Annotated in this window: 98 protein-coding genes and 2 pseudogenes (1 of these 100 running past the window's edge); 43 read left to right on the forward strand and 57 right to left on the reverse strand. The window is 63.5% G+C overall.

The features are described from left to right. Nucleotides 1-260: 260 nt before the first annotated feature. The 11 genes from NKJ78_RS23890 to NKJ78_RS23940 all read left to right on the forward strand — a co-directional run bounded on the left by NKJ78_RS23890 (nt 261) and on the right by NKJ78_RS23940 (nt 10,161). The gene (locus tag NKJ78_RS23890; RefSeq protein ID WP_023668776.1) at nt 261-464 is read left to right on the forward strand and encodes a hypothetical protein; all 204 of its coding nucleotides are present in this window, start codon (nt 261-263) and stop codon (nt 462-464) included. Between the two features lie 2 nt (nt 465-466). Beyond that, the gene (locus tag NKJ78_RS23895) at nt 467-1,579 is read left to right on the forward strand and encodes an ABC transporter ATP-binding protein (protein WP_352459265.1); all 1,113 of its coding nucleotides are present in this window, start codon (nt 467-469) and stop codon (nt 1,577-1,579) included. Continuing rightward, the gene (locus NKJ78_RS23900; RefSeq protein WP_023738110.1) at nt 1,572-2,585 is read left to right on the forward strand and encodes an ABC transporter ATP-binding protein; all 1,014 of its coding nucleotides are present in this window, start codon (nt 1,572-1,574) and stop codon (nt 2,583-2,585) included. The genes NKJ78_RS23895 and NKJ78_RS23900 overlap by 8 nt, the downstream gene beginning before the upstream one ends. 60 nt (nt 2,586-2,645) lie before the next feature. Next, on the forward strand, nt 2,646-4,289 hold the full coding sequence (locus tag NKJ78_RS23905; protein WP_352459266.1) for a dihydroxyacetone kinase subunit DhaK: 1,644 nt from the start codon (nt 2,646-2,648) through the stop codon (nt 4,287-4,289). A 70-nt stretch (nt 4,290-4,359) separates the two neighbouring features. Next, nucleotides 4,360-4,962: a dihydroxyacetone kinase subunit DhaL gene (gene dhaL, locus NKJ78_RS23910; RefSeq protein ID WP_352459267.1), complete on the forward strand. Its 603-nt coding sequence runs from the start codon at nt 4,360-4,362 to the stop codon at nt 4,960-4,962. Further along, nucleotides 4,959-5,348, forward strand: a complete 390-nt coding sequence (dhaM, locus tag NKJ78_RS23915) for a dihydroxyacetone kinase phosphoryl donor subunit DhaM (RefSeq protein ID WP_023690004.1) — start codon at nt 4,959-4,961, stop codon at nt 5,346-5,348. Before dhaL ends, dhaM begins: the two co-directional genes overlap by 4 nt. Before the next feature lie 21 nt (nt 5,349-5,369). Continuing rightward, nucleotides 5,370-5,672: an HPr family phosphocarrier protein gene (locus tag NKJ78_RS23920; RefSeq protein WP_023738107.1), complete on the forward strand. Its 303-nt coding sequence runs from the start codon at nt 5,370-5,372 to the stop codon at nt 5,670-5,672. Continuing rightward, on the forward strand, nt 5,656-7,242 hold the full coding sequence (ptsP, locus tag NKJ78_RS23925; RefSeq protein ID WP_352562650.1) for a phosphoenolpyruvate--protein phosphotransferase: 1,587 nt from the start codon (nt 5,656-5,658) through the stop codon (nt 7,240-7,242). Before NKJ78_RS23920 ends, ptsP begins: the two co-directional genes overlap by 17 nt. Nucleotides 7,243-7,252: 10 nt before the next feature. Then, nucleotides 7,253-7,678, forward strand: a complete 426-nt coding sequence (locus tag NKJ78_RS23930; protein ID WP_352459268.1) for a hypothetical protein — start codon at nt 7,253-7,255, stop codon at nt 7,676-7,678. A 22-nt stretch (nt 7,679-7,700) separates the two neighbouring features. Then, a complete protein-coding gene (gene dhaK / locus NKJ78_RS23935; protein ID WP_352459269.1) occupies nt 7,701-8,687 on the forward strand; it encodes a dihydroxyacetone kinase subunit DhaK in 987 nt (328 codons plus the stop codon). Between the two features lie 448 nt (nt 8,688-9,135). Beyond that, nucleotides 9,136-10,161, forward strand: coding sequence for a nucleotidyltransferase family protein (locus NKJ78_RS23940; RefSeq protein WP_352562658.1), 1,026 nt, complete (start codon nt 9,136-9,138; stop codon nt 10,159-10,161). Between the two features lie 8 nt (nt 10,162-10,169). Here the strand turns inward: NKJ78_RS23940 and NKJ78_RS23945 are convergent, their stop codons facing one another. The 4 genes from NKJ78_RS23945 to NKJ78_RS23960 all read right to left on the reverse strand — a co-directional run bounded on the left by NKJ78_RS23945 (nt 10,170) and on the right by NKJ78_RS23960 (nt 13,227). Next, nucleotides 10,170-11,165, reverse strand: coding sequence for a phosphoenolpyruvate carboxykinase (ATP) (locus NKJ78_RS23945; protein ID WP_023738104.1), 996 nt, complete (start codon nt 11,163-11,165; stop codon nt 10,170-10,172). Then, the gene (locus NKJ78_RS23950) at nt 11,162-11,596 is read right to left on the reverse strand and encodes a lasso peptide biosynthesis B2 protein (RefSeq protein WP_023668789.1); all 435 of its coding nucleotides are present in this window, start codon (nt 11,594-11,596) and stop codon (nt 11,162-11,164) included. The genes NKJ78_RS23945 and NKJ78_RS23950 overlap by 4 nt, the downstream gene beginning before the upstream one ends. Beyond that, nucleotides 11,596-11,883, reverse strand: a complete 288-nt coding sequence (locus tag NKJ78_RS23955) for a PqqD family protein (protein WP_023684213.1) — start codon at nt 11,881-11,883, stop codon at nt 11,596-11,598. Before NKJ78_RS23955 ends, NKJ78_RS23950 begins: the two co-directional genes overlap by 1 nt. A gap of 546 nt (nt 11,884-12,429) precedes the next feature. Beyond that, nucleotides 12,430-13,227: a DUF2259 domain-containing protein gene (locus tag NKJ78_RS23960; protein ID WP_245260383.1), complete on the reverse strand. Its 798-nt coding sequence runs from the start codon at nt 13,225-13,227 to the stop codon at nt 12,430-12,432. A gap of 218 nt (nt 13,228-13,445) precedes the next feature. Here NKJ78_RS23960 and NKJ78_RS23965 point away from each other — a divergent pair, with 218 nt between their 5' ends. After that, on the forward strand, nt 13,446-15,353 hold the full coding sequence (locus NKJ78_RS23965) for a propionyl-CoA synthetase (protein ID WP_352459270.1): 1,908 nt from the start codon (nt 13,446-13,448) through the stop codon (nt 15,351-15,353). A gap of 71 nt (nt 15,354-15,424) precedes the next feature. Further along, the gene (locus NKJ78_RS23970) at nt 15,425-16,126 is read left to right on the forward strand and encodes a metallophosphoesterase family protein (RefSeq protein WP_352459271.1); all 702 of its coding nucleotides are present in this window, start codon (nt 15,425-15,427) and stop codon (nt 16,124-16,126) included. Between the two features lie 89 nt (nt 16,127-16,215). Here NKJ78_RS23970 and NKJ78_RS23975 read toward each other — a convergent pair whose 3' ends face one another. From NKJ78_RS23975 to NKJ78_RS24000, 6 genes are all read right to left on the reverse strand, one after another. Further along, nucleotides 16,216-18,594, reverse strand: coding sequence for a polysaccharide biosynthesis tyrosine autokinase (locus NKJ78_RS23975; RefSeq protein ID WP_352562651.1), 2,379 nt, complete (start codon nt 18,592-18,594; stop codon nt 16,216-16,218). 190 nt (nt 18,595-18,784) lie between these two features. After that, nucleotides 18,785-19,681 (reverse strand): UTP--glucose-1-phosphate uridylyltransferase GalU, encoded by an 897-nt coding sequence (gene galU, locus NKJ78_RS23980; protein WP_023696974.1) that lies wholly within the window; start codon nt 19,679-19,681, stop codon nt 18,785-18,787. A 75-nt stretch (nt 19,682-19,756) separates the two neighbouring features. Then, on the reverse strand, nt 19,757-20,707 hold the full coding sequence (locus tag NKJ78_RS23985; protein ID WP_352459273.1) for a glycosyltransferase family 2 protein: 951 nt from the start codon (nt 20,705-20,707) through the stop codon (nt 19,757-19,759). Next, on the reverse strand, nt 20,697-21,644 hold the full coding sequence (locus tag NKJ78_RS23990) for a glycosyltransferase family 2 protein (protein WP_352459274.1): 948 nt from the start codon (nt 21,642-21,644) through the stop codon (nt 20,697-20,699). Before NKJ78_RS23990 ends, NKJ78_RS23985 begins: the two co-directional genes overlap by 11 nt. Then, nucleotides 21,641-22,636, reverse strand: a complete 996-nt coding sequence (locus NKJ78_RS23995) for a glycosyltransferase family 2 protein (RefSeq protein WP_023806157.1) — start codon at nt 22,634-22,636, stop codon at nt 21,641-21,643. Before NKJ78_RS23995 ends, NKJ78_RS23990 begins: the two co-directional genes overlap by 4 nt. A gap of 42 nt (nt 22,637-22,678) precedes the next feature. After that, nucleotides 22,679-23,851 (reverse strand): glycosyltransferase, encoded by a 1,173-nt coding sequence (locus NKJ78_RS24000; RefSeq protein ID WP_352459275.1) that lies wholly within the window; start codon nt 23,849-23,851, stop codon nt 22,679-22,681. A 294-nt stretch (nt 23,852-24,145) separates the two neighbouring features. Here NKJ78_RS24000 and NKJ78_RS24005 point away from each other — a divergent pair. Then, a pseudogene (locus NKJ78_RS24005) lies at nt 24,146-25,195 on the forward strand (polysaccharide pyruvyl transferase family protein); the annotation flags it as partial. A gap of 225 nt (nt 25,196-25,420) precedes the next feature. Here the strand turns inward: NKJ78_RS24005 and NKJ78_RS24010 are convergent. The 9 genes from NKJ78_RS24010 to NKJ78_RS24050 form a co-directional block, all read right to left on the reverse strand. Beyond that, a complete protein-coding gene (locus tag NKJ78_RS24010) occupies nt 25,421-26,884 on the reverse strand; it encodes a lipopolysaccharide biosynthesis protein (protein WP_023684224.1) in 1,464 nt (487 codons plus the stop codon). Beyond that, entirely contained in the window at nt 26,881-28,050 is a 1,170-nt protein-coding gene (locus tag NKJ78_RS24015; protein ID WP_023736209.1) for a glycosyltransferase, read from the reverse strand. The genes NKJ78_RS24010 and NKJ78_RS24015 overlap by 4 nt, the downstream gene beginning before the upstream one ends. Before the next feature lie 221 nt (nt 28,051-28,271). After that, complete coding sequence (locus tag NKJ78_RS24020) at nt 28,272-29,513, reverse strand: glycosyltransferase (RefSeq protein ID WP_352459276.1); 1,242 nt, start codon at nt 29,511-29,513, stop codon at nt 28,272-28,274. A 223-nt stretch (nt 29,514-29,736) separates the two neighbouring features. After that, on the reverse strand, nt 29,737-30,816 hold the full coding sequence (locus tag NKJ78_RS24025; RefSeq protein WP_023668804.1) for a glycosyltransferase: 1,080 nt from the start codon (nt 30,814-30,816) through the stop codon (nt 29,737-29,739). Between the two features lie 31 nt (nt 30,817-30,847). Beyond that, nucleotides 30,848-32,179 (reverse strand): UDP-glucose dehydrogenase family protein, encoded by a 1,332-nt coding sequence (locus NKJ78_RS24030; protein WP_352562652.1) that lies wholly within the window; start codon nt 32,177-32,179, stop codon nt 30,848-30,850. Between the two features lie 55 nt (nt 32,180-32,234). Then, a complete protein-coding gene (gene exoK, locus NKJ78_RS24035; RefSeq protein ID WP_023668806.1) occupies nt 32,235-33,134 on the reverse strand; it encodes an endo-1,3-1,4-beta-glycanase ExoK in 900 nt (299 codons plus the stop codon). Nucleotides 33,135-33,255: 121 nt separating this feature from the next. Then, the gene (locus NKJ78_RS24040) at nt 33,256-33,564 is read right to left on the reverse strand and encodes a hypothetical protein (protein WP_488500351.1); all 309 of its coding nucleotides are present in this window, start codon (nt 33,562-33,564) and stop codon (nt 33,256-33,258) included. Between the two features lie 214 nt (nt 33,565-33,778). Continuing rightward, nucleotides 33,779-34,801 carry a glycosyltransferase family 2 protein gene (locus NKJ78_RS24045; RefSeq protein ID WP_023703574.1) on the reverse strand — a complete coding sequence of 341 codons (1,023 nt, stop codon included), beginning with the start codon at nt 34,799-34,801 and terminating at the stop codon, nt 33,779-33,781. A gap of 142 nt (nt 34,802-34,943) precedes the next feature. Beyond that, a complete protein-coding gene (locus tag NKJ78_RS24050) occupies nt 34,944-36,068 on the reverse strand; it encodes a nucleotidyltransferase family protein (protein WP_023703575.1) in 1,125 nt (374 codons plus the stop codon). A gap of 485 nt (nt 36,069-36,553) precedes the next feature. Here NKJ78_RS24050 and NKJ78_RS24055 point away from each other — a divergent pair, with 485 nt between their 5' ends. The 6 genes from NKJ78_RS24055 to NKJ78_RS24080 all read left to right on the forward strand — a co-directional run bounded on the left by NKJ78_RS24055 (nt 36,554) and on the right by NKJ78_RS24080 (nt 42,267). Then, complete coding sequence (locus NKJ78_RS24055) at nt 36,554-36,706, forward strand: lasso RiPP family leader peptide-containing protein (protein WP_023684233.1); 153 nt, start codon at nt 36,554-36,556, stop codon at nt 36,704-36,706. Between the two features lie 162 nt (nt 36,707-36,868). After that, on the forward strand, nt 36,869-37,138 hold the full coding sequence (locus NKJ78_RS24060) for a PqqD family protein (RefSeq protein ID WP_245261370.1): 270 nt from the start codon (nt 36,869-36,871) through the stop codon (nt 37,136-37,138). 25 nt (nt 37,139-37,163) lie between these two features. Further along, nucleotides 37,164-37,538: a lasso peptide biosynthesis B2 protein gene (locus NKJ78_RS24065; protein WP_245263585.1), complete on the forward strand. Its 375-nt coding sequence runs from the start codon at nt 37,164-37,166 to the stop codon at nt 37,536-37,538. A gap of 3 nt (nt 37,539-37,541) precedes the next feature. Further along, on the forward strand, nt 37,542-39,458 hold the full coding sequence (locus NKJ78_RS24070; RefSeq protein ID WP_352459277.1) for a lasso peptide isopeptide bond-forming cyclase: 1,917 nt from the start codon (nt 37,542-37,544) through the stop codon (nt 39,456-39,458). Beyond that, nucleotides 39,458-40,426, forward strand: a complete 969-nt coding sequence (locus NKJ78_RS24075) for a phosphoenolpyruvate carboxykinase (ATP) (RefSeq protein ID WP_352459278.1) — start codon at nt 39,458-39,460, stop codon at nt 40,424-40,426. Before NKJ78_RS24070 ends, NKJ78_RS24075 begins: the two co-directional genes overlap by 1 nt. A 5-nt stretch (nt 40,427-40,431) precedes the next feature. Further along, nucleotides 40,432-42,267 carry an ABC transporter ATP-binding protein gene (locus tag NKJ78_RS24080; protein ID WP_023738087.1) on the forward strand — a complete coding sequence of 612 codons (1,836 nt, stop codon included), beginning with the start codon at nt 40,432-40,434 and terminating at the stop codon, nt 42,265-42,267. A gap of 47 nt (nt 42,268-42,314) precedes the next feature. Here the strand turns inward: NKJ78_RS24080 and NKJ78_RS24085 are convergent, their stop codons facing one another. Further along, nucleotides 42,315-42,587: an exopolysaccharide production repressor protein gene (locus NKJ78_RS24085; protein ID WP_352562653.1), complete on the reverse strand. Its 273-nt coding sequence runs from the start codon at nt 42,585-42,587 to the stop codon at nt 42,315-42,317. A gap of 607 nt (nt 42,588-43,194) precedes the next feature. On the opposite strand from NKJ78_RS24085, the gene NKJ78_RS24090 reads away from it, so the two are divergent. The 3 genes from NKJ78_RS24090 (at nt 43,195) to NKJ78_RS24100 (ending at nt 46,583) form a co-directional block, all read left to right on the forward strand. Continuing rightward, complete coding sequence (locus NKJ78_RS24090; protein ID WP_023668816.1) at nt 43,195-43,872, forward strand: sugar transferase; 678 nt, start codon at nt 43,195-43,197, stop codon at nt 43,870-43,872. A 218-nt stretch (nt 43,873-44,090) separates the two neighbouring features. Then, nucleotides 44,091-45,314 carry a polysaccharide biosynthesis/export family protein gene (locus NKJ78_RS24095; protein ID WP_352459313.1) on the forward strand — a complete coding sequence of 408 codons (1,224 nt, stop codon included), beginning with the start codon at nt 44,091-44,093 and terminating at the stop codon, nt 45,312-45,314. Between the two features lie 177 nt (nt 45,315-45,491). Continuing rightward, entirely contained in the window at nt 45,492-46,583 is a 1,092-nt protein-coding gene (locus NKJ78_RS24100) for an acyltransferase family protein (RefSeq protein WP_023738085.1), read from the forward strand. Nucleotides 46,584-46,593: 10 nt separating this feature from the next. Here NKJ78_RS24100 and NKJ78_RS24105 read toward each other — a convergent pair whose 3' ends face one another. The 5 genes from NKJ78_RS24105 to NKJ78_RS24125 form a co-directional block, all read right to left on the reverse strand. Then, on the reverse strand, nt 46,594-47,877 hold the full coding sequence (locus NKJ78_RS24105; RefSeq protein ID WP_023725867.1) for an O-antigen ligase family protein: 1,284 nt from the start codon (nt 47,875-47,877) through the stop codon (nt 46,594-46,596). A 275-nt stretch (nt 47,878-48,152) separates the two neighbouring features. Then, nucleotides 48,153-48,980 carry an SDR family NAD(P)-dependent oxidoreductase gene (locus NKJ78_RS24110; protein ID WP_352459279.1) on the reverse strand — a complete coding sequence of 276 codons (828 nt, stop codon included), beginning with the start codon at nt 48,978-48,980 and terminating at the stop codon, nt 48,153-48,155. A 96-nt stretch (nt 48,981-49,076) separates the two neighbouring features. After that, nucleotides 49,077-49,562 (reverse strand): acetone carboxylase subunit gamma, encoded by a 486-nt coding sequence (locus NKJ78_RS24115; RefSeq protein WP_023729650.1) that lies wholly within the window; start codon nt 49,560-49,562, stop codon nt 49,077-49,079. Beyond that, on the reverse strand, nt 49,559-51,763 hold the full coding sequence (locus NKJ78_RS24120) for a hydantoinase B/oxoprolinase family protein (RefSeq protein ID WP_023738083.1): 2,205 nt from the start codon (nt 51,761-51,763) through the stop codon (nt 49,559-49,561). Before NKJ78_RS24120 ends, NKJ78_RS24115 begins: the two co-directional genes overlap by 4 nt. 12 nt (nt 51,764-51,775) lie before the next feature. Next, a complete protein-coding gene (locus tag NKJ78_RS24125) occupies nt 51,776-53,935 on the reverse strand; it encodes a hydantoinase/oxoprolinase family protein (protein ID WP_352459280.1) in 2,160 nt (719 codons plus the stop codon). Between the two features lie 110 nt (nt 53,936-54,045). Here NKJ78_RS24125 and NKJ78_RS24130 point away from each other — a divergent pair, with 110 nt between their 5' ends. Then, entirely contained in the window at nt 54,046-54,825 is a 780-nt protein-coding gene (locus NKJ78_RS24130) for a helix-turn-helix transcriptional regulator (RefSeq protein ID WP_023834390.1), read from the forward strand. 19 nt (nt 54,826-54,844) lie between these two features. Here the strand turns inward: NKJ78_RS24130 and NKJ78_RS24135 are convergent, their stop codons facing one another. The 8 genes from NKJ78_RS24135 to NKJ78_RS24170 form a co-directional block, all read right to left on the reverse strand. Further along, nucleotides 54,845-55,426 carry a DUF1349 domain-containing protein gene (locus tag NKJ78_RS24135; RefSeq protein WP_023738080.1) on the reverse strand — a complete coding sequence of 194 codons (582 nt, stop codon included), beginning with the start codon at nt 55,424-55,426 and terminating at the stop codon, nt 54,845-54,847. A gap of 15 nt (nt 55,427-55,441) precedes the next feature. Continuing rightward, nucleotides 55,442-56,881 (reverse strand): aldehyde dehydrogenase family protein, encoded by a 1,440-nt coding sequence (locus NKJ78_RS24140; protein ID WP_023738079.1) that lies wholly within the window; start codon nt 56,879-56,881, stop codon nt 55,442-55,444. A 165-nt stretch (nt 56,882-57,046) separates the two neighbouring features. Then, the gene (locus NKJ78_RS24145) at nt 57,047-57,532 is read right to left on the reverse strand and encodes a hypothetical protein (protein ID WP_023694218.1); all 486 of its coding nucleotides are present in this window, start codon (nt 57,530-57,532) and stop codon (nt 57,047-57,049) included. A 100-nt stretch (nt 57,533-57,632) separates the two neighbouring features. After that, nucleotides 57,633-58,514, reverse strand: coding sequence for an ABC transporter permease (locus NKJ78_RS24150; RefSeq protein WP_352562654.1), 882 nt, complete (start codon nt 58,512-58,514; stop codon nt 57,633-57,635). Further along, the gene (locus tag NKJ78_RS24155) at nt 58,511-59,470 is read right to left on the reverse strand and encodes an ABC transporter permease (RefSeq protein ID WP_352459281.1); all 960 of its coding nucleotides are present in this window, start codon (nt 59,468-59,470) and stop codon (nt 58,511-58,513) included. Before NKJ78_RS24155 ends, NKJ78_RS24150 begins: the two co-directional genes overlap by 4 nt. 37 nt (nt 59,471-59,507) lie before the next feature. Next, on the reverse strand, nt 59,508-61,151 hold the full coding sequence (locus tag NKJ78_RS24160) for an ABC transporter substrate-binding protein (protein ID WP_023738076.1): 1,644 nt from the start codon (nt 61,149-61,151) through the stop codon (nt 59,508-59,510). A gap of 35 nt (nt 61,152-61,186) precedes the next feature. Beyond that, nucleotides 61,187-61,963 carry a DUF427 domain-containing protein gene (locus tag NKJ78_RS24165; RefSeq protein WP_023738075.1) on the reverse strand — a complete coding sequence of 259 codons (777 nt, stop codon included), beginning with the start codon at nt 61,961-61,963 and terminating at the stop codon, nt 61,187-61,189. Between the two features lie 15 nt (nt 61,964-61,978). Further along, nucleotides 61,979-63,337 (reverse strand): LLM class flavin-dependent oxidoreductase, encoded by a 1,359-nt coding sequence (locus NKJ78_RS24170; protein WP_023738074.1) that lies wholly within the window; start codon nt 63,335-63,337, stop codon nt 61,979-61,981. Between the two features lie 191 nt (nt 63,338-63,528). On the opposite strand from NKJ78_RS24170, the gene NKJ78_RS24175 reads away from it, so the two are divergent. Then, nucleotides 63,529-65,331: a dipeptide ABC transporter ATP-binding protein gene (locus NKJ78_RS24175; protein WP_352459282.1), complete on the forward strand. Its 1,803-nt coding sequence runs from the start codon at nt 63,529-63,531 to the stop codon at nt 65,329-65,331. Between the two features lie 77 nt (nt 65,332-65,408). On the opposite strand, the pseudogene NKJ78_RS24180 reads toward NKJ78_RS24175, so the two are convergent. Further along, nucleotides 65,409-65,588 (reverse strand): annotated as a pseudogene (locus NKJ78_RS24180) (ATP-binding cassette domain-containing protein); the annotation flags it as partial. 138 nt (nt 65,589-65,726) lie between these two features. Between NKJ78_RS24180 and NKJ78_RS24185 the strand changes: the two are divergent. Genes NKJ78_RS24185 through NKJ78_RS24205 form a run of 5 tightly spaced genes read left to right on the forward strand, consistent with a single transcriptional unit; the run spans nt 65,727 to nt 70,579 of the window. Beyond that, the gene (locus NKJ78_RS24185) at nt 65,727-66,962 is read left to right on the forward strand and encodes an ROK family transcriptional regulator (protein WP_050593107.1); all 1,236 of its coding nucleotides are present in this window, start codon (nt 65,727-65,729) and stop codon (nt 66,960-66,962) included. Nucleotides 66,963-66,976: 14 nt separating this feature from the next. Beyond that, nucleotides 66,977-68,056: a Gfo/Idh/MocA family protein gene (locus NKJ78_RS24190; RefSeq protein WP_023738070.1), complete on the forward strand. Its 1,080-nt coding sequence runs from the start codon at nt 66,977-66,979 to the stop codon at nt 68,054-68,056. Continuing rightward, nucleotides 68,056-68,892 carry a sugar phosphate isomerase/epimerase family protein gene (locus NKJ78_RS24195; protein ID WP_023738069.1) on the forward strand — a complete coding sequence of 279 codons (837 nt, stop codon included), beginning with the start codon at nt 68,056-68,058 and terminating at the stop codon, nt 68,890-68,892. The genes NKJ78_RS24190 and NKJ78_RS24195 overlap by 1 nt, the downstream gene beginning before the upstream one ends. Beyond that, complete coding sequence (locus NKJ78_RS24200) at nt 68,889-69,689, forward strand: alpha/beta fold hydrolase (protein WP_023738068.1); 801 nt, start codon at nt 68,889-68,891, stop codon at nt 69,687-69,689. The genes NKJ78_RS24195 and NKJ78_RS24200 overlap by 4 nt, the downstream gene beginning before the upstream one ends. After that, complete coding sequence (locus tag NKJ78_RS24205) at nt 69,686-70,579, forward strand: ROK family protein (protein WP_023738067.1); 894 nt, start codon at nt 69,686-69,688, stop codon at nt 70,577-70,579. Before NKJ78_RS24200 ends, NKJ78_RS24205 begins: the two co-directional genes overlap by 4 nt. 26 nt (nt 70,580-70,605) lie before the next feature. On the opposite strand, the gene NKJ78_RS24210 is transcribed toward NKJ78_RS24205, so the two are convergent. The 6 genes from NKJ78_RS24210 to NKJ78_RS24235 all read right to left on the reverse strand — a co-directional run bounded on the left by NKJ78_RS24210 (nt 70,606) and on the right by NKJ78_RS24235 (nt 77,401). Further along, the gene (locus NKJ78_RS24210) at nt 70,606-71,604 is read right to left on the reverse strand and encodes an ABC transporter ATP-binding protein (RefSeq protein WP_023738066.1); all 999 of its coding nucleotides are present in this window, start codon (nt 71,602-71,604) and stop codon (nt 70,606-70,608) included. 30 nt (nt 71,605-71,634) lie between these two features. Then, nucleotides 71,635-72,696 carry a Gfo/Idh/MocA family protein gene (locus NKJ78_RS24215; protein WP_352459283.1) on the reverse strand — a complete coding sequence of 354 codons (1,062 nt, stop codon included), beginning with the start codon at nt 72,694-72,696 and terminating at the stop codon, nt 71,635-71,637. A gap of 250 nt (nt 72,697-72,946) precedes the next feature. Next, complete coding sequence (locus tag NKJ78_RS24220; RefSeq protein WP_023738064.1) at nt 72,947-73,786, reverse strand: carbohydrate ABC transporter permease; 840 nt, start codon at nt 73,784-73,786, stop codon at nt 72,947-72,949. 226 nt (nt 73,787-74,012) lie between these two features. Beyond that, complete coding sequence (locus NKJ78_RS24225) at nt 74,013-74,942, reverse strand: carbohydrate ABC transporter permease (RefSeq protein WP_023696936.1); 930 nt, start codon at nt 74,940-74,942, stop codon at nt 74,013-74,015. A 241-nt stretch (nt 74,943-75,183) separates the two neighbouring features. Further along, nucleotides 75,184-76,443, reverse strand: coding sequence for an ABC transporter substrate-binding protein (locus NKJ78_RS24230; protein ID WP_352459284.1), 1,260 nt, complete (start codon nt 76,441-76,443; stop codon nt 75,184-75,186). Between the two features lies 1 nt (nt 76,444). Then, a complete protein-coding gene (locus tag NKJ78_RS24235; protein ID WP_352459285.1) occupies nt 76,445-77,401 on the reverse strand; it encodes an N-acetylmuramic acid 6-phosphate etherase in 957 nt (318 codons plus the stop codon). 199 nt (nt 77,402-77,600) lie between these two features. Between NKJ78_RS24235 and NKJ78_RS24240 the strand changes: the two genes are divergently transcribed. From NKJ78_RS24240 to NKJ78_RS24265, 6 genes are all read left to right on the forward strand, one after another. Next, complete coding sequence (locus NKJ78_RS24240) at nt 77,601-78,479, forward strand: glucosamine kinase nucleotide-binding domain-containing protein (protein ID WP_023668846.1); 879 nt, start codon at nt 77,601-77,603, stop codon at nt 78,477-78,479. After that, nucleotides 78,476-79,258 carry a GntR family transcriptional regulator gene (locus tag NKJ78_RS24245; RefSeq protein WP_023732576.1) on the forward strand — a complete coding sequence of 261 codons (783 nt, stop codon included), beginning with the start codon at nt 78,476-78,478 and terminating at the stop codon, nt 79,256-79,258. The genes NKJ78_RS24240 and NKJ78_RS24245 overlap by 4 nt, the downstream gene beginning before the upstream one ends. Continuing rightward, the gene (locus NKJ78_RS24250; RefSeq protein WP_023684262.1) at nt 79,255-80,286 is read left to right on the forward strand and encodes an SIS domain-containing protein; all 1,032 of its coding nucleotides are present in this window, start codon (nt 79,255-79,257) and stop codon (nt 80,284-80,286) included. Before NKJ78_RS24245 ends, NKJ78_RS24250 begins: the two co-directional genes overlap by 4 nt. Beyond that, nucleotides 80,283-81,458, forward strand: coding sequence for an N-acetylglucosamine-6-phosphate deacetylase (nagA, locus tag NKJ78_RS24255; protein ID WP_352459286.1), 1,176 nt, complete (start codon nt 80,283-80,285; stop codon nt 81,456-81,458). The genes NKJ78_RS24250 and nagA overlap by 4 nt, the downstream gene beginning before the upstream one ends. A 9-nt stretch (nt 81,459-81,467) precedes the next feature. Continuing rightward, complete coding sequence (locus NKJ78_RS24260; RefSeq protein ID WP_352459287.1) at nt 81,468-82,580, forward strand: NAD(P)/FAD-dependent oxidoreductase; 1,113 nt, start codon at nt 81,468-81,470, stop codon at nt 82,578-82,580. A gap of 71 nt (nt 82,581-82,651) precedes the next feature. Then, nucleotides 82,652-84,703, forward strand: a complete 2,052-nt coding sequence (locus tag NKJ78_RS24265) for an ABC transporter ATP-binding protein/permease (RefSeq protein WP_352459288.1) — start codon at nt 82,652-82,654, stop codon at nt 84,701-84,703. A 72-nt stretch (nt 84,704-84,775) separates the two neighbouring features. On the opposite strand, the gene NKJ78_RS24270 is transcribed toward NKJ78_RS24265, so the two are convergent. The 5 genes from NKJ78_RS24270 to NKJ78_RS24290 all read right to left on the reverse strand — a co-directional run bounded on the left by NKJ78_RS24270 (nt 84,776) and on the right by NKJ78_RS24290 (nt 94,565). Further along, nucleotides 84,776-86,287 (reverse strand): malonate--CoA ligase, encoded by a 1,512-nt coding sequence (locus tag NKJ78_RS24270; RefSeq protein WP_352459289.1) that lies wholly within the window; start codon nt 86,285-86,287, stop codon nt 84,776-84,778. Between the two features lie 229 nt (nt 86,288-86,516). After that, nucleotides 86,517-87,254 carry a GntR family transcriptional regulator gene (locus NKJ78_RS24275; protein WP_352459314.1) on the reverse strand — a complete coding sequence of 246 codons (738 nt, stop codon included), beginning with the start codon at nt 87,252-87,254 and terminating at the stop codon, nt 86,517-86,519. Nucleotides 87,255-87,748: 494 nt separating this feature from the next. Continuing rightward, complete coding sequence (gene rpe, locus NKJ78_RS24280) at nt 87,749-88,426, reverse strand: ribulose-phosphate 3-epimerase (RefSeq protein ID WP_352459290.1); 678 nt, start codon at nt 88,424-88,426, stop codon at nt 87,749-87,751. A 303-nt stretch (nt 88,427-88,729) separates the two neighbouring features. Then, nucleotides 88,730-92,602, reverse strand: a complete 3,873-nt coding sequence (locus NKJ78_RS24285; RefSeq protein WP_352562655.1) for a DUF7929 domain-containing protein — start codon at nt 92,600-92,602, stop codon at nt 88,730-88,732. A gap of 10 nt (nt 92,603-92,612) precedes the next feature. Next, entirely contained in the window at nt 92,613-94,565 is a 1,953-nt protein-coding gene (locus NKJ78_RS24290; protein ID WP_352459315.1) for an NHL repeat-containing protein, read from the reverse strand. Between the two features lie 499 nt (nt 94,566-95,064). Here NKJ78_RS24290 and NKJ78_RS24295 point away from each other — a divergent pair, with 499 nt between their 5' ends. Continuing rightward, complete coding sequence (locus tag NKJ78_RS24295; protein ID WP_502896847.1) at nt 95,065-96,660, forward strand: ABC transporter substrate-binding protein; 1,596 nt, start codon at nt 95,065-95,067, stop codon at nt 96,658-96,660. A 6-nt stretch (nt 96,661-96,666) separates the two neighbouring features. After that, the gene (locus tag NKJ78_RS24300) at nt 96,667-97,530 is read left to right on the forward strand and encodes a hypothetical protein (protein ID WP_352562656.1); all 864 of its coding nucleotides are present in this window, start codon (nt 96,667-96,669) and stop codon (nt 97,528-97,530) included. Between the two features lie 5 nt (nt 97,531-97,535). Here NKJ78_RS24300 and NKJ78_RS24305 read toward each other — a convergent pair whose 3' ends face one another. The 7 genes from NKJ78_RS24305 to bcoG form a co-directional block, all read right to left on the reverse strand. Then, complete coding sequence (locus NKJ78_RS24305; RefSeq protein ID WP_352459293.1) at nt 97,536-98,471, reverse strand: alpha/beta hydrolase; 936 nt, start codon at nt 98,469-98,471, stop codon at nt 97,536-97,538. A gap of 191 nt (nt 98,472-98,662) precedes the next feature. Next, nucleotides 98,663-99,445 carry a carnitinyl-CoA dehydratase gene (locus NKJ78_RS24310; RefSeq protein ID WP_352459294.1) on the reverse strand — a complete coding sequence of 261 codons (783 nt, stop codon included), beginning with the start codon at nt 99,443-99,445 and terminating at the stop codon, nt 98,663-98,665. Beyond that, nucleotides 99,438-101,516: an acetate--CoA ligase family protein gene (locus NKJ78_RS24315; protein ID WP_352459295.1), complete on the reverse strand. Its 2,079-nt coding sequence runs from the start codon at nt 101,514-101,516 to the stop codon at nt 99,438-99,440. Before NKJ78_RS24315 ends, NKJ78_RS24310 begins: the two co-directional genes overlap by 8 nt. Before the next feature lie 18 nt (nt 101,517-101,534). Next, nucleotides 101,535-102,698 (reverse strand): acyl-CoA dehydrogenase family protein, encoded by a 1,164-nt coding sequence (locus NKJ78_RS24320; protein ID WP_023668860.1) that lies wholly within the window; start codon nt 102,696-102,698, stop codon nt 101,535-101,537. A gap of 5 nt (nt 102,699-102,703) precedes the next feature. Beyond that, on the reverse strand, nt 102,704-103,798 hold the full coding sequence (locus tag NKJ78_RS24325; protein WP_023696920.1) for a carnitine 3-dehydrogenase: 1,095 nt from the start codon (nt 103,796-103,798) through the stop codon (nt 102,704-102,706). Nucleotides 103,799-103,800: 2 nt separating this feature from the next. Further along, nucleotides 103,801-104,424, reverse strand: coding sequence for an HD domain-containing protein (locus NKJ78_RS24330; protein ID WP_352459296.1), 624 nt, complete (start codon nt 104,422-104,424; stop codon nt 103,801-103,803). A 14-nt stretch (nt 104,425-104,438) separates the two neighbouring features. After that, a complete protein-coding gene (bcoG, locus tag NKJ78_RS24335; protein ID WP_023668863.1) occupies nt 104,439-105,362 on the reverse strand; it encodes a 3-dehydrocarnitine:acetyl-CoA trimethylamine transferase BcoG in 924 nt (307 codons plus the stop codon). Nucleotides 105,363-105,440: 78 nt separating this feature from the next. Here bcoG and NKJ78_RS24340 point away from each other — a divergent pair, with 78 nt between their 5' ends. Then, the gene (locus tag NKJ78_RS24340; protein ID WP_023668864.1) at nt 105,441-106,421 is read left to right on the forward strand and encodes a GlxA family transcriptional regulator; all 981 of its coding nucleotides are present in this window, start codon (nt 105,441-105,443) and stop codon (nt 106,419-106,421) included. Between the two features lie 61 nt (nt 106,422-106,482). On the opposite strand, the gene NKJ78_RS24345 is transcribed toward NKJ78_RS24340, so the two are convergent. After that, on the reverse strand, nt 106,483-106,686 hold the full coding sequence (locus NKJ78_RS24345; protein WP_023668865.1) for a hypothetical protein: 204 nt from the start codon (nt 106,684-106,686) through the stop codon (nt 106,483-106,485). 205 nt (nt 106,687-106,891) lie between these two features. Next, nucleotides 106,892-108,217, reverse strand: a complete 1,326-nt coding sequence (xylA, locus tag NKJ78_RS24350) for a xylose isomerase (RefSeq protein WP_023684279.1) — start codon at nt 108,215-108,217, stop codon at nt 106,892-106,894. Nucleotides 108,218-108,330: 113 nt separating this feature from the next. Here xylA and NKJ78_RS24355 point away from each other — a divergent pair, with 113 nt between their 5' ends. Continuing rightward, nucleotides 108,331-108,693 carry a nuclear transport factor 2 family protein gene (locus NKJ78_RS24355; RefSeq protein WP_023689938.1) on the forward strand — a complete coding sequence of 121 codons (363 nt, stop codon included), beginning with the start codon at nt 108,331-108,333 and terminating at the stop codon, nt 108,691-108,693. A 191-nt stretch (nt 108,694-108,884) separates the two neighbouring features. Here NKJ78_RS24355 and xylB read toward each other — a convergent pair whose 3' ends face one another. The 3 genes from xylB to NKJ78_RS24370 form a co-directional block, all read right to left on the reverse strand. Then, a complete protein-coding gene (gene xylB, locus NKJ78_RS24360; RefSeq protein ID WP_023738054.1) occupies nt 108,885-110,339 on the reverse strand; it encodes a xylulokinase in 1,455 nt (484 codons plus the stop codon). Between the two features lie 81 nt (nt 110,340-110,420). Continuing rightward, a complete protein-coding gene (locus NKJ78_RS24365) occupies nt 110,421-111,746 on the reverse strand; it encodes a tetratricopeptide repeat protein (RefSeq protein WP_352459297.1) in 1,326 nt (441 codons plus the stop codon). Between the two features lie 24 nt (nt 111,747-111,770). After that, nucleotides 111,771-112,394, reverse strand: coding sequence for a LysE family translocator (locus NKJ78_RS24370; protein WP_023738052.1), 624 nt, complete (start codon nt 112,392-112,394; stop codon nt 111,771-111,773). 227 nt (nt 112,395-112,621) lie between these two features. On the opposite strand from NKJ78_RS24370, the gene NKJ78_RS24375 reads away from it, so the two are divergent. The 3 genes from NKJ78_RS24375 to NKJ78_RS24385 form a co-directional block, all read left to right on the forward strand. Continuing rightward, a complete protein-coding gene (locus NKJ78_RS24375) occupies nt 112,622-113,389 on the forward strand; it encodes a L,D-transpeptidase (RefSeq protein ID WP_023738051.1) in 768 nt (255 codons plus the stop codon). Nucleotides 113,390-113,488: 99 nt separating this feature from the next. After that, a complete protein-coding gene (locus NKJ78_RS24380) occupies nt 113,489-114,655 on the forward strand; it encodes a diphosphate--fructose-6-phosphate 1-phosphotransferase (protein ID WP_023738050.1) in 1,167 nt (388 codons plus the stop codon). Next, on the forward strand, nt 114,655-115,343 hold the 5' portion of the coding sequence (locus NKJ78_RS24385; protein ID WP_050593106.1) for an MBL fold metallo-hydrolase. Its footprint extends 76 nt past the window's final position; only the first 689 of its 765 coding nucleotides appear in the window; it begins with the start codon at nt 114,655-114,657; its stop codon lies off the right edge, out of view. Before NKJ78_RS24380 ends, NKJ78_RS24385 begins: the two co-directional genes overlap by 1 nt.

The raw sequence follows: 115,343 nt of genomic DNA on the forward strand, positions 1-115,343 counted from the left end.
ATTGCTGGTTGGGCGTGTCTGTATTTTGGGGGGGGTCGCTATTGGTGTGGGGGCTACCGTCCCCCCCCCCGCGGCGCCGGCGCGCCCCCCACCTCTCCCCCGATCGACGGGGTAGAGGAAGGACGCGAACTTCATTCAGGCAGGCTGCCTTCCTCTCCCTCCGGAGGGGGGAGAGGTGGCGCTGCGAAGCAGCGACGGAGTGGGGGAACCACCTGGCAACCGTCTCGCCCCGTTGCCGGGCAGAAGGAAGGCAGCTACGCATGACGCGCCCAGCCATCTCCAAAAAGTCATCCTGGCCTCGCTGGGCTCGCCGCGGCCTGATGGAAAACATCGCCACGACGCTGATCGCCATTGGATTCCTGATGCTGTTCCAGCCCTTCGCGCTGGCGCTCTACACCTACTCCTTCATCACCATGCTCGCCGGCACAGTGATGTTCATCATCGTCTCGAAATTCCCGGAATAATCATGGCCGAAATCCGCGTCCAACATTTGAGAAAGGCCTTCGGCGATTTCGTCGCCGTGCAGGATTCCAGCTTCGTCGTCGAGGATGGCGAGTTCTTCGTCATGCTTGGCCCGTCGGGCTGCGGCAAGACGACGACGCTGCGCATGATCGCCGGGCTGGAACTGCCGACGGGCGGCCAGATCCTGCTCGGCGGCGAGGATGTCACCATGCGCCGGGCGCGCGAACGCGACATCGCCTTCGTCTTCCAGCTTTTCGCGCTCTATCCGCATATGAATGTGCGCAAGAACATCGGCTTCCCGCTTCTCGCGCAAGGAATGCCGTCGGCCGAAATCCGCCAACGGGTCGACGAGACGGCCAAGCTTTTGCGCATCGACCACCTGCTCAACAAATCGGTCTCAGGGCTTGCCGGCGGCGACCGCCAGCGGGTCGCGCTCGGCCGTGCCATCGTGCGGCGGCCAAAGTGTTTTCTGATGGACGAGCCGCTCGGCACGCTCGACACCGAATTCCGCGATCTGATGGTGCATGAGCTGCGCGAGCTGCACAACCGCATCCACGCCACCACCGTCTATGTCACGCACGACCAGATGGAAGCGATGTCGATGGCCGACAAGATCGCCGTCATGAACCATGGCGTCATCGAACAGTTCGGCAGCCCGCGCGAAATCTACGACCGCCCGGCAACCATGTTCGTCGCCGACTTCATCGGCTCGCCGCCGATGAATTTCCTGGGCTTCGGTGGCGGGCTGGCGAAGGGGGCGAAGGAAATCGTCGTCCAGGGCGCCAAGGTGGCGGTGCCGGAAGTGCGCGAGGAAATTGCGCCCGCCGACATGGCACTCGGCATCCGTCCCGAGCACATCCGTTTCGACGATGCGTCGAAACTGCGCGGCACCATCTACGGCACCGAATATCTCGGCACGACGCAGATCGTGGCGGTGGAGACGGCGGACGGCATCATCAAGGCGCGGGTGCCGGCCGAAATCCGGCTCGCTGCCGGCGATCATGTCGGGCTGACGTTGAACAGCGCGCGGCTGTCGCTGTTCGACAAGGGCTCGGGTCGGGCGGTGCGCACCGCGATCCACGATACCGCCTCTCAAGGGAGAGCGCAGCATGGCTGACGTGCACATCAAGGGCGTGACCAAAAGCTTCGGCGACCATGTCGCCGTCGATGGCCTCGACCTTAACATCGCCGATGGCGAATTCGTCGTGCTGCTCGGCCCGACCGGCGCCGGCAAGACGACGACGCTGAGATTGATCGCCGGACTGGAGCGGCCGGATGGCGGCACGATCCATATTGGCGGCCACGATGCGACGACGCTGTCGCCGGCCGAGCGCGACACCGCCTTCGTGTTCCAGCAATATTCGCTCTACCCGCATCTGTCGGTCTACGACAACCTCGCCTTCCCGCTGCGTTCGCCAGCGCGGAAAGTACCGGAGGACCAGATTCGCCGCCGCGTCGAAGAGGTGGCGAAGATGGTGCGCATCCACCACAAGCTGAACAACCGCTCGACCAAGCTTTCGGGTGGCGAAATGCAGCGCGTCGCCATTGGGCGCGCGCTGGTGCGCAAGCCGTCGATCTATTTGATGGACGAGCCGCTGTCGTCGCTCGACGCCAAATTGCGCGCCGATCTCAGGCTCGAACTCAAGCGCATCCAAGCCGAGCTCGGCGCCACCATGCTCTATGTCACGCACGACCAGATCGAGGCGATGACCATGGCGGACCGCATCGGCATCCTCAACAATGGCGTGCTGGTGCAGATCGGCACGCCGCGCACCATCTATTCGGAGCCGGCCAACCTTCATGTCGCGGCCCGCCTCGGCCAGCCGGCGATCAACCTGCTGCCGGCCGGGCTGCTGCCTGATGGTGGGGCGCCGACCGGAACCAAGACCATCGGCGCGCGCACCGAGCATCTGTCGATCGAGAAAACCGCAAACGGCCATGCCGACGGCGTCGTCGACTGGGTCGAACATCTCGGGGACCAGAACCATCTGCATGTTACGGTCGGCCCAAAGAAACTGGTGACGCTCACCGACCCCGATACGGATCTGGCCGAGGGCGACAAAGTGGTGATCCGCTACCGCTCGCCGCTGTATTTCGGCGCCGACGGACAAAGGCTGATGTGAAGATTTCGGCGGTCTAGACGCCGGCTTCTGACTGACGATTGCGAATACGGGACGAACTCGATGAAGCACTTTTTCAACCGCAGGGAAACGATCGTCACCGAGGCGCTGGATGGCCTGTTGCGGACCATCGGTTCCGGCGATCTCGCGCGCCTCGACGGTTACCCCGAGATCAAGGTCGTGCTGCGCGCCGACTGGGACAAGGCGAAAGTTGCCGTCGTCTCCGGTGGCGGCGCCGGACACGAACCGTCCCATGCCGGCTTTGTGGGCAAGGGCATGCTGACGGCGGCGGTTTCGGGCGAGATCTTTGCCTCGCCCAGCGTCGAGGCGGTGCTGGCGGCCATCCGCGCGGTGACCGGCCCCGCCGGCTGCCTGCTGATCGTCAAGAACTACACCGGCGACCGGCTCAATTTCGGCCTGGCGGCCGAGAAAGCGCGCGCCGAAGGGTTTCGCGTCGAGATGGCGATCGTTGCCGACGACATCGCCCTGCCGGGTATCAACCAGCCGCGCGGCGTCGCCGGCACCTTGTTCGTGCACAAGATCGCCGGCCATCTGGCGGAGACCGGAAGCGACCTGTCAGCGATCGCGACAGCGGCTCGCGCGGTGGCAAAGGACATCATCTCGCTCGGCATGTCGCTGTCGTCCTGCTCTATCCCCGGCCAGCCACATGAAGAGCGGTTCGGCGAAAATGACGGCGAACTCGGCCTCGGCATCCATGGTGAGCCGGGCGTAGAGCGCATCGCAGTGCAAAGCGCCGACAAGCTTGTGGCGATCATGGCGGAGCGGCTTGCCGCGCGGCTTGACCCGAAAGCCAGCCATGCGCTGCTGATCAACAATCTCGGTTCGGTGCCGCCGCTCGAAATGTCGCTCATCGCCAATGCCGTGCTGGCCTCGCCGCTGGCCAAAACCGTCAAACTTGCGATCGGCCCCGGACCGCTGATGACGGCGCTCAACATGAACGGCTTTTCGCTGTCGCTGATCAAGCTCGACGCGGCGCGCGAGGCAGCCTTGCTGGCGCCTGTCGGCCCACATGCCTGGATGCCGGCCAAAACCGTCGTCGCGCCGGCTATCGTGCCTATGGCGAAAGCGGCTGGAAACAGCGCAGCCCAAAAGGCCAGTCAGGATCCCGGTACCAGGCGTTTGATCGTCACGGTCTGCGAACGGCTGATCGAGCTCGAAGAGACACTGAACGGGCTCGACGCCAAGGCGGGCGACGGCGATACCGGTTCGACGGTGGCGACCGGCGCGCGCAGCGTGCTGGAGAAGCTCGATACACTGCCGCTGGCCGACCCTGCCGCCACGCTCGCGGCTATAGGCGATAGTCTGGGCGTCGCAATGGGCGGCTCCTCAGGCGTCTTGCTGTCGATCTTCTTCACGGCAGCGGCTCAGGCTTCGAACGGCGGAGCAACCCTGTCCAAGGCGCTGCTTGCCGGGCTTGACCGCATGACTTTTTACGGTGGCGCCAAGGTCGGCGACCGCACCATGGTCGATGCCTTGGAGCCGGCGCTGAAGGCGCTCGATGCCAAGGGGCTGGATGCCGCGGCTACAGCGGCACGGCACGGCGCCGAGGCGACCGCTGCCATGGAGAAGGCGAAGGCCGGACGCTCCGCCTATGTTGGCACCAAATTGCAGGGCGTAGTCGACCCTGGCGCCCATGCCGTGGCCGAAGTGTTCGCGGCCGCCGCCGCGCTGCATGCAACGGCCTGACGGCATGCTTCGATTGTCGAATGAAAACTCTTGCGATACTGCCGGCAGGATCGAAACCGGGAATCTGGACATGGCAGCGTTCGACCTTGCCAGGCTGATCACCGCCGCCGCGGACACGATCGCCGCTCACTCGGAAGAGTTGACCGCGCTCGACCAGGCGATCGGCGATGGTGACCATGGGCTGAACATGAAGCGCGGCTTCGAGGCTATGCGCGCCGATGCCGGGGCGTTCGCTGCAAAGCCGCTGCCCGAGGCGCTGAAGGCGATCGGCACCAAGCTGGTGATGACGGTTGGCGGTGCGTCCGGGCCGCTGTTCGGTACATTGTTCCTGGCGCTGGGCAAGGAGATTTCAGGAGAGCCGGATCGCCCCAAGCTGACGGCTGCTTTCGGCAAGGCAATCGAGGCGGTGGCCGCTAGAGGCAAATCCCAGGTTGGTCAAAAGACCATGCTCGATGTGCTGCAACCCGTGCATGACGCATTGGTCAAAGGAAAGACGGCCATGGAAATCGCAGATGTCGCCGACGCGGCTGCCGAAGCGACCGTGCCGATGAAGGCAACACGCGGTCGCGCTTCATTCCTCGGCGACCGTTCTATCGGCCACATGGATGCCGGCGGACGCTCGGTCGCGCTGCTGGTGCGGACCGTCGCCGAAACCGTCGAGGTCGAAGCATGAGCAATGTCGGCATCGTCATCGTCTCGCATTCGCCGCTGGTTGCCGAAGGCACGGCCGACATGGTGCGGCAGATGGTGGGCGACGAAGTGCCGCTTGCATGGTGCGGCGGAAACGGCCATGGCGGGCTCGGCACCAGCGTCGAAGCGATCATGGGCGCCATCGACAAGGCGTGGTCGGAGGCGGGCGTCGCCATACTGGTCGATCTCGGCGGCGCCGAGACCAATTCGGAAATGGCGGTGGAAATGATCGGCGAGCCGCGGGCGCAGAAGATCGTCGTCTGCAACGCGCCGATCGTCGAAGGCGCGGTGATGGCTGCGACGGAGGCGTCCGGCGGGGCCTCACTGAAGGAAGTGGTGGCGACGGCGCATGAATTGTCGCCGTCGTGAGCGAACGGGAATTTTGAGCGCATGTCCGCATTTGCCGAGGCCGCCGTCCTGATCACCCACGAGGTAGGTCTGCACGCGCGCCCTTCGGTGAAGTTCACCAAGCTTGCCAAGAGCTTTGCCGCCGAGGTGGAGATTGCGCTTGCCGCCAACGGCCCATGGTTCGACGCCAAGAGCATCGTCAAGGTGATGGCGGCCAGGGCGCCGAAAGGCACCATGCTGCACATCCGGGCCACAGGCGACGGCGCCGATGATGCCGTGAGAGCGCTGGCCGAGCTGGTGCGACGCGGTTTCGACGAGGATGCGGGCCATGCCCGAACCGCTTAGGCTGCAAGGCATTTCGGCGTCGGCCGGCTATGCCGAGGGGCCGTTGTTCAACCTCGACAACGGCACCGCGCACTACACGGGCAAGGCGAGCGCCGCGGACGAGAAGGCCGCATTGGAAGCAGCTATCGCCAGCGCGACGGACCGGCTCGCGACCCTGATCGAAACCGCCGATGACGAGGCCGCCGGAATTCTCGAATTCCAGCTCGCCATGCTTGGGGACGAGGCACTGACCGGCCCGGCTTTTGCCGCGATCGCGTCCGGCATGCCGGCTGACATGGCCTGGCGACAGGCGCTGGACGCCGAGATCTCCGGCTACGAAACGTCAGACCAGGACTATTTCCGGGCTCGCGCCGCCGATATCAGCGATATCCGCGACCGCGTGCTGCGCGCCCTTACCGAGGAGCAGGAGAGGGCTCCACCAGCGGGCGCCATTCTCTATGGCGAGGACATCGCGCCGACGCGCTTTCTCGAGACCGACTGGAGCACCGGCGGCGGCATCGCGCTGAGGGCCGGCAGCGCCGCCAGCCACGTCGCCATGCTGGCGCGCTCGCGCGGTGTGCCGATGGTGGTGGGGCTTGGCGCTTCGCCGGCTAATCCCGTCGGTCTGGCTCTGCTCGATGCGGAGCATGGCGGTATCGTGGTTTCGCCGACGACGACCGAGATCGAAGCGTTCCACCGGTCCTCGTCCTCGTTTGTGGCACATCTAGACACGGCCGGAGCCTATCTCGCGAAACCGGCGGTAACCCGGGCCGGCACGACGGTGCGCGTGCAGGTCAACATCGCCGATCCGTCCGAGGTCGATGGCATCGACATCTCGACCTGTGATGGCGTCGGGCTGATGCGCACCGAATTCCTGTTCGGCAAGGCGCCGCCGGACGAGGAGACGCAATACCAGGCCTATCGCAAGGTGCTGGAATGGGCAGGCGACAAGCCGGTGACCATCCGCACCGTCGATGCCGGCGGCGACAAGCCGGTGCCGGGCTTCACCGTCGAGGAGAGCAACCCGTTCCTCGGCCTGCGCGGCATCAGGCTGTCGCTGGCAAGGCCGGAGGTGTTTCGCGTACAGATCAGGGCGCTGCTGCGCGCGGCGGTGCACGGCAATCTGAAGGTGATGTTTCCGATGATCGCCGTCGCGGAGGAGTACCAACGCGCCGCCGCTCTGTTCGTGGAGGAGCAGGCCGGGCTTGCCGCGCGCGGCGTAGCGTACAAAATGCCGCCGCTCGGGATCATGGTCGAGGTGCCGTCGGTGGCGATCGCGCCGGAAGCGTTCGCCGATGTCGCCTTCTTCTCGATCGGTTCGAACGATCTGACCCAATATGTTATGGCCGCCGCCCGCGACAACGCTGCCGTGGCACACCTCAATTCGGTGCGTCATCCTGCCGTGCTGCGGTTGATCGCGGGGGTGACCGCGTTCGGCCTGCGCGCGAAAATCCCAGTCAGCCTGTGCGGCGATGCCGGCGGCGATCCGGCATCGATCCCGGCACTGCTCGAGGCCGGCCTGCGGGATCTCTCGGTGGCTCCCGCCCAACTCGCCATGGCCAAGGCGGCCATCTCAGATGTTTCGGTCTAGGGTGACTGAGATGGCCGACAAGACACCAGAAGCCGGCTCCGAAGAGTCGATCCGCGCCTACAAGACGATCCTGTCGCAGGTCATCGACCAGCGTCCGTCGGGCATGCGCCAGCGCCTTGCCGATGCGCTTGGCAAGCACCGCAGCTTCGTCACCCAGATTTCCAGCGCGGCCTATTCGACCCCGATCCCATCAAAACATCTGCCGGCTATTTTTTCGGTCTGCCATTTCAGTCCGGCCGAGCGCGATCAGTTTCTGGCTGCCTATCATCTGGCGCATCCCGGCAAGATGTCGGTTGCGGCAGGCATGCGCAAGACCCGGCATGTCTCGCTGATCGTGCCCGATTTCGGCGACGACAAGCAGAACGCAGCGCTCGACAGGGCGATCAACGAATTCATCCAGAAGATCACCAGCATCACCGGCAGGAGTGGTGGCTGATCGTGTTGTGTCGGGAGGACACATGAAGAAGTTTATGAATTCCGTCGACACGGTGCTGACCGAAAGCCTCAACGGCTTCGTTGCAGCCCATGCCGACATCCTGGTGCTGGGCGAGGAGCACAAATTCATTCGCCGCAAGGTGCTGAAGCCGGGGAAAGTGGCGCTGATCTCGGGCGGCGGTTCCGGCCACGAGCCGTTGCATGCCGGCTTTGTCGGTCAGGGCATGTTGGACGCCGCCTGCCCCGGCCAGGTCTTCACCTCGCCAACGCCGGACCAGATACTGGCGGCGGCCGCCGCCGTCGATACCGGCGCCGGCTGCCTGTTCATCGTCAAGAACTATGAAGGCGACGTGATGAATTTCGACATGGCCGGCGAAATGGCCGACGGCGTCCTGCAGGTGGTGATCAATGATGACGTCGCCGTCGAGAATTCGTCCTTTACGACCGGCCGGCGCGGCGTCGCCGGCACGCTGGTGGTGGAGAAGATCGTCGGCGCCGCCGCCGAGCAAGGCATGGCGCTGGCGGATCTCAAGGCGCTCGGCGGTCGCATCAACAGCGCGACGCGTTCGATGGGCGTGGCGCTGACCAGTTGCACGGTGCCGGCGGCCGGCAGGCCGACCTTCGAGATTGGTGATGGCGAGATGGAATTCGGCGTCGGCATTCATGGCGAGCCCGGCCGGCGTCGCGACACGTTGAAAAGCGCCGATGCGATCGCCGAAGAGATTTGCGCCGCGATCCTGGGCGATCTCGGCGACAGGGCGAAAGGCCCGGCACTGTTGTTCATCAACGGCTTTGGCGGCACGCCGCTGATGGAGCTCTATCTGATGTACAACAGCGCCCGAAACATCTTCGAAAAACAGGGCGTGACGGTGACCCGCTCGCTGGTCGGGTCCTACGTGACATCGCTCGACATGGCCGGCTGCTCGATCACGCTGACCATGCTGGATGACGAGGCAACGTCAATGTGGGACGCGCCGGTGCAAACAGCCGCGCTGCGCTGGGGACTGTAACGGAGGGGCCTTGCCCATATCCCGAACAGGCGGCTTATGAACTTGCCTTAGCCTGCGGGACCGGACGGACCGTTACCCGCAGTCACGCCGACAGATTGCCCGCCTGCAGCGCGGCTTGCCTTGCGGCCGACCGCTCCGGCTTCATCCAAACCGAAGCCGTAGAAGTCTTATCGCGGTATCGGCAGCGACGGCCCGGCCACCACGCTGGACAACTTTCCTGCCTTGCGCAGCACGGGCGCTTCATACTTTTTCTTGGCCATTCCAAACACCCTTTTCAGTCCAGTGCAAAAGAATGGACCGAAACCGTGGAAAGTCAATTCATGAGCTGGTTCTGCCACCACACGCTGGCTTCATGCATGCTTTTCTGCAACATACGCTCCTCTGAGTTGGTTGTTTGACGCAATTCCGGACGGGAATTGCTGATGTGGGCGAACGCAATCCGGGTTTGATGCTGCCATCTCTTGCGCCTGCCGATGAAAAACTGCTGCTGACCTTCGCCGACCCGGAGGCGACGGTTGCCATTGGCCGTGACGTTGCTGCCGAAAGCTTGCTGGCACTGCTCGCCAATGCCGAGTTCCACGGCGTGCTGCCGATCATGCTGCGCAAGCTCAGCGAGATCGGCGACGCCCAACTGCCTGCGGACGCAGCCTTGCGGCAAAAGCTGTCGGAACTGCGTGATCGCTCGACGCTGGCGACCGGCCAATCGATGCTGCTGCAATATCATGGCGACCGCATCATGAAGGCATTGGCGGCGAAAAATGTTCCGGCCCGCATCGTCAAGGGTCCGGTCTTCGCACGCAAACTTTACCGCCACGCCGCTGACCGGCCGTTCACCGACATCGACATTCTGGTCAAGCCGGCCAGCATCATTGAAGCCAACACGGTGATTGCCGGATGCGGCTTCGAGCTCTGGAGCGGCGAGGCGCAGTCGCAGGATCTGCAGGAGTTCAAGTGGCTGGAGAAGGAGAATACCAGCCTGCTGATCGAACTGCACGGCAACCTGGTGCATGATTCCGGCATGCGGCGGCGGCTGTCGCTGGGCTTTCGCGAATTGCAGATCATCGACGGCAGCGAGGCCGACACGCCGGCCGCGCTGCTGACCATCGCCATTGTCCACGCCGCCGGCGGGCACAAGTTCCACCGGCTGCAGCTTTGCGTCGATGTGCTGCAGGGCGTGCGCGCGCTGCGGTCGCCCGCGGATGAAGACCGGCTTTTCGAGGCGGCGCGCATCAGCGGCATCGAGCTCGAACTGGCGACGGTTCTCAATGTGACGGGGCGGCTGTTTGATGCACCGCGCGCGATCGAACTGGCCGACCGCATCAAGCCCGACCTCTCGATATTTTTGGCCAAATGGCTGATCACCGGCGATACGCTGCTCGGCGTCAATTCCAGGGACAAGATGCATTCGCGCCTGCGCCGCGACGCCTTCCGCTGGATCCAGCGCCTCGCCAGGCCAAAGCCGCATTCTGCCTGAAGTGTGCTTTAGTCCCGCGCCGCCAGCGCCGAGCGGATCAGCGGGGCCGCCTCGGCCGGGTTCGCGCCGACTTCCAGGGTAAATGTCGGGACGGCTTTGACCAGCGTTGCGATGGTTGCCATGCGGCGCTTCTGCGCCGGCAAAAGGCCGGTCATGCCGGTCCTGACATTGTCGGTGGCAAGCGCCACCATGGCGTCTGTCCTGGTCATGGGCACGAGCCGGGTTTGCGCGTCCGCCGAGCGGGCGAGATGAAACAGTGCCGCAACCGGTCTGCCGACAGTTTCCTCGATGCGGATGATCTCGGCGAGACGTTCCAGCGAGACGGCCTGCTCGCCATTGGCGTCCCATTTGTCGCCAAGGCAAGGCGCCACGAAGGGCAGCATTGCCGCGGTGTGGCGGTGGACCTTCACCTTGCGCGGCAAGCCCCAGGCCGTGATGCCGCCACCGGCCAAAACCTTGAGGATCATGGCGTCATCCGAGCACAGGCCGAAACCTTGCGACGCCAGCGCCAGCGACGTCGTCGACTTGCCGGTGCCGCTCGGCGCATGGATCAGCACGAGCGCCTCGCGGCCGGGCAATGTCAGGCCGGCGGTGTGCAGCATGTGCTGGTCGCCGGCATCAAGTGCTGCATCCAGCACCATCATCAGCACCGTCCATTTGACCTTGGCATCGGGATGGACTCGTATCTCGGCCCAGCCTCCATCGGCATTGATCGAGACGGTCTGCAGGCCGGGAAAGACCAGATGAACGGTGCCGCCACCGTCGATCAGCCGGCAATGGCCGTCCTCCGGCACCTCGCCGTCGAAAGCGAGTTTTCCGGCAGGCGATTCCGGTAACTCCCGCGTCTCGACGATGTCGACGCGGAAATCGGGCTCGACCGGCCCGCTCACGCGCAACGTGCCGAGCAAGAGGTCGAAGCTCGGCCAGAGATCGGCCCGCGGGGCCGATATGCTGATGACCTGGCCCTGGAGATCATAGCAGAAGGTGGTCGCCGGACCGGTCAAGCAGCGTGCGCCTTTCCGGCATCGGCGTGATGGCGATAGATCTGCACCATGCCGGGGAGGCTGTCCGAGACCACCGGGCGGCCATCGAGACAGACCCAGCAATGGGCAGACATACGCGGCGCCTGCATCGACTTCGGATCGACGCCGAAGCGCAGATCCGGATCGAAGCCGGCAAAGCGCAGGAAGCGGTGGGCGAGCAGGCCCTCGCGCAGGCATCTGCGGTCGCGCATCAGCCAGGGGTGCCGGACGGTCCGGTTGACGGCAGCGACGATGTAGGCTGACGACAGGCCGCGATAAGGGGTGGGTGCGCTGAGCGGCGCCCATTTCAGCACCGATTCGAAGCTGCGGCGGCCGATCAGGGTCGGCATCAGCCGCGCGCTTGCCCATAAATGGACACGAAACAAAGCGCGCAGGAGAACGCCGTCCACCATCAGGGAGCCGGGTCGGCGAGAATGCCTTCGCTCACCAGTTCGGCGGCCAGCGCCGCCATGTCCTGGTCGAGCGTGCCCTTGTCGACCTCGAACTCGTCAGACAACAGGACGACGATCTGGTCAAGGCTGCGGGCGCCGTCCACCTTGTCGAGAAAGGCTTCGGTGGTGCCGTTGCAGGTGTAAAGCTGGCCGCTGCGCGCCAAGAGCACGACGGCGCCATCGCCGACATGCTGGACCGAGGCGTCGTCCGCCAGCCGCAGAACCATTTCAGAACCGATTTGGGCCATGGAGCCCCTCCACCATTTTCCTGGAGAGCAGATAGCGCGGCGATGCGGGTCTGTCCATTGCGCGGGCGAGAGGGAGAACAGGCCGGCCTGACCGTTCTGTGGCAATCCGGCAACGCCACCATCCTCACGACACAGGCGACCGAAGCCTAATGGAGACATCCAATTTCAGATTGTGGTAACTTCCACATCATTCAGAGCCTGAGAACAGGGAAGCACCCCAGAAATCGTCGGTGATTGCAGCTGGTAATCACCGCCGCAAACCGTCAAGCCGGCTATCTCGCAGGGTCAAGGTCTTGCTTTTCTTACCTAAAGTAAGCTATGCAGTCGCGGGGTTTTGGGAGAGCATTGGGTATGCGTTACAATTGGGAGCGGGCGCCGACCGCGTTCGAACGTCATCGAAAAGCGTTGGCAGCCGCCATATTGATTGCGGGTGGCGTCGGGCTGATGCTGGCGGCCTTGCCGCTTTAAGAGCTGATATCCGACACGAACGCCCTGCTTTCTCCGGGCGCATGAGCTTTTTCTGCCTGCCACAAGGGGGGCCGCGGCTTAGCGTGCCTGGCCGGTTACGGCGATGAAGCGGCGGTCCCGTCCTTCGAAGCCCTGGCTGAAGCGCTGCACCAGCACGGCCAGTACCGCCGGCTTGTCGGGCGGGGCGTATTCGTAGGATTCCGACAGGCTGTAGGAGGTCGGGCAGTTGCGCGAGCCCGGCACGGCCTTGTCCTCGTGCAGCACCTTGAACGGCTTGCCGTCCTGCCCCTGCAGCGACAGGCGGAAGCCGCGCGCCTTGCCCGTCTTGTCCCCTTGAAGTGTCTTGTCGCCTTGAAGTGTCTTGTGCCCCTGAAGAGGCTGGTCGCCTTCCTTGGCGTCATCAAAGCTTGCCGAGCAATCCTCCTTGCTGTCGGCCAAAATCTCATCGAGCTGGATGGTCGAAATCTGTGTTTCGCCATAGAACGGCGACAGCCATTTCTGCGCGGCCTGCTCGAGGCGGGGGATGTCGTTGTACTCGACCGTGTCGTCCGGGAAGGTGAACCTGTCGGAGGCCGTGCGCGTGCCGCGCTCGGCGATGCCGTATTTGGCCAGGATTGGCGCGGCCTGCTTTGCGGCCTGCGCCCGTGCCTGCTCCACCGTCGTGGTCGCCTCTTCCGATTCATCGAGGACAAGGATCGGCTTGCCGCCGACGAACTCGTCTGTGCTTGTGTCGATGATGTCGATCTGCGACCAGCCGGAAAGGGCAGCGTCGACCTCGCCATATTGCTCGAAGGCGAAATATTTGCCGTCGGGGGAAAAGCCGATGATGCGCCGCGCGGCGGCATCGCCGGCCTGGGCGGCGGAAACGATCGTCAACAGCAGCGCTGCTCCAACGGCAGATCCAACCCCGTATCGTACCGTCATTGCGCGCCCTGCCCCGATTTCAAACCCGGCCATGGTGCCTGCAATTTATGGCCAAGGCGAGATCGGCCAAGCCCCAAATTTCGGGAAAGACATGGCATTTGGGGAAAGACGTGGCCGGGAAAACCCGCATAGGCTATTGCAACATAGAGAGTTTTCCCGAGGAGGGATGAATGGCGTCACGCTACCACGAGGTCTATGACGGCTGGAAACGCGACCCGGAACAATTCTGGGCCGCTGCCGCCGAGGCGATCGACTGGTATTCGCCGTGGACCAGCGTCTTCGATGCCAAGGCGGGCGTTTACGGGCGCTGGTTCAACGGCGCCACCTGCAACACCTGCTTCAACGCTCTCGATCGCCATGTCGCAGGCGGCCGCGCCGACCAGATCGCACTTATCTACGACAGCGCGATCACCGGCACGGTCAAGAAATTCACCTATGCCGAATTGAAGCGCGAAGTGGTAGCGCTGACTTCGGTGCTCAAGAACCGCGGCATTCGCAAAGGCGACCGCGTCATCATCTACATGCCGATGGTGGCCGAAGCGACGATCGCGATGCTTGCCTGTGCCCGCATCGGCGCGGTGCATTCGGTGGTGTTCGGCGGCTTTGCCTCGCACGAGCTCGCCACCCGCATCGACGACGCTAAGCCGAAGCTGGTCATCTCCGCGTCCTGCGGCCTGGAGCCTGGACGTGTCGTGGCCTACAAGCCGCTGCTCGACAAGGCGATCGAAATGTCCCGCCACAAGCCGGACGCCTGCCTGATCCTGCAGCGCGACCAGCTGCGCTGCGATCTGAGGGAGCATTACGATGTCGATTTTGCCGACGCCGTTGCCCGCGAGCGGGCGGCGGGCGCCAACGTCGATTGCGTTCCGGTACTGGCTACAGACCCGCTCTACATCATCTATACCTCCGGCACGACCGGCCAGCCGAAGGGCATCGTGCGCGACAATGGCGGCCACATGGTCGCGCTCAAATGGACGATGGAAAACGAGTTCGGCGTCAGACCGGGCGAAGTATTCTGGGCGGCCTCCGATGTCGGCTGGGTGGTCGGCCATTCCTACATCGTTTACGGACCGCTGCTGCATGGTGCGACAAGCGTGCTGTTCGAGGGCAAGCCGATCGGCACACCCGACGCCGGCACCTATTGGCGGGTGATCGCCGAACACGGCGTTGTCGCGCTGTTCACCGCGCCGACAGCCTTTCGCGCCATCAAGGGGCAGGACCCCAAGGGCGAATTCGTGCCGAAATACGATCTGTCGAAATTCCGCACTCTGTTCCTGGCCGGCGAACGCGCAGACCCGGAAACCATCAAATGGGCGGAGCAGAAACTCAACGTGCCGGTGGTCGATCATTGGTGGCAGACCGAGACCGGCTCGCCGATGACCATCAACCCGGCAGGCCTCGGCCTGCTGCCGGTGAAATACGGCTCGCCCGGCGTGCCGATGCCGGGCTACGACATTCGCGTGCTCGACGATGCCGGCCATGAAGTGCCGCGCGGCACGCTTGGCAATGTGGTGGTGAAACTGCCGCTGCCGGCCGGCTGCCTGCCGACGCTGTGGAATGCCGACGAGCGTTTCCGGCAGGCCTATCTCGAGGAGTTTCCCGGCTTCTACAAGACGGCCGATGCCGGCATGATCGACGAAGACGGCTACCTCTATGTCATGGCGCGCACAGACGACATCATCAATGTCGCCGGACACCGGCTGTCGACCGGGGCCATGGAGGAGGTGCTTTCAGCGCATTCCGATGTTGCCGAATGCGCCGTCATCGGCGTCGCTGACGCTATGAAGGGCCAGGTCCCGCTCGGCTTCGTCGTGCTCAATGCCGGTGTGTCGCGCGATACCGCTGCCATCGAACGCGAAGTGGTGGGGCTGGTGCGCGAACGGATCGGCCCGGTCGCCGCCTTCAAGACGGTGGTGACGATCAAGCGCCTGCCGAAGACGCGCTCCGGCAAGATCCTGCGCGGCACCATGCAGAAGATTGCCGACAAGGAAGAATGGACGATGCCGGCGACAATCGACGATCCCGCCATTCTTGACGAGATCACCGCGGCGCTCAAAGCCCGCGGCATCGGGGTCTGACGGCCCCAGTGGCGTTGTTTCAGCGGTCCAGACCTCCCCGGCCGGCGCCGCGCGAGCGCCTGGAAATGGATATGGACGACACCGTCGTCTACGCGATCGGCGACGTGCATGGCTGCTACAAGGAATTGCTGTCGCTGGAGCAGAAGATCCAGCTCGACGCGCTGCAATTTCGCGGCCGCAAGATTATCGTCATGCTCGGCGACTATATCGATCGCGGGCCGCAATCGGCGCGCGTGCTCGACCATCTCTTGGCGCTGCCGCCAACAGAGTTCCTGCGCGTCTGCTTGGCGGGAAACCACGAGGTGGCGATGCTGAACTATCTCGACGGCTATCTGTCGCGGGACCGCTGGCTGGCGGTCGGCGGCCGCGAGACGCTGTTTTCCTATGGCGTCGATCCGGCGCGGCTTGCCAGCCTCTATGCATCAAGCGACGCGGTCGACCGGCGCGTGAAGGAAGTCATCCCGGCCAGCCATATCGATTTCCTGCGCGGCCTGCCGGTCTTGCTCTGTTCGGATAAATTCGTCTTCGTCCATGCCGGTATCAGGCCGGGTATCGACCTGGTCGCACAGGATGAGCAGGATCTGCTCAACATCCGCGACGAGTTCTTCAACGCCGCCCATCTGCTCGACCGCTTTGTAGTGCATGGGCACACGCCGGTCGATATCCCCAGGCTTGACGGGCGAAGGCTCGGCATCGACACCGGCGCCTTTCAAAGCGGCCGGCTGACAGCGCTCAGGATCGCGGGTAAATTCGGCAAGCTGATCTTTTCCTGACCTGCCGTGCTTCTTCGTTTGAGCGTGATCCTTTCCGAAAACCGGATCCGCTTTTCCGGATCACGCTCCTTTTCAGGATCGCGCTCCGTTCAGGCGGCGGTCTTGGCCCGCACGTCCGATTTCTCCAGATAGTAGGTCGAATAGCGGTCGAAGAACTTTTCCGAGCCGCCGAGCGAGCCGTATTTCGGCAGCTTCTTCAGATCGACCTTGTTGAGCACGGCGCCGACGACCTTGCTTGCGACGTAGGGTTCCTGCTCCAGCAGCGAGCGCACCATGGCCCGCGGCGTGCGGCCCCATTCGGCAACTAGCACGAAGCCGTCGACCAGCGGCGCAAACGCCTTGGCGTCGACCACGGGGCCGAGCGGCGGCAGGTCGACGATGATGTACTCGAACGTCTCCTTGGCGTTGTCGATGAAGCGCCGCATGCCGGCCGACGACAGCAGCTCGCTGGTGTGCGAGAACTGGCCGCGCAGCACGGCCGGGATGATCGCCAGCTTGGTCTGGCGGTCGACCTTGCCGACCGACTGCCAGGTCTGGCCGTTGACCACGGCCTCCATCAGCCCCTGCTCGGCCTCCATGCCGAGGTTGCGGCTGAGACCAGGATTGCGCAGATCGGCGTCGATCAAAAGCGTCTTCGAGCCGTTGGCGGCCAGCAATCCGGCGAGATTGGCGGCGACCGTAGACTTGCCCTCCCCGGGCAGGACCGAGACCACGCCTATGACCCGGCTGCCCTGCCTTTCCATGACGACGTCGAAGGCGATCTTGGCGTTGCGCAGCGTTTCGGAGAACATCGATGCCGGTGCATCGACGCTGACCCGCATGCGCGCCCGTTTCTCGGCCGCCGACAATGTGTTGGCGGCTTTGGCATCCGTCGCACCGTCGTCGGCGTCCTTGCCGAGCCTGCCGCCGATCATCGGCAAATAGCCGAGGAATTTGAGGCCGACGCGATCGCGAATGTCCTCGCCGGTCCTGAAGAAGCGCTCGTTGAACTCATTCAGGCCACCAAAGCCGGCGCCAAGCAGCACCCCAAGCACCAGCGACAGCGCCAGCACCCTGGAGGTGCGCGGGCTTGAGGCGGAAAGCGGCGTTGAGGCATCCGAGATGATGCGGACCTTGCCGACCGGGAAGGATTGCTGCTGCGAGGCCTCCTCGTAGCGGCTAAGGAAGGTCTGGTAGAGCGTGGTCAGCGCCTGCGCCTGCTGGTCGAGCTCGCGCAGTTTGACCTGGCTCTGGTTGTCGATGGAGCTCTTGCCGGCCGCGTCGGCGATCTTCTGCCTCAGTGAGGTCTCGCGTGAAAGCGCGACTTCATATTCATTGCGATAGCTTTCGGTCAGCTGCTTCAACTCGCCGAAAATCTGGGTCGACAGGTCGGCCTTCTCCTTGGCCAGCGCCACCGCCTGCGGATGGTCGGCGCCGAAATTGGCCGTCACGTCCTGCAGCCGCTTGGCGACTGTGAGATAGCGGGTCTTGAGCGTTGCAATGACCGAGCTTGCCGGCTGATCGCTTGAGATGGCGGAATCGTTGAAGGCATTGTCCGAGCCGCTTTCGACGATGGTCTTGTATTGCTGGTAGCGGGCGCTGGCGCGCGCCGTATCGGCCTGCGCGACGATCAGTTGCGCGGTGAGATCGGCAATCTGTTTGTCGCTGATCAGCTGGCCGTCGCTGTTGGCGGCCAGACCATGTTCGGCCCTGAATTTCTCGACCGCCATAGCGGCCGCCTGTGAGTTCTGACGAAGCTCGGTCAGCCGGCCCTGCAGCCAGACCGCAGCGCGTTCGGTGGCGTCGAAGCTGGCGTTGAGCTGGTCGGCGAGATAGGCGTCGGCATAGGCCTTGGTGATGGCGGTGGCGAGCGCCGGATTGGTCGACTGGTAACCGATGGCGAGCACATAGGAGCGGCCGTTGCGCTGCGCCAGCACCTCGCTCTGCAGCTTCAGCACGGCATAGTCGTGGCGCGCCGTCTGCATCATGGCCTGGCGTGTCGCCTCATCGACGTTTTCCATGCCGGGAATCTGCTCGGCGGAACTTGAGCGGAAATAGCCGATCACGCCGCGCACGAAGCCGATGCCCTTGACCAGCGCCGATTGCGGCGGGTTCATGAACTCTGCGTTCTGGTCGAGTTTCAGCTTGTCGACCACCACCGAGGCCAGCCGCGCCGAGGTGATGATTTCGATCTGGCTGAGCAGGGCGGCGTCGGTCTGCATGGTGACGGATGCAGCCGAGATGTCGTCGATGACCTTGTTCAGGCCTTCGTCGATCAGCACGCTGGCGACCGACATGTATTGCTTGGGCGTGGTCTGCAGATAGAGCAACCCCAGGAACAGGCCGATGATGGCGCAGACCGCCACCACCTTGACCTGACGCGCCGCCATGCCAAGCAGGCGCTCGACGTCGATGAAGTCTTCACCCTTTTCCTGATCGGGGTTGGGCAACGGCATCCTCTTGTCGAGAGGAAAGCTGGCATAATTCATCTTCGATCCAATTCTAGGTTACAGGCGCCGGAGCGAGACGGGTCAGGCCCCACCTCGTCCGAAGCTGCGGAGATCGGGGGCAAGATATGCAACGCAAGCTTCATGCCATCCGGCGCCGGGCCTGAGCGGCCAGGCGTGCAGGCATGAGCCGCGCCATCGTCCAAACGCATATGCCCTCGAAAGATGGGCATTATGCGGCCACTTCCTGACGCTCATGCGACCGCACGAACGCCTGCAGCATTTCCAGCACAGGTCCCTTCAGGTCGTCGCGCGCCAGCGCGAAGGCGATGGTCGCCTCGATGAAGCCTTCCTTGGAGCCGCAGTCGAACATGCGGCCATTGAAAGGCTGGGCAAAGAAAGACTGGCTTTTCGCCAGCCGCACCATGGCATCGGTAAGCTGGATTTCGTTGCCGGCGCCGCGTTGCTGGTTGCCCAGCAGCGAGAAGATCTCGGGCTGCAGGATGTAGCGGCCGTTGATGTAGTAATTCGACGGCGCATTGGCCGGCGCCGGCTTTTCGACCATGGCCGTCACCTCGAAGCCGCTGCCTGTCTCGGCGCCGCGCCCGACGATGCCGTATTTGCTGGTCTCGCTGGGATCACAGCGCTCGACGGCGATCACATTGCCGCCGGTCTGCTGATAGAGATCGACTGTTTCAGCCAGGCAACCTCGGCGACCGAACGACACCATATCGGGGAGCAGCAGGGCGAAGGGCTCGTCGCCGATGACTTCGCGTGCGCACCACACCGCATGGCCGAGACCATGTGGCGACTGCTGGCGGATGAAGCTGGTGGCGCCGGCCACGGGCAGCATGCTTTCGAGCGCCTCCAGCTGGGTCTTCTTGCCGGTTTGTTCGAGCGTTCCAATCAGTTCGGGGTGCAGGTCGAAGTAGTCCTCGATGACAGCCTTGTTGCGGCCGGTGACGAACACGATATGCTCGATGCCGGCTTCGAAGGCCTCGTCCACCGCATATTGGACGACCGGCCGGTCGACCACGGGCAGCATCTCCTTCGGAATCGACTTGGTTGCCGGCAGGAACCGTGTTCCAAGCCCCGCCACAGGGATGACTGCCTTCCTGATTTTCTTCATCGCAAATTCCTTCTGAGCAGATCGATTTCAGCCTGTTGCAGGCCACAAACAAACGTCTTCATGTACTCGCCCTCCTTACCTCTCCGCGCCGACGGCAAACTGCGCCGCCACCCTTTTGAGGCGGACGGCGATCGGCATCGACATGTGCCTGACAGCCGCCGGATCACTTAGCGCGGTGCGTATCGCTTTCAACGGCGAACGCGCCTTGATGTGCTGGACCAGCGACAGGAACGATGCCGCCTTGCGCAGGCTGCGGGCGCGTTTGGCGAAGGCGGCCGCAGCAGCAGCGTCCATGGAATTGGTCTCGGCGAAGACCGCGTCGGCCTTGCGCATCGCCTCGATATGGTGAAGCTCGAGCACGCGCGAGATCGAGCCCGTGCGGATGTGGTAGATATAGCCGGTCGTCGGCTCGACGACGCATTTTCCGCTCTTGGCCAGCGCGTTGGCGAGCAGGATGTAATCCTCGCCTATGCTCAGACTTTCATCATAGCGAAGCCCGTTTTCGATCAGGAAACGGCGCTGGAAGATCGGCTTGAGATAGCCAAGGTTGAACGTGGATTCGAAAACGATGTTGCCAGCGATGTAGTCGGCGAGCGTGATTTCACGCAGGCCCTCCAGATATTTGGCGGGAAACATCGTCGCTTCGGCAATGCCGTCCTCGCGCACCACCTGGAGGTTGTCGACGGCGATCACAGCGCCCGCGCTTTCGGCTCGCGCGATCATGGCGGCGAGCCGCCCGGGCAGGACGGCATCGTCGGAATCGAGCACCGCGACCCAGCGGCCTGTGGCGAGGTCGATGCCGGCATTCCTGGCGCCGCCAGGGCCACGATTTGCCGGCAGCGCAACCACTTTGACGACATCTTTTGGATAGGCTCTTGCGACGTCGAGCGTGTTGTCGCGCGACTGGTCATCGGCGACGATGATTTCGACGCTGACATCGCGCTGGGCCATGGCGCTTGCGATCGCCCGGTCGAGCGTGGCCGCGGCATTGTGGGCTGCGATGACAAAGGAGACGTCAGGCTGCACGCTTGCCTCCTTGCTGCGGGGAAGACAGTCCGTATTGGCGAATTTCGCTGATACCGACCAGGCCGCTGACGACGCCGACATGCATGATGCCGCGCAGCACGCTGCGGTTGCGGCGGACCGGGCTAATCGCAGTCAACGCCGCCATGCCGAAGCAATAGGCGGCCTTGGCCGAGGCGAGGCCGACCTCCTTCGCCCGACGGACTGCGCCCGCATTGTGGCCAACAAGGTGGCCATGCGTCTGACCGAAGCGGAAGCGGCGGCGGCGCAGCCAGTCGAAAGCGGCTCGCGAACGCGGCACGACTTCCTCGACCAACGCCTCCGGCGCAAAGGCGATGCGACCGCCTGCCTTGACCATGCGGTCGAAGAATTCGGTGTCCTCGCCGCCGCTCTGGCCGCGCGCCAGGCTGAAACGACGGTCGCGCAAGCTGTCGGCGCTCATCCTCAAAAGGACGTTGCAGGTGTAGCCGGTGCGGATTTCGCCCTGCACCCAGACCGGCAAGGTCGAATGGAAATCGCCCTTGCGCATCCAGTCCGGCGCATCCGGGCGGTAGAGCGCCCGCACCGGACCGAGCACGGCCTCGGCGCCGCTTGTCTCCGCGATAGCAACCAGTTCGGCCAGCCATTGCCGGGAAGCGGTTTCATCGTCGTCGATGAAGGCGAGAAAATCGGCCGTGCTGGCATCAAGACAGGCGTTGCGGGCAACCGAGATGTTGCGCGCCGGGGCGTGCCGGTAGCGGGCCACGAGCTTCAATTCGCTCGCCAGCGCGGTCACCAGCGGCTCGGCGGTCGGCTCGTCGTCATTGTCGGCGACGATGACGCCGATGCCGAAACCGGCAGGCATATCCATGGCAGCGAGCGACCGCAGCGTGTCGGCCAGTTCCGGCCGCCGGAACGTGCAGACGCAGATGTCGATTCGGCGGCTGTCGGCGACCATCATGCCACCCCGCGCTGCGATCGCGAGCCGAGCAGTTGCAGCCAAAACCCGAGCGACCAGCCGAAATGCATGACCATCGCCGAAATGCCCGCCAGCACATTGTTGGGATTGCGCTGGCTGATGGCGGTCACAGCGCCGTAGCCCAGACAGACCGAAGCCCAGACCAGCAGCGGCACCGCCGCCAGCCAGTGGATAAAGGAAAATACCGCGAGAAGGACGACCGGCGCCACCAGCAGCGGAATCATCTGCCGAACTTTCGGGATCATGCGGTGCTTGAGCACATTCTTGGCGCGGCCGCGGCCATAGCCGAGATATTGGAAATACAGGCCCTTCAGCGACGAACGCGGATAGTAGACCATCTGCGTCTTGCCGCTCATCCAGATGCGGTAGCCTGCCCGGCGCAGGCGGTAGTCGAGTTCGGCATCCTCATTGTGGCTGAAGGTCTCGTCATAGCCGCCGACCGCGGTGAAGGCCGAGATCCGGATCAGCGCGTGATGGCCATGGTCCACCCATTCGCCGGCGGAAAGGTGCCGGTGCTTGGAGCCGCCGGTGCCGAGCTTGGAATTCTGCGCCGCCGCGACCGCTTTCTGCACCGCGCCGCTGCCGCTGGTCAGCATCGAGACGACGACCGAATCGGCTGAAGTGGCGAGCGCCTCCTCGACCAGCCGGTCGCAATAATCGGCGGGATAGCCGCCATGGGCATCGATGCGGATCAGGTATTCGGCGCCGTCACCGAGGCTGGCGACGGCGAGATTGATCGCCGCGCTCTGGATACGTTTTGGGTTGTGCAGGAGGACGACCTGAGGGTCCTTGGCCGCAACCGCTTCGACAATGGCCAAAGTACCATCGGTGCTGCCGCCATCGGCAACGACGATGCGGGCGCCGAGCCTTAGCGCTGCCGGCCTGAGCTGCTCGAGCAACGCGCCGATATGGGCTGCCTCATTCAGGCACGGAATGACGATCAGGCTTGGCGGCAGCGCTTCGGTTTGCGTCATCGGCGCCTTTCCATGAACTGCACTTTTGTCATTGGTCATCCTTCAGGCCAGTGCCTCGGTGGCGAACGAACCAGGGGCAACCGCAAGGCCGCGCAGCCTGTCGACAAAGGCGCGGCAGTCGCTGCGGTCGTAACTCCAGGTTCGTGGGTTGCGGGCCAGCACACGCGCCTTGGCCTTGCCGAAGTGCTCCTGGTCCATGCGGCCGAGCGCGGTTTCCAGGATTTCGGGCGTGGCATCGGAAAGCAGGACGCCAACGTCCTGCTGGTCGAGAAAGCGCCCGGTCTCGGTATTGCCCATCGAGATCGGTACGGCGCCGAAGCGGCAGCCCTCATAGAGGCGGTTGGGCAGCAGCCATTCCGAATTCTGCCCTTCCTCGAAGAAATCGATCGCCCAGGAAAAATGCACTTCGCCGTAGATCGCGGCCATGTCTTCCGGGTTGCGGTAGGGGCCACGAAAGGAGAGATAGGGTTCGGCCTCGACAAAAGCGTGGAAATCCGGGAATTCCGAGAGTGCCGGACGGCCCCGGAGGACGACCTCGAAGCGCCCGCCCTGACGGCGCGTGAAGTCGGCCAGCAGCTCCAGCGAGCGGCGGCAGCGCAGCGCGCCGAACCAGCCGATGCGCCACGGGGGTGCTGCAGGGTTTTCGGCCGTTGACCTGTCATCCAAGGTGATCGGCGCGGTTTCGAAGTATTTGTTTTCGACCAGTTCCACCGGTGCGGCGACCTGCCCGAACGGCTTGAAATAATTGGCGATGAAGGCCGGTGAACTCGTCACCAGAAGCTTCACGTCGCGGGCGAGATAACGCTCCGCTGTGCGCAGCGCCTTGCCCAGCATGTCATTGCGCAGCACCAGGCGATGGATGTCGAGGCATTCGTAGACGATCGGCACGCCGCCGCGAAAGGCGGCCTTGGCGCGCCTGGCCAGCGCCAGCATTTCCAGATTGCGCGCGATGATGAGGTCGGGCTTCGGCATCGCCGCAAGCTTTGAGCCTATCGACAGCGCCGCCTTGGCGACCGCCGCCAGACGCTGGCCGAATCGGCCGTCACGCGTCGCGCCGAGGTCGACCGGCTGCAGCCCCTCGACGTCGGGAACAGCATTTGTGGTCCGACGGAAGCCGGCCAACGTGACCCGCGCGCCGCCTGCCTTGAGCATTATGATCCGCCGGCGCACCGCCGGGTCGGAAACATCGTGCACAAGGTACAAGACATGCAGCATGAAAACTCGACCGCTGTTGGCCCACCCACGGGAATGCTAACCCAGCTTTTGCTGCATCGCAACATTTTTGGTGCGCCGTAGCATAAGTGCACGTTTTTTGTTGCACTGCAAAATTGATGCGTTACCCTCCGTCGGGCTTGAGCGCCGCTCTGACTGGTCACCCAGCCCGATGCAGCGATGAATTGTGACGCGAGCCGCATCGGGATCGTCCTGGCGTTGGTGTTTTCGGTCACCATGCCCGTCCTAGGCACCGCAGGCCCCGCCGCGGAATCTGCTGACGAAATGAGGTATCCCATGAAGATCGTCGTTGAAAACACAGTCTGCCTGAATACCGGGGATGCGGCGATTCTGCTGGCGATCCGCCACATTCTCAAGACGATCGTGCAAGGCGACGTGCGGTTTGCCGTCTTCGACAGCCAGCCCGAGTTTGCGGAACGACTCTATCCGAAGACGGATTATCCCGACCTCGAATTTCATAAGCTGCTGTCGGAATCCCTGTTCCGATACAAGAATGGCAGCGGGCTGAGGGACCGGTTCAAGCCGATCTACAATCGGCTCGTTCTCCAGGCTCTGCGCTGGTTTGGCAGCAGCGCGCTAGGCAATTTTTTCAGCCATCGCGACCGGCGCGGTCTCGATATCTACGCCGACGCGGACATGGTGGTCACCACAGGGGGAACCTATCTCGTCGAGAACTACAATCTCGAACGACGCCTCAATCAGTTCAGGCTCGATGCCGTATTTGGCAAAGATCCGGTCTTCTTCACGCAATCCCTCGGTCCGTTCGACAAAAGTTACAACCGCCAGGAACTCGGCCCGATCTTTGACCGCAGTCCGCTCATTCTGTTGCGCGACGAACGGTCGCGGACCCATATCCGGGACTTGGTGAAGGATCTCGGCAAGTGCCACGTGGTGGCCGATGCCGTATTCGCCTTGGCCGATACCGACAGGATCGGCAAGCGTCTCGCTTCCAGCCAGCCGCCGGCGTCGACGGGCCGCGTCGCTATTTCGGTCCGCCACTGGAACTACGTCAGCGACGGTGAGGGCGGCATGCGCCGCTATCTGGATTCGATCCGCGAGATCGCCACAATTCTTGTCAGGGACCTTGGCAAGGAGGTGACCTTCGTCTCCACGTGTCAGGGCGTGCCGGAATATGCCCATGACGATTCCAAGACCGCACAGGCCATCGTTGCCGAGCTCGATCCTGAGATCGCCAGCCACGTGACAGTGGACGCTTCGTTCCACACGCCGGACCAGTTGATGGGGCTGGTGAAGGGCTTCGACTTCGTCGTCGCGACGCGCATGCATATGATGATCATGTCGCTTTGCGTCGGCACGCCGGTGCTGCCGATCGCCTACGAGTTCAAAACCAAGGAAGTGGCCAAGCGAATCGGTGTCGACGATGTGCTGCTCGACATCGACACCGTGACGCCCGAAGAGGCGCGCGAAAAGCTCGGCCGATTTGCGGGAAATCTCGACCGCTATCGCAAGACAAGCCTTCAGGCCGTGCTCGAAGAACATGCTTCGGCAATGTCGGCCACAAACCTGCTGGCGCCGCTGATCGCCGGCCGCTCAGCGGATATTGCGCGCGGCGTTGGACAGGGTGGTGAACAAAGCGCGTCGCGACTGCGGGACGGCAAGCATGAAAACGAGACCGATGCCGTAGTTGAGGGCAAGCGCCAAAAAGACCGCGAGCAGGTCTGACTGGCCCGTTAGAGACGCCGGCAACCACAGGTACAGGAACCAGGCAAGCAGGGACGAGGCGATGAAAAGCCCCTGCATGAGCAGGAAGTCGGCGGCGGTCACCGGACCGACGCGATGGACCAGTAGCGCCAGCACGGGAACGCGCAGCACGTAACCGCTGATGGCATAGGCCGCGGCAACGCCGACGGCGCCCCAGTGCAGGCCAACGACGAAGGCAGCGACGGTCGTCAGCGACGAATAGATGCCCCAATGGAACATGGTCTTCGTCTTGCCCTGACAGATGAATATCCATCCCGTCGTGCTTGAAACGGACTGGACCAGGCTGGCGATGCCCAGCCAGGCAAAGATCGGTGCGACCGGTGCCCAGCCCGCGCCGAAGAGAAGTCCGACGATCTGATTGGAGGTCAGCGTCAGCGCCGCGATGCCCGGCATGGTAACGGCCGCCAGCATCCAGTTGGTGCGCACATAGATATCGCGAAAGCGGGCCTTGTCATCGTGGATGCGGCTGAGCAGCGGCACCATGACCCGTGTAAGCGGCTGGTTGATGTTCTGAAGCGGGAACAACAGGAGCTTGTAGGCGCGGTCGTAATAGCCGAGTTCGATCGCCCCGGAATATTTTCCGATGAGAATGTTGTCGAGATTGCGCGAGAAGAAGTTGGCGAGGTTGAAGCCGGTCAGGTTGGCGCCGAACGACAATATATCGGCATCGACCTTCAGGTCCGGCCGCAAAGGCGTCCAACGCGCCACCAGCCAGGCGGCAGCCAGGGCGATAGCTGCCGAAACCGCCGGGCCGATGACCAGCGACCAGTAGCCCAACCCCGCATAGGCCGCGATCGCGGCGGCCAGAAGTCCGGCGGCGGCGCTTATCACGTCGTTCAGTGCGAGCTGGCCGAACTGCAGGTGCCGGTTCATCAACGCCAGCGGCACTGCGGCGAGACTGCCGAGAAGCAGCGGCAGGGCGGAGCCAAGGGTGATGCCGGACATACGTTGATCGCCATAGAACGCGGCGATGGCAGGCGCCAGGCCGGCCACTACCACGGCACTACCCAGCCCGACGAGCGCGCTGATCCAGAACACCTGGTTGAGCTGCTGGTTGCTGATGTCCTTGCGCTGAACCACAGCCTGCTGCAGGCCCAGATTCTGAAGCAGCCCGACGAAGGCCACGATCGGCCCGACGGAAGCCACCAGACCGAAATCCTCGGGGACGAGCAGACGGGCCAGCACGATGACGGAGAGAAACTGGATCGCCATCTTGAAGCCCTGGGCGCCGATGGTTACCAGCCCGCCGCGCAGGGCGACACGACCGAACTGGGGGGGCGGATTGGCGTTCATGCAAGCGACCTCGTTTCGCCAAGCCGCATGGCGATTTCCACGAAATGTTGGTTCAGCAGATCGGAGTTGAACTCGGCCTCGATCTTCTTGCGCGCTGCGAGAGCGATCTCTTCACACGGCTTCGGATTCTCGGCGATCCAGGCAAGCTTTCCGGTCAGCGCCGCAACGTCCCGCTCAGCCACGAGAAAACCCGTCTTGTGATCATCGATCAGTTCAGGGATCCCGGAATGATACGTGCTGACCACCGTCAGGCCGGCGGCCATCGCTTCCATCAGGGAAACCGGAATGCCTTCCAGATCGCCATCGCGGGCGCCGACGCTGGGCAGCAGGAACACATGCGCATCGCGCAGACGCTGTTTGACTTCGCTGTGCGGCCGGGGCCCAAGAAAATTCACCCTGTCGGCAATGCCGAGCTCTGCGGCGATCCCCTTCAGCTGCTCGAGAAGTTCTCCGCCGCCGATCACCGAGTAGATCCAGTCTCGCCGCGGCAGGCCAGCAAGCGCGCGAAGCGCATATTCGATGCCCTTCTTTTCAGTCAGGCGGCAGACCGAGATGAAGGAGAGCGTAGCCTGCTCCCATGAACGCCACCGATAGTCGATGTCACTCGGCCGCACCCCCATATGGTGAACCACAACCTGCTCCGGCGATGCACCGACCTCAATCAAGGCATCGCGGAAAAACGCATTCACCGGCAGTTGAAGAACGCCCTTTTCGAACACAATCTTGTAGCGCGCGAGCGTATTGTCATGCAGCGGTTCGCCGACATCACGGCCGTGAAATATCGTCACCAGGGGAGCGGAAATCCTCCCGCGCTTGATCGCGCGGGCCACGCGCATGCCGTTGTTGCCGAAATGGGCAACGATGACGTCGGCGCCCTGCAGTTTTCGCGCATGAGCAATGTCGATGGCGGTCGAGAGCTTGTCCCAGAACCTGCCGGACCACTTCCTGAGCAGCGGGCGATAGCGACCCAGGCCACCCCACCAGCATACGACCTTTCCTGGCAACGCCTGCCAGCGCGGATCATCGATGTTGCTGTCCCTGCCGAAGGACGTCTCGTTGCAGACGACGCCGACTTCCATGCCGCGCTCAAGGCATCCGGCTATCTGGTCGAGAACAAAGGTTTCGGACAATGAGGGAAACTTGTCGACTACAAAGCAGATCTTCATCGGCAGGATGCGCTCGTCCGGGGAGCCGGTGTCCCTTTGACAAAAGCCGGGCCGAAGACAGGGTGGCGGAAGCACAAGACATGCAGCATGGAACTCTACCGCTGTTGGCCCACCCGCAGGAACGTTAGTACAGGTCTTGCTGCACTGCAACATTTTTGGTGCAGTGTAGCAAGATTTCCCTCAGCTTGGCGTGCCTGCCGATCAAACGCAGAGGAGCAGTGTCAGCCGGCAGATGAAGGATCCGCCAAGCCCTCGGAAACGCCGACATGACCGGTGGGTGCATGCGCAGGGCTCGATGTGGCCAGTTGGGTAACGATCTGCGCAAAACGTTCATTCAGAACATCTGCGTTGAAGTCCTCCTCGACTTTGCGGCGTGCGGCAAGCGCGATACGCTCGCATTCGGTCGGGTGCTCCGCGGCCCAGGTAAGCTTGCCGGCAAGCGCTGAAATATCTCGCTCGGGCGCAAGCAACCCCGTCTCCCCATCCTTGATGAGCTCCGGGATTCCCGAATGATACGTGCTGACCGCAATCAATCCGGCGGCCATGGCCTCCATGAGCGCGACCGGAATGCCTTCCATATCCCCGTCGCTGGCAGTGATACTTGGCAGCAAAAAGAGATGCGCCATGCGAAGCCGTCTTTTCACCTCTGCGTGAGGGAGGCTGCCGAGGAATGTTACGTGACCAGCCAAGCCCAGCTCTACGGCCAGCTTCTCCAGATTCATCCGCAGAGGACCGTCGCCAACAATGTCGTAACGCCAGTCAAGCTGCGGCTGGGAGGCCTTGAGGGAGGCCAGGGCTCGCAAGGCGAACTCGACGCCTTTCTTTTCGACCAGGCGGCAAACCGTCGTCACGACCAGTTGGGTGCCTTCCCACGATTCCCAGCGATAGCCGATTTCGCGGGTGTCAATTCCCATATGGTGGACCGTCGTGCTCGCCTGGGACAGGCCGGCTTCCAGCAGCATCGTGCGGAAGTAATCGTTGACGGGCAGGTTCAGGGTCCCATGCTTGGTCAGCCCGGCATATTGTGTCGCGAGCACTGCCTGCCGCGCCGGGATCGCCACGTCCGCGCCGTGAAAGATGGTTATGATCGGTGGTTTGAGCACCTTCCATTTCTTCAGTGCGGCTGCTCTCTCGCCGTTCTGTCCGAAGTGGGCGACAATCACGTCGCAGCGGTTCAGGCGGCGTGCAAAGGCGATGTCGAGAACGGTCGAGGCCTTGTATCGCAGACGCGGCGGCAGACGCTGTACAAATTTGCTGATTACAGCGGCCCATCGCCACCAATGTCGGGTTCTGGCGAGCAGCGTCGCCATCGGCTCGCTTTGCCGGTCAATTCGGTGGTCACCTTGCATCTTTTCGCAGACCACTTCGACCTGAAAGCCCCGCGCCAGCAGCCCAGCCATCTGGTCCACGACGAAGGTTTCCGAAAGCAGAGGGAATTCGCCGACGACAAAGCCCACGCGCATGACCCGCCCATAAGGTTGGGGCTTGCTCGGACCAAGCGGTCCATATCGCACAAGCCCTAATGTAGACAGGCAGAATACACGTTGATTGCTGCAGCGCCACAAAATATTGCACTGCAGCAATTAAAAGTGATCCAGACGGGCGCACGACGCCTGGACCTGGCTAACGGGAACTTTGCGCTACCACGGTCGTGCAGCGTCTCAGCTGAACTGCAACACGACGCGCTTAGGCTGCGCGCTCCAAACCGACACGTCTTGCGCGGTCGAGAACGCCCATGAACGTTGCGAACTGGCTGTCGGGGTTCATTTGCCGCCGCTCCGAAAACTGACGTGCTGTCGCTGACAGCCGCTTGTACTCGGCCTCATCGCTCCACAGCCGCCTGATCGTTGCGACCCAGTCGGCGAGCGGGGCGTCGTAGTCCAGTACCACGCCGCCGGCGCCGATCGCTTCCGGCAGACCGCCGCGCCGCGAGCCGACCACGGGAATGCCACTACAATGCGCTTCCGAGGCCACCCGGCCCCAGGCTTCTTCCCATTTGCTGGGCGCAAGCAGGATTTTCGTGCGGCCGTAGACCGTCTTCATGTCGCTGGTGCGGCTTTCCAGCTTGACGTTCTGGAGGGGAGAGATTGTTGCTTCGATCCGGGCTCGATGATCGTCGTCGAGCTTCCAGCTTTCGACGAACAGGAACGGGATCTCGGGACAGGCGGCGGCAATGCGCACCGCAAGATCGAAGCCTTTTTCCTCATATGGATTGATGAGCGTGACAAATTCACCGGTCGTCGGTGTGCTGTAGAACGCGGGATTGATGGTCGGCGGAATAACCGTCGAATCGATATCGAATTTTGCCTTATAAGCGCGCGCGGTGAACTCGGAGTTGGCGATATAGACCGCCGAATGGAGCTCACGCAGATCGCCGGCCAATTCGTCGAATTCGACATTCCTCAGATAGACGGTCAGCGGCACGCCAAGCCTCTGCAGCTCTCTGCCGATCGGCACCGAATTGTGGCACTGCACGACCGCGACATCCGGCCTCAACTTTTTGACGGCGAAGTCGGCCGCTTCCCAGGGGAACCACGCCCGTACAACCGGATAGCCCGGGAAATTGTCGATGACCGCGCGCTGACGAAGGAGCTTCATCTTGGCGCGCGCCCTGAAGCCGAACATGCCGTCGCCGAACAGGGCTGCCAGAACGGATGCCTCGTGACCGTTTTCGCGCAATTGCTCGACCAGGTGGTGGGTGCTCGACTGGACGCCCCCGCTGAATTGCGGCGTGTAGCCGGTGCCGCCTGCAAACAGAACTTTCATGAACCTGGCTCCGCGTTGTGCCGCCCTGCCTTCACGCCGCCATCCTGCCGATCGAGAAATACTCGATGCCGTGACGGGCGATGACCTTGGGATCATAGAGGTTGCGGCCATCGAAGATGACCGGCGTGGTCAGGGCATCCTTCACCGCGTCGAAGGACGGGGCGCGGAAACTCTTCCACTCGGTGGCGATCAGCAACGCGTCGGCGCCGCGCAACGCCGCCTCCTTGGTGCCGCACAAAAGCAGATCGTCGCGCAGGCCGTAGATGGCCTGGCATTCCTGCATCGCCTCGGGATCGTAGGCCTGCACATTGGCGCCGGCCTGCCACAGCGCCTCCATCAGGACGCGCGCCGGCGCCTCGCGCATGTCGTCGGTGTTGGGCTTGAAGGCGAGGCCCCAGAGCGCGAAGGTCTTGCCCTTGAGACTGCCCTTGAAATAACGGTGCACCTTGTCGAACAGCACCGACTTCTGGGCATTGTTGCGCTCCTCCACGGCGCGCAGCAGCTTGGCGTCGAACTTGACACCTTCGGCGGTCTTGATCAGCGCGCGGACATCCTTGGGGAAGCACGAACCGCCATAGCCGAGGCCGGGATAGATGAAGTGGTAGCCGATGCGCGGATCCGAGCCGATGCCCTTGCGTACCTCCTCGATGTCGGCGCCGAGCTGCTCGGCCAGATTGGCCATTTCGTTCATGAAGGAGATCTTGGTCGCCAGCATGCAGTTGGCGGCGTACTTCGTGAATTCGGCGCTGCGCACGTCCATCACGATCATCTTCTCGTGGTTGCGGTTGAACGGCGCGTAGAGCTCGCGCATCACCGCCTCGGTGCCCTCGCTGTTGGTGCCGACAATGATGCGGTCAGGCTTCATGCAGTCGGCGACGGCGGAACCCTCCTTGAGGAACTCAGGATTGGAAGCGACGTCGAAAGCCAGGTCCTGGCGCCCGCGCGCCTTCAGCGTCGCGGCGATTTTGGCCTTCACCTTTTCGCAGGTGCCGACCGGCACGGTCGACTTGCCGACGACGATCTTGGGACCGTCCATCTCGCGGCCGATGGTCTCGGCCACCGCCAGCACATATTTGAGGTCGGCCGAACCATCTTCGCCGGGTGGCGTGCCGACCGCAATCATCTGGATCTCGCCATGCGTGACGCCGGCGGCGGCATCGGTGGTGAACTTGATGCGGCCGGCGGCGTGGTTCTCCTTGACCAGGGCCTCCAGTCCCGGTTCGAAAATCGGCACCAGGCCCTGGTTGAGCCGCTCGACCTTCTTTTCATCGACATCGACGCACACCACCTGGTGCCCGACCTCCGCCAGCACCGCGGCCTGCACGAGACCGACGTAGCCAATTCCAAAGACCGTCAAATTCATTCGGGTTAATTCCTGTTCACGCCCTTTGGCCTTATATAGCCGGGCCGGTTCAGATCTACTTTATGCTGCTTACACTGCATGCCAGCGATTCCGGAAACTGGCACGGCTGGCCGAGCGCGGTGAAGGCGACGCGCTGCACCTGCATCGTCACCTGGCGGCCGGGGTCCGAAAAGGCGCCCATCCAGTTTTTCAGCGTGTCGCTGCCCCAGAGGCTGAAGAATATCTTCTGCGAGTGGGTCGGCAATTGCTCGGGATTGGTCACTTCCTGGACCAGCTTGCCGTTGACGTACCAGCGCAGCCGGTCCTTTTCCCAGATAAAGGCATAGTCGTTGAAGCCCTTGTCGGCGCCGCCTTCGACCTCGGCCAGCTTCTCGTTCTTGGGCTTGCCGGCGATGTAGCTGTTGACCTGCACCTTGGATGTATCCTTGGTCAGCACCTCGAAGTCGATCTCATACCAGGGCTGTTTGTCGGCAGGGCCGATATAGGTGAAGAAAGCGGCGTTGAGACCGGATCCGGTGTCGGTCTTCATCCGTGCTTCATAGGTCCCATAGCCGAAGCGCTGCTTGGTCTGGATCTCGGCGCAGGCGAACTCGCGGTCCTTCAGTTTGCGCTTTTCGAAGCCGAGCGTCAGCATGTTGTCGGAAAATTTTACCAGGCTTTTCGACCAGGTGCAGTTCTGGTGATTGCCGTTCGACCAACCGTCGGAGACATACCAGCGCGAACGATCGAAACTCTTGAAATCGTCGACGAAGGACGGTGCGCTTTGCATCTCCGGGGAGGCGTCCTGGGCGCGGGAGGGGTGGGCGGCGCCGAGCAGAGCTGCGGCTGCCGCCAACAGAAGCGCACCAACGGATAGAAGACGCGTTGGGTTTACAAGACGCATTGGCCGATTTGGCCGCGTCGAAATCATGGCATCGATTGCCGCCATGGGCGTCGTCTTCGGATCTGCGTTCATATCAATTCACCTTTGTGCTGTTCCGCCCCAACCCAAAGTCACCGATTGGCCCACATTGCTAAAGGGCCGATCCCGATCCTCCGTCCCCGAACTTTCTCTTCTGTGTCTCGTGTGACCGTGTTCAGCCGAAGCGACCTGCGGGTTTGACATATTCCCCGTGCGAATCAGAACTCTGGCCATCCTCGCCGACGATCGCGTCGAGTGAATGACGCAGTTCCTTCATCCGGCTCGTCTGGCGCACCAGCTCGGCGATGCGCTGTTCGCAGTTCAGGATGGACTTCGTCAGCTCGCCGACTTCCGACAGCTTGCGTGCCGACGCCGAGCCGTTCTCCATCGACTCGACCAGGAAGGCCGCGTTGGTGGACTTCGACCGGTAGCGGGCCTCCAACCCGGTCTTCTCGGCCGCAATCTCGGCCGTGATCTGATCCAACAGCTTTGCCAGACGGTCGAAACGCGCCAGATCGGTCTGCTTGTCGCGCGCTGGGTCCCTGGACCTGAAGCCGAAAATTGAAGCCATCCGGTTGGCCTTCCAAAATTGCTGCACCGCAACATACAGTGCCATCGTCGGGGCGTGTAGGCAACCTCCGAGTTTCAGAAAGGCAATTTTTTCAGCCTTGCGGCCGCCGTCCCGGACTTGGCGGAGCCTACTTTTGCGCCGCCGTGTTGGTAGCGGCCATGAGGAAGCGCAAGGGCGGCACCGGCTGCTGCCGCGGGGACAGACCGGCGTGGCGAAACAACGCATCGAGCTTGTCGGCGGCCACGCCGACAACGATGGGAATGAAGTTCGACTGGCTGGCCAGCGCATAGGCGGCGGCAGACGCCATGCCGCGCTCGGCCTTCACATCGAGGAAATTGCGCAGCCGGTATTTGTCACGCACATGCCGCTCGTGCTTGCGCAGCAGGGCCTTGGAGCCTTCCGGCAGGCTGTCGATCTCGAGCAGTGCCAGATCCGCATCGGCGAGGCGCTTCAGATCCTGTGTCTTGTGGCGCCCGCTCAACGAATCGGCGCGCACGATCGCGCCATAGCCGCAGGAACGGATGACCTTGAAGCGTGCGCCAAGGGCAAAGGCGCGAGCGTAGAGTTCGTAATCTTCGCCGAGACGCAGGTTCTCGTCGTAACGCAGCCCATGCCTGTCGAGGAAAGCTCTTGATATCACCGGCTTGAGAAAGCCGAGTTCGCCGCGCTGGACACGCCGTCTGGAGATGTTGCCCTCGATGAATCGCTCGAAGTCGAGGAATTCCGGGTCCGCCGAAAAGGACGGGGCGACGATCTTCGAGACATCGGTCGCCGTATCGTCACGGATCAGCATGATGTTGTCGGCGGCGAAATCCCAGTCGGCGCTGGCAAACAGCTGGCGAAACCGTCCCTGAAGGAAGAAATCGTCGGCGTCGAGAATGCTGATGAAAGGTGATTTCGACCCGGCAATGGCGGTATTGCGGGCGAAGGACGGGCCGCGATTGGCGTCGAGCCGGATGACCGAAAGCCGGCCGCTGCCATCGTCGGCAGCGCTGGCCACCTTTGCGGTGTCATCGGTGGAGGCGTCGTCGACGACGACGACTTCCGCCACCTCCGGCTCGCGCAGCGCCGAGGCGATGGCTGCGGGAATGGTCCGGGCCGCGTTGCGCGCCGCGATGATCACGCAGACCCGGGATTCTGTCATGGACATAGGGTGGCCTTTCGATTGCATAAAGTGTCGCGAGGCCCCTCGCCCTCCCGGCGCGCGGCGCCGGACCCCGATCCATCCCCCGATCCATCCCCAGCGGATCGGGACGGAACGTTATCTGCCTGCTGCATGACGACCCTCATCGTCACCGGCTTTCCCGCTCGAAAATCCGCCGGCTGAGGTCGGCTGACGCGGCCCAGCCGGCCTCGGTCAGATAGCGGACAGGTTCGCGGCCGCACAATTCCCACAAAACGGTGCGCCGTTGCGGCCATCTGAGCGACGACAGCCACGGCGCGATGACCATGTGGAACAGGTCTTCATTGCCGATGCGTGAGAGGATCCTGGTGGCCCGATCCGACAGCAGCGTGCCGGCGCCACCAAGCACCACATCGGCGGCGCGCAGGCCCAGCAGCAGGGTGTCAGCCAGCCCCTGCTCGGCCGCGTAGTCGAGCACAGTCTGCTGCTCGGCCTCGCTCAGCCGACCGGCAGCGGCCCGGACATCGCAGACATAGCCCGCGCACGGCTCGCGGTTGAACAGCGCCTTTGCGACACTGATGCAGGACAGAAGCAAAGTGTCGGAGGCCGAGATGAACGGCACGCTGGAGCCGGCGATCGCAAGCGCGCGCTTGCGGCGCAGGAACCCTTCCGTATCGCGCGGGCTGGGCGATCCCGGCTGCTGGAGCCGGTAATGGAGATCGACGGTGGACAATTTCCGACCTTGGCTGCGAACCATGTGCTGCTCGCCCAGAAAGCGCACCCACCAGACGGAGCGGGACTTGCCGGCGACCTCGTAGCCGATCGAGCGCAGCGCATCACGAGCTCTAAAGAAGCCGGCCGGCGACACCAATATGTCGACATCTCCGGACGGCTTCATGAAATGGTCGCCATAGAGCAGTTGCTGCTGGAGGGGGCCCTTCAGGAAGACGAAATCGATGCTGCTGCCGCGCAGCGCCTTGTCGATGGCCATCGAATCCATGATGCCGGACGAGTTCATCGCAATCGTGCGCCGGCGATAAGTGTCGAGCCACTCGAGCAATCCCGGCGGCGTCTCGCCCGCCGGTGGGCGCGACAGCGCCTTCAGCATGAAGGTGGCGACCTTGTTCAGCCTGGCGATATCGCAAACATCGGCAACGGAGATGGCCGGTGCAGGCGCGGCGCTGGGGCTCGCCCTGGAGGCGAAGAACAGCCGCAGGCAAGCCTGCACATAGGCCACTTCGTCGGCGCAGCCAGCGGCGCGCAACCTTTCGAAGGTCCCTTCCTGCAATGCCATATGCTGCAGCATCTCCGCAAAAAATTCGCCAGGCGCGTTATATTGCAACTGCGAAGCAAAGCATCGCCAAATTCATGCGCCGCGTCCAGTTTTTCCTTTGGCGCCAATTTTCCTGCAACCTGAACGTTTCGCAACACAGTCCTACAACGAGATGCAAGGCGCCGCCTGATCGGGGCTTGTGGCGGGTACGTCAGCAACAATTTTTGTGGGAATGCGCCAGCGCCCAAGTGAGGAGCATTCGAAGGAAACTTTAACGTAATTAAATCAGATACTTAGTTGACGGCCTCGGACACTCTGCTGAATTCTCCTGAGATGTGAAATGCAAAGCGCTTTGATCACCATTGAAGGGAGTCGCAACCGAGAATTGATTAACGGCTGGTAAATCAGGCTTGACTCATAAATGCTGCCATGCAGCTATTGCGGTGCAGCAATAGCTCGCTGCCGGCAATCGACAGGCCGCTTCCAGTCCACAAGTGGAGAGTAAATTGGAACAGAATGTTGAAAAGCATGAGTACGAAACCCCTAGCCTGACGGTCCACGGCTCGATCGAGACCATCACGCAAGGCGGTAGCGGTACTACGGCACTCGACGCCTCGTTTCCGGCACATACGCCGGTCGGCGAACTCACCTTCTCCTGAGTATTCTCTCGTTGGGGTGACAAAGTCCGGACTCTGCAAACAGAGCGCACTAAGGAGAGTCGGGGGTCAAACCCCGGCTCTCGCGTCTTTGTCCGGAATTGCCGAAGCGTTGGTTGTGAGCGAGGTTTAGGAATGGACTGGAACCCAACGGACCATGATCGGATGAGCGCGAGCAAGGATGCCGTGGCCTGCGAATTCGGCAACGGCCTGGCGCTGCTCGATATGAGGTCCAACATCTATTACAGCCTGAACGGCGTCGGCGCCTATATCTGGGAGCTGATCCAGGAGCCGCGGCCGATTTCCGAAATCCGCAGCGCCGTGCTGGATCGCTACAATGTCGATCCGGAACGCTGCAAGGCCGATGTCGATGGATTGTTGAAGGGCTTGGCGGACGCCGGGCTTGCGAGGCTCCATGATGAGGAACTTGTCTAGAGCTTTCTCACTGAGCGGGCCGGAGATGCTCTTTCTCGCCCACTGCCTTGCGGTGGTCGTGTCGGTGCGGCTGGGGCTGACGCTGCTTTCCTACAACAAAGTGCGCCGCATGGTGACCCGGCTCGACGCGCGCGAACCAGCCGACATCGGCGATCTCAGGCGTGTCGCCTGGGGCGTGGCTGCGGCTGCCCGCCTGGTGCCTGGCGCAAGCTGTCTGACCCAAGCGCTTTCCGGCCAATATTTGCTTGCCCGCCAGGGCAACGCCTCAAAAATCCGCATCGGCATCGAGCGCGATACCGGCACCGAGTTGAAGGCGCATGCCTGGCTGGTCAGCGGCGACCACATCGTGCTCGGCGGCTCGCTTGGCAGGTTTAACCATCTCGTCGACCACGGCCAGTGAGCGATGAGCGGCGTCGCCGGAATTCTGCTGAGGCAGGAAGGCAGGCAGGCCGCCGCGGCCGACATCCAGCGCATGCTTGCCCGCATGCAGCATCGCGCGCCTGACGGCAGTTCGTGGTGGATCGACGAGGGCGTCGTTCTTGGCCACGCCTGGCTCAACACCACCGATGAAGCCGGCCCCGGCCCGCTGACCATGGCCGGCGGCAAGCTCGCAATCACCGCGGATTGCCGGCTGGACAACCGCGACGAACTCTTGGCCAGGCTCGGCATCCGGGACAATTCGGTTGCCGACGCCGTGCTTGTGATGCGCGCCTATCTGCGCTGGGGCGAAGCCTGCCCCGAGCATCTGCAAGGCGACTTCGCCTTTGCCATCTGGGATGGCGAGCGCCGGCAGCTGTTTTGCGTGCGAGACCATTTCGGCGTCAAACCGTTCTACTATCATTCGAGCGACCGGCGCTTCGTCTTTGCCTCGGAGATTGGGCCGATCCTCGATGCCGGCGGCGTCGACATGCGCATCAGCGAACACCAGATTTCGGGATTCCTGGCCGGGCTGCCCGACGATCCGCAGTCGACAGCCTATGCCGATATCTTCCGCCTGCCGGCGCGCCACAGCCTGACGGTGACCGGGAACCAGGTGGTGCTGCGCCGCTACTGGCAGATCGAACCCTCGCCAAGACCGATGCGGGCGGACACGGCCGAGGAATTCCGGCATCTGTTCTCGCAATCGGTCCGCAACCGCATGCGCGGCACGCCTGCGGTCGGTGCTATGCTGAGCGGAGGCCTCGATTCCTCCTCGATCGCCTGCGTGGCGGGCCTGCAGAATGCCGCCCAGCAAAGATCGAGGCTGCCGACCTTCTCGCTGGTGTTCGAAAAGGGCTCGCCGATGGATGAGCGTCCGTTCATCGAGGCGGTGCTGGGCCAGCAGAAGGTCGACGGCACTTTGATTTCGGTCGGCAATTATGCCCCCTTCGCCGAATTCGACCGCATCCTGGAGGAGCAGGAAGAAACGTTTCTTGCGCCCGGCCTGTCGCTGACCCGCGACATCTACAGGACCGCCGGCGGCAAGGGCATGAAGGTTCTGCTCGACGGCCATGGAGGCGACGAGGTGGTTTCGCAGGGCCACGGCCATCTGCACGAACTCGCCTATGCCGGCAAATGGATGGAGCTGTGGCGCGAGCTGCGCAGCGCCTCCAACACCTATGGCGATGGCATGCTCGGCCTCTACTACCAGTTCCTTACCCTTTACGGGCCGGCCTGGCGCATCGCGAGAATCAAGCGGTTCGCGAACCGCGTGCTTGGCAAATTGCGGCGCCATCCCACTGGGCGGCCGGCGACGAGCTGGCGCGCCCTGATCAATCCGGACCTGGCGATGCGTACCGACCTCGTCGAACGGTTCCGCAGGGCCGGCTACATGTCGCCCGCGGTCAGCGCCAGCGAGACCTTGACCCATCGCTGGCTGCTGTCGAACGGCATGGTGCCGCACGCCTTCGAGGTACTCGACAAGGCGGCGGCGAATTTCGGCGTCGAGCCGCGCTACCCCTTCTGGGACAAGCCTCTGGTCGAGTTCTGCCTGGCACTGCCCGGCGCGGAAAAGCTGAACCAGGGCTTTGGCCGCTCGGTGCTGCGCCGTGCGATGGAAGGAATCCTGCCGCCGGCAGTGCAGTGGCGGCGCGACAAGATCGATTTCACCTCCAATTTGGTCAAAGGCATGCTCGGCAATCACCGCGATCTCCTGGACAAGGTGCTGGTGAAAGATGCGGCGCGGATCGCCCCTTACGTCAACCTGCCTGAGGTGACCGCCGCCTATGGCCGCATTTCCAGCCAACCCGAGGCCGCGACCTTGCCCGATGTCCAGTATGTATGGCGTTCGATTTCGCTATCGTTGTGGCTGCGGCAGGTGCAACAGCGCGGGAGCCACTGATGATGCCGGCCAACATGCCTCTTGCCGCTGATGACCGCCATGCAATTGCTGCTCGCGCACAGCACTTGTACAAAGCCTATGGGCTGACGATCGCTTCGCAGGTCGAACTGCCTGAGCTAGAGCCGAGCGAACCAGCTTGCGTCGATGTGCTGATCACGGTCGGCCCGATCGACCTGCCAAAACCCTCGCCCGAGACCGGAACCGCTTTCCGTTTCGAGCCGCGGCAGCAATATTTGGCATGGCAGACGGTCGGCGCCTTCCTGATCACCGATGCCTGCCGGATCGAGGTGGAGCCGGCGCCCGATGTCGACGATGCGCTGCTGGCGTTTCCGCTGCTCGGTCCGGTCATGGCACTGCTCCTGCACCAGCGCGGCCTGCTCATCCTGCACGCCAGCGCCATTGCGGTCGGCGGCAAGAGCGCTGTCTTCATGGGCGACAAGGGCGCCGGCAAATCGACGACGGCGAGCGCGATGATCCGTGCCGGGCATCGATTGCTGACCGACGATGTCGTGGCGCTCGATCTCACGGACCGGCCGATGATCGTTCCGGGTTTTCCGCAGTTGAAGCTCGCCGCCGATGCCGCCGCCGCGTTTCCCATCCGCCAGGCAGAAATACGCCCGCAGGTGCATGCGGCGATCGACAAGATGCAGCATCGCCTGCACGCCGGATTTGCGGCAGACGCGGTGCCGGCGACCCGGATCTATATCCTCGAGCGCGGCGATAAGGCAGCGATCACGCCGCTGCCAGGCATCGGCGCCCTGCCGGCCATCATCAAATTTTCCTATGTGACGCGTTTCGGCCGTCCAGCCCTGGTCGGCGATTTTGCCACGACACATCTTCGCCAATGCGCGGCCCTGGCCAGCCAGATCGGCGTCTGTCGCCTCGAAGTGCCCACCGGGCTCGACCGTATCGGCGAAGCCGTCGCCCTGATCGAAAACGATCTGGCGGCCGACAAAGGGCCGCGGTGACTGACATGTCCGCATCGCAGATCCTGCGCTTTTCGTTTTACCGCGATGTCGCCGGTTTCGGCGCCGCCATGGCCCGGATCGGCGGGCGCAGGACCTTCACGGCATTGCTGTTCCTGATCCTGGGAAGCCTGACCGAAGGCATCTCGATCCTGCTTCTGGTGCCGCTGCTGCATCTGGTCGGGCGACCCGAGCAGAATTTCGCGGTCAGGTTGCCTGACCGCGACTGGGTGCGCTGGCTGGCTCCGGACGGAACGCTGCAATTGACCACGGTGCTTTGCCTGCTGGTCGGGCTTGTCGCGCTGCAGGCAGCGTTCAACCGCTATAAATCCGTCTACATGGCGCGACTGCTGCTCGACTTCATCAATCGCCTGCGCATGAACCTGTTCGAGAGCATCGGCAAGGCGCGGTGGGGGATATTCGCGCGCATGCGCAGCTCCGATCTCGACCATGCGCTGACCGGCGATATCGACCGCGTGCAGTCGGCGGCGTTCTCGCTGCTGATGCTGGTGCAGATCGCCGTGCTTCTGGCGGGTTATCTCGTTGTCTCGCTGTTCATTTCGACAGTAATGACGGCGTTTGCCATTGTCGTCGGCATCGTCACCTTCCTGGCACTGCAGCCGTTTCGGGCACGAGCCAGCGCCTTCGGCCGGGTTTTGACCAGCAATCGCCAGGAGCAGTACCGAACGGTCTCGGAGTTCCTCGGCGGCATCAAGGTGGCCAAGAGCCTGAATGTCGAGGCGACCTATTACGCGCAGCTTCGCGCGACGCTGGAGAAGATGAAGGCCGACAACATCAACTATGTGCGCAACAGCACCATCGGCACCGCTCTGTTCCAGGTCGCCAGCGTCATTGGTCTGAGCCTGTTCATCTATGTCGCTTTGGTCCGCTTCAACCTCTCGCTGGCCGAGATCGTTGTCCTGCTTCTGGTGTTCATGCGCATCGCGCCGCGTTTCATGGACATGCAGATGCAGGCGCAGCAGGTGCTGATCAACCTGCCGGCCTATGCCTCGATGCGCGACATGCAGGCGCGTTTCGATGCCGAACGCGAGCCGGCAAACCTCGAATCGGATGCCAAGCTGTCGCTCGATGTCGGGCTCAACATCCGCAACGTCTCCTTTGCCTATGAGGCCGGCGGCAAGCCGGTGGTGAGCGATGTGACGTTTGGCCTTCCCGCCGGCAAGGTAACGGCGCTGATCGGTCCGTCAGGCTCGGGCAAGAGCACGCTTGCCGACATGCTGCTTGGCCTGCTCGAACCGAGCGAGGGCAAAATCCTGGCCGATGGCGTCGAGATCGGCGCGGCCAACCGCCGGCGCTGGCGCGACCAGGTGGCGTATGTGCCGCAAGACGTGTTCCTGCTGCACAATACGATCGCCGCCAATCTGCGCCTTGCCGCGCCGCAAGCCACTGACGCAGAGCTGTGGACTGCACTGCGCGCTGCGCATGGCGCCGACTTCGTCGAGCGGCTGGAGTTGCGGCTCGACACGGTGGTCGGCGACCGCGGCGTCCGGCTCTCGGGCGGCGAACGCCAGCGCATCGCGCTGGCGCGCGCGCTGCTGCGCAAACCTTCGCTGCTCATTCTCGACGAGGCGACCAGCGCGCTCGACTGGCAGAACCAATCCCTGATCGCCAAGTCGATCGACGGCTTGCGCGGATCGATGACGATCCTGACCATTGCGCACAGGCCATCGATGATCGCCTTCGCCGACTGGGTGGTTGCAGTCGAAAACGGACGAATCGTCGAAGTCGGGCAATATCAGAGGTTGAAAGCGAAGGCCGGCAGCCGCCTGTCGAAAATGCTTTCAGGCGAGCAATCGGAACCCGAGCCGGCCGAAGCAGGCTGAGTCCGGCTGCAAGATGATCCGAGGCCGACCTTGCGGCTTCAGACTACTCAATGCACGCTGCGCCTCGCCGAGAGCTTCTCGCCTTCAACCACCTTGTCGGCGCCGAGGCTTCTTTCGGCGTCGCGAGCCCTGTCGGCCGATGTCGGCGCGCTCCTGGCGATCATCACATACACCAGCAGGAAATAACCGATTTGGATGAGGACAGCGCAGCCGATGACGCGAAGCACCGTTGTGGTGACCGTCGCGCCGTCGACATAGGACCACGCGACCACGATCGCGAGGGCGAAAACCATTCCAATGACGAATTTTGGTAATGACATGTTCGGCGGCCCGTCAACCGGCCCGAGCATGCAAAAGCGATGACTTACCCACCCGAGTATCTCCCCATTCGCCATGCGAGCTTATTTAGTTGCTCTTTTTCGGCCGGTTGCTTCCGGCCTTCCCAACCCATCCAGACTCTATCAGGAATAATTTGCGACTCTATTAAGGCGCGAAACTGACGGCAAGGGCAACCTGCAATAATTTTCGGCTTGGCGGCGGCTTGGACTCCGCCATGCTGCGATGCACACGCAGGGGTGGTGACCTAACTCGTCATGCGCTTTATACTACAGTAGAATCTACAATGTTGATTAGTGTTTTACTTGATTAATTTAGCAAATCCAGTGATTCGAAAATCAGTTAAAGCCGTTCCCTCTGCGGCAAAGGACGATTTGCCCAAAACCCGCCGAAAAAAGGCATTACATTTCCTACGGTTGCTAATTATTCGTCACAAACCCGCCATAAAGGGCAAAATTTGGGCAAGGAGCGTTTATTATTTAGTCAATTCCTGACGTGACTATTTCAGCCATATGGGAAATTGTGTGTTGCGCTGCAGCATTTTTTTGGTATCGTGGCATAAACCATCCGTTCAACGTATGGAGCTTTTGCATGAGGGACGTTGCCAAGTCGGCCAATGCGGCATTTTCGCATGTCGGCGTAGATTTTCCGCCACCCATCGGCGGGCTGCTGAAGCGCAGTTTCGATATTTTCGGTTCACTTGTCGGCCTAGTGGCGCTTAGCCCGCTGTTCCTGATGGTGGCCCTTCTGGTCAAGCTTTCCGACGGCGGCTCGATCTTCTACGGCCACAAGCGCATCGGACGCGGTGGGCGGATTTTCCCCTGCCTCAAGTTCCGCACCATGGTCGAAGACGGCGAACGTGTGCTGGCCGCCTATCTCGCGGCCAATCCGGAAGCCAACGCCGAATGGATCGCGACCCGCAAGCTGAAGAACGATCCGCGCGTCACCCGCGTCGGCGCCGTTCTGCGCAAGCTCAGCCTCGACGAGCTGCCGCAGATCATCAACATCCTGCAGGGCGACATGAGCCTTGTCGGGCCTCGCCCGGTGGTGCGCGACGAGCTTGAGATCTACGGCAGCGCCGCGGTCTATTATTTGAAGTCGCGGCCGGGCCTGACCGGGCTCTGGCAGGTGAGCGGACGCAACGATGTCTCCTATGACAGTCGCGTCGCGTTCGACCGTCACTATGTCGAGAACTGGTCGCTGTTCGAAGACGTTCGCATCATCCTCAAGACCGTGCCTGCGGTGTGGATGTCGCGCGGTTCCTACTGACCGACCGCAACTGGTCAGCAATCGGGCCGGTACGGCCCGAAGCCAATCCGGTCCAAAGCTATTCGGCGATGGGCCGGTCTCGCATTGCAGCCATAGTATTCTGCCAGGTTCCGAAGGAGGCACTCGGCAGCAGGCCTATCGGGCGGATGGGGCCAAAACGGATCGGAAACGTTCAGTTGAAAACAGACATATCAGCGTATTTTCGCCTTGCCGGCCCGATGCGGCCGGCACGGCTCGTCGCCACGTGCCTCGCTCTGTCGCTCGCGGTTCCGGCCATGGCCGACGAGTACCGGCTCGGCTCGCAAGACAAGCTCAACATCCGCGTCGCCGAGTGGCAGACGGTGGAAGGCACGTTCCGTGACTGGTCGGCGGTAAACGGCGAATATTCGGTCGGTCCAGCCGGCAATTTGTCGGTGCCGTTCGTCGGCGAACTGCCGGCCGCCGGCAAGACCACGTCGGAGGTTGCGGCCGCGATCAGCGTCGCCCTGCAGCGCAAGCTTGCCTTGTCGGACAAGCCGGAAGCCTCGGTGGAAATGGTGCAGTTCCGGCCGTTCTACATCTCGGGCGAGATCCAGACGCCTGGCCAGTTTCCCTATGTGCCGGAGCTGACCGTGCTCAAGGCGATCAGCATCGCCGGCGGCATCCGGCGCAACGCCGATTTCGGCACCCAGCTCGGCAAGGACCTGATCACCGCCAAGGGCAATTTCGACATTTATGACGACCAGCGCGTGCGGTTGATCGTCAAGCGTGCCCGCATCGATGCCGATCTCGCCGGCAAGGAGAGTTTCGAGGCGCCTAAGGAAGTCGAGGGCGACCCGCGCCTGGCGACAATCGTCTCCGACGAAATGCAGATCCTGATCTCCGACCAGAAAGCGTTGAAGCTGAAGCTGCAGGCGCTTGACGATCTGAAAGGGGTCCTGCAGTCCGAAATCGAGGCGCTGCAGAAAAAGATCGTCAACCAGCAAAAACAGGTCGACCTGGCGCAGCAGCAGGCGGACAGTATCGGTCCGCTGGCGCAAAAGGGCCTGGTCGCCAACGCACGCCTGCTTTCCTCGCAACAGTCGGTCACCGATCTGCAGGGCAAGATCCTGGACTATGAGACGGCGATCCTCACCGCCAAGCAGTCAGTCAGCAAGGCGACGCAGGATGCCATCGATGCCCAGAACACGTTGAACTCGAGACTTGCCGCCGACCGGCAGCAGGTCGAAGCAGACCTCAACGAAGCCGCACTCAGGGTCAACATGCAACAGGGCCTGATGGCCCAGGCATCGGACTCTGCCACGACCGCCGCCATCACAAACAACAATGAAGAGCCGGCGCTCATCTATTCGCTGGTGCGCGTGACCGACGGCAAGACCAGCGAGATCGACGCCAAGGAAGATACGCCGGTGCTGCCGGGCGACGTCATCAAGGTGAAGCTGGCGCCGACGGCCAGCCAGTAACCTGTTTGTTTGGAGCAATTCCGGACGGAAAACCGTTTCCCACTTTTCCCGGAATTGCTCTAGCGCTCGGGCTCGCTCGGCGAGGCCCGCGCGATGGAGGCGGGAGGAACAAGTTCGGCTCGTTCGCGCCAGGGTGCGGGCGGGAACTTCCGTTTTCCGACCGCTTGAAGGCATTCCATGCAGCCCGCCGCACCGCGCCACGTCTACCTCAATCTCGATGCCATCCGCGGCGTCGCGGCGATCAGCGTCATGCTCTACCACTTCTCGCCGTTCCTGGCCGCCGGCAAGGTGCTGCCGTCGAGCTATCTGGCGGTCGACCTGTTCTTCCTGCTCAGCGGCTTCGTCATCGCGCATGCCTATGACCGCAAGATCGAAAACGGCATGGGCTTCGGCACGTTCCTGGCGATCCGCCTGATACGCCTCTACCCGCTCTACCTCGCCGGCACGCTGCTCGGTTTCTTCTATCTCATCGTCAAGAACCGGCTGATTCCGGCGGAATACATGCCGATCTCCGAGATCGGCACCATGCTGACGACCGGCATGTTCTTCATCCCGCTGGTCAGCGATGCCTATCACACGATCTTTCCGCTCAACCCCGCGTCGTGGTCGCTGTTCTTCGAGCTGATCGTCAACATCGCCTATGTCGCCGTCTTCTTCCTGCTGACGAAACGCGTGCTGAGCGTGCTCATCGCCGTCAGCCTGGTGCTGCTGGTGGTCGCCTCTATCATTGCCGGCACGCTCGACTTCGGCATGACCGGCTCGACCATCATCAGCGGCCTGCCGCGCGTCTGTTTCTCGTTCTTCCTGGGCGTGCTGCTTTGCCGGTCCATGACACGCTATCAAAGCGGGCTCGGCTTCCTGCGGCGCGGCTGGTGGGTCGAGGGTGCGATCGCGCTGACGCTCATCGTCTTTGCCATCGCGCCGGCCGGCGGCGCGCGCGTCGCCTACGATCTCGCCTGCGTCGTCCTGGTCTTCCCGGCGCTGGTGGTGGTCGGCACTATTGCGCCGACGGCGCCGCGCCTGTCAGGCCTCTATGGCTGGCTGGGGCGGATTTCCTACCCGATCTACATCATCCACACGCCGCTGCTGATGATCATCGCCGGGGCGGGCAAGGCCGCAGCGATCGACCCGTTCGCGCATCATCCCTGGTTCGGCATCGTCATGGCGGTTTCCGTCATCGTCATCGCTGACATCGCCACGCGCCTCTATGACGAGCCGTTGCGCCGCTTCCTGCAGCGGCTGATGCTGCGCAAGCGCGCCGTCGCCTGAGATAAGCAAGTCAGACGCGCGCCGGCATGCGGCCGTTGGCGGTGTTCTCGTCCGGCACCGGAACATAGGCCCGCCTTGCCCTGGCGAGCGGCACCGGGCGCAGCTTGAACAGGCCGTAATAGACGATGAACGAGGCCATGAAATAGGGGCCGAGGATCTCGACCTCGAAGAAGGAGCGGATCAGCATCATTCCGACCGCGCCGGCGAGCACCACCGAATCGGCGCTCCAGTCACCGAACACCACCTTCGAAACATGGCCCCAGAAGGAGCGCAGGATGATCAGCGCCAGCATCGTCACGCCGATGAAGCCGAGCTCGACCAGCGTCTCGATATAGGTGTTGTGGAAATGGAAGCCGGTGCGGGTGGAGATGTAGAACTCGGCCCAGAGCCGTTCCGGATCGGCAAAACCCTGGATCCAGTAGGCGGCATAGCCATAACCGAGCACCGGACGCTGCTGCGCGGCGGCCCAGCCCTGTTCCCAGAGATAGGTGCGGCCGGTCAGCGTCGAATCCTTGCCGAAGATGCCGAGCACGACATCGAGCAGGCCAAGGTTCAGCGCAGCCATCACACCGCCGACCAGCGCCGTAGCGCCGACGACGAACAGCACGCGGCGGTAGCGGCGTGACAGAACCTTGCTCATGGCAAGCAAAGCAACGACACCGATCACCGCCGGAAGCGAAGCGATTGACGTCGCCGAGTGGGCGATCGCCAGCATATAGACCGACAGCAGGATGATCGGCGCGGTCCAGACGAAGCTCATCCAGTTGCGCCGGTAGAAGGCCAGAAAAGCGAAGCAGAAGAAGATGCCGAGCGAGGCGAAGAAGCCGATCTGGTTCTTGGAGCCGAAGGCGCCGACGAAATTGGTGGTGCCGTCGATAGTGTCGAGCGCATAGGCGCCAACCTTCAGCGAATACAGCAGCACGATGAAGATGCCGATCAGCGAGCCCAGCACCAGCGTGCGCGTGCTGATGGTGCGCGCCGCGATGTAGGCGCACAGCATGTGGGAGAAATATTGCAGCCCCGCCCGCGCGCTGGTGCCGGCCGCTTGCGACCAGAACAGCGACAAACAGACATAGGCCGCAAACAGCAGCGGCAGCCAGGCGCTGGAGAGATCGCGGGCGAAACGCCGGTAGTCGACGAACAGCAGCGGCAGCCATACCAGATAGTAGGCGAGGATCAGGATCTGGCCGAAATTGGTGGAGTAGGCGAAGGCAAAGACCGACACCGCAACGGCGAAGGCGGCATAGGCCTTGTTGTTGTCCGGATCGATCAGAATGGATTTCGGGATCTTCATATCCGTACCGGATTTCTCATGCTGCCGCCTTTCAGCTGGGCTGAAGCGCCCATGGTCGGCTTTTCTGCGTCATGCGCGATCGCCGGAACCTGCCCTTGCCGGATCCCGATCAGCGGGCATCCATTGTGCAGTGCACAATATAACCTCTATCGCCTGTCACTCAATGGTAAATTTGCCGCGAGGGGTAAAGTTGCCGCAGGCAGGGCCAAAACGAACATGCAACCGACAAATGGCGTTAATGCGGCTCGCTCGTTCGAAAATTCAAACTGTGGCCGCTACCACAGCGCTCCGCCGGTGATCTGGATGTTTTCCATGGTGATGCCCTTGGCCAGATCCGAGCACAGGAACACGGCTAGAGCCGCGATTTCCTGCGGCTGCAGCATGCGCTGCTGGGGATTGCCCTTGGCGATCTCGGCCATCGCTTCCTCGGCGGTTCTGCCGTTGCCCTCACGCTCGACCACCTGCGCCACGTTGCGGCGCATCAGTTCGGTCTCGACCCAGGTCGGGCTGATCATGACGCAGGTGACACCGTGCGCGGCGCCTTCCAGCGCCACGCAGCGGGTAAGGCCGAGCAGCCCGGCCTTCGAGGCGCAGTAGGCCGGGTTGTCCTTCCAGCCGACGGAAGCCGCTGTCGAGCCGATGTTGACGATACGGCCCCAGCCGCGCTCGATCATGCCGGGCAGCACAGCTCGGGTGACGCGGAACGCTCCGCTCAGATTGGTGTCGACGATCTTGTCCCACAGTGCGTCGGAATGGCCGCAGACCGGCTGTTCGGCGGTGGTGCCCGCGGCATTGACCAGTATGTCTCCCGGGCCGATGGCGGCTTGTGCGTCAGCCGCAAACCGGTTGGTCACATCGCTGTCGCGGACATCGAGATGGGCGGCATAAACCCTGGTGCCGTGTGCCGACAGGGCCAACCGCACGCGCTCGATTTCATCGGCGCCGGGATAGTAGGCGGCGTCGGTTCTGTCGGCGCCGGCGGGGGCGATGTAGGAGCCGACCGCTACATTTGCGCCGGCCTGCGCCAACGCCGTCGCAATGGCGAAGCCCATGCCGGAAAACCCGCCGGTGACGATCGCACTGCGGCCGGAAAGGTCTGTCATGGGCAGTGAATCTCCGATGCCGACGTTTGATGCCATAGTCTTAGACCCAGCCCGGTGACGAGCGCTACCTTGCCTGCAGCGCTGGTCACCACGTCGCTAAAGCGGTTTGCCCAGCCACTCGCGATAGAAGCCTTCGAGATCGGGTTCGAAATCATGCACGATCGGATAGCCGGGTGCTGCCGCCTCGACCTCGTGCATGGTGCCGCATTGCGGGCAGATGAATTCGCGGATTTCCATCCATTGCGGATCGGGGATATCGCTGTTGGGATAGATCTCGCGCAGCGCTGCCTCGGTGTTGCGCACGTTGATCGCGGCCTTGAGCTTCCAGTTCTTGCGGTAGTCGCCGAAGGAGTGGCCGCATTCGCAACGGGTGATGCGCTCGTCGCCGCTCTGGCAGATGAACAGGTGATCCGAGACCGGCAGCAGGATCGGGTCCTTCCAGGTGACACGGTCCTGATAGACGGCGAGCATCTTGAAGAAGCGGTCGTCGTCCTTGTAGGCGCTCATGATGCGCTTTGTCTGAGGCCAGGGGAGCTTGCCGGCTGAGAGATCGCCGAGGACTTCCTTGCTGTACGAGGTCATGGCTTTGCTCCCGGCATGAAGATCGATCTGGCGTCGACGGTCCAGAAATCGCTGAAATCCCTGGTGAAGCGCGACGACAGCTTGATCGCGCTGGCATACATTTTCTTCACCTCGGGCGCGAAGTCGGCCTTCTCGACACGGCCGTGTTCGGCAGCGATCCAGTCGGAAACCGGGATCGCCTTGGCCAGACGCTCTCTGCGCATGGCGGCACGACGTTCGACGGTGGCGTCGATATCGGCAACCGGATAACCCTCGGCGTCGTCCTTCAGCACGATGCCGAAAATCTGGATCGCCGCCTGGCGGGTGAGAAAACCGTTCTCGACATCCCAGGCGGTCTTGACCGGATCGCGCTCCAGCACGTCGCCGTAACCGCCGCCACCATTGTAGGAATGGCTGAAGATGTCCCCCGACTTGTGCGGCGAGGTGATGTAGGGGCCTTCGACCACGGCATGGTCGCCGCCGATGTTCTTCTCGTAGTCGGAGACATGCGGATCGATACCTGGGGCATGCGCGAGCGGTTCGCCTTTTGCCGCCAGTTCATGGATGTTGGAATTGCGTACCGCGCGATGCTTCTGGCAGGTCGGCGCGGGATAGCCGCCACACATGCCGCCATTGTCGAATACCCGCGAGGAGTGTTCCGAGGTGTGCAGTCGCAGGTGCGAGGTCTTGTTGATCAGCCAGGTCGAGACGAAGGAACAGCCGCCGCGATATTTGCCGGCGCCCCCTGAATTGGGGACGATCGAGCGGCCGATATAGACCATCGGCATCGATTGTTCCCAGACCTCGATGTTGCCCATGTCGGATTCCGGATTCCAGCCGACATAGGCGGTGTCGAGGCCATCGGCGATGGCCAGCGCGCCGGAGCCGGCGGCGGCGCATTCGAAATGCGCCATGCCGAACGGCGTACCGTACTGGCTTTCGCCGCCCATCTCGATCATCGGGCTGTTGACCTGGCCAACGAAGGCCTCCTCGACGAAGCCGCGCGCGACGAAGCCGCGCGACAAAAGGCGCTGGAACACGCCATAGGCCGGCAGCAGCAGCGCCCAGGATGTGGCGGTCGCCACCATCTCATTGTCGGGGTTGGTCCAGGTGCCGTGCGGCAGCTTCAGCTCGGTCGCCATCCAGGCGCCGTCATTGACCAGGCCCTCGAAATTCATGTGCTGGGTCAAGGTGACGAACATGCCGCCATCCATGCCGGCCGGCGTGCAGTTCATCGAATGGTAGCCCCAGGGCTGCGTGCCCTCGAAGTCCATGGTGATCTTGCCGTCGGTGGTGATCTCCATCTCGATCGGGATGTTGTAGAGCCAGTCGGGATCGCCAAGCAGCTGGAAGCCGGGCTTGCCCGCCGTGACATGGCCGTAGAAGGTGTGGCCACGATAAATGCCGGGCACGGTGAGCTGGCGGGTGCGGGCGAGCTGGGCGCGACGGCCCTCCTCGATGAACTCCTTCGACACCTTCATCCAGTAGTCGAGGCCGATCTCGGAGATCAGCTGCTTGACGCTTTCGCGCATGTCGATGCAGGAGGCGACCTTGGCCTTCTCGTCGAGCACCCAGTAGATCGGCATGCGTAGATTGCGCTCGCAGCGGATGACGTAGTCGCGGCGGATCTCGTCATTCTCGCCGATCTTCTCGGCGCAGACGAACAGGCCTTCGGTGAAGCGCTCCTGCGCCAAGCAGACGTCGCCGCCGGGCGTGATGCCGCCGGCTTCGAGCTCGTGGCAGACCGCACCGGCCCAGCCGACCAGCGTGCCTTGATGGAAGATCGGCACCACGTCCATGACGTCGGGCACCTGCACGGTGCCGATGAAGGCATCGTTGTTGGCAAAGATGTCGCCTTCGCGGATCTTCGGGTTTTCCTCGTAATTGTTCTTGATCATCCATTTGATGAAGCGGCTCATCGTGTGGACGTGGACCATGATGCCGTTGGACAGCGCGATCGCATCGCCCTCGGGCGTATAGATCGCCACCACCATTTCGCCGACTTCGCGCACGCCGGGCGAGGCCGAGATGCGGCGGGCCATTTCGCGGGCCGAGACGCAATAGGCGCGCAGCTTGGTGTGCAGCGTCTCGAATTTCAGCGGGTCCTGGTTGCGTAGCGTGAGCTCGGTGATGCCGTCATAGCAGCCGGTCTCTTCCATCAGCCGTTCTGAATCGAGCAGCCGTTCGCGAAGGCGCAGGGCCGAGGCAGGTCTGTCCAACATGGCGGTGCCCTTTCAAGAATGGGTGTAATGCAGCAGCGTCCACTCATCGACGTGGACACGGTCCTGCGGATGAACAACGAGCGTGGTGGCGGGATGTTCGATGATGGCCGGACCGATCACCTCATGGCCGGGCTGCAGTAGGTCCATCTCGTAGAGATTGGCCTTGTGCCAGCGTCCCCCGATATAGGCCTCGCGCACGCCCTTGTGCGCTGCTGCCGGGGCCGACTTGCCGAGCGGGCGCTTCAAGAGCACCGGCTTGACCTTGTCGGCGGTGGCGATCAATCCGAGCTCGGTGATGGTGAAGCCGGCTTCGCCATAGCGCGAAATGCGATGGTTGACCTTGGCGTAGACCGCCTCGAACTCGTCGATGACCCTACGCATGTCGTCAGCCGAATTGACCTCGGCAAGCGGTGCCATGACCTCGACATCCTCGAGCTGGCCGGTGTAGCGCATCATCAGGAACGGCACGGTCTTGATCTTGTCTCTGATATGGCCGTCGCTGATCATCTCGTCGACCGCCGCCTTGGTGAGATCATTCCAGACGTCGGTGACCTTCTTGCCGAAAGCGAGCAGCTCGTCATCGCTTGCGCGGGCGCCGATGTCGTGCTGCGTCGAGACCGAATGCCGACGCATGAAATCGGCGGTGGTGCAGCCGAAGGCCGAGAAGGCGGCGGCAAACTGGAAGGTGATGATGTCCCTGAAGCCGATGCCCCTGGAGCAGCCGGCCAGATGCAGCGGACCCGAGCCGCCATAGGACAGCAGCGTGAATTCCGAGGGATGGATGCCCTGGCCGGAAATGACCCGGCGCAGCGCGTTGTTGGCATCGGCTTCCAGCATGTCGATCATGCCTTCGGCAGCCTCCTCGACACCGACGCCAAGGATGCTGGAGCATTTTTCCTCAAACGCTTTGCGCGCCTTCTGGACCTGCAAGACGACCTTGCCGCCGAGGAAATAATACGGGTTGAGGCGGCCTAGTATGGCGTCGCAATCGGCGATGGTGGGTTCAGTGCCGCCCTTGGCGAAGCAGATGGGGCCGGGGTCGGAACCGGCGCTTTCCGGCCCGAGCGAGACTTTCTTGGTCAGCGGGTCGACCTTGAGGATCATGCCGGCGCCGGCGCCGATCGTGTCGAGATGCAGCGTCGGCACGTTGAGCTTGAAACGGTCCATCAGCGGCTCGTTCTCGATCCGCGTCTGGCCGCGCGAAATGACGCCCATGTCGAAGGAGGTGCCGCCCATGTCCGAGCAGATCAGGGAGTCGTTGCCGATGAGCTTGCCGACATAGGCCGCGCCGAGAATACCGCCGATCGGGCCGGAAATCATGGTTTCGTGCAGGCGCGGATGGTTGATTGAGGTCAGGCCGCCAAAGGACAGCAGCGTCTGCACGCCGTATTTGAAGCCGTATTTTTTCGAAACGTCCTCGATACCCCTAAGCTGCTTGCGGCCGCGCGACGTCGCGTAGGCTTCGATCAGCACCGAGTTCAGCCGCGACTGTTCGCGGATGACCGGGCGGACCTCGTGGCTGGTGTAGATGAGGATGTCGGCGCCGGCTTTCAGCACCTCCTCGCGGCATATCTCGGCGATGCGCTTTTCGTGCACCGGATTGACGTGCGAGAAGATGGTCATGATGCAGATCGCCTCGACCTTGTCGGCAATCAGCTTCCTGGCCGCAATCGCGACTTCATGCTCGTAGAGCGGCAGCACGATGTCGCCGAACTGGTCGATGCGCTCGGTGACGCCATGGGTGCGACGGCGCGGCACCAGCGGACCGGGATGATGGTGGGTCACCGCATGCAGCCGGTCGGCATAGGAATAGTCGGCCCAGGCCTGCAGGCCGCGACCCATCAGGATCATGTCTTCCAGACCCTTGGTGGTGATCAGGCCAAGCCGGCGCCCGGTGCGCGACAACAGTGTGTTGAGCATGCCGGTGCCGGAATAGAGCACGACGTTGACGCCGGAGAACAGCTGCTCCAGCGAGATGCCCCAGGCGTCGGCCGCGTCTTCGGCCGATGCGAGGAAGCCTTCGGCCTCGTTCTTCGGCGTGGTTGCCGACTTGCCGATCTTGAAGTGGCCGTCCTGGTCGACAAGGATCGTGTCGGTCATGGTGCCGCCGGCGTCGATGCCGATGACGATTGGATTGCCGACGATGGGGCTGGTGAGGTTGGGTTGGGTCACGGTCGCCTCAGGATTGCTCTAGGATGGCTCAAGCTAGATTCCTTGGGCGGCCTTGCGCCATATGCCAAAAGACACAATGACCGCCGGACCGGGATAGCCGAGAAAAGGGCATGCGCATGGGCAATATCTGGGGGCCGCTCGCCAGGGCGATTGCCGCCACCGGTACGGACAGGCATGTCGACTGCCTGATCGACCTGATCGGCGCCGATATCGAGCACGATCTCGTCACCGTGACCCGATATTCGGCGACGCAGACGCCGGAATTCATCAAGCACCGGCGCTTCTCCGACGAGATGGTCCGGCGCTATCTCGACAATTACTACGTCTTCGACCCGTTCTATGCCTCGTGGCGGCGTGAACGCCGGCTGGGCATCCTGCCGCTGAAGCGGCTTGCCGACGACGAAGCCAAACGCGGCCAGTACATAGCCGGCTTCCTGGCGCAGTCGGAGATCTGCGACGAGGTCGGCATCATGCTGGCCGATGGCGGCGACTGGTGCCTCGGCATCTTCCTCGACCGCTCGACCTCCACCTTCAAGGAGAGCGAAATCGCCCTGCTGGACGAGCGGCTGCCGGTGTTCGAGGCCTTGCATGCGCTCGACATCAAGGCGCGCGGCACCGAGTTCTCCCGCACATCGGCGCCGACCGGCCCCGGCGCCTCGCCCCGGCAAGAGCCGACCATTCCTGCGAGCCTGTGGCCGGAACTGTCGCTGCGCGAGCGGGAATTGGTTCAGTTGATCCTGGCGGGACATCCGACCGCCAACATCGCGGAACGGCTCGGCATCGCCGTCGGCACGGTGAAGAACCACCGCCGCCGCATCTACGAGAAGCTCGACATAACCACCGAACGGGAGCTGTTTTTGCAGTTCTTCCAGCATCGGGCAGACGGTTAGTCCGCCATCGATATGGCCGTCAGTCGTGCAATTGCCTGGAAATCGGCGGGCCGACAGTAAAGCCGGAGAATGTTACCTCAAACCCTTCGCGCTGCGGCGAGCAGCACATCATGCCGACATCGACGGATTTGGAGATCGGGAAATAAGCCAGCCGCACCGGCTTCCACTTGCCATCGGTGGTATCAAGATATTGGATGCGGATCGCCTCGGCATGGCGGGTCAGCCGGATGCGCACGCCGTCGGGGCCGGTGGGAATGCTGAGCAGCGACCAGTCCGAGGTGTCGTTGGTGACCACCACCGAAAAGTAAGCCAGCCCGTCGGTGTATTCGATGCCGGCCTTGATCCAGTGCGTTTCACTCAGCCGCAGCATCAGCCCGGCCTGGTCGTAGAGCACCTTGTAGTCGCCCTTGACCGTGACTTCGGCGCTGAAGTCACCCTCGACCGGCCGATACAGGAAATGGCCATTGTCACGCCAGAAACCGTAGAAGGTTTCGCGCCAGAAGTCGGTTTCCCCGGCGGTGCGCACATGCACGATGCCATCGCCGAAGGCATGGTGCGGCGGCGGGTTGAGCCAGGTCAGGTCCTCTTTCGCCGCTGCCATCGGGTCACCCGTCGATCAGCCGGCGAATGTATAGGCTGTCTTCACCGTGGTGTAGAACTCCGCGGCATAGCGGCCCTGCTCGCGCGGGCCGTAGCTCGATCCCTTTCGGCCACCGAACGGGACGTGGAAATCGACGCCGGCGGTCGGCAGATTGACCATCACCATGCCGGCCTCGGAATTGCGCCGGAAATGCGTGGCATGCTTGAGGCTAGAGGTGCATATCCCGGAGGTCAGGCCGAAGGGCGTGTCGTTGGCAACCGCAAGCGCCTCGTCATAGTCCTTGACGCGAATGACGTTGGCTACCGGGCCGAAGATTTCTTCCCGCGAAATGCGCATGGCGTTGGTGCTCTCGGTGAACAGCGCCGGCCGGAGGTAGAAGCCGGGCGTTTCGCGATCCAGCCGCTCGCCGCCGAAGGCGAGGTTGGCGCCTTCCTGGCTGCCGATGGCGATATAGTCCTCGTCCTGCTTCAGCTGGCTCGCATCGACGACGGGCCCGATCTGGGTCTTGGCATCAAGCGCATCGCCGATGACGAGTTTTTCCAGGCGCTCCTTGAGCACGGCAACGAAGCGGTCATGAATGCCTTCGGTCACCACCAGGCGCGACGAGGCCGTGCAGCGCTGGCCAGTCGAGAAATAGGCGCCGTTGATGGCGCACTCGACCGCCGTGGCGAGGTCGGCGTCGTCGAGCACGACCATCGGATTCTTGCCGCCCATTTCGAGCTGGAACTTGCGCATGTGCTCGACGCTTGCCGCGGCCACGCGTCTGCCGGTGCCGACCGAGCCGGTGAAGGTGATGGCGTTGAGGTCGGGGCTGTCGAGCATGGCCTGGCCGACCACCGAGCCCTTGCCCATGACCAAATTGAGCACGCCTTTCGGCAGGCCGGCGCGGTGCAAGATGTCGACGATGGTCCAGGCGCTTTCGGGAACGAGTTCGGCTGGCTTGAAGACGATGGTGTTGCCGTGGGCGAGCGCCGGCGCGATCTTCCAGGTGGGAATGGCGATCGGGAAATTCCACGGCGTAATGATGCCGACGACGCCAACGGCCTCGCGGGTGATCTCGACGCCGACGCCCGGGCGCACGCTGGGCACCAATTCACCCGACAGGCGCAGCGTCTCGCCGGCGAAGAAGTCGAAGATCTGGGCGGCGCGGATGGTCTCGCCAATGCCCTCGGCCAGCGTCTTGCCCTCTTCGCGCGACAGCGCGCGGCCGATCTCGTCCTTGCGCGCCATGATCTCGTCCGACGCCTTTTTCAGCACGGCGTGGCGCACCAGCGGCGCCGAACGCGACCAGGCCGGGAAGGCGGCTTTGGCCGCCGCTATGGCCTGCTTTGCCTGTTCGGCGCCGGCCGAGGCATATTCGCCAACGACATCGCCCGTGTTCGAGGGATTGATGTTGCGCGAGCCGGCCTCGCCCACCCACTCGCCATCGATCAGATTTTTACGAAACAGGCTCATGTCGCGGTTTCCTTGTATTGGTTCGCTGGGGGTGCCGTATGCCTGAATTATTTATCAGACAAATGACGACACTGTGAGGGCTGAAATCTAGCTGCGGACTGGATAGCCGATGGCGCGCGGCTATGAAAGCCGCGACCTCAAGATGGACAATATGAAGCGGCCCTGTCAGGTCGGAAAAGTCCAGAACAGGCAAGCCAGCGTCGCCGCGGCGAAGATGACGAAGAACAAGCTCCTGAGCAGGATGTTGCGGCGCAGCTCGTTCATGGTGAAATGGCTGCCAACGATGGCCGCGGCGAACAGGAAACGCCAGTTCAGGAGCGCCCACAGCACGCTGCTCTGGCCGAAAGCCCAGCGGGCGACGAGACAGCCGACAATTGTGGCGAACAGGGCAATCACAGCCCAGAACAGCGCATCCGCAGCATGGGTCAAGACGATGCCGGCGGCGCGGATCGGCAGGATCATCATCAGCATGGCGCCGAAAAAATAGACGGCGGCGAGTGGCAGGAACGACCCGGCATCGGCGATGCCGTCCAGCCGCCTCACCCCGATCGCGCCATAGGGATAGCCGTGCCTGGCGACCGCCAGGCTGAGCGCCATGAGCAATGCGGTGAGCACCGCGACCAATGCGAATGTAATGAGGGCCTTGCTCATGCCGTTCCTTGCTTTGAGGCCCTGTCAGAGCCGAATCACGAGGAACGATTTTAGCGCACGGTCCGCGATTGCGCGTCAGCTTTGCTGAGCGTTGCGCTCTTCACCGATCGCTGTTTTCGAAGGCGCCCATGCCTTGCGCGATCAGATTGGTTGCCATGACAAGCGAAACGATGGCCGCCGAGTTGAAGATCACCACCCACCATTTGCCGCCGGTCAGGAAGCCGTAGCCGTCGGCGACCGCCAGTCCCCAATCGGCTGAGGGAGGCTGGATGCCGAGGCCGAGGAAGCTCAGCGTGGCGATCGAAAAGAAGGCGTAGCCAAGCCTTGTGACCAGCTCGATGAGGATGGTTTCCCTGACATTGGGCAGGATCTCGAGGAACATGATGGCAAGAGCGCTCTCGCCGCCGAGGCGGGCGGCGCTGACATAGTCGCGGTCGCGCTGTTCGCGCACGGCGGCACGCACCGTCCGTGCCACCAGCGGGGCATAGGCGATGCCGATCACCAGGATGACGGTGAGGTTGGACGGCCCGAGCGCGACAAGCGTCATGGTGACGAGAACGATGAAGGGAAAGGCCATCAGCGTGTCGAGCAGCCTGGCACCGATGGCGTCGACCAGCCCGTCGAAATAGCCGAGCACGAGCCCAAGCACGCTGCCGGCGGCAACGCCGAGCAGGGTTGCCGCCGGCGCGACCAGCAGGATGTCGCGCGAGCCGACGACGATGCGCGACAGCACGTCGCGGCCGAGCTGGTCGGTGCCGAACCAGTGCGCGGCGTCGGGCGGTGCCAGCATGACCAGGAAATCCTCGGCATAGGGGTCGTAAGGCACAAACAGGCTGCCGAACACGGCGCAGCCGACCCAGAACAACAGCAGCAACGACCCGACGGTGACCGAGGGCGGCAGCTGCGAAACAGTCTCGCGGATGCGACTTGCTGCCCGCCAGCCCAGCGTACGGCGCTCCGGCAATTCCATCAGTTCCATCATGGCGAGACACGGCGGCGCTGCCGCGGATCGAGCAAGGCATTCACGAGATCGCCTGCCGCGGCCGACAGCACGAAGATGGTCGCCATGACCAGCACGCCGGCTTCGAGCATCGGGAAGTCACGCGACTTGGCGGCGTTGAGCACCAGATTGCCGAGACCCTGTATGCCGAACAGCGCTTCGATGACCACCAGCCCGCCAAGCATGTAACCGGTCTGCGTCGCGAGCACGGCGATGGTCGGCGTCAGCGCATTGCGCAGCACGTGCCGGATGAGGATTTCGCGATGCTCGAGGCCTTTCAGGACGGCGGTGCGCGTATAGTCGGCGGCCAGCGCCTCGATCACGCCGGCCCGCGTCATGCGGGTGATGTAGCCGGCAAGGTTCAGCACCAGCGGCAGCGCCGGCAGGATCAGATAATAGCCACTGACCCACAGCCCGGCGCCATCGGGAGCAGCGCCGGTGATCGGGAACCAGTTCAGCCACAGGCCGAAGACGATGAGCAACAGCAGGCCGGAGACGAAGTCCGGGACGATGCCGAAGGACACGCCGGCGAGTACGATCAGGCGGTCGATAAAGCGGCCCTGGTTGAGACCGGCGACGATGCCGGCGCCGATGCCCAGCGGCAGCAGAAAGACGAGGATAATTCCGGCAAGGGCCGCCGAGCGCTTGAGGCTTTCCAGAACGAAGGGCGCCACCGGCAGACGCAGCGACAGGGAGGTGCCGAAATCGCCTGACAGCACGCTGCTGAACCAGTGCCAGTATTGCACGAGCACCGGCTGGTCGGCGCCGAGCTGCCTGTTCAGCGCCGCGACGGCCTCGGCATCGGCGAACGGCCCGAGCATGAGGCGACCGACATCGCCGGGCAGAACCTGCCCGGCGAAGAATACCAGCATGCTGACCAGCCACAGCGTGAGCAGAAGCGAGGCTGCCCGCGCCGACACAGTGCGGCCGGTCAGCATCGGATTTTAGTGCCCGGAGTGGCTGGACGTCTCGCAATCATGCCTGGGCGAACGTCACGCGGTCGAGCAGCAGATGCGAGATCGCCGTGAAGCGGACGCCCTCGACCTTCGACGAGACGATGCGGCTGTATTGCGAGAAGTAGCTGATGATCAGCGGCGTCTCGTCCAGCAGCAAGGTCTGGATCTTGCCCGCGGCAAGGCGTTGCGCCTGAAGGTCGCGGGCCTTGCCGTATTCGAGCAGCAGCCCGTCATAGGCCGGGTTGTTGAAATGCGCGGCGTTCCAGGCGCCCGAACTCTTCAGCGTCGCGTTGAGGAAGATGTCGGGCGTGCCGCGATGTCCGAAATCGGTGATGCCGAGATTGGAATCGAGCCATGGCGACGAGCCGAACTTCGCCGAGCCATAATAGGCGTCCTGCGGCAGCACGTTGAGCTTGATGTCGATGCCGGCCTTCTTGGCGAAGTTCTGGATCAGCACCGCATAATCGGGAATGTCATAGGCGCGTTCGGTGGTCAGCGTCACCGGGAAGCCGTTCGGCACGCCGGCCTCGCCAAGCAGGCGCTTGGCCTCGGCGATGTCCTGCTTGCGCTGCGGCACCGACGGATCGGCCGAGGGGAAGATCGGCGCGAACGGGGTGTCGTTGCCGACGATGGCGCGGCCCTTGAGCAAGCCCTTGACCACCGCCTCGCGGTCGATGGTGAGCGCCAAGGCGCGGCGGATGCGCTTGTCGGTGAACGGCGCCTGGTCGGTCCGCAGATGCACCTCGTCATGCGAACTTGCCTGCACGCTGAGCAGCTTGAAGTTGGGATTGCCCTCGATCGCCAGTTCGAGCCGGGTCGTGCTCGGGATGACGTCGAGCTGGCCGGCCTGCAGCGCCAGCACCTGCGCCTGCTCGTCGTCGAAGAACTTGATCTCGACGCGGTCGGGCAGCGCCTTGTCGCCCCAATAGTCTGGGTTGCGCACGAAGCTGGCGCCCTGCTTGGGGCGGAAGGATTCGAGCTTGAACGGGCCGGTGCCGTTGAAATTCTTCTCGAAATCGCCGGCATAGTCGGCCGGCAGGATGACGGCATTGTAGACGTCGGACGAGACATAGAAGGGGAAGTTGCTGTTGGGCCCGTCGAGATCAAAGGCGACTGTCTGGTCGTCGACGACCTTGGCGCCGCCCTTGGACAGGATGCCCTTATAGGCAGACAAAGCGGACGAACCGCTGGCCGGATCGACCAGCCGCTCGAAGCTCGCCACCACATCCTTGGCGGTGACGGTGCGGCCGTCGTGGAATTTCACGCCCGGCCGCAATTTGAAGGTCCAGCGGCTGGCGGTCTCGTCGGCCTCCCACGACAGAGCGAGCTTGGGCTGCAGACCGTCCTTGGGATCGTCGAGGATGAGATATTCGCCGACCTGGCTGATGACGCCGATGCTGGCCGGATCGGTGATGGAGACGGGATCGATCGCCTTGGTCGGCTGTCCGAGCCCAACGCGGACCGTGCCGCCGGCGCCGGCAGCGCGCGCAGTGCCGAAACCAGCAAGTCCCTGCGAGGCGGCAAAGCCGGTGAGGCCGATCAAGGCTGCGTATTTCAGCAGATCGCGGCGCTTGAGGAAGCCGGCCTGGTGCTCATCGACGGCGACGTTCCAGATGTCGCCGGACAGATTGCGAAGCGTATCGATGTCGTTGCGTTTGGTCATTTTGAAACCCCTGTCTGAAATGACTGTTGAATGGCTTAAGCGACTGGTTCGCCGTCGAGATGGATGCGGTCGACGGCTTGCGGGTAAAAGGCGATGAGGCCCCTGATCTTGGGCATTTCGGCAATGGGATCGCGGTAGCTCCAGGCGACATCGGGGCTTACCGAGCCGTCGGCGCGCCGGCCCGACCAGTAGGAGGCGATGCCCTTGTAGGGACAGCGCGTCGTGCTGTCCGAAGCGACCAGCCGGTCGAGCCTGACATCGTCCGGGTGCAGGTAGAAACGCGTCGGTAGATGCGTTTCGAACAGCAGCACCGGGCGATGGCTGTCGGCGATCAGTTCGCCGTCGAACCAGATTTGGACGTGACTTGAACTCTGCAGCACATCGATGCGTGCGTATGGATCGCGGGCGTGGACGAAGACCTCTTCTTCCTCCTCGAACCATTGGTCGACCGCCTTCCAGGTGAAGGCGATACGCCCGGCCAGCGGCGACAGATTTTCATCCGGCGGCGCGACAAGCGACCAGGCCGCGTTGGGCGAAGCTTTTTCTCCCGTCTCCAGGTTCCAATAGGTGGTTTCGCCACCGACGGGATGGCGCTGGCTATGCTCGGACGGCTTTAAGAGCGAGCGGTCCACCGAGGAGGCCGGGAAGAAATAGATCGGCAGAAAATGGTTGGAGCGCAGCACCAGGACGTTGCGGCTGTCGGCGATGGTGCGGCCGGCGAATTTGACCCGAATGCGCTTGGGGCTGTGCAGAACATTGATGAGCTGCGGAGCCGTGGCTTCGCGGGGCTGAAGTTTTGGCGCTGCGGTCATATCAATTGCCCCAAGTCAGGATACGGCGCGCACATTGTCGCGCTGTTCGGCGAAGCGGTTGGCCGGCCGAGCCAGGCCGAAACGGTCACGCAGCGTCCCCGGCGCATATTCGGTGGGGAATACGCCGCGGCGCTGCAGTTCCGGCACGACCTGCTCGGCAAAATTCACCCAATCCTCCGGGAGCAGCGGGAACATCAGGTTGAAGCCGTCGGCGGCACCTGCCTCGAACCAGTCCTGCAGCTGATCGGCGATCTGGTTCGGTGTGCCGACGACGGTCGGCACCGAACCGCTGTTGGCGAGCTTGCGAGCGATCTCGCGCAGAGTGAGGTTCTGCTTCGACCATTCCTTGACGCGATTGAGCGAGGTGCGGCCGCCATTGAAGGTGCTCTCGTCCGGCAGCGGCGGCAGCGGGCCGTCCGGCGGATATACGGAGAGATCGACGCCGCTCCAGCTCGAGAGAAGGTCGATGCCGACCCTATCGGGAAGCAAGCTCTGCAGATACTCCTGCCGCTCGCGTCCCTCCGCTTCGGAAGCTGCGACGATCGGCAGGATGCCCGGCAGGATCTTGAAGCTCTCGGGCTTGCGACCGTAACGGGCGAGGCGCTCGTTGATGTCCTGCCTATAGTTGATGCCGTCTTCCTTGGTGCTGTAGATGGCAAAGTGCGCATCGGCATGCGCGGTAGCGAAATTCTTGCCGTCTTCGGACGAGCCGGCCTGGACGATCAGCGGATGGCCCTGCGGCGGGCGCGAGACATTGAGCGGTCCGCGCACCTTGAAGTGCGGGCCCTTGTGGTTGATCGCATGGACCTTGTCGGGATCGGCGAAATAGCCCGATGCCTTGTCGATAAGCAGGGCTTCGTCTTCCCAGCTGTCCCACAGTGCCTTGACGATATCGAGGAATTCGGTGGCGCGCTCATAGCGAAAGGCGTGCTCGATATTGCCGTCGCGGCCGAAATTGCGGGCCTCCTCGTCCATGGCCGACGTCACCACATTCCAAGACGCCCTGCCCTTGCTGATATGGTCGAGCGTGGCAAACATGCGGGCGACATTGTAGGGCTCGCTGTAGGAGCTCGAGGCGGTGGTGATGAGGCCGATATGCCTGGTCACGCCGGCAAGCGCCGACAACAGCGTCAGCGGTTCCAGTCGGGCATTGGCGTAATGGGCTACGCCGCTCTGTACGGAATCCCAGATCGCGACATGGTCGGCGACGAAGATCGTATCGATCCTGGCGCGCTCGGCAGACTGGACGAGATCGCGGTAGAAGTCGAAGTCGAGCACTTCGCGGCCCGGCGCGCGCGGATGGCGCCACGACATGCGATGATCGCCCTGCGGATTGAAGAAAAACGCGCTGAGGATCATGTGGTCGCGTGCCATGCCGGTCTCCTTGCAGAACTGCTTCAGGCGACCGTCGCGATGCCTCGACCGGCTGCGACAATCTCTCCTGAGCGGTGAAAGGTAGATTGCGCTCCAGCTTAATTCGAGTAATTTTATAGAGATTGTGCGGCGCGAAAGCGGAAGCGATTGCCCTCGAAGACCGCGCCGAAAGAAAGTGGTTTCAGCAAGACATGTCGTCATCGGTTCTGAACGTCGAGCAGCTCACCGTCGCCTATGATGAACGCCGGGGATCGCATCCGGCCGTCAACGGCGTGTCGCTCACCATCGGCGAAGGCGAAGCGCTCGGCCTTGTCGGCGAGTCCGGCTCGGGCAAAAGCTCGGTGGCACTCGCTATTCTGCGCTATCTGCCGAGTAACGCCCGGATCGCCGCGTCGGCGCTCGAGTTCCAGCGCCGCGAGATCCGCAATCTCTCCGGCGAACAGCTGCGCCGGCTAAGGGGCGATCGCATCGCGGCCGTCTACCAGCATCCGGGTGCGGCACTCAATCCGGCCATGACGATCGGCCGGCAGATCACCGAAACGATCATGCGGCACCGCCCAGTTCGGCAGGACGAGGCGCGTGGGCGCGCCGCCGAACTGCTCCGCCGTGTCAGGGTGAGCAATCCGGAGCGGGTGCTCGATCTCTACCCGCATGAATTGTCGGGCGGCATGCAGCAGCGCGCCAACATCGCGATTGCCATTGCGCTCGACCCGTCGCTGCTGGTGCTCGACGAGCCGACAACGGCGCTCGACGCCAGCGTCCAGTCCGAGATCATCGCCATCCTGCAGGACTTGCGCCGCGATCACAAAACCAGCGTTCTGCTGATCAGCCATGACATCAACATGGTCCGCCGGGCCTGCGATCGGGTGGCCGTGATGCAGTCGGGGACGGTGGTCGAAAGCGGCACCGCCAACGATGTCTTCGAGAACCCTGTTCACGCCTACACCAAGGCGCTGATCGCCTCGATCCCGGCGCTCAACTTCACCAAGCGCGACGGCAGGCTGGCCGAGACGCACGCAACCGGTCCTTTGGCGCCTGTCCGCAGCGATCAGCCGGAAGCCCCACGTCCGACCGCCGTCGCCTGCAAAGGCATCAGCCACGCCTTCGGCCCCCAGCCCGTCCTGTACGATATCGACCTGGAGATAGGCCAGGGCGAGACATTCGGGCTGATCGGCGAATCCGGCTCCGGCAAGTCGACATTGGCAAGGATCGTGACCGGCCTGCAGACGCCGGACTCTGGGTCGGTCGAGCTGTTCGGCAGCACTGTCGCGCCGCGCGTCGAGAAAAGAAGCCTGAGCGAACGCCGCGACGTGCAGATGGTGTTCCAGTCACCCGACCGCACGCTCAATCCGCGCCAGCGGATCGGCAGGATCCTCAGCCGTCCGCTGCGGCGGCTCGCCGGCTTTGGCCGCAGCGAGGTGAAGCAGCGTGTCGGCGATCTCCTGGCCTCGGTTCGTCTTGCCGCTACGACCGTCGACCAGAAGCCGAGATCGCTGTCTGGTGGCCAGCGCCAACGGGCGGCGATTGCGCGCGCCTTTGCCGGCGTGCCGAAGCTCGTGGTGTTGGACGAGCCGACCTCTGCGCTCGACGTTTCCGTGCAGGCGACCGTGCTCAATTTGCTCAACGACCTGCAGCGCGACAAGGACACCACCTATCTGTTCATCAGCCACGACCTCAGGGTGGTGCGCTATATGGCCGACAGGATCGGCGTGCTCTATCGCGGCCGGCTGGTCGAGACGGGGTCATCCGAGCAGATTTTCCGTGGCCCCAACCACCCCTACACGAAGCTGCTTCTGGCCGCGTCCTCGGATGAGACGGCGCCGAGGGCTCCGGCTCAGCTCCACGCCGCGGCACACGATGCCGAGACCTCCGGATGCTCCTTTGCCGCCCGCTGTCCTGTCGCGCTGCCCGATTGCCGAAAGGCGCAACCACCCGTCAGGCAGGCCGGCGACGGTCATCTGATCGCCTGCTGGAGAGACGCAAGCAGTCTCTGATTGCGAAGCGGGCAACTGACAAGCCTTCCTTCGAGGAGATGTCCCCCGGCCGATGCGGCCGGAGGACAGGCTTGGGAGGCGCCTGACGTCGGCTGGAAATTTCCGGCGATGGTTTTGACCAGCGTCGATTTGCCGGCACCATTGTCGCCCGTCAGGCCGAGAACCTGGCCCTCATTGATGTCGAGCGAGACGTTGTCCAGCGCGCGAACGGCACCGAAATCCTTCACGATGTGTTCGAGACGCGCTAGAACCGGCATCGCATCCTCCCATGCAAATTTGTAAGTTTCTGATACAAATCATCGTTTGAAACTTGGGTCAATGGGCTTGGAATGCTGAATATTTGTTGCAATGCACCCAACCTTGGGTCTTTCAAACCGCCTAGAAATTATATTAGTATGTCAATCAAACAAATTGCGGAGAACGACGTGCTGGTGTCGACCGATCTTCGGCCGAACGAAACGCGGGCACTTGCGGCGCTGTTTCGTGCCGGCGCGTCGAGCCGAGCGGCGCTCGCACGCGATCTCGGCCTGACCCGGTCGACCACCGGCGCCCTGGTGCTGGGGCTGACGGAAGCCGGTCTGGCGCGCGAGCGGTCGGATGGAGCGGATGACGAGCAGGATAGCGAGGGTCGGGTCGGCCGTCCCGGTATCCTGGTCGAGATCGACGGCAATGGCGGCTTCTTCCTTGGCGCTTATATCGGCGTCAACTGGATCGCAGTCATAGCTGTCGACCTTGCCGGCGCGCGGCGTGCGAGCGCCTCTAGGGCATTTGCCGGCCCCGGTAGCACGCCCGAAGCCGCGGTCGACATCATCGGGGAACTCGTCGCCGAGATCCGCTCGCAATTGCCTGCGGGTACGCGCCCCTACGGGCTCAATGTCGCCGTGCCCGGCTTCCCCGCCGCTGACGGCGTCTCATACCATGCCACCATCCTTGGCTGGCATGGGGTCAATCTGGCGGAGCTTTTGCGCACTGCCTTTGGCGCGGACTTTCCAATCCTCTTGGAAAACGATGCCAATGCCGTGGCGGTGGCCGAGACATACCGGTCGCCGCCAGGAAAGGACGACGAGGATGCTCTGGTCATCCTGATCGAGAACGGCGTTGGCGGCGGCATCATCAATGCCGGCAGGCTGCATCGCGGCCGGCTCGGCGGCGTCGGCGAAATCGGTCATCTTCGCATTGGCGACGACGGTTTTGTCTTCGACGCGAAGCGCCCGGGGCGGCTGGAATCCTATGTCGGCAAGGATGCGTTGCTGGCTCGCTATTTGCACATAAGCGGACTGCGCGCCGGCCTGCATGAGTTTGTGGCGGCATTGGCCGACGGCGATCCGCCAGCCGTTGCCACCGCGCGTGACTGGGCGCTCTGGTTCGGTCGCGGGCTGGCGACACTTGCCTGCACCTTGCAGCCGGAGCGCATCATCCTCTCCGGCTCGGTCAATGCGGTCTATCCCTTTGTCGCCAAACAGGTGGAAGCTTTCCTCTCGGACTTCCTGGCTGAAGGTTATCCGGTTCCCACAGTCGAACTGTCGCGCGTCGGCGCCGACGGTCCGGCATTGGGCGCTGCCTGTCTGCTGCATCAGGCAGCTTTGTCGGGCGATCCGCAATTTCAACTTCGCGGCCTCGCCGCGCGCTAATCAGGAGAGATTCCATGCCTCGCAAAGACGAAAAGCGGCTGCGTGTCGGCGTGCTCGGCTGCGGTCCGATTGCCCAGGCGGCGCATTTCGAATCCTGCACCAAGGCACGCAATGCCGATCTCTATGCCATCTGCGATGTCGCCGACGATCTGCGCGACAGGATGGCCGCGACCTACGCGCCTGAAAAATCCTATGCCGACTACGGCCTGATGCTGGCCGATCCCGATCTCGATGCCGTCATCATCGCGACATCGGACATTTTTCACGTCAAGGCCGCGGAACTGGCGCTCGATGCCGGCAAGCATGTGCTTTGCGAAAAGCCGCTGGGCGTTTCGGTCGAGGAGGTCGAAGGCTTGCGGGCCACGCTCGACAAGAGCGGCAAGGTGCTCCAGGTCGGCCATATGAAGCGCTTCGATCCCGGCATCCAGGCGGCAAAGGCTTTCGTCGACGACGAAATGGGCGAGCGGCTGGCGTTCAAAGGCTGGTACTGCGACAGCACCCACCGCTACCCGATGACCGATGCGGTGCAACCGCTGATCATCACCAGCGCCAAGGCGCGCAAGCCTGCCGTCAATCCCAAGGCGGATCTGCGCCAATACTACATGCTGGCGCATGGCAGCCATCTCCTCGATACGGCGCGCCATCTGCACAGGCCGATCGAGGCGGTCGAGGCCCGGCTGACCGAGCGCTATGGCGCCTATTGCTGGTTCATCACCACCATCTTCGCCGACGGCACGATCGGCCATCTCGACCTGACGGTCGCCGTGCGCATGGACTGGCACGAAGGGTTCCAGATCTATGGCCAGAACGGCAGCGTTCTCGCGAAGACGTATAACCCCTGGTACTTCAAGAGCAGCGAGGTCGACCTTTTCCGCGAGGCCGATGGCAGTTGGCATCGGACGCTTGGCGCGGATGGCCACTTCTATCGCCGCCAGCTCGAAGGCTTTGCCGATGTCGTGCTGAATGGCGCGCCGATGATCGGCGCCGGCATCGAGGACGGCATCGCCTCGGTCAGGGGCATGGCGGCCATCGCCCGCTCGGCCGCTGCCGGCGGCCGCGCCGTCCGTCTGGCCGATGTCGACGGGGTGGTGTGATGCAGCTTGGGATTTTCGCCAAGACCTTCGCCACCACCGGCGCCTTGCCGGTGCTGCGCGCGGTCGCGGACGGCGGCTACACGGCGGCGCAGTTCAACATGGCGTGCCTTGGACTGCCGTCGATGCCGGACAGCATTGAGCTCGGCGCGGCCCGGTCCGTCGCTGAGGCGAGCGGTGAAACCGGGGTTTCGATCGCGGCGGTTTCGGGAACCTACAACATGATCCACCCGGATCGCTCGGTTCGTGTGTCAGGTCTTGCTCGGCTGGAGGTGCTGGCTGCGTCATGCGCTGACATGGGCACGCGCCTGATCACGCTGTGCACCGGCACAAGGGATGCGCAGGATCAGTGGCGCTGGCATCCCGACAATGCAAGCGAGGCGGCATGGAGCGATCTGCGGATGGAGATGGAAGCGGCGATCGCGATTGCCGAGCGCTTCGACATCGAGCTTGGCATCGAACCGGAACTGGCCAATGTCCTCTCCAGCGCCCGGGCCGCACGCCGCCTGCTGGACGAAATGAACAGCAAGCGCCTGCGCATCGTGCTCGATCCGGCCAATCTGTTCGAAGTGGCAGACAGCGCGGAGCGTCATCGCCTCATCGACGAAGCCATCGATCTGCTGGCCGCCGAGATCGGCATGGCCCATGCCAAGGACCGCCACGCCGATGGCAGCTTTGCCGCGGCCGGACAGGGCGTGGTCGACTTCCCGCATTTCATCGGCCGCCTGAAGGCTGCCGGGTTCGACGGCCCCTTGATCACACATGGCCTGACAGAGGCCGAGGCGCCAGGTGTCGGCGCCTTTCTGCGCACCGTACTGGAAGAGAGCGAGCGCGCGTGAAAGAGACCTTCAGCCGCGATGGCGTCGATCTTGCCTACCGGGACGTCGGCGCCGGGCTTCCCGTCATCTTTCAGCACGGCCTAGGCGGCGACGACGCGCAGGTCGCCGACGTGTTTCCCGATCTGCCGGTGACCCGGCGGGTGACGCTCGAATGCCGGGGCCAGGGCGGATCCAGCTACGGGCCGGTCGAGCGGCTTTCGGTTGCGACGTTTGCCGAAGACGTCGAAGCGCTGGCCGACGCTCTCGGCATCGGCTCGGCCGTCGTCGGCGGCATCTCGATGGGTGCCGCGCTGGCGCTGCGCCTGGCGGTGCACAGGCCGGCTCGTGTGCGGGCGCTGGTGCTCGCCCGACCAGCCTGGGTGTCAGAGCCTGCACCCGCCAATATGAGGCCCTATGCCGTGGTCGGCGATCTCCTGATGCGCCATTCGCCTGACGCCAGGCGTCTGTTCGATGACAGCGCAGTTGCCGCAGAGCTAGCGAGGCTGGCGCCGGACAATCTCGCCAGCCTGCAAGGCTTCTTCAATCGCCCGGACCCGGTTCTGTTCGGTAGGTTGCTGGTGGCGATCGCGGGCGATGGTCCGGGCGTGAGCGAGGCGGACATCCGCGCTATCGCGGTGCCGACCCTTGTCATCGGCCATGACCATGACCTCGTCCATCGACTGGACGACGCACAGACGCTGGCCGGGCTCATTCCGTCGGCCCGGCTTTGCACCATCACAGCCAAATCGCAGGATCGCGCCGCCTACCGGCTGGAATTCCGCGCCTGTCTTTCGGAATTCCTGGAACCGCTCGCATGACCGACAAAACGGCGGATGAGACCATCGCCGTGGTCGAGATCGGCGGCACGTCAGTCAAGGTTGGCTTTGCCGATCGCGGCCACCCGGTGGATTTCGCCCGCACCTACCCGACCGCGCAACTGCGCCAGGGCGCGCCGGTGGTGGGATTGGCAGATGCGGTCACCGCAGCCTGCCGCGATGCCGGGCTCAAACCTGCACGGGTCGTTGCGACGGTGCCTGGGTTCATCGACCGCGACTTCGACACGGTGCTGCACACGGCCAACATTCCCGAACTGAACGGTATCCGGCTGGGTACGGAACTGGCATCGCGGCTCCGCGTTCCCGTGCGGCTCGAACGCGACGTCGTGCTGCAATTGCTGGGCGAAAGCGTTGCCGGCGCGGTGAAGCGGCAAAAGGAGGTGCTGGCGGTCTATCTTGGCACCGGCATCGGTGCGGCCTATCTCGGCAAGGACGGCATTTTCAGGGGTGGCGGCTGGGCGCTCGAGATCGGCCACATGCCGATCTACCGGCCCGACGAAAGCGGTCCGCCAAACCGGGTCGAGACCTATGCCTCAGGGGCAACGCTCGTCGAACTCGCGACAGACTACGATATCCCGGTGGCCGATCTGTTTTCGGCGGCCGGGCAGCCGCCATCGCTGCGCGAATGGCTCGACGAAATCGTCTGGCAGCAGGCGGTGGCCGTCGCAACCGCAGCCGCCCTGTTTTCCCCGCAGACGATCCTGATCGGCGGCGGTATCGTCGACATGAAGTCCTATCCCCGCCAGACGCTCAAGCAGCGCATCGCGGACAGCCTGCCGCATTCGCTTGTTGTAGAGCCTCTGGACATACGCTGGGCGGCCCTGGGCTGGCAGGCGGCGATCCATGGCGCGGTGCTGCTCGGCGCGGTGTGATCGCCGTGGTTGCTGTCGGCGAAGGATTACTTGATCGTCTTGCCGTCCGCCCCAAACCGGTATGTCTTACCCGGCTCGGGCGTTGCATACAGCGTCGCACCGGGCTCGGCGTCGTAGACACCGAAAATGCGCACCGTGATCAGCCCGGCCTTTTCGCAGTCGAGATAGAGGTTGGTGTCGGCGCCGAGATGTTCGGCGTGCACCACCGTTCCCTTCCAGGCGCCGGATTTTGGATCCACGGTCAGATGCTCCGGCCGCACGCCAATGGTCTTGGCCGTCTCGCCCAGCCGCGCGCCGTCAATGAAATTCATCTTCGGCGAACCGATGAAGCCGGCGACAAACTCGTTTGCCGGCGAATTGTAGAGCTCCATCGGGCCGCCGATCTGTTCGATCTTTCCCGCATTGAGCACAACGATTTTGTCGGCCAGCGTCATCGCCTCGACCTGATCATGGGTGACGTAGATCATCGTTGCCTTCAGCCGGCGATGCAGCTGCGCGATCTCCAGTCGCGTGTTGACGCGAAGCGCTGCATCGAGGTTCGACAAGGGCTCGTCGAAGAGAAACAGTTTTGGCTCACGCACCACGGCGCGGCCGATGGCGACGCGCTGGCGCTGGCCGCCCGACAGTTCCGCCGGCCGCCGCTCGAGATACGGTTCCAGCGACAGCATCGACGAGGCGACGCCGATGCGGCGTTCGATCTCCGGGGCGGGCGTGCCGGCCTGCTTGAGGCCGAGGCCCATATTGTTCTTCACCGTCAGATGCGGGTAGAGCGCGTACGTCTGGAACACCATGGCAATGCCGCGTTTTGCCGGGGGCGTGGCCGAGACATCGGCGCCGTCGATCACCACCCTGCCGGAGGTCGAATCCTCCAGCCCGGCGATGACCCTGAGCAAGGTTGACTTGCCGCAGCCAGATGGGCCGACGAAGACGACGAATTCGCCGTCGGTCACTTCGAGGTTGATGCCTTTCAGCACCTCGACCGGCCCGAAGGCCTTCTTCACATTCTCGATTACCAGCGAGCCCACGGCTTCGTCCTTGTTCTAGAGTTTGCCCTACTAGAGCTTAACTGGGGCGCCGCTGCGCACGCTCTCATCGGCGGCAAGGCAGACGGCGAGCGATTTCACCGCGTCGTCCATGTGGCGGGTCAGGTCGATGTCTTCCCGGATCGCCTTCAGCACGAAGGCCTGTTCGAGGTCGCAGAGGTCCTGGTGGCCGGGTTCGCCGTCCATCGGCAGCATCTCGTCCGGCCTGGCGAACTGGCCGTCCGCACCCGTCGCAGCGCTGTGCAGGCGGATGGTCGAGGTCTTGGTGTGGGTGTCGATGTCGTCCGACTTCACACCTTCCTTCATGACGATCGACACGCAGCCATTGGGCGACATCACGTCCTTCACGAAGAACGCCGTTTCCGAAATCATCGGTCCCCAGGCAGCTTCGTACCAGCCGACCGAGCCGTCGTCGAACAGCACCTGCAGATGGCCGTAATTGTACATGGTCGGCGCGATTTCCTCGGTCAGCCGCAGCCCCATGCCGCGCACCTCGACCGGCCTGGCGTCGGTGATCTGCAGCATGACGTCGAGATAGTGCACGCCGCAATCGACGATCGGCGACGTCGTCTGCATCAGCTGCTTGTGCGTCTGCCAGGTCGGCCCTGACGATTGCTGGTTGAGGTTCATGCGGAAGACATAAGGGCCGCCGAGCTTGCGCGCTTCGGCGATGAGCCGGACCCAGGACGGGTGGTGGCGGAGGATGTAGCCGATCACCAGTTTTCTGCCGTTGGCCTTGGCCGCGGCGACGACGCGCTTGGCGTCGGCGACCGTCGTTGCCAGCGGCTTCTCGACGAAGACGTGGCAGCCGGCCTCGAATGCCTTCACCGCATAGTCGGCATGGCTGTCGGAATAGGTGGCGATGCAGGCGACGTCGGGCTTTTCATCGCGCAATGCATCGTCGAAGGAACGACGGATGTCATAGCCCGACAGTCCTTCCGGCAATGGCACGTCGGAGCGGTTGATGAGTGCTGCGATCTCGAAACCCGGATTTGTGTGGTAGGCCAGCGCATGGCTACGCCCCATATTACCGAGGCCTGCGACGACGACGCGAAGGGGCGATTTAGAGGTCACCTAACTACTCCAGATGTTCCAGTTGTTCCTTCTGAGAGGGTGTCACCCCACCCGGCGCTTCGCGCCGACCTCCCCATCGAGGGGAGGTAGGACGTTGGCGCGAACACCCTCACTGCCAAAGAAGCTTCTCCGAAAGTCGCCCTTTGGCGGTCGTGAATGAAGCCACGACCTTTTACCTCCCCTTGATGGGGAGGTCGGCGCGCAGCGCCGGGTGGGGTGAAGGCTCCAGCAGAGATTTGTAGGGCTCCGCTCACTTGACGGCTCCGGATGTGATGCCGCGGATCAGCTGCCGCGAGAAGATGACGTAGAGGGTCAGCACCGGCATGATCGCCAGCGAGAGTGCGGCCAGGATGGCGTTCCAGTTGGTGACGAACTGGCCGAGGAACAACTGCGCGCCGAGCGTCACCGTCTTGGTCTCTTCCGACGGCGCCAGGATCAGCGGGAACCACAGATCGTTCCAGATCGGGATCATGGTGAAGACGGCGACCGTCGCCATCGACGGCCGCACCAGCGGCAGCACCAGCCGGAAGAAGATCGTGTATTCCGACAGGCCGTCGATGCGGCCGGCATTCTTCAGATCGTCGGACACCTGCTTCATGAATTCCGACAGGATGAAGACGGCCAGCGGCAGCCCCTGCGCGGTGTAGACCAGGATCAGCGCCGTCAGCGTGTTGACCAGCCCGCTCGCCACCATCAATTGCAGGATGGCGACGGTGCCGAGCCGGATCGGGATCATGATGCCGAGCGCGAGGTAAAGCCCCATCAGCGTGTTGCCGCGGAAGCGGTATTCCGAGAGCGCGAACGCCGCCATCGCGCCGAACAGAAGCACGAAGAACAGCGAGGCGACGGTGACGACCAGGCTGTTCTGGAAATAATGGATGAAGTCGCCCTGGCCGATCACCGTGGTGTAGCCGATCAGGTCGAAGGTTTTTGGCGTCGGCGGCGTCAGCGGCTCGCTGAAGATGCCGGCGCGCGATTTGAACGAGTTCATGATGACCAGGATCACCGGAAACAGCGCGATCGCCGTGTAGGTCAACAGGATCGCGTGGGCGCCGATGGTGCGGGGCAGCGAACGGGCGGCGGTGCTCATTGGAAGGTCTCCTGACGAGCGATGACTGTTGAGGTCGGCACCAAGGCACCCCCCTCTGTCCTGCCGGACATCTCCCCCGCAAGGGGGGAGATCAGATGCCGCGACTGCTTTCGCCAATCGCCAACGTTGCAAGACGAGCGGCAAGGCCAGAGCTGCCAATCTCCCCCCTTGCGGGGGAGATGGCCGGCAGGCCAGAGGGGGGTGTTCAAGCTCGACATCTCGCCCCTCAGAACTGGTAGCGACGCAGGCGCGTCTGGACGAGGAACAGGTAGACGCAGACGCCGCCGAGGATGATCAGGAACATCATCGTGGCGATCGCCGCGCCCATATTGGGATCGCCGGTCTGCAGCTGAAAGCCGAAGAAGGCGCGGTAGAGGAAAGTGCCCAGAATATCGGTCGAATAGTTCGGGCCGGCGAGCGCCCCTTGCGCGGTGTAGATCAGGTCGAAGGCGTTGAAATTGCCGACGAAGGTCAGGATCGAGATGATGCCGATCGACGGCAGGATCAGCGGCAGCTTGATCTTCCAGAACTGCGACATGCCGGTGATGCCGTCACATTCGGCCGCCTCGATCACCTCTTCGGGGATCGACAAAAGGGCTGCATAGATCAGCATCATCGGGATGCCGACGAACTGCCACACCGAGATCAGGCTGAGCGCGGTCAGGGCATATTGTTCTTTGCCGAGCCACGGCGTGAACAGGCTTTTCAGGCCGACCAGATCCATCAGATGCGGCGCCACGCCCCACAACGGCGACAGGATCAGTTTCCAGGCGAAACCGACGATGACGAAGGACAGGATGGTCGGCACGAAGATCGCGGTGCGGTAGAAGGCGGCGAATCTCAGCCTCGGGCTGGACAGCAATGCCGCCAGCATGACACCGATCGGGTTCTGCACCACCATGTGGATGATGAAGAACCAGGTATTGTTCCGCAGCGCGTTCCAGAAGCCGACCGACCAGTTGGGGTCGCCGAACAACGTACGGAAATTAGTGAAACCGACGAACACCTGATGCTGATCGACATTGCGGAACAGCGACAGCTGCAGCGTGCCGGCGAGCGGCAGGATCATGATCGCCGTATAGACCAGCAGCGCCGGCGCCAGGAAGACGCCGATATGCCAGCGGAACGGTCGTTTCGGTCGTGTTTGTGCGGCCATGAGTGCGGTCCCCGCCGATCAGGTTTAGCAATGCCTTCGACGGCAGCGCTGCCCCTCACCCTTACCCTCTCCCCGTGAAGGACGGGGAGAGGGGGCGCCTGCGTTTCGGCTGATCCTTCTCCCCGTCACTATACGTGGAGAAGGTGCCGGCAGGCGGATGAGGGGCGGCGCCGTCGTTCGCAGTCGATGATGCTATCGAAAAACGCAGGGCCGTCCACTTGGGGCCCTGTCTGTCCTGAGCTTACTTGCCCGGCTTGTACCAGCTGTCGAGGCCGTCCTGCAGCTTCTTGGCGGCAGCTTCCGGCGTGTCGGTGCCGTTGATGACGTTGGCCGATTCAACCCAGGTTTCGTTCTCGAGGTTCGGCGTGCCGCGCGACAGGATCTGGTAGGTCGAGCGGATCGTCGACTTGCACTTGTCGCGCCAGGAGACGAATTCCTGCGCCAGCGGGTCTTCCATCTTCACCGGGGTGGAATTTAGGCTGAAGAAGCCCGGCAAAGCGTTGGCGTAGATGGTGGCGAAGTCCGGCGAGGCGACCCAGGACAGGAAGGTCTTGGCCGCGTCGGCATTCTTCGACGCCGCATTCAGGCCCATGCCGATATCGGTATGGTCGGAGATGTAGCAGGTGTCGCCGGCCTTCTCGACCGGCGGCGGGAAGGCGCCCATCTTGAACTGCGCCTGGGTGTTGAACAGGCCGATCTCCCACGATCCCGCCGGGTAGATGGCGGCGCGGCCAAGCGTGAACAGGTTCTGGCTGTCCGGATAGGTCTGGGCCTCGAAGCCGTCGCCGAGATAAGGCTTCCACTTGGCCAGTTCCTCATAGGGAGCAACCCAGTCCTTGTCGGTCAGCTTCTGGTCGCCCTTGATCAGCGCTGCGCGGCCCTCTTCGCCCTTCCAGTAGTTCGGACCGATGTTCTGATAGGCCATGGTCGCGGCTTCCCAGAGATCCTTGGTGCCCATGGCCATCGGGATGTAGGTGCCGTCGGCCTTGATCTTGTCGAGCGCGGCGAAGAACTCGTCACGCGTCGTCGGCACCTTGAGTCCGAGCTTGTCGAAGGCGTCCTTGTTGTAGATGAAGCCGTGAATGACCGAAGCCATCGGCACGCAGAAGCTCGCCTTGCCGTCGTCGGTCTGCCATGCCGCCTTGGCGACGGGTGAGAAGTTCTCCATGCCGGGCAGCGAAGACAGATCGGCAAGGTTGCCCTTCTTGAACAGTTCGAGCGACTTGTCGAACGGGCGGCAGGTGATCAGGTCGCCAGCCGAGCCGGCGGCGAGCTTGGCGCCGAGTGCGGCGTCATACTCGGTCGGCGCCGACGGTGCGAACACCACTTTGATGCCCGGGTTCTTGGCCTCAAAAGCCGGGATCAGCTTGTCCTTCCAGATGGCAAGGTCGTCGCCGCGCCAGCTTTCGATATTGAGCGTTACGTCATCGGCGTGAGCCAACCCGGCGGTGCCGAGAATGCTGGTGCCGAGAAGCAGTGCCGTCAGTAATTTCGTTGTCATGCTAGTCTCCCTGTTGACCTTTTTCAGGTTCGGTTTTGAGAACAGGGGCCTTCGCGCCCTTGTTCCCCTCGATCGCGGAAAGGGCTGGCCGCAGCTTCTGGCCGGTCCCTTCCAGTATCTTCTCGGCCGCAACGGCATTGGCAGCGCCGGCGGCGAGCAGAATGGCTGTCTTGACGACGCCGCCGCTCGCTTCGAGCAGCCGCACGGCGTCTTGCCGGTCGCGGCCGCTGATAGCGGCGACGATGCGAGCCGCGCGGTCGCGCAGCTTGATGTTGTCGGCGGTGAGATTGACCATGTAGCCGTCATGGACATGGCCGAGATGAATGGCGGTAAGCGTCGACAGCATGTTGAGCGCGATCTTCTGGGCAGTGCCGGCGCCCATGCGCGTCGAGCCGGCAATCACCTCCGGCGGCGTCTCGAGCAGGATGGCGACGTCGGCCAGCCTGAGCAGGGGCGTGTCCTTGTTGTTGGAAATGGCGATGGTTGCCGCGCCCCGGCTGCGCGCCTCCTTCAGCGCCTGCACCGCATAGGGCGTCGAGCCGCTGGCCGAAATCGCGATCAGGCAGTCGCCCTTGCCGATGCCGGCGCCGGCAATTGCCGTCGAGGCTTCGTCGGTGTCGTCTTCCGGTCCGCCGGCCAGGGTCCTGAAAGCGTCGTCGCCACCGGCGATGAGGATGGCGATGCGTTCGCGCTTGATGCCGAAGGTGCCGGGCAACTCCAGCGCGTCAGCCAGCGCCATCAGGCCGGAGCTGCCGGCCGCAGCATAGGCGAGCTTGCCGCCGCCGTTCAGCCGCCCGGCGATGATTTCGGCTGCGGCGGCGATGGCGGGAATGGCGTCGCGCACAGCCTTGGCGGCCTCGATCTGCGCATTGACCAAAGAAGAAAGGATGGCGTCCGGGGCCTGGATGTCCAGTCCCTCGGCATTGCTGTGAAGCGCTTCGGTGCGCGGTTCGGCCATCCCTATCCCTCCGATGGAAGAACAATACCAAAAAAATACCACTTGTCCACACGCATTAACGAAATTGCGAACTGGAAATCGTTGGGCCGGCGAAATTCCTGGGTTTTTCAACCTGATAGGCCTTAATCTTTTTGAAACGGAAATTAATCCCTTGGCTATTGGTATTTTATTGGTATTATCCGCCCGGAGGAGACATCGCGTGAAATTCGTGCTCGGTATCGACGGCGGCGGCACCAGCTGCAGGGCAGCCCTTGCGACAGGCGATGGCGTTGTCATTGGCCGTGCCAAAAGCGGCGCCGCCAACATCCGCACCGATCTCACCGGCGCTCGCACCCACATCGTCGAGGCTGCTCGTCAGGCCTTCATCGCCGCCGGGCAAGATCCGGACCTGATCCCGCAGACACCAGCCATTCTCGGCCTTGCCGGCGCCAATGTCGGCACCTACCGCCAGCAGCTTGAAGCAATCCTGCCGTTCAGCATCAGCCGCGTCGAGACGGACGCCGAGATCGCGCTCGAAGGGGCAGTCGGCTCTGGTGACGGCGCCATGGCCATCCTCGGCACCGGCACCGCCTATATGGCGCGCAAGGGCGGCACGTCGCGCGCCATCGGCGGCTGGGGCTTTCAGGTCGGTGATCAAGGCAGCGGCGCCCGGATCGGCCGCGACCTGCTGGAGCAGACGCTGCTCGCCCATGACGGCGTCCGGCCGCGCTCAGCCCTGACCGACAGCATGATGGCCATTTTCCGCAACAATCCCGAAGACGTGGTCGAGTTCACCACCAATGCCAAGCCCGGCGATTTCGGCGGCTTCGCGCCCAAGGTTTTCGAGCATGCCGAGAAAGGCGACAGCGTCGCCAACTGGATCGTGGACAAGTCGGTTGCCGATGTCGAGGCGTCGCTCCACGCGCTCGACCTCTCTGATGACGCCCCGCTCTGCCTGCTCGGCGGGTTGGCGCCGCTCTATGGGCCGCGCCTTTCCCAGCGCTACCAGGCGCTGCTGAAAGCGCCGCTCGACGATGCGCTGGGCGGCGCCGTGCAGATGGCGGCCCGCATCTTCGTCAAAGCGGAGGCGACGCGATGAGCGATGCCGCCGACCAGATCTTCGCCACGCTGAGGCAGTCGTCGCAGAGCGGCGCCCCGCTCTACCTGCAGCTCAGGAAAAGCATCGAGGACGCCGTCAATCGCGGCCTGATCGGGCCGGGCGATGCGCTGCCTTCCGAGCGCGACATCGCCACCAAGGCCGACATTTCGCGCGTAACCGTCCGCAAGGCGGTGCAGGACCTAGTCAAGGGCGGTATCCTCGTGCAGCGCCACGGCTCCGGCACCTTCGTCGCGCCGCGCATGGAGCGTGTCGAGCAGTCGCTGTCCAGGCTCACTTCATTCACCGAAGACATGGCAAGGCGCGGCATGGCGGTGCGTTCAGCCTGGCTCGATCGCGGCCTCTACGCGCCCTCGCCCGACGAGATGATGGTGCTCGGCCTGTCCTCGAACGAGCTGGTGGCGCGCGTGGCGCGCCTGCGCATCGCAAACGACACGCCGCTGGCCATCGAGCGCGCCTCGTTGTCGGCCAGCGTGCTGCCGGATCCGGCCGGGATAGGCTCGTCACTCTATGCGGCGCTGCAACTGACCGGCAACCGGCCGGTGCGGGCGGTGCAGCGCATATCGGCCGCCAATCTCGGCGACGCCGATGCGCGTCTGCTCGAAGTGCCATCCGGCATTGCCGGGCTGCACATCGAACGCATTTCCTATCTCGCGAGCGGCAAGGTGATCGAGTTCACCCGCTCCATCTACCGCGGCGATGCCTATGATTTCGTCGCCGAACTGCGCCTGACAGGGCCGAGCGAAGAGGGCCGACCATGATCCCCAAGACCACCCATATGCGGCGCGAGATCGACGAAATTCCGCAAGCCGTCGCTCGCCTGCTCGATGGCTCCGCGGCGGTGCTGACCGAGGCCGGACGCGGCATTCGCGAGCGCGATCCGAGCTTCGTCGTTACCGTCGCGCGCGGTTCGTCCGACCATGCGGCCACCTTCATGAAATATGCCGTCGAACTGACCGCCGGCCTGGCCGTCGCTTCGGTCGGTCCATCGGTCGCCTCGATCTACGGCGCCAAGCTCAAGCTCGCCGGTTCGGCTTGCCTCGCCATCTCGCAATCCGGCAAAAGCCCTGATATCGTCGCCATGGCCGAGACGGCACGAGCCGGCGGTGCGCTCACCGTCGCCATCACCAACACCGCCGATTCGCCGCTGGCGCGGGCTTCGGATTTTGCCATCGACATTCTGGCCGGCCCCGAGCGCAGCGTCGCGGCGACCAAGACATTCGTCAATTCGGCGGTCGCCGGCCTGGCGCTGATGGCGCATTGCACCGGCGACGACAGACTGCTGGCCGCCCTTGCCCGCCTGCCCGAGCATTTCAGCAAGGCGATCGCCTGCGACTGGATGGCGCTGGCCGGCGCATTGGAGACGCCGCAATCGCTGTTCATCCTGGGACGTGGCCCGTCGGCGGCGATGGCCAACGAGGCGGCGCTGAAATTCAAGGAGACCTGCGGCATGCATGCCGAAGCCTACAGTGCAGCCGAAGTCATGCACGGCCCGCTGGCGCTGGTCGGGCCGGGCTTCCCGGTGCTGGCGCTCGCCGCCCGCGATGCCTCCGAGCCGTCCGTGGCCGAGGCTGCCGACAACCTTGCCGGCAAGGGTGCAGCAGTTTTTGTAACCTCGGACAAAGCCAAGAGCGCGGCGCGGCTGCCGCATGTCGCCACCGGTCATCCCTTGACCGACCCGCTGACGCTGATCGTCTCCTTCTACGGCTTCGTCGAAGCCTTCGCCCGCCATCGCGGCCTCGATCCGGACGTACCGCGCAATCTGCGCAAGGTGACGGAAACCGTATGAGCGACCGTTTTGCCCTGACTGGCGCCCGAATTTTCGATGGCGACGACTGGCATGACAACGCCGCCCTTGTCGTGCACGGCGATGTGGTCGAAGGCATTCATCCCGTCGGCGCCATTCCGTCGGGCGTTGCCCGCATCGACGCCGGGGGCGGCATGCTGGTGCCGGGTTTTGTCGACCTGCAGGTCAATGGCGGCGGCGGCGTCATGCTCAACGACCATCCCGATGTCGCCTCGCTGGCAACAATCTGCCGGGCGCATGCGCCGTTCGGCACGACCGCACTGCTGCCGACGCTAATCACAGATACGCCTGACATCACCGCCGCGGCCATTGCCGCCGGCACCGAGGCGGCACGGCAAAAACTGCCGGGATTTCTCGGCCTGCATCTCGAAGGGCCGCATCTCTCCGTCGCCCGCAAGGGCGCGCATGAACCGGCGCTGATCCGGCCGATGACGGATGCGGATGAAGCGGCGCTGGTCGCGGCACGCAAAAACCTGCCGGTGCTGCTGACGACGATAGCGCCTGAATCCGTCGAGCCTGCCCGCGTTGCGGCCTTGGCCAAGGCCGGTGTGATTGTCAGCCTCGGCCATTCCGACACCGGCTACGCCACGGCCAGAGCCTTTGCCGATGCCGGCGCCAGCGTGGTCACACATCTGTTCAACGCCATGAGCCAGATCGGCAACCGTGAGCCGGGGCTGGCGGGTGCGGCCATCGACATAGGCAGTCTGTCGGCCGGGATCATCGCCGACGGCATCCATGTCGATCCCGCCACCATGGCAATCGCGCTGCGCGCCAAGCAGGGGCCGGGCAGGATCGTGCTGGTCACCGACGCCATGGCGACGATCGGCACCGACATGACGTCGTTCACCCTCAACGGCCGCATCATCTATCGCAAGGATGGCAGTCTGCGGCTGGCCGACGGCACGCTGGCCGGCGCCGATCTCGATATGATCTCGGCCGTCCGCTACATGCACAGGATCGTCGGGCTGGACCTGTCGGAATCGTTGCGCATGGCCTCGCTCTATCCGGCGCAGGCGGTCGGCCAGGCCCACCGGCTCGGCCGCTTCGCCAATGGCACGGCTGCCGATATCGTCGCTCTGTCGGACGCCCTCGACGTCAACGGCGTCTGGATCGGCGGCGACAAGGTTTTTGCAGGCGCGGACAGTCCGCGCTAAAGTCCACCCATGCATGATGTCGACTGCGTTGTCGCCGGAGCCGGTGTTGTCGGCCTCGCCATTGCCCGCGCGCTGGCGCTGTCGGGCCGCGAGGTGCTGGTGGTCGAGAAGGCCGCAGCCATCGGCACGGGCACCAGTTCGCGCAATTCGGAAGTCATCCATGCCGGGCTTCATTATACGCCGGGCAGCCTGAAGGCCCGTCTCTGCGTCAACGGCCGCGAGCGTCTCTATGCCTATTGCCGCGAGCACGACGTCGCCCATCATCGCACCGGCAAACTGATCGTTGCCGTCGAACCCGACCAGTTGGACAAACTGCAGGCGATCCAGATCAACGCGGCGCAATGCGGAGTCGGTGACCTCAAGCTTTTGACGCGCGCAGAGGCCGAAAGCCTGGAACCGGCGCTCAGCTGCGCCGGCGCGCTGCTGTCGCCGTCAACCGGCATCGTCGACAGCCAGGCGCTGATGCTGTCATTGCGTGGAGACGCGGAAGCGGCCGGCGCATCTTTCGCCTTGCTCACCGTTGTCTCAGGCGCGAGCATCGAAGCCGACGGCATCCGGATCGACACGCGCGACGCCGATGGCGAGGGTTTCACCTTGAAGACCGGCGCCTTCATCAACGCCGCCGGCCTCGACGCGCAGGCGCTCGCCGGCCGCATCGAAGGCCTCCCGCAAGACCGTGTTCCGCCGCTGTGGCTGGCGCGCGGCAATTATTTCGCGCTTTCCGGCCGCTCGCCCTTTTCGCGGCTGATCTATCCGGTGCCGGTCCATGGCGGCCTCGGCGTGCACCTGACCCTCGACATGTCGGGGAGCGCGCGCTTTGGCCCAGATGTCGAATGGATCGATCGCGTCGACTATACCGTCGATCCCGCACGAGGCGCTGCGTTCTACGACGAAATCAGGCGCTACTGGTCCGGCCTGGCGGATGGCGCCCTGCAACCGGCCTATGCCGGTGTCAGGCCGAAACTGTCGGGTCCGGGACAGCCGGCCGCCGACTTCGTCATCCGGGGACCGGCTGACCACGGGGACGGCCAGATCGTCAATCTGTTCGGCATCGAGAGCCCTGGCCTTACCGCCAGCCTCGCCATCGCAGAACATGTCGTTGGGCTTTTATATCCGCAATGACGGGCGTTCCTGAAACGTCGGGCAGGCGCATACCATGAAACCTTTTGATATGGAGGTCGTTGTCGGGGCATATGTCCGAGGCAAAACCCAAATCGAAACCGGCCGACGGTGTCGGAGCGCGCGATGCCACGAAGTCGCGTCGGGAAAAGCCGTCACGGCAAACGCGCGGAGATGGACCGCGCGAGGACACGCCGCGCGAGAAAAAAGCATCGGCCGCCGAAGCCACGTCCGAGCCCGTTGGCGAGGCTGCGCCGCCGCCGGATGCCGTCGAACCCGATCCCAAGCTGACGCCTGAGCAGGCCGAGCAGGCGCGCAAGAAATATCTGCTGCGGCGTTTCTGGATCAGCGGGCGCGGCTATTGGGGGAGGCATGGCGACAAGCTCGCCTGGCCTTTGACGATCGGAGTGCTGCTGCTGATCTGCATCAACATCGGTTTCCAGTATGGCATCAATGTCTGGAACCGCTCGATGTTCGATGCCCTCGAGCAGCGCAACGCCCGCACAGTCTATCTCCTCAGCGCCGTATTCGTGCCGCTGGTGATCTGCAGCGGCAGCCTTGTCGTCGCGCAGGTCTACCTGCGCATGACGATCCAGCGCCGCTGGCGTTCCTGGCTGACCACCGGGGTCGTCGCGCGCTGGCTGGCAAACGGCCGCTACTACCAGCTGAACCTCGTGGGCGGCGACCACCAGAACCCCGAGGCCCGCATGACCGAGGATCTGCGCATCGCCACCGAGTCGCCGGTCGATTTCACCGCCGGCGTCCTCAACGCGTTCTTGTCGGCCTCGACCTTTATCGTCGTGCTGTGGACCATCGGTGGCGCGCTCACCCTGCCGGTTGGCGGTGAGAGCATCACCATTCCCGGCTTTCTGGTCATCACCGCGATCATCTATGCCGCCATAACCTCGACCTCGATGGTGGTCATCGGCCGCGATTTCGTCCAGCTCTCCGAGCGGAAGAACCAGGCGGAGGCCGAACTGCGCTACACGCTGACGCGTGTGCGCGAAAACGGCGAGAGCATCGCCTTGCTGGGCGGCGAGGACGAGGAGCGCAGCGGCATCGACAGAAATTTCGGCCACGTGCTGAGGCAATGGGCTCTGCTGACCGGACAGCACATGCGCACGGCGGCGGTGTCGCAGGGATCGAGCCTGTTTGCGCCGGTCGTGCCGATCCTTTTGTGCGCGCCAAAATTCCTCGAAGGCTCGATGACGCTTGGCGAGGTGATGCAGGCGGCGTCTGCCTTTGGCATCGTGCAAGGCGCGTTCGGCTGGCTGGTCGACAACTATCCGCGCCTAGCCGACTGGAACGCCTCCGCGCGGCGCATTGCCTCGCTGATGATGTCGCTCGACGGGCTCGAGCGCGCCGAGCAGAGCGATGCGCTCGGACGCATCAACCGGGGCGAAGCGGAAGACGGCGCCATCCTCAGCCTCGACAATCTTTCCGTGACACTCGACGACGGCACCTCCGTGGTCAAGGAAACCGAGGTCGTGATCGAGCCGGGCGAGCGGGTGCTGGTTTCAGGCGAATCCGGTTCAGGCAAGTCGACGCTGGTGCGGGCCGTCGCGGGCCTGTGGCCATGGGGCGGCGGCAGCGTCAATTTCCACACCGACAGGCGCCTGTTCATGCTGCCGCAACGCCCCTACATCCCTTCCGGAACGCTTCGCCGCGCGGTCGCCTATCCCGCGGCGGCGGACAAGTGGACCATCAAGCAAATCAAGGCTGCCCTCGACAAGGTGGGGCTTGGCTATCTCACCGGCAGGATCAAGGAAGAGGCGCCATGGGACCAGACGCTATCGGGCGGCGAAAAGCAACGCCTCGCCTTCGCGCGCCTGCTGCTGCATCGCCCCGATATCGTGGTGCTGGATGAAGCGACTTCGGCGCTCGACGAGAAGAGCCAGGACACGATGATGTTGACGGTGATCCGCGAACTGCCTGACGTCACCATCGTCAGCGTGGCGCATCGTGCGGAGCTCGAAGCCTTCCACAGCCGCAAGATCACCCTGGAGCGGCGCGAGGGCGGCGCCAAGCTCGTCAGCGACGTCGACCTCATCCCGCGCAAGCGCAAACGCAGCCTGCTGAACCGCGCTTTGTGGGGTTCCAGCACTCGGGTGAAAAAGCCCAGGTAAAAGGCGCCACTGCCGAACCGCGAACAGATGTCCAGGCGAAGCGCTTGGGCAAAGACAGTAGCCGGCTATGGATTAGCCGTAGAGACCCTTGTAGGTCTCGCGCAGCAGGTTCTTCTGCACCTTGCCCATCGTGTTGCGCGGCAGCTCATCGACGAAGATCACCTGCTTCGGGTGCTTGTATTTGGCCAGTTGGCCGGCAATGGCGCCAACGATCTCGGCCCCGGTGATCTGCGATGCCGGCGCCCGCACCACGACAGCGGTGACGCCTTCGCCGAAATCGGGATGGGCAATTCCGATGACGGCACTTTCCAAGACGCCAGCAACCGCGTCGATCTCGCTCTCGATCTCCTTGGGATAGATGTTGTAGCCGCCGGAGATAATGAGATCCTTGCCGCGGCCGACGATGTGGACGTAGCCGTCCGCGTCGATGATGCCGAGGTCGCCGGTGATGAAGAAGCCGTCCTTGCGAAACTCCGCCTTGGTTTTTTCCGGCATGCGCCAATAGCCGGAAAAGACATTCGGACCTTTGACCTCGATCATGCCGACTTCACCCTGGCCAAGCGCATCGCCGCTGTCAGGGTCGGCGATGCGCAGCGAAACGCCGGGCAGCGGGAAGCCGACCGTGCCGGCGCGACGCTCGCCCTCATAGGGGTTCGACGTGTTCATGTTGGTCTCGGTCATACCGTAGCGCTCGAGAATGGCGTGGCCGGTGCGCTCGCGCCAAGCCTTGTGCGTTTCGGCGAGCAGCGGCGCCGAGCCGGAAACGAACAGGCGGATGTTCTTCGCCGCCTGGGCATCCAGCCCGTCCTGCTGCAAGAGCCTGGTATAGAAGGTCGGCACGCCCATCAGCACTGTCGCGCGGGGCAAGAGCGAGACGATGCGGCCAGCGTCGAATTTCCGCTCGAACAGCATCGAGGCTCCGGCCATCAGGGTGACATTGGTGGCGACGAACAGGCCATGCGTGTGGAAGATAGGCAACGCGTGGATCAGCACGTCATCCCCGTTGAAACGCCATTGCTCGACCAGTACGCGCGCATTGGAGGCCAGGTTTTCATGGCTGAGCATGGCGCCCTTGGAGCGTCCGGTGGTGCCGGATGTGTAAAGGATTGCGGCCAGATCGTCCGGCCCGCGCGCCACGGCGTCGAAATCCGTGGGCTGTTGTGCCGCCAGTTCGGTCAGCGAGCCCTCACCATTGCTGCCAAGCGTGACGGTGGCAGCACCCGACGCCTGCGCCAGGGGCGCGATAGCGCCGGCGCGGGCCGGGTCGCAGACGACCAGCCGCGGCTCGGCATCGCCGAAGAAATAGCCGAGTTCGGCCAGCGTGTAGGCGGTGTTGAGCGGCAGGAAGACCGCGCCGGCGCGCAGGCAGGCTAGGTAAAGGAAAATGCATTCGGGGCTTTTTTCGACCTGTACGGCAACGCGGTCGCCCGGCTCGACGCCGAAATGCCTCAGCGCATGTGCCAGCTGTGCCGATTGCGCCAGCGTGTCGCCATAGGCGATCGCGCGTCCGTCATCGGTCGACATCAGGATGCGCTTGGAGGCTGAAATCCGGCTGCGGAACGCGTCGAGCAGGTGATTGGTCATGCGCATTTCCTAGAGATGGTGCCGAAAAGTGTGAAGCGGTTTCGGAGGACATCATGCTCTATCCCTTTGATTTAAAGCCGGATGGCCTTGGAACAAAGGAAACGATTTCGCCTCCGTCCGGCAAAAACGTGAAATCGGGTTTGCCGCCGATCAGATGAAGGCAAGCGGACTTGGATAGCGGGCGATTTTGGATAGCGGGCGGATTTTGGATAGCGGACCGGAAGCGCTTCTATCTGCGGCTGCGCAGCGCCTTGGTGGCGCTCACGCGTGGATCGCCGCTTTCGTTGAAGCGCTCCATGCACATGGCTGCCGTCAGACGGTAGTGGTTGAGGAGGGCTTCAACGGCGCCGTCGGCATCGCCATCCACCGTGCGCTCCGCAATCAGCCGATGTTCACTGATTTCGTCGCGCTCGCTGCCGTCCTGGGAGATCAGCCGGTAACGGGAGGCCTGATCCGAAAGCTGTTCGCAAAAGCCGGTCAGCCAATGCGAGCGGCAGCCTGCGATCAGTGCCCGATGGAAGGCGCGGTGCAGCTTTTCCCATTCCGGATTGTTCGAGGACGGATCCTCCGGCAAGCGGCGCGGGGCACGCGCCAGGCGATGCAAGGCCAGCACGAGCTGCTCTTCCCATTCGCCGGTGCGGTTGGCAATGGATTCACGCAGCGCCCGCTCTTCCAGCCAGCAGCGGGTGCGCGTCAATTCCTCGAGTTCCGGGGCACTGACCGGCATGATGAAGAAACCGCGCTGGTCGTGGCGGCCGAGCAGGCCTTCCGAAGCAAGTCGGTTGAGGGCCTCGCGAACCGGTGAGGCGCCGGCGCCGTAACGGGAAACCACCCATTCGACACGAAGCTTGCTTTCAGTTTCAAACACGCCGCGCAGGAGATCGTCGCGAAGCTGTTGATAGACCGTACTAGCGAGTGTGCTCTTGGGTCCCGCGCCTTCGCTCACATCGGCAGATCCGTAGGTCAATCTCACTCCTGTAGCTTTCCCATGCTCCGCTAGCCCGTTCGCGAAGCAAACGATTTCCCCTGTAAATTTACTGTAACTCCTAAGGCATCCGCCCCTCAAGCGAAAGATCACGATATTCGACTTAAAGAGGAAGGTTGACCGCATCTTATCCGCCGGAAGTAACTAAAATCGTGAAAAACTGGTTCTTCTGAAGAAAGTTTGTCTCCCAGCATGGCAGGCGCCCTCGAGAAACAGCTTCGAGATCCCGAATACGGATAATTTTTTCTTAACGCGCGTCATGCCGCCGGATTGACCTCTCCCCGCATGCAGATCCCTTCGGCAGTTATCCACTAGATTTATGGGCCAAAACTAGTGCCGGATGCCGCGATCCTGTCGCGTGCCGCGATGCCCTTGCGGCTGCCACCCGTTGACGGCTTTTTGGGAGATCGAAGGATCAGGCAGGGAGATCAGGCCGAGGAGAACCGACCAGCCGGGAACTTGCCCTGGAACTGATGTCAGCCGGCAGCCCGGTCGGCCGCGGTTCGGATGGCTTCTATATTGGCCCGGTAGGCTTCGACGCTGCCACCCTTGAAGATGGCGGCGCCCGCCACCAGCACATCGGCGCCGGCTGATGTGACCAGGGGGGCGGTTTCCGGCGACACGCCGCCGTCGATCTCGATGCGAATCGGCCGGTTGCCGATCAGCGCTTTCACCCGCTTGACCTTGTCGACCATGGCCGGGATGAAGGCCTGGCCGCCAAAGCCCGGATTGACGGTCATGATCAGGATCAGGTCAAGCCGGTCGAGCACATATTCGATCGCACTTTCCGGCGTCGCCGGATTGAGCGATACGCCGGCCTTCTTGCCGTGACCCTTGATGGTCTGAAGCGAGCGGTCGAGATGCGGTCCGGCCTCGGCATGCACGGTCATGCCGTCGCAGCCGGCATCGGCAAAGGCGGCCAGATAAGGATCGGCCGGCGCAATCATCAAATGGCAGTCGAAAAAGGCCTTGGTGCGGTTGCGGATGGCCTTGATCACCGGCGGGCCGAAGGTGATGTTGGGCACGAAATGCCCGTCCATCACGTCGAGATGGATCCAGTCGGCGCCGGCCGCCGCCACCGCCTCGACCTCGTCGCCGAGCTTCGAGAAATCCGACGCCAGCACCGATGGCGCGATCAGGGTCTTCCTGCTCATGATGCGGCCCCTTCGGGCGCCCTGTTTGCGGGCGCGGCCTTGACGACTGCTAGAGCAATTCCAGGAAAAGTGGGAACGGCTTTTCGTCCGGAATTGCGTGAAAACAAAGAGATAGAGCGGTTCGACGTTTCCACGAAACGATGAACTGCTCTAGACCATGATCCCGAAAAGGGAAAGTCGGTATTTGCTGCGCCCGGCAGCGGGTTCGGCGAATACCTGGCCGCCTGATCGCCGCAGCGCGCCAAGGAAAAAACCCGCCGGATCGCACCGGCGGGGTTCTGACTTTTGACTCGTATTCAGATCCTATGGCTTGAAGTTGGCCGCCGGATCCCTTTGCGGCTGTACCTGCGTCTGCGGCGTGCGCTTCGGTATGAACTGCTGAAGGACACCTGGATTGAGCAACAGGGTCGGGTCGAGCGACGGCTGCTGCCGGATGGCTCTGCAGTTCGGGAACCGACCAACGGTGCCTTCGGGGCAGCGCCGCCTGATGATCGGCACGCACTGGCCGCCGACCATCTGCGAGCCCGGGGCGCAGTCTCCCACCTGCGGCCTCGGCTTGCGGCATGCGCCGTCGATCACCTGGGTGCCGCGCGGGCAAACACACTCGCCGCGCTTGTTGTGCACCTGGCCGCGTATGTCGCACTGTTCCAGCACAGGCTTCTTCTGCCGGCAGGCATTGCCTTGCACCTCGGTACCCCGCGGGCAGACACAATTGCCGTTGGCGTCGTGGACCTGGCCGCGGATCGAGCACTGCTCGGGCTTCGGCCGGATCGGCCGGCAGACCTTGCCCCTGACTTCTGTGCCGTCCGGGCAGACGCAATCGCCATTGGCGTTTTGGATCTGACCACGGATCGAGCATTGTTCAGGCTTTGGCCGGATCGGCCGGCAGGCTCCATTGCGCACCTCTGTCCCACGCGGGCAGACACAATCGCCATCGGCGTCATGAACCTGGCCGCGTATGCTGCACTCCTGAGGCTTCTGCTTGTCGCGCACGCAGGCGTTTGCCTGTCGGTCGAGATGCGTACCTTCCGGGCAGTAGCAGCCATTGCCGTCCGACGTCGGGACCGAACCGGGGATGGTGCAGCCAGGCTTGTCGGTCTTGACGCAAGCGCCGTTCTCAAGCTCGGTTCCGCGCGGGCAGACACAGCGTCCATCCTCGGTGCGGATCTGGCCCTTGAGCAGCACGCAGGGCCTTGGATCCTTCGGCTGGTTGATGACGCCGCCGTCGGGCGAGCACTGGCCGTTGCGGAACGTCGTGCCTTCCGGACACACGCACCGACCGGCATCGTTCATGACGAACCCCGGCGAGCATTCCTTCTTCACCTCGCGCTTGATGGTGAAGGGATGGCAGGCATAGGCCTTGCCTCGATCCCCCTGGATATTGGTCAGGTCGCCGGGCAGTACGTCGCCGCCGCCTTGCACCCTGGTGTCGGGAGACAAGACGCCGACGCAGTTCCGGCCGCTGACGTTGCCCCGCAGATTGCCCAGGGGAGCGTCGGGAAGGACCACCGTGACCTTGTGCACATGGCTTTCCCCGGCGCCGAGCGTCAGATTGGCAATGCAGGTCAACGGCAAGGTCGTCGGTTCGGGCGAGCAGCCGAAGGGCGGTTCGATCGAGGTGATCGCGACGCCTTGCAGCCGCCCCAGCCCGTCCACCCCGATCGCATCGCCGATGCGGACCGGACCGGAGAAGGCGGTTTGGCCATCATTGGTGATGGTGATCTCGAACGAGCAGGGTTGCCCCGGCTGGCACTCGGCATCGCCGGTCTTCTTGACGCTGACGGTGGACGTGCCGCCGCCCTTGGCGCAGGCCTGGCCGATCGGGTAGACGACGTCGTCTCCAGGGGCCGGGCCATACGAGCCGCGTGCGCAGTTTTCGAGCGCGCCATTGGCCGAGACCGTCACGTCGAAGTGCCTGGAGGTTCCGGGTGTCATCGCGGCGCCGGGTATCTGGCATGACAGCGCATTGGCCGGAACCGCTCCGCAGGCCCATTCCGCGCCGTCGGGGGTGACGGTCTGGATCTGGACCGGCGCGCCACCCGATATCAGCGTGGCAGCATCGTTGACCCGCACCGGACCGGCGGGGGCAGAGGTGCCAAGGCTGATGACGGTGATGCGGCAGGAAACCACCGCCGCGCCGGCGAGCGAGCCATTGCAGACTTTGGTGATGCGTAGGGTCGGCTTGCCGCCATTGGGATGACGGAAGCGTTCCTTGGCGCAGGCCTTGTTGTTGGTGAGGTCGACCTCACCGGGGACGGGCTTCAGCGCCGCGCAGTTCTCGACCGAATCCGACTGGTAGCCGGCCGGCATGACCGCCTTGACGACGATCGGCGTCGAGGCGCCCGGCATCAGCACGATGCCGGCATTGTCGCAGCGGAACTGGCCGGGACCGTTCGGTCCGCATGTCCAGGGCGGAGACGGGCCGAAGGTCGAAGAGGCCGGCGCGCCGCCCGGGTAATTGTCGATAACCGTCAGCGGCCCATTATAGGGGACGCTGCCATTGTTGATGATGTCGATCACGAAGTAGCAGATGCCGTCGGGCGTGCAGACCGGGATGCGGGCACGCTTCTTCAGGATCAGGTCGACCTTCTTGTCGACCGGGGGCCGGCAATCGCGGTCGCGGTCGCCACGCCGGCAGATCGGGATCGAGGCACAGCCGCGATCGTTCTGCTGGCTGCCGAACAGCGGCTTGCCGCTGGCGCCGTAATTATAGGTGGCGCAGTTGCGCAACGCGCTGCCTTGCCAACCACCCGCCGGCTTGAAGCCGAGCTTAAGGTTGATGGAGGCCCCCGGATTGAGCGTGGTCACCGGATAGGTGCACGTCATCGGGGTCACGCCGGGCATGCATACCCAGGGCGGATTGGGCCCTGAATCCAGAGTCGAGCCGGCCGGCAGCGTCACCTCGTCGAGCACGATCTTGCCGTGATACGGCCCGTCGCCGACATTGGTGACCTTGATGGTGAAGTCGCAGCCGCCGCCCATCGTGCAACGCGTCACGTCGGCGCGTTTCTCGACCTTCAGGTCCGGTTCCTTGTCCTTGGGGGGACATCTCAAGTCACGCGGGATGACGATGTCGATGGTCTGCGTGCAGCATAGTCCCCAACCCTCCTTCGGGCCGGCATAGGTCTCGATGCCGGTGACGATGAGGTGGATGACGTCGCCGGGCGATGCACCGACGATCTTCCAGTTCAGCACACCGCCGCCCGCCGGCACCAATTGCGTGTCGGGGATGATGGTGATGCCTGGGGTCGTCGTCGATACCTGCACCCATTTGCCGCCCATCTCCGGGCCGACAGGCATGTGGTAGATGAACGCGCCGCCGCCTTGCACGCAATCGACCGTGCCGCGCTCCACCTTGAAACATTCCCGGTCGGGAGGCGGAGGCCGCTTGTCACAGTTGGTGAGGTCGATCTTGATCGAGGTCTTGGCCCCGGTCTTGTAGTCGCCGTCGTCGGGCTTGCCCGGATCCTGCGACGGGATGATGGCCCCCGTGCCGACGCCCGGCGTCACCTTGATCATGCCCTGGTTGTCGACGATGGTCGGCGAAGGAAACGCCGCATGGTCGATCTTGGCGGTGATCTTGAAATTGATGACGCGTTCATTGCCAGCCCCAGCGCCGTCGAGATCGGTGGTGGAAATCCGGAAATCGGAAACCGTTGCCGTATCGTTCGGATTAGCCGAGGTGCTGATTGTCGCACCCGGCAGCGGTCCGCCAGACGCATCCGTGCCGTCGCCGGACACGTTGACGTTGACGATCGCAAGACCGTGCGGAAGCTGATCCTTGAAGTCGAGTTGGAGTTTCTTCAGCCTGGCCGAAAAGCTTGGGTCGGCAAAGCCTTGCGAGTCGCCGCGCAGGCCAAAGCTCAGGGAGTAGACGACGTAGTCGCAGCTCCTCTGTGTGCCTGTTTTGGTGAAGAACGGCACGATCCGTTCCGGCCTCGGATTGACGATTTTTGAATTGTCGAGGTCGAGCCGCAGTTCCGGAGTGATCGGGACTGCATCTTCGGCGTGGCTTGCGACAGGTGTGAACATGGCGACCGCGATACCGGCCGCCATCAGCCAGCGCGCGCCGCGCCTGGCATATGACAGGGGTTTCATGATGGTCTCCATGACGGTTGGCTGCTTGCCGGTGGATTGACTGCTGTTCGCGGTCGGGGAAAGTGCGAGATTTTTCATCTTCCCCTCCTCAACGTTCGCAGCTGACGGCTGGGGTTCTGAGCGGCAAAGTCATCTTGCAGCAAGGGTAGTAGCCACCCTTGTCCTTGTCGGACTGCCTGTAGAAGCAAAGTCCAACATCGACTCTGTCGCCCGGAGAATGGCCGGTGATGTCGACCGTGTAAGGCTTACCGGGAGCATGCGACTGGGGTGATGTCACCCCGACGCCTGGTGTCATGGACTGGACCTTGATCGAATCGCCGCCAAAGCCGGCATGGTCATGGAGATAGAGGTCGGCCTGGAGGCCGCGAGGCGTGCAGTAGAACTGAACATCCTCGACATCGATGCACGGAGGCAGATCGCCGGGCGGTGGGAAGCCCGGCGGATAGAACGGCGGCAGATAACCGCCTGGGATCTCTTCATAATAGCCGGCACGGCCGTCGCAGGGGTGCCAGACCTCGACGTCGCCGACATGGCCTTCCACTTCTGGGTCTTCGAAATAGCCGTCGAAGTCGACGAACCACGAGCCGAAAGGCGGCACGTTGGCCGGCTTGACCAACGGCGTCGGCGTGATCTGCACGCCGTGCACGGCAAGCGGCCCGCCGGCGGCGAGCTGGTCGGCAAGTGTCGGGTTGTCGCGCAGCTTGTCGCCGGTGTTGACCAGCGTGTCGGTGCACACGCCGGTGTCGAGATTGCCGTCGGCGTCATAGCCATATTGCAGGTCGAGCCCACCGGCCGACTGCCGGTTGCCTTGCGGGAAGCCGACCGCATATTCCTGCGGCTCTTCCACCCAGACCGATTCCGTCGCCGGATCGTCCGGGTTTTCGCGCCAGTAGCGGATGACCTCGCCCTTGCCGGAATCGGCGAACTGGCTGTAATCGTAGCGATTCTCGACCGGGCCGCGCTGCGCCAGATACATGAAGCCCTGGTTGTCGAAGGCGATGTCGGTGACGGCGTAGTCCTTGTCGGCCTTGACCGTCAGCTCCCAGCGCGGATCACCGGCAAAGCTGCCATCGCGGGCAATGCCAACCGACCAGATCTCGGCCTTTTCGCCGACCGAATAATAGATCCGGCCGCCATGATAGGCGACGGACCAGACGCGGCGTTCGTCCTGCGTGTAGCCCCATGTGTCGGGGTCTTCCGAGTCGAAGGCAGCACCCTGTATGTCCATCACCGCACCGTCATCGGCGACGGGAGCCAGCCCATGCGCCGGCCGCCCGGCAACGCCGTGATCGAATGTGTCGATCAGCGTGCCGTTGGCGTCGAGGCGGTGGATGAAGCCGGTGTCGAGGTCGCTGGCGAAGAACTCGCGGTGATTGCTGTCGAAGCTGATGTCGCCGATGCCGGAACCGCTGTTGGTGTCAATGTCGGCGAATTTGGAGACCGCGCCGGTGATGCCGTCGATCTTCCAGATCGTGCCCGGACCGCCACCGCTTTCGGTGCCGAACTGGCCGTCCATGAAGACGGCGCCCGCGGTTCCGCGGCGCTGTCGCTCGGGCCGACCGTCGGCATCTTCGTCCGGGGTGACGATACGGATGCCGTGCAGCGAGGTCGCGCCGGCATAGAGGTTGGGGACGCCCGTGGGAACGCCGTCGCGCACACCGTCATCATAGGTAATGGCGAACACCTGGCCGATCTGTTCGGCCGTCACCTCGAAAGGCGGCGGCGTGTAGACGAGCTGGCCGGAAGCCGGTCCGCCGAGCGCCGAAACGTCGAAGACGCGCAAGGTGGCGCGCGTCGTGTCGATGAAGGTTTCGTCGACCGGGTCGACGCCGGGCGGCAGCCCCCCCCTTTCGGAATCGGCAGAGTCGAAATTGGGAATGACGGTGCCGGAAAATCCGGTGACCGCCATCGAGCCGGGATAGACGATCTGGGTTTCCTGCGCTTGGGCGGCTGTGCCCAACCAGAGCGTGGCGCTCAGCGCCAGGGCAAGCAAACCGCCGCCCAGATCGAGCGAACGGCGGAAACCGCTTGGAAACGACATGGACGCGCCGCGATCGCAGGACATAAAACTCCCCCCGAAGTTTTCGGGAGGAACATCCGGTGCGGCCGCGCGAAACAGGGCAAGGCGCGGCGTTCCGGCACGTTCGTCCCTGATCGAATTGTCTGCTTTCCTCATCTTCACGATACGCCTGCTCCTGCGCAGGGTCAACGGAATCAGCCGAAAGCCCAGCGCATCGACTCCATCCCGAAGGCGGTGGTCGCGCTGAGCTTGCGTTGGTCCCGGAGACCGTGGAGCCTCTGGGGTCCTGGTCATGGGGCATCCTTTCCGGCCCGCACCATGCGGCGCCTGGTCGTCAGTCGCAGGCTGGAGCAGAAAGGTTCATGCAAAACGGCGGCCGGGTCTGTCCGCCATTTCACAGAGGCGCGGCTAATTCCTTGTGTCAACTCAAGGTGGAAAACAGTCTTGGCGCGCGAAAGACCGGCCGGCTTACTTACCGTCAGTGCCGGCTTCTGCTAGCGTCTTCCCAACCCTGGGGGGTATCATCACACGCAGGCACTTCGTTCTATTGCTGGCGGCGCTTTTTCCATGTGCGTTGCCGGCCCATCAATCCTTAGCCAAGACCTTGGTCTACTGCACCGAGGTTAGCCCCGATACGTTCGATCCCGCACTCGCCTCCGGATCCCGCGACGCCTCGGCCACCGCTCTCTACAACCGCATGGTCGAGTTCGAGCCCGGCACCACCAAGGTGCGCCCCGGCCTTGCCGAAAGCTGGGAGATTTCCGACGACGGCCTTACCTACACATTCCACCTGCGGCAGGGCGTGAAATTCCACAGCGTCGAGGGCTTTACGCCTAGTCGCGACTTCAATGCCGATGACGTGCTGTTCACCTTCGACCGGCAGGCCAACGCGCAGAACCCGTTCAACAATTACGCCAAACGCCAGTACATTTACTTCGACGGCATCGGCATGCCGGATCTTGTCGCCGGTTGGCGCAAGCTTGACGACCATACTGTGGTGATGACGCTGAAGGCGCCGCATTCGCCGATGCTTGCCGACCTGGCGATGGATTTCGCTTCGGTCGTTTCCAAGGAATATGCCGACAAGCTCGTCGCAGAGAAGCGGCTGCTCGACCTGGCGCTGAAGCCGGTCGGGACGGGTCCATTCCAGCTTGTCGACTACCAGCAGGATGCAGTAATCCGCTACAAGGCCAATCCGGACTACTGGCGCGGCAAGCCGAAGATCGACGATCTCGTCTTCGCCATTGCCACCGATGCCAGCATTCGCATGGAAAAGCTGCGCGCCGGCGAATGCGATCTCATGCCCTATCCAAATCCGGCCGACCTGGAGGCGATCAAGGCGACACCCGGCATCAAGGTCATGCGGCAGGAGGGCCTCAATACGGGATACCTCGCCTTCAACACCTTGCAGAAGCCCTTCGACGATCCAAGGGTGAGGAAGGCGATCGCCATGGCCATCGACACCCAGGCGCTGGTCGACGTCGTGTTCCGCGGCACCGGTGAAGTCGCACGCAATCCGCTGCCGCCGACCTCCTGGGCCTATGACAAGACGAGCCCCGATCATGTCTTCGACCCCGCTGCCGCCAGGCAGGGGCTCGCCGATGCCGGCGTAAAAGACCTGCACATGAAGATCTGGGCGATGCCGGTGCAGCGTCCCTACAACCCGAATGCGCAGCGTATGGCCGAAATGATCCAGTCCGACCTGGCAAAGATCGGTGTCAACGTGGAAGTCGTGACGTATGAGTGGACTGAATACCTTGCCCGCTCGAAGTCACGCGACCGCGACGGCGCCATGCTGTTCGGCTTCACCGGCGACAATGGCGACCCCGATAACTTCCTGTCGGTGCCGCTTGGCTGTGCCGGCGTCGGCACCACCAATCGTGCCAACTGGTGTTTTCCGGCATTCGACGATCTGCTCAAGCAGGCAGCCGGGATCGTCGATCCCGCTGCCCGCGCAAAACTCTATTCGCAGGCGCAAACGATCTTCAGGGAGCAGATGCCGTGGGTCGCTATCGCCCACTCCGTGGTCTCGATGCCGATGCGCGAACAGGTGACGGGCTATGTCATGGACCCCTTTGATCACCATGATTTCGCGGGCGTCGATATCAAGGAATAGCGTTCGGTGTCTGCCGCCGATCTCGATGTCTATGTAGAGAGCCTGCGCAATTTCCGACTGGTGCGGAGCTATAGCATCGCGCAGTTGCTGCCTTACCTGGAACAGGCTGGATTGAAAGTGCGCCTGCTCGACCGGCCAGCCGGCCGAGATCGGGCGCCGGTGGCCTTTCTGCATGTCGACCTGACAGTCGTGCCGCCAACGTACCGCGGGCTCGGCCACCTCTACGACCGCACCATCAATGGCCGCGCGCTGTCCATCCACCGGCACCTTTATTCGACACTGAAGCTGGAGGCAGGCGACAGCCACGAGGGGCCGGTTGTCGTCAAGACCGTCCTCAACTCCAGGGGCCGACCAGAGCAGCGCTGGTGGCAGCATCGCAACGGCCTGACCAGGAGCGCGCATGCCATCCGCAAGCTCTTCGAACCCGGCTACAAGGACCGCCTGTGCCCGCCCTATCAAGTCTACCAGACGATCGGCGAGGTTCCTCCGGATGTATGGCGCAACAATCGCCTGATGGTGGAAAGGTTCGCCTTCGAAACCCTCGACCTGCCCATCGTCAAACACCGCTACATGTTCCTGCTCGGCGCCGAGATCAACATGCGGCAGGTCTACGACGATGTGTTGTGCGCCGGCTCAAAAATCCTGAGCAATGAGGTGGGCGGCGCCGTCCCGCCGGAGGTGCTGGCGGTGCGGCAAAGGCTCAATCTGGATTTCGGCGCCATCGACTATTTCATCGTCGACGGCAAAGGCATTGTCGTCGATGCCATCAAGACCGTCGGCTCAAATCCGGAATGGCTGAAGAAAAACCGCTTTCGCCGGGAGTTCAACGATCGCATGGCCGAGACGCTGATAGCCTTTGTCCGCGGCTGAGCCGTTCACCAGATCCAGTCGCCTCTGCCCAGCACCGACACCGCTTCGACGATACGGTTGAAGCTGGCGCGGGCCCGGCCGACCGTGTGCCTGGCCCGGAGATAGCCGTGCACCAGTCCCGGCTCCTCGAACCAGGCGGCATGGCCGCCGGCAGCGAGGACGCGATCGCGGTAGGCCTCGCCGTCGGACGACAGCGGGTCACACTCAGCGGTGATCAGCACTGTCGGTGGCAGGCTGGTGAAATCGACGTCGGCCAGTGGATACAAAGTGATGTCGCCGGTGCCGTCGACGCCGCCGGTGCGGATATCCCTGTAGAAGTCGAGATCGCGCACCGTCAGCATCGGCGCTTCCGCATGGGTCAAATAGGAGCCTTGCGAACGGTCGCCGCCGAGGCCGGGATAGATCAGCACTTGGCCGATCGGCTTTTTGGCATGGCTGCGCGTCGCGTGGGCGACAGCCGCGCAGAGATTGCCGCCGGCGCTGTCGCCGCACAGCAGGACAGGTTGATCGTAGGTTCTGGCCGCCCATTCGAAGGCATGCAGCGCATCGTCGAAGGCGGCCGGGTGCAGATGCTCCGGCGCCAGGCGGTAGTCGATGGAGACCATTTCGAAGCCGGTCCGGGCGCACAGCTTGGCGCAGATATCGTCATGGCTGTCCAGCCCACCGAGGATGAAGCCGCCGCCATGGATGTAAAGCACCATCGCGGCATGGCCCGGTGTCGCGTTGCGATAAATGCGGATCGGGATGTCGTGGGCGGCAATGATTGTCGTTTCCGCCGTCACGCCATCGGGATAGCCGGCAAAAAACTCGCGGCACATCCGGTCATAGATCGCACGCTGCTGGGCGATGGTGTAGTCGATCGTGTCGGGAGGATAGTAGGAGTTGGTCTTCTCGATGAAGGCCCAGGTCTCGGCGTCGATGAGGGTTTTGTAGTCGGTCATGCAGCTCCTTTACCTCCCCCTTGATGGGGGAGGTCGCCGCGAAGCGGCGGGTGGGGGGTGGTGGCGCATGCCCCCCCCCCCCCCCCCCGGGGGCGCCCGCCCCCCCCCCCGGGGGGGGGGGGGGGTGGTGGCGCATCACCCCACCCCGGACCTTCGGTCCGACCCTCCCCATCGAGGGGAGGGTAAAGAGGCTACTTCCCCTTCCACACCGGGTCGCGCTTTTCTGCGAACGCACGAAACCCTTCCACATTGTCCTCCGAGCCATAAAGCGCATCTACCGTCGCCAATTGCCGGCGCGTCACGCGGTTCATCGCGTCCTGGAAGGTCAGCGCCTCCGCCACCCGCGCCGTCTCCTTGATCGCGGCGAACACCAGTGGCGGGCCGCTGGCGAGCAGCCTTGCGATCTCCCAGACGCGCTCCTCGAGCTTGTCCTTGGGCAGCACTTCGTTGACCAGCCCCCAGCGATGCGCTTCCGCCACATCCATCCAGCGGCCGGTGAGCAGCAGGTCCATGGCGACATGATAGGGAATGCGCTTGGGCAGCTTGATCGTCGCGGCGTCGGCCAAGGTCCCGGCGCGGATCTCGGGCAGGGCGAAGGAGGAGTGGTCGGAGGCGAAAATGAGGTCGCAGGACAGCGCTAGCTCGAAGCCGCCGCCCACCGCCATGCCGTTGACGCAGGCAATGACCGGCTTGTTCATGTCGCGCAGCTCCTGCAGGCCGGCGAAACCGCCGACGCCATAGTCGCCGTCGACCGCGTCGCCACCGGCGGCTGCCTTCAAATCCCAGCCGGCGCAGAAGAACTTGTCGCCGGCGGTCTTGACGATGGCGACGCGCAATCCGGGATCGTCGCGGAACGCCTTGAAGGTCTCGCCCATCAGCCGCGACGTTTTCAGGTCGATGGCGTTGGCCTTGGGCCGGTCGAGCGTGACCTCGAGGATGGTGCCCTCGCGGCGAGTTGAAATGACGTCAGACATTCTTCTTCTCTCCCAGCACCAGCAGCGCGTCGGCAATCCAGGCGCCCTTGCCTTCGGCGCAGACGATCAGCGGGTTGATGTCGAGTTCCTCGATATCGCCGGCATTCTTCTGCACGAAGCCGGCAATGCCTGCGATGGCGCCGATGGCCGCGGCGACATCGGCCTTCGGCCGGCCGCGATAGCCCTCAAGCAGAGGGAACAGTTTCAGGCCGCGTAGCGCCGCCTCGATATCGTCGCGCGTTGCCGGCAGCATCAAGGTCACGCTGTCGCGCAACAGCTCGACCAGCACGCCGCCAGTTCCCAGCGTCATGACGGCGCCGAACATCGGGTCGCGGGTAAAGCCCACGATCAGCTCGGCGACGCCGTCGCGCACCATGCGCTCGACATAGAGCCCGGTGCCGAGCGGCAAGAGATCGTGCGCCGCGGTGCTGACGGATTCGGCGTCCTTGAGGTTAAGCCTGACAGCGCCGACTTCCGACTTGTGGGTGACGCCAAGCGCCTTCAACGCCACCGGGAAGCCGAGCGCCATCGACGAAATCACCGCCTCTACGGCGTTAGCGGCACGTTCTGCCTTCGGCACCGGCAAGCCGGCCTTGATCAACCGCGCCTTGGCTTCGGCCTCGTCAGGGGTGACATGGTCACCTCCGGCCGCACCTGCAGCCGACGTGTCGATAGGCTGCGCCTGCGGCTCGGCCCAGGCCCAGCCGATGAAGGCTGCCGCACCTGCGGCATCCATGGCCTCGGAGATGCCGAACAGCGGCACCATGCCGCGCGCCATCAGTTCGGCGGTGTATTCCTCCGGCAGGTTCTCCGGCAGCGACGAGACGATCGCGCCATGCGCCTTGTTGGTCTTCAGCGCCGATTCGAAGGCGCGCAGCGTCGCCCACCAGTCGGTGACCGAGCAGCGGTCGGGGCGTGGAAAGTCGAGCACCAGCATGTTGAGGTCGAAGCCGCCCGACACCATGGCGGTGAAGGTGGCGGTCATCGCCGGTTCGTTGTTCCAGATGAAGGTGTGATAGTCCAACGGGTTGGCGACCGCGACCAGCGGCCCGAGCGTCGATTTGACATGGGCGCGGTGCTTGCTGGTGAGCTCCGGGAAATTGACCCAGCGGCCTTCGGCGCTGTCGGCCATGACCGAGGCTTCGCCGCCGGAGCAGCTCATCGACGACAGACGATAGCCGGGCAGCGGCCCTGTGACATGCAGCAGCTTCAGCGCCTCGATGAAGGCGGGGATGGAATCGACGCGGGCAATGCCGAGCCGCCGCAGGAAAGCGCCCGAAGCGGCATCCGAACCGGCGAGCGAAGCTGTGTGCGAGACGGTCGCCTGCCGCGCCTGTTCGGACCGGCCGACCTTCATGGCGATGATCGGCTTCTTCAGTTCGCGCGCCCGCGCCGCCAGCTTCTCGAAGCCTGCTACCGAATCGAAGGCTTCGATGTGCAGGCCGAGCGAGGTGACGCGCTCGTCCTCGATCAGGCCGAGCGCCATTTCGGAGAGGCCGGTCTGCGCCTGGTTGCCGGCGGTCATCAGGAAGGCGATCGGCAGGCCGCGCTTCTGCATCGTCATGTTGATGGCGATGTTGGAGGACTGGGTGATGATGGCGACGCCCTTGGCGCCTTCGGGCAGCCGGATGCCGCCATGCTGGTCGGGCCACAACAGCGCGCCGTCGGCGTAGTTGATCAGGCCATAACAGTTCGGGCCGATGATCGGCATCTGGCCGGCCGCGGCCACCAGTTCGGCCTGCAGCCGCTCGCCATCGTCGTCATAGGCCTCGGTCTCGAGAAAGCCCGCGGCAAAACAGACGGCGCCGCCGGCGCCGCGCTCAGCCAGCGCCTTGATTACCTCGATGGTGAGATGCCGGTTGACGCCGACAAAGGCAGCGTCCGGCGCGCCGGGAAGGTCGGCGACCGAGCGATAGGCCTTGCGGCCGGCGACCTCGTCCTTGTTCGGATGCACCGGCCAGATTTCGCCGGCAAAGCCCATTTTGATCGATTGGGCGACGACGGCAGCGGCCTGAGCCCCGCCGAACACCGCGATGGATTTTGGGCGCAAGAGGCGTTCAAGCTTGTGCATATTCCCCGTCTCTTCTTTTTAAGCCCCGAACGGGCGCAGCAGCGCCCGCGAAATGATGTGGCGCTGGATTTCCGACGTCCCTTCCCAGATGCGCTCGACACGGGCGTCGCGCCAGATGCGCTCCAGCGGCAGGTCATCCATCAGCCCCATGCCGCCATGGATCTGGATTGCTTCGTCGGCAACAAAGGCGAGCATTTCGGTAGCCTTCAGCTTCGCCATGGCCATGTCCTGATCGGTGACGGTGCCCTGATCGTACTTCCAGCCGGCTTCGAACACCATCAGGTCCGCCGCCTTCAATTCGGTCGCCATGTCGGCGAGTTTGAACGACACGCCCTGGAACTTGCCGATCTGCTGGCCGAACTGCTGGCGTTGCGCCGAGTATTCGATGGCGTGGCCGAGTGCCCGCTCGGCGCGGCCGAGACAGGTGGCGCCGACCTGCAGGCGCGTGGCGCCGAGCCAGGAATTGGCGACGTCGAAGCCCTTGTGGACCTCACCCAGCACCTGGCTTGCCGGCAGGCGGCAATCGTCGAATTCGAGGATGGCGTTGGTGTAGCCGCGATGCGAGACGTTGCGGTAGCCGTCGCGCACGGTGAACCCCTTGGTGCCCTTGTCGACGAAGAAGGCGGTGATCTTCTTGCGCTTGCCGCGCGGCGTTTCTTCCTCGCCCGAAGCCATGAAACTAATTGCGAAATCGGCCAGATCGGCGTGGCTGATGAAATGCTTGGTGCCGTTGAGCACCCAGTCGTCGCCGTCCTGCACGGCTGACGCCTTCATGCCGCGCAAATCGGAGCCGGCGCCGGGCTCGGTCATCGCCAGGCAGTCCCACTTCTCGCCACGAATACACGGGAACAGGTATTTTTCGCGCTGCTCCGGCGTGCCGGCGAGCAGGATGTTGGAGGGGCGCGCGACGCAGGTCCAGTGCAGCGCATAGTTGGCGCGGCCGAGTTCCTTCTCGTAGAGCAGCCAGGTCACCGTATCGAGGCCGGCGCCACCGACATCGGCCGGCATGTTGGCGGCATAGAGCCCCGCTTCGATTGCCTTGACCTTGATCTCCTCGATCAGCTCGCGGCGCAGCACGCCGGTGCGCTCGACCTCGCGTTCATGCGGGTAAAGCTCATTCTCGACGAAAGCGCGCGTCGTCTCGACAATGAGCTTCTGTTCCTCCGACAGCCCGAAATCCATGGTCTTCAGCCCTTCTTCTTTTTCTTCGGTTTTTCCGCCTTCTTTACCGGCTTGGATGCCTTGGACTTCTCGGCGGCCCTGGATGCGGCCGGCTTCTTCGCCGCCAGCTTGGCCAATTGCCTGGTATAGTCCTTGTGCAAGGCGCCGGCGCCCCAGCCCTTGCCTTTGTTCTGTTTCGACAGAGCATCCATGATCGCGACCAGATTGTCGTCGCGGATCTTTTCCAGTTCGCGGATCGACAGGCCGTGCGCCTGGTCGTCCGACTGGGTGGCAATAAGATCGACCAGCTCGTCGTTGAACTCCGGCACGTCCATCAGCTTGGTCCACGGCCATTTCAGGCACGGCCCGAACTGCGCCATGAAGTGGCGCATGCCGGCCTCGCCGCCGGCGACGCGGTAGACCTGGAACATGCCCATCTGAGCCCAGCGCAGGCCGAAGCCATAGCGCATGATGTCGTCGAGTTCCTCGACCGTGCAGATGCCGTCCTTGATCAGCCACAGCGCCTCACGCCAGGCCGCTTCGAGCAGGCGGTCGCCGACAAAGGCCTCGATCTCCTTGCGGATCACCACCGGCTTCATTCCGATCGATGCATAGATCTCCTTTGCGACCTCGATCGCCTCTGGAAAGGTCTGTTCGCCGCCGACGATCTCGACCAGCGGCAGCAGATAGACGGGGTTGAAGGGATGTCCGACAACCAGACGCTCCGGATGCTTCTTCATCGCCACCTGCATGTCGGTCGGCTTGATGCCCGAGGTGGACGAGCCGACAATGGCGTTGGCCGGCGCGTAGAGATCGATCTCGGCCAGTACGCGGTGTTTGAGGTCGAGCCGCTCCGGCACGCTCTCCTGGATGAAATCGGCGTCGGCCACCGCCTCGGCGATGGTCTTGGCAAAGGTCAGTCTGCCTTCCCTGGGCAGGCCGCCGGGAACCATCTGCTTGTAGGCGCGGCGCGCGCCCTTCATCACTTCCGAGACCTTGCGCGACGCTTCCGGGTCCGGATCGAAGATCGACACGTCGATGCCGTTGAGCAGCAGCCGCGCCACCCAGCCGGCGCCAATGACACCGCCGCCAATGGCGGCTGCCTTGTTGATGATGCTCATGGTCAGGCTCCGGTTCTTGTCTTGGCGGTTTGAGGGTCGATGAGAGGCACGCGCTCGCCGGAGCGGATCACGGAGGGGTCGTAGGCCTTGCGGGCGAAGACTTCGAGCACGAACTGGCGGAAGAATGCGATCGGCAGCGTGTCGAAGTCCGGGTCGAAGCTCGACTGGTCCCAGCGTTCGCAAAACTGGTCGCAATCGTCGAAATAGGCATGGCTGGCGAAGCGGTCGCGAGCATGGCGGTTGCCGCCGAGATGATGCGCGTAATAGAGCCGCTGGAAGTCGCCATGCTTTTCCACCACCCAGGTGCATTGCTCGCGCACGAAAGGTTTCAGGATCGAAGCGGCGTATTCGTCGTGATTGTAGGGAGCGTAGATGTCGCCGATGTCGTGCAGCAGCGCGCAGGCGATCCAGTCGGTGTCGGCGCCGTCGCGCCAGGCACGAGTCGCCGCCTGCAGCGAATGGCCGAGCCGGGTGATCTTGTAGCCGGACAGGCCTTCGTCGAGCTGCACCAAAGCGTCGAGCAGCCGCTCGCCGGTCTTGGCGGCATAGTCGATCTCATGGGCGGTCAGGAACTCGTAGTCTTGCCTGTCGCCATCCTTCATCGCAGTGAATTTGACGGTAGCCATGATCCGCTCCCGTCTTAAGCAGCCGCTGCGATCGGCGCCCGCTTGGTGAGGTTGAGCTTCCTGCGCACTTCCTCCGGCCCCAAAATCCTGGCGCCGAGATTGGTGACGATGCTGGCGGCGCGCTCGACCAGCTGCGCATTGGTGGCCAGCACGCCCTTGTCGAGCCAGAGATTGTCTTCGAGACCGACGCGGACATTGCCGCCGGCGAGCACTGCAGCGGCTGCATAGGCCATCTGGTTGCGGCCGATGGCGAAGGCCGACCAGTTCCAGGTCGACGGCACGTTGTTAACCATGGCCATGAAGGTGTTGAGGTCGTCCGGCGCCCCCCACGGCACACCCATGCAGAGCTGCACCAGCGCGTCGGGATTCAAGACCTTTTCTTCGACCAGCTGTTTGGCGAACCAGAGGTGGCCGGTATCGAAGGCTTCGATCTCCGGCTTGACGCCGAGCGCCGTCATCATGCCGCCCATTGCGCGCAGCATGCCGGGCGTGTTGGTCATGACATAATCGGCCTCGGCGAAGTTCATGGTGCCGCAATCCAGCGTGCAGATTTCCGGCAGGCACTGGCGCACATGTTCCATGCGGTTGGTGGCGCCGCCCATGTCGGTGCCTTTTTCATTGAGCGGCAGCGGCGCTTCCGGTGAGCCGAACACCATGTCGCCGCCCATCCCGGCGGTCAGGTTCAGGATCACATCGACTTCTGCCGCGCGGATGCGGTCCGTCACTTCGCGGTAGAGATGGACATCGCGGCGCGGCTTGCCGGTCTCGGGGTCGCGGACATGGCAGTGGACGATGGCGGCACCGGCCTTGGCCGCATCGATCGCCGAATCGGCGATCTGCTTGGGCGAGCGTGGCACATGCGGGGAGCGGTCCTGCGAGCCGCCGGACCCGGTCACGGCACAGGTAATGAAAACCTCACGGTTCATCGCGAGCGGCATGGACATCTCCTCCCCATAGAAACAGACCCTAACAATGACCGACTTGCCGGAAACTGTTTTGCAATTTACGAAGCTCTCATGATCAAAAGCGAAAAACCGACCATCTTCCGCGCTGAGCGATCGCCGCTCAAGGTGACGCTGCTGGTGTTTTCAGGCTCGTCCATCATGTGCGTGGCGTCGACCGTCGACCCGCTGCGCGCCGCCAACCGCATCTCAGGCGAGACGCTGTTCGATTTCAAACTGGTCTCGGTCACCGGCGAGGCGCCGGTCACCACATGCGGCCTGCCGGTGGCGGTCAGGGGCCGCTTCGATGCGGCCGAGCCGACCGACGTGCTTGTCGTCGTCGCCGGCTTCGGCACCCAGAATTACGCGACATCGGCTCTGCTTTCCGGATTACGGCGAGCGGCCCGCGCGGCTCGCGCCTGCGGCGGCGTCGAGGCCGGCACATGGCTGGTGGCGCGCGCCGGCCTCCTCGAAGGCCGCAGCGCCACCACCCATTGGGAAGACATGGAGGATTTTTCCTCCGCCTTTCCCGGCGTCGACGTGCGTCCGGACCGCTACGTCATCGACGGACCGGTGTTCACCTCGGGCGGGGCGTCGCCGACCTTCGACCTGATGCTGCATCTGATCCGCACCCGGCTCGGCATGGCCGTCGCGCTCGATGTCGCCAGCGTCTTCATCTACGACCAGGCGCGCGCCGCGACCGACGCGCAGCCGCTGGTCTCGCTCGGCCGGCTCGACGGCTACGACCCGCGTCTGGCGCAGGCTATCCGGCTGATGGAATCGCATGTCGACCAGCCGCTGACCATCGACGCGGTGGCAAAACGCGCCGGGGTGACGGCGCGGACATTGGAGAGCATTTTTCGCAAGTCGATCGGCGAGACGCCGGGCGCATATTATCTCAGGCTGCGGCTGGGCGCGGCGCGGCGGCTGGTGGTCGACACGCGGATCGCCATGGCGGATATTGCCGGGCGGACGGGGTTCTCGTCCGCCGCGGCATTTTCCAGAGCGTTTTCAAGAGCGTTCGGCGAAGCCCCGGTCAGGCTGCGCCGAGGTTGATGCATGTCGCCCAAAAGTGTGTCGCGGTTTTGGGATTACGACATGCACAGACAAAGGGAGATCAGGCTGCGTTCTGTCGATCGCTGCCGGCGTCCATCTGCGAGCGCATCTGCCTCGCCAGACGGACTTCAAATCGGCTGCTGACAGCACGATCCCATTCGTTTTTCACGCTGTCGGTCGGCCGCGGCAGCGCCATCAGCCGGTCGATGATCGATCCGGTCTCGCCGGATGAGAGCAGGGCGTCGATTTCGCGTTCATGCTGCATATCGGTTCGCCTCCTTCCTTTTCACCCGCCACAACCGCATCCTTATACGAGATACGTGACGGCAGTTTGAAGGCAAGAGCGAGGTCATTGAGGGGCGCCAAAGGGCAAACCCTTGTCGTCGGATAGGGTCTTGCGCAAACCCCATTCCGGGGCGGCCGGAATGTTATCCAGCCACCCTTGAGCACAACGAATCGGCTTTCCGCCCTCAGACGTAGCGGTTGACGATGTTTTCCAGCAACTCCTGGCGGCCGGAGCGTGGCTGCGGCTCGATCTTCTTCTTCACCACGCGCTCGGCGATGTCTTCCAGCGAGCGCTTGCCCGACAGCATCGCCTTGCCCTCGGCCGTGTTCCAACCGGCATAGCGCTCGGCCAGCGGACCCGACAGCGCCTTGTCCTCGACCATCTTGGCGGCTGCCTTGAGGCCTCGTGCGCAGGAATCCATGCCGCCGATATGGCCGATCAGCAGGTCCTGTGGGTCGAGCGACTGGCGGCGCAGCTTGGCGTCGAAATTGGTGCCGCCGGTCTTGAAGCCGCCGGCCTGCAACACCTGGTAATAGGCCAGCGCCATCTCGGGCACATTGTTGGGGAACTGGTCGGTGTCCCAGCCCGACTGGTAGTCGTTGCGGTTCATGTCGATCGAGCCGAAGACGCCGAGCGCATTGGCCAGCGCCAGCTCGTGCTCGAAGGAATGGCCGGCAAGAATCGCGTGGCCCTGCTCGATGTTCAGCTTCACTTCCTTCTCCAGCCCGAAGCGCTTGAGGAAGCCGTAGACCGTGGCAACGTCGTAGTCGTACTGATGCTTGGTCGGCTCCTGCGGCTTCGGCTCGATCAGGATCGTGCCTTTGAAGCCAATCTTGTGCTTGTAGTCGACGACGAGACTGAGGAAGCGCCCAGCCTGCTCCTGCTCGCGGGCAAGATCGGTGTTGAGCAGCGTTTCATAGCCCTCGCGCCCGCCCCACAGTACATAATTCTCGCCCTTCAGCCGCTTCGTGACGTCGATGCAGCTTTTCACCGTCGCCGCCGCATAGGCGAAGACATCCGGATCGGGATTGGTGGCGGCGCCCGACATGAAGCGGCGGTTGGAGAACAGGTTGGCCGTGCCCCAGAGCAGTTTGACGCCGGTCTTCTTCATCTTGGCGGCAAAATAGTCGGCGATCTCGTCGAGCCGCGCGGCACTTTCGGAGAAATCCTTGCCTTCCGGCCGCACGTCGGCGTCGTGGAAGCAGAAATAGGGCGCGCCGAGCAGCGAGAACATCTCGAAGGCGACGTCGGCTTTCAGCTTGGCCAGTTCCATCGTGTCGACGCCGCCAGCCTTGGGAAACCAGGGCCGGTCGAAGGTCTGGCCGCCAAAGGGATCGCCGCCCGGCCAGGCGAAAGAATGCCAGTAGGCGACGGCGAAGCGCAGATGGTCTTCCAGCCGTTTGCCGGCCACCACCTCGTCGGGATTGTAGAAGCGGTAGGCCAGCGGATTGGTCGAATCCGGCCCCTCATACTTGATCGCTTTGATGTCGCCGAAAAATCCGCTGCTCATGATTTCTGTCCTCTCTCGAATAGTTCACCCTGATTACCTCAGGCGTAATTGGTTTCGCTCTCGCTTGGGGTGAAAAGCCTCGTGTCAAAGCCACTCAACGAAGGAGACAGACCATGACCGACCTCAACACGATCGCCCAGAACTACATCACCGCCTGGAACGAGGCCGATGCGGATCGCCGTGCCGAACTGCTCAAGGCCACCTTCACCGAAGACGTCAGCTACCGCGATCCGCTCATGCAGGGCGACGGCCACGCCGGCGTTGCTGGGCTGATCGACGGCGTACAGCAGCGCTTCGCCGGCTTCCGGTTCTCGCTGAAGGGTACGCCGGACGGGTTTGGCGACCGCATCCGCTTCTCGTGGAATCTTGGGCCGGAAGGCGTGCCGTCGGTTATCGAAGGCACCGATATCGGTGTTATCGAAAATGGGCGCCTGAAGAGCGTCACCGGGTTTCTGGACAAGGTGCCGGCGCAGTGATCGATTAAGGGTGGCGCGAGACACCCCCCTCTGCCCTGCCGGGCATCTCCCCCGCAAGGGGGGAGATTGGCTGGCATCCACGCCTTCGCTAATCACCCACCTTACAAGACTGGCATACCCGCCGACGCTGCCGATCTCCCCCCTTGCGGGGGAGATGCCCGGCAGGGCAGAGGGGGGTGCCTCGCGCCGACTCACGCGGTCACGCCCTTGATCGCCGGATACAGCGCCCGGTAGCGCTGATAGGCATCGGCATACGCCCCGCCAAGCGGGACATCCGGTTCGATCGTCGCATCCGTCCTCGGCGCCGTGCACACCGCCAGCGGATCAGCCCCTGTCGCCGCGATCAGACCAAGCCTCGCCGCGCCAAAGGCAGCACCGAAATCGCCGTCGGCCGGAATGTCCACGGGCACCTGCAGCGCCGTAGCGATCGCCTTCAGCCAGTAGCGCGAGCGCGAGCCGCCGCCGATCGCGGTTACCCGCGTCAAATCCGTGCCGGCGGTCTTCAAGGCTTCGAGACTGTCGCGGAATGCGAAGGCGACGCCTTCAAGCACGGCCTGCGTCAGCACCGCGCGGCTCGACTCATGCGCCAGTCCGGTGAAGGACCCACGAATGGCGGAATCATTATGCGGCGTGCGCTCGCCCGAGAGATAGGGCAGGAACGACACCCCGCTCGGCGCTCTCAGCACATCGCCAAGTTCGGCGGTCAATTCGCCGGCCTTCTTGCCTGAAATCTCCGACAGCCAGTTCAGCGAATCGGTCGCAGACAGGATGACCCCCATCTGGTGCCAGGTGTTGGGCAGGGCATGGCAGAAGGTGTGCACCGCGCTTGCCGGATTGGGCAGGTAGGAAGCGTTGGCGGCAAACAGCACGCCAGATGTGCCCAGCGACACAAAAGCGTGGCCGGCGCCGACCGTGCCCATGCCGCAGGCCGAAGCAGCATTGTCGCCGGCGCCGCCGGCAACCGGGGTGCCCGATGCTATGCCCCAGCTGACGGCCAGTTCGGCGCGCAAGGCTCCGGCCTTCTCCGTGCCTTCGACCAGCGACGGCATCTGCCTTTCGTCGAGCGATGTCGCCGCAAGCAACTCGGGGGACCAGCGCCGTTTGCCGACATCGAGCCAGGAGGTGCCGGCCGAGTCGGACATTTCTGAGATATGCTCGCCGGTCAGCCACAGCCGCAGGAAATCCTTCGGCAAAAGCACCTTCGCCACTTTGGCGAAGACGGAGGGCTCATTGTTCTTCACCCAGGCGAGTTTCGGCGCCGTGAAGCCGGGGAAGACGATATTCCCGGTGAGTTGGCGAAAGCGCGGGTCGGCATCGAGCGCGGCGGCCTCGGCGTGGCTGCGCGTATCGTTCCACAGAATGCAGGGGCGGAGCACCTGGTCGCCGGCATCTAGCAAGGTGGCGCCATGCATATGGCCGGAAAGGCCGATGCCCTTGACCGCGGCAAGCTCTTTTGGGTGCGAGGCTTTCAGCTCGGCAATGGCCGTCTCGCAGGCGCGGATCCAGTCGGCGGGGTTTTGTTCGGACCAGCCGGGATGCGGCCGCGATACGTCAAGCGAAGCATGGCCGGAGCCGATGATCTTCTGCCCGGCATCGATCAACAGCGCCTTGACGCCCGACGTGCCGAGATCGAGGCCGAGATACATGCATTCCTCCCATTGCCATTAATTTTTTCGGGTCTCGAAAAAATCTGGCTTGCCAGTTTTTAAAACAAGATCCGCCGCGGGTCAATTCTCTAACAAATTGGCGGCGCGTTGCGAAAACAGCGCCGAAAGCGGACTGTCCGGCCGGGCCAGTGCGCGCTCGGCCGTCAACGCCCGGGCAAGCGCTGGGTCACCGGCGCGCAACGCCGCCTCGATCAGCGTGAGATCAATCACATCGCGCTGGGCGTGGCTGCCGCCAAAGCGATGGGCAATGGCGCGGATCGGTCGGATCAAGCGCACCGCTTCGCTGTAATTTCCCTCGCCGAATGCCTTGATGCCTTCCGTCAGTGGCTGGCCGACATCCCGGGTAAAGGCGACATTGTCGTCGCTGCCGCGCATCGCCTCGTGCTGGGCTTCGAGCAAGATCTTGGCCGGCGCTACGAGCCCGGCGCCGACGAATGCCATCATCGCATGCGCATCGTTGAAGGCGTAGTTGCCGGCTCCAGCCTTCGGCGCCCAATTGGCGGCGAGCGCTGCCCAGCGGTCGCCGACATCGACACCGCCGAGATAAAGCCGCCACAGGATCGCCGAGGCGTCGACCATGTTGAGCGCCAGGGCAGAGCGGGCACCATAGATCGGGCCGTCATAAAGCTTGAGCACTTCGTCGGTTTCGCCGAGGTCGTAGTGGAACAGCGCCAGATGCCACCAATTGTGCACCTGCAGGAAGCTCTCTTTGGTCCACGCCTCGGGATTGGCGCGCATCCAGGCGATACCGTCCCGTTGCCGGCTCTGCATCTCCATGACATGGGCGACCGCATGCTGCGCCCAGCCGTCTCGCGGCTCGATCTCGATCGCCTGTCGGCCGAAATTTTCGGCTCTGATATAGTCGCCCATCTCCTCGAGACCGAAGGCCTGCATACCGAGAATGGCGTGGTAACCTGGCATGCCGCTCTGCCAGGACGGCAGCGCGCGGCTGATACGGTCGCGCAGCATGCGGGCATTGCCGGTGAAGAAGTCGATCTGGTGGCCGACCTGCAACGCCACCGCGTCGAGCGGGTTGTCGATGGCGATATCTTCGAGCAGGCGCGCGGCGTCATGCCAGCGTCCCTCGGCAAGGTGGCCAAGGGCCGCCACATGCGCCTGTTCGCGCGGCGTCGCGGCAAGCGGCAGTGCCGCAGCATGGCACGCCTGGGCGACCGCCGTTGCCTCGCGTTCGGTGGCGAGGCCGAACAGATACCCCTTGAAGACATGCGCCATGACGAAACCGGGATCCGCGGATATGGCGCGGTCAACGGAGCCGACCGGGTCGCCGACGAAGCATTGCAATTCATGAACGGCCTGGCAGTAGGGTGAAAACCCGGCTTCGGTCGCGCCCGAAAACATTAGGCCGAATGGATCTCTTACTGCCATGTCGGCCCTGATGCTCCGCAGTTCCTAATTGCCCGAGCGCATCGCCACCGTGGCGATTCCGGCGCCGACCAGCAGCGTGCCGCCGGTGCGGTTGAAGATGCGGATTGCCTTGGGGTTGCGTACGACGTTGCGGGCGCGCGCCGCGATCAGCGCGTAGCCGAAGGCATTGGCGAAGGCGAGCGCCAGGAAGGTCGTTTCGAAGATCAGCATCTGTGTCCAGAAATCGGCTTCCCGATTGAGGAACTGCGGCAGGAAGGCGACGAAGAAGGTGATGCTCTTCGGGTTGAGTGCGGTGACCAGCCAGGCGTGCGCCATCATCTTGGCGGCCGAGACGGCATCTGTGCGTGGTTCGGCTTTGAGCGCGCCGCCGGCGCGAAACAGTTTTACCCCGAGATAGATCAGATAGCAGGCGCCGATCAGCTTCAGAATGGTGAACACGGTCGCCGACGCCGCCAGCAGCGCGCCGATGCCCAGCATCGACAGGGTCATGGCGGTGAAGTCGCCCAGCGCCACGCCGACGGCCATCGGCAAGGCGGTGCGCCAGCCCTGGCCCAGCGCATAGGACACGACCAGAAGAATGGTCGGGCCCGGAATGATGAGCAGCACGGCGGAGGCGGCGGCGAAGGCGGCCCAGTTTTCGAACGACATCTTTGTCTCCTTGAGGGCAAAGAAAAGGATAAATCCTCGTGTGCGGAGGAATGTAAAGGGCCCTCTCCCAAAAATGCACGGCGGACCATTTCGCCCGACCGCTGCGGCTATTGGCGGCACAGGTTTAATGCCGGTCGTTGGGCCTTCACCCTTTTTCAACCATGTTTGGCGAAACTGCCTGCTATCCGGCCGGACCGTGTTTCCCGCCGACAGCGTAGGGTTTGGGTATGCGTGAGTTGCCGCAGAATGTGACGCCGCCAGCAAATGGCGACGCAAACGAGACCGAACATCTCTATTCCCGCCGCTTCGTCCTGTCAGGGGCCGGCGCCATGACGCTGCTCGGCATGGCCGGCTGCAGCACTTCGACGCTCGAGTTGCCGCAATTCCAGCTGGATGACACGGTCACCGGCTCGGTGCGGCCGATCCGTCCGGCGATCAGCGTCGACAAGAACATCACCGGCCCCGATGTCATGTACGCCTCACTCAACGATGGCGGCTTCGAAGTGCCGGCTGTGCCCTATCAGAAGGTCAAGCCGGAGTTCCGCCGCCAGATCGTCGTCAACGAGACCGGCGAGGCGCCCGGCACCATTGTCGTCCATCTGCAGGAGCGAAAGCTCTATCTGGTGCAGGAGGGCGGCGACGCCATTCGCTACGGCGTCGGCATCGGCAAGGACGGCTTCCGCTGGTCCGGCCGCGCCAACATCCAGTACGGCAAGGAATGGCCGACCTGGACGCCGCCGCCGGAGATGATCCAGCGCAAGCCGGAACTGGTGAAATGGCAAAACGGCCAGCCCGGTGGCCTCACCAACCCGCTCGGCGCACGCGCCCTCTACATCTACCAGGACGGCAAGGACACCGGCTACCGCATACACGGTTCGCCGGAATGGGCGAGCATTGGCCAGGCGATGTCGTCGGGCTGCGTGCGCCTGATCAACCAGGATATCATCGACCTCTACAGCCGCGTTTCCAAGAAGAACCCGGTCGTGGTCGTCTGATCCTGTGCGGCGGTTTGGCGCCGCTGGAAACTCCCGTTGCGCGATGCGGCAAGCTAGGCCAAGGTGCCTTGAAAACCACAGCGCCGGGAGAGATCGAGCATGGCTGGAACGTTTGTCATCGCACAGGGCGGCGGCCCGACCGCCGTCATCAACCAGACGGTTGTCGGGGCCACGCTGGAAGTCCGCAAGCGCCATCCCGGCGCCAAGGTGCTGGGCTCGCTCCACGGCGTGCGCGGCATTCGTGACGGCAACTATGTCGACCTCTCCGCCATCCCAGAGGACCGGCTGCGGCTGATCGCCGGCACGCCGAGTGCCGCGCTCGGCTCGACACGCGACAAGCCCGACGCTGCCTATTGCGAGGTCATCCTCAAGGGCCTGAAGAAGGCCGGCGCGGACGCCTTCATCTATATCGGCGGCAACGACACGTCGGGCACGCAGCAGATTCTGACCGACGCAGCCGGCGGCAGCATCGCTTTCGTCCATGCGCCAAAAACCATCGACAACGACCTCGAGGAAAACGACCACACGCCGGGCTTCATCTCGGCGGCCGAATTCGTCGCCGGCGCGTTCCTGTCCGTCGATCTCGATTTCCGCGCATTGCCCGGCATCTATGTCGGCATCGTAATGGGTCGGCATGCCGGCTTCCTCACCGCGGCGGCTGCAGCCTGGCAGCTCGATCCCGACAGCGGCCCGCATCTGGTCTACGTGCCGGAACGGCCGTTCTCCGCCGCCGGTTTCATCGACGACGTGCGCGCCACGCTCGACCGCCACAAGCGTTGCATCGTCGCCGTCTCCGAAGGAGTCAGCACCGCCGACGGCAAGGCGCTGGTCGAAAGCCTGGTGCCGCCGGACAAGCTCGAGCGCGACGCGCATGGCAACGTCAAACTGTCGGGCAGCGACCTGCCGTCAGCTCTGGAACGTGCGCTCGCCGAAGGCCTGTCGGGCAAGCGCGCCCGCGTCGATGCGCTTGGCTACATGCCGCGCGGCTATGTCGGCGCGATCAGCGCCGTCGACGCGCGGGAGGCTTTCGACGCCGGCGCCTTCGCGGTTGCCGTTGCCGGCGAAGGCGGTGGCTCGGTGGCGCTGCAATATGACGGCACGAAAACCGTGCTGAAGAAGGTGCCGCTGAAGAACGTCGCCGGCAAGACGCGCCATATGCCCGACGATTTCATGAAGCCCGATGTCAACCAGCTGTCGGAAGCGGGCATGGCTTACCTGAAGCGGCTGGTGCCGGAAAAATACAAGGTGGGAAAGCCCTTCGTCTGATGGGCGGCCGTTTTGGCGGCACCCGTTTTGGTGGCGAGCGCGTTGTCGGCGACTGGTTCGGCAAGACGATCATCGACGACCGCACGACGATGCTGACCGAGCCGTTCGTGCATGATTTCGTGCGCGCCAACATCTGGCATTTCAGGGGACGCGACGCCGACCTGCTGGTCGACACCGGCATGGGCATCTGCCCGCTGGCGCCTGAGATCGACACGCCCGAGGGCAAGCCGCTCATCGTTGTCGCCACCCACATCCATCTCGACCATGTCGGCTCGCTGCACGAGTTTCCGCTGCGCGCCGGGCCGCGGCACAGTGCCGAGCATTTCGAGACCATGAATGAGGCAGTGACCTACGCCTACATGTTTTGCAATCTCGACGGCGCCGTTTCGAAATTGCCGGCGCCGGGCTGGACGGCGGCCGACTACAAGATCCCGCCGGCGCCGCTGACGCGCACGCTGGACGAGGGCGACATCGTCGACCTCGGCGACCGGCAGTTCCGCGTCCTGCATCTGCCCGGACATTCGCCGGATTCGATCGCTTTGTTCGAAGAGACGGACGGGTTGTTCTTTGCCGGCGACGCCATCTACGATTCCATGCTGATCGACGACCTGCCGGATTCCTGCCGGCCTGATTATCGCCGTACCATGCAGCGGCTCCTTGACCTGCCTGTTCGCCTCGGCCATGGCGG

The organism is Mesorhizobium sp. M0037 (assembly GCF_040323635.1).
GTDB lineage: Bacteria > Pseudomonadota > Alphaproteobacteria > Rhizobiales > Rhizobiaceae > Mesorhizobium.

Coding starts and splice junctions, on each gene's coding strand:
- NKJ78_RS23890 (WP_023668776.1), top strand. CDS start 261: ATGACGCGCCCAGCCATCTCCAAAAAGTCATCCTGGCCTCGCTGGGCT.
- NKJ78_RS23895 (WP_352459265.1), top strand. CDS start 467: ATGGCCGAAATCCGCGTCCAACATTTGAGAAAGGCCTTCGGCGATTTC.
- NKJ78_RS23900 (WP_023738110.1), top strand. CDS start 1,572: ATGGCTGACGTGCACATCAAGGGCGTGACCAAAAGCTTCGGCGACCAT.
- NKJ78_RS23905 (WP_352459266.1), top strand. CDS start 2,646: ATGAAGCACTTTTTCAACCGCAGGGAAACGATCGTCACCGAGGCGCTG.
- dhaL (WP_352459267.1), top strand. CDS start 4,360: ATGGCAGCGTTCGACCTTGCCAGGCTGATCACCGCCGCCGCGGACACG.
- dhaM (WP_023690004.1), top strand. CDS start 4,959: ATGAGCAATGTCGGCATCGTCATCGTCTCGCATTCGCCGCTGGTTGCC.
- NKJ78_RS23920 (WP_023738107.1), top strand. CDS start 5,370: ATGTCCGCATTTGCCGAGGCCGCCGTCCTGATCACCCACGAGGTAGGT.
- ptsP (WP_352562650.1), top strand. CDS start 5,656: ATGCCCGAACCGCTTAGGCTGCAAGGCATTTCGGCGTCGGCCGGCTAT.
- NKJ78_RS23930 (WP_352459268.1), top strand. CDS start 7,253: ATGGCCGACAAGACACCAGAAGCCGGCTCCGAAGAGTCGATCCGCGCC.
- dhaK (WP_352459269.1), top strand. CDS start 7,701: ATGAAGAAGTTTATGAATTCCGTCGACACGGTGCTGACCGAAAGCCTC.
- NKJ78_RS23940 (WP_352562658.1), top strand. CDS start 9,136: ATGCTGCCATCTCTTGCGCCTGCCGATGAAAAACTGCTGCTGACCTTC.
- NKJ78_RS23950 (WP_023668789.1), bottom strand. CDS start 11,596: ATGGTGGACGGCGTTCTCCTGCGCGCTTTGTTTCGTGTCCATTTATGG.
- NKJ78_RS23955 (WP_023684213.1), bottom strand. CDS start 11,883: ATGGCCCAAATCGGTTCTGAAATGGTTCTGCGGCTGGCGGACGACGCC.
- NKJ78_RS23965 (WP_352459270.1), top strand. CDS start 13,446: ATGGCGTCACGCTACCACGAGGTCTATGACGGCTGGAAACGCGACCCG.
- NKJ78_RS23970 (WP_352459271.1), top strand. CDS start 15,425: ATGGACGACACCGTCGTCTACGCGATCGGCGACGTGCATGGCTGCTAC.
- NKJ78_RS23975 (WP_352562651.1), bottom strand. CDS start 18,594: ATGAATTATGCCAGCTTTCCTCTCGACAAGAGGATGCCGTTGCCCAAC.
- galU (WP_023696974.1), bottom strand. CDS start 19,681: ATGAAGAAAATCAGGAAGGCAGTCATCCCTGTGGCGGGGCTTGGAACA.
- NKJ78_RS23990 (WP_352459274.1), bottom strand. CDS start 21,644: ATGATGGTCGCCGACAGCCGCCGAATCGACATCTGCGTCTGCACGTTC.
- NKJ78_RS23995 (WP_023806157.1), bottom strand. CDS start 22,636: ATGACGCAAACCGAAGCGCTGCCGCCAAGCCTGATCGTCATTCCGTGC.
- NKJ78_RS24000 (WP_352459275.1), bottom strand. CDS start 23,851: ATGCTGCATGTCTTGTACCTTGTGCACGATGTTTCCGACCCGGCGGTG.
- NKJ78_RS24010 (WP_023684224.1), bottom strand. CDS start 26,884: ATGAACGCCAATCCGCCCCCCCAGTTCGGTCGTGTCGCCCTGCGCGGC.
- NKJ78_RS24015 (WP_023736209.1), bottom strand. CDS start 28,050: ATGAAGATCTGCTTTGTAGTCGACAAGTTTCCCTCATTGTCCGAAACC.
- NKJ78_RS24020 (WP_352459276.1), bottom strand. CDS start 29,513: ATGCGCGTGGGCTTTGTCGTCGGCGAATTCCCTCTGCTTTCGGAAACC.
- NKJ78_RS24025 (WP_023668804.1), bottom strand. CDS start 30,816: ATGAAAGTTCTGTTTGCAGGCGGCACCGGCTACACGCCGCAATTCAGC.
- NKJ78_RS24030 (WP_352562652.1), bottom strand. CDS start 32,179: ATGAATTTGACGGTCTTTGGAATTGGCTACGTCGGTCTCGTGCAGGCC.
- exoK (WP_023668806.1), bottom strand. CDS start 33,134: ATGAACGCAGATCCGAAGACGACGCCCATGGCGGCAATCGATGCCATG.
- NKJ78_RS24045 (WP_023703574.1), bottom strand. CDS start 34,801: ATGTCCATGACAGAATCCCGGGTCTGCGTGATCATCGCGGCGCGCAAC.
- NKJ78_RS24050 (WP_023703575.1), bottom strand. CDS start 36,068: ATGGCATTGCAGGAAGGGACCTTCGAAAGGTTGCGCGCCGCTGGCTGC.
- NKJ78_RS24060 (WP_245261370.1), top strand. CDS start 36,869: ATGAGCGCGAGCAAGGATGCCGTGGCCTGCGAATTCGGCAACGGCCTG.
- NKJ78_RS24065 (WP_245263585.1), top strand. CDS start 37,164: ATGCTCTTTCTCGCCCACTGCCTTGCGGTGGTCGTGTCGGTGCGGCTG.
- NKJ78_RS24070 (WP_352459277.1), top strand. CDS start 37,542: ATGAGCGGCGTCGCCGGAATTCTGCTGAGGCAGGAAGGCAGGCAGGCC.
- NKJ78_RS24075 (WP_352459278.1), top strand. CDS start 39,458: ATGATGCCGGCCAACATGCCTCTTGCCGCTGATGACCGCCATGCAATT.
- NKJ78_RS24080 (WP_023738087.1), top strand. CDS start 40,432: ATGTCCGCATCGCAGATCCTGCGCTTTTCGTTTTACCGCGATGTCGCC.
- NKJ78_RS24085 (WP_352562653.1), bottom strand. CDS start 42,587: ATGTCATTACCAAAATTCGTCATTGGAATGGTTTTCGCCCTCGCGATC.
- NKJ78_RS24090 (WP_023668816.1), top strand. CDS start 43,195: ATGAGGGACGTTGCCAAGTCGGCCAATGCGGCATTTTCGCATGTCGGC.
- NKJ78_RS24095 (WP_352459313.1), top strand. CDS start 44,091: ATGCGGCCGGCACGGCTCGTCGCCACGTGCCTCGCTCTGTCGCTCGCG.
- NKJ78_RS24100 (WP_023738085.1), top strand. CDS start 45,492: ATGCAGCCCGCCGCACCGCGCCACGTCTACCTCAATCTCGATGCCATC.
- NKJ78_RS24105 (WP_023725867.1), bottom strand. CDS start 47,877: ATGAAGATCCCGAAATCCATTCTGATCGATCCGGACAACAACAAGGCC.
- NKJ78_RS24110 (WP_352459279.1), bottom strand. CDS start 48,980: ATGACAGACCTTTCCGGCCGCAGTGCGATCGTCACCGGCGGGTTTTCC.
- NKJ78_RS24115 (WP_023729650.1), bottom strand. CDS start 49,562: ATGACCTCGTACAGCAAGGAAGTCCTCGGCGATCTCTCAGCCGGCAAG.
- NKJ78_RS24120 (WP_023738083.1), bottom strand. CDS start 51,763: ATGTTGGACAGACCTGCCTCGGCCCTGCGCCTTCGCGAACGGCTGCTC.
- NKJ78_RS24130 (WP_023834390.1), top strand. CDS start 54,046: ATGCGCATGGGCAATATCTGGGGGCCGCTCGCCAGGGCGATTGCCGCC.
- NKJ78_RS24135 (WP_023738080.1), bottom strand. CDS start 55,426: ATGGCAGCGGCGAAAGAGGACCTGACCTGGCTCAACCCGCCGCCGCAC.
- NKJ78_RS24140 (WP_023738079.1), bottom strand. CDS start 56,881: ATGAGCCTGTTTCGTAAAAATCTGATCGATGGCGAGTGGGTGGGCGAG.
- NKJ78_RS24145 (WP_023694218.1), bottom strand. CDS start 57,532: ATGAGCAAGGCCCTCATTACATTCGCATTGGTCGCGGTGCTCACCGCA.
- NKJ78_RS24150 (WP_352562654.1), bottom strand. CDS start 58,514: ATGATGGAACTGATGGAATTGCCGGAGCGCCGTACGCTGGGCTGGCGG.
- NKJ78_RS24155 (WP_352459281.1), bottom strand. CDS start 59,470: ATGCTGACCGGCCGCACTGTGTCGGCGCGGGCAGCCTCGCTTCTGCTC.
- NKJ78_RS24160 (WP_023738076.1), bottom strand. CDS start 61,151: ATGACCAAACGCAACGACATCGATACGCTTCGCAATCTGTCCGGCGAC.
- NKJ78_RS24165 (WP_023738075.1), bottom strand. CDS start 61,963: ATGACCGCAGCGCCAAAACTTCAGCCCCGCGAAGCCACGGCTCCGCAG.
- NKJ78_RS24170 (WP_023738074.1), bottom strand. CDS start 63,337: ATGGCACGCGACCACATGATCCTCAGCGCGTTTTTCTTCAATCCGCAG.
- NKJ78_RS24175 (WP_352459282.1), top strand. CDS start 63,529: ATGTCGTCATCGGTTCTGAACGTCGAGCAGCTCACCGTCGCCTATGAT.
- NKJ78_RS24185 (WP_050593107.1), top strand. CDS start 65,727: ATGTCAATCAAACAAATTGCGGAGAACGACGTGCTGGTGTCGACCGAT.
- NKJ78_RS24190 (WP_023738070.1), top strand. CDS start 66,977: ATGCCTCGCAAAGACGAAAAGCGGCTGCGTGTCGGCGTGCTCGGCTGC.
- NKJ78_RS24195 (WP_023738069.1), top strand. CDS start 68,056: ATGCAGCTTGGGATTTTCGCCAAGACCTTCGCCACCACCGGCGCCTTG.
- NKJ78_RS24205 (WP_023738067.1), top strand. CDS start 69,686: ATGACCGACAAAACGGCGGATGAGACCATCGCCGTGGTCGAGATCGGC.
- NKJ78_RS24220 (WP_023738064.1), bottom strand. CDS start 73,786: ATGAGCACCGCCGCCCGTTCGCTGCCCCGCACCATCGGCGCCCACGCG.
- NKJ78_RS24225 (WP_023696936.1), bottom strand. CDS start 74,942: ATGGCCGCACAAACACGACCGAAACGACCGTTCCGCTGGCATATCGGC.
- NKJ78_RS24230 (WP_352459284.1), bottom strand. CDS start 76,443: ATGACAACGAAATTACTGACGGCACTGCTTCTCGGCACCAGCATTCTC.
- NKJ78_RS24235 (WP_352459285.1), bottom strand. CDS start 77,401: ATGGCCGAACCGCGCACCGAAGCGCTTCACAGCAATGCCGAGGGACTG.
- NKJ78_RS24245 (WP_023732576.1), top strand. CDS start 78,476: ATGAGCGATGCCGCCGACCAGATCTTCGCCACGCTGAGGCAGTCGTCG.
- NKJ78_RS24250 (WP_023684262.1), top strand. CDS start 79,255: ATGATCCCCAAGACCACCCATATGCGGCGCGAGATCGACGAAATTCCG.
- nagA (WP_352459286.1), top strand. CDS start 80,283: ATGAGCGACCGTTTTGCCCTGACTGGCGCCCGAATTTTCGATGGCGAC.
- NKJ78_RS24260 (WP_352459287.1), top strand. CDS start 81,468: ATGCATGATGTCGACTGCGTTGTCGCCGGAGCCGGTGTTGTCGGCCTC.
- NKJ78_RS24265 (WP_352459288.1), top strand. CDS start 82,652: ATGTCCGAGGCAAAACCCAAATCGAAACCGGCCGACGGTGTCGGAGCG.
- NKJ78_RS24270 (WP_352459289.1), bottom strand. CDS start 86,287: ATGACCAATCACCTGCTCGACGCGTTCCGCAGCCGGATTTCAGCCTCC.
- rpe (WP_352459290.1), bottom strand. CDS start 88,426: ATGAGCAGGAAGACCCTGATCGCGCCATCGGTGCTGGCGTCGGATTTC.
- NKJ78_RS24285 (WP_352562655.1), bottom strand. CDS start 92,602: ATGAAAAATCTCGCACTTTCCCCGACCGCGAACAGCAGTCAATCCACC.
- NKJ78_RS24290 (WP_352459315.1), bottom strand. CDS start 94,565: ATGTCGTTTCCAAGCGGTTTCCGCCGTTCGCTCGATCTGGGCGGCGGT.
- NKJ78_RS24305 (WP_352459293.1), bottom strand. CDS start 98,471: ATGACCGACTACAAAACCCTCATCGACGCCGAGACCTGGGCCTTCATC.
- NKJ78_RS24310 (WP_352459294.1), bottom strand. CDS start 99,445: ATGTCTGACGTCATTTCAACTCGCCGCGAGGGCACCATCCTCGAGGTC.
- NKJ78_RS24315 (WP_352459295.1), bottom strand. CDS start 101,516: ATGCACAAGCTTGAACGCCTCTTGCGCCCAAAATCCATCGCGGTGTTC.
- NKJ78_RS24320 (WP_023668860.1), bottom strand. CDS start 102,698: ATGGATTTCGGGCTGTCGGAGGAACAGAAGCTCATTGTCGAGACGACG.
- NKJ78_RS24325 (WP_023696920.1), bottom strand. CDS start 103,798: ATGAGCATCATCAACAAGGCAGCCGCCATTGGCGGCGGTGTCATTGGC.
- NKJ78_RS24330 (WP_352459296.1), bottom strand. CDS start 104,424: ATGGCTACCGTCAAATTCACTGCGATGAAGGATGGCGACAGGCAAGAC.
- bcoG (WP_023668863.1), bottom strand. CDS start 105,362: ATGCCGCTCGCGATGAACCGTGAGGTTTTCATTACCTGTGCCGTGACC.
- NKJ78_RS24340 (WP_023668864.1), top strand. CDS start 105,441: ATGATCAAAAGCGAAAAACCGACCATCTTCCGCGCTGAGCGATCGCCG.
- NKJ78_RS24345 (WP_023668865.1), bottom strand. CDS start 106,686: ATGCAGCATGAACGCGAAATCGACGCCCTGCTCTCATCCGGCGAGACC.
- xylA (WP_023684279.1), bottom strand. CDS start 108,217: ATGAGCAGCGGATTTTTCGGCGACATCAAAGCGATCAAGTATGAGGGG.
- NKJ78_RS24355 (WP_023689938.1), top strand. CDS start 108,331: ATGACCGACCTCAACACGATCGCCCAGAACTACATCACCGCCTGGAAC.
- xylB (WP_023738054.1), bottom strand. CDS start 110,339: ATGTATCTCGGCCTCGATCTCGGCACGTCGGGCGTCAAGGCGCTGTTG.
- NKJ78_RS24365 (WP_352459297.1), bottom strand. CDS start 111,746: ATGGCAGTAAGAGATCCATTCGGCCTAATGTTTTCGGGCGCGACCGAA.
- NKJ78_RS24370 (WP_023738052.1), bottom strand. CDS start 112,394: ATGTCGTTCGAAAACTGGGCCGCCTTCGCCGCCGCCTCCGCCGTGCTG.
- NKJ78_RS24375 (WP_023738051.1), top strand. CDS start 112,622: ATGCGTGAGTTGCCGCAGAATGTGACGCCGCCAGCAAATGGCGACGCA.
- NKJ78_RS24380 (WP_023738050.1), top strand. CDS start 113,489: ATGGCTGGAACGTTTGTCATCGCACAGGGCGGCGGCCCGACCGCCGTC.